This is a genomic window from Pseudomonas putida (assembly GCF_003228315.1).
In the GTDB taxonomy this organism is placed as follows: domain Bacteria; phylum Pseudomonadota; class Gammaproteobacteria; order Pseudomonadales; family Pseudomonadaceae; genus Aquipseudomonas; species Aquipseudomonas putida_S.
Window position 1 is genome coordinate 4,732,406 of the sequence record NZ_CP029693.1, and the last position, 114,584, is coordinate 4,846,989.

Sequence of the window (114,584 nt, forward strand, 5' to 3'; positions counted from 1 at the left end):
CAGGGCTGTTGCAACTGGTGCTGGGTCGTACCTTCAGCTACGGCCGGGAAACAGCTCGGGCTTGAGAATGCCATTGAGGCGAGGGTAGGGGATCTTCAGTTCGACATGGCCCAGCGCGTAAGGCGCGATGGTGGTGGTGTCGTACTTGAGGATCACCCCGCCATAGGTCAGCGCCACGTTCTGGGTTTTCTGGAACGGCCAGTTCTTGACGAACTCCGGTTCCTGATCGAGCTTGGTGCTGATCAGCCAGCTGTTGTGGGCGACCTGCGCGGCTTTCCAGAACGCTTCTTCCTGCCCCGGCACCAGCATGTCCGACAGCGTCAGCACCCGGTGTTCCTGGCGTGAATAGTTGATGAAGCCTCGACCCGGCATGCCATGGGCACCACCGGTGTCCAGGTAGCTGGACAATTCGACGATCACCAAGCCGTCATGCTGCTCGCGTACCTTCGATTGCAGATAGCTGCTGTTGCGGGGACCTGCGTTGCGCAAGAACTGCTCGCGGTAAGCGGCCAGCGTTGGCGCGGCCGGGCTGTCGGGGGAGGTGCGGGTCATTTGCAGCAGGCGTTTTTCGATGATGCCGTCCAGCGCAGGCTCGGTGGGAAAGTGCACAGTGTCGATGTTCACCAGCGGGCAGTCCTGGTTCGCGCAACCTGGCTTGAGCTGTTCGCTGGCGTCACGGGTTGTCTCCAGCGGCACACGATAGTTGGGTTGGAACAGGCTCTGGCAGGCACCCAGGGTCAGGGCGATAGCGGCCGCGGAGGCCATTTTAAAAAGCGACATGGGTGTCCTTCATAAAACAGGGAAAGGCAAAAAGTTACCCGCTTCGACTCTCAACGACGCAATCAGTTCGCCACTAAGCTAATTAGAGTGGGTTTCGCCTTCACCGTCTATCCCGCTGACGGGAAAGAGGCTGCATCAAACGGCGCGGGCGCGTTAGGATGGCGCGAAGTCGAGGCTGGAGCCTCGTTGTAGACACGAGGAACGTCATGACCGATTTTGCCCATACCATTCCGACCGCCGTCGATATCGTTCGGCGCGAAAAGTGCTTCGAGGGCTTCTACAAGCTCGATCGCGTGCACTTGCGTCACGAATTGTTCTCCGGTGGCATGAGTCGTGAAATCAACCGTGAGCTGTTTGTTCGCCACGATGCGGTATGTGTGCTGCCTTACGATCCGCAGCGCGACGAAGTGGTGCTGCTCGAGCAGTTTCGCGTCGGTGCCCTGGGCAAGACCGACAATCCCTGGCTGGTCGAACTGGTCGCTGGTCTGATCGACCGGGATGAACAACCGGAAGAAGTTGCTCGCCGCGAAGGGCAGGAGGAAGCTGGGGTTGTATTCGGGGCACTGTGGCCGATGACCAAGTATTTTCCATCGCCCGGTGGCAGTGATGAATTCGTCCACCTGTACCTGGGGCGTTGCGAGACAACCGGGGTCGGCGGCCTGCATGGGCTGGAGGAAGAGGCAGAAGATATCCGCGTCACGGTGTGGGCCTTTGATGATGCCCTGCAAGCCGTACGCGACGGGCGTATTGCCAACGCGGCCACGATCATTGCCTTGCAATGGCTGGCTTTGAACCGCGTTGAAGTGAGGGGGTTATGGTCGTAAACAAGCTGCGCGATCGCTATCGGGTGGATCTGGCAGGGCTGCAAGCGTCCTGCGAGGCGAATTACGCGCGCCTGATGCGACTGTTGCCGGACATGCGCAGCGAGCCAGCGGCGCGGCGCATTGCCGTGACCCATGGCGACCAGATGCTCGGGGTGCTGGCGCTGGAAGTGCTGCAGGTCTGTCCCTACACCACCACCCTGCAAGTGCGCCAGGAGCACAGCCTGCCGTGGTTGCCGGTGCCGCAACTGGAAGTGCAGGTCTATCACGACGCCTGCATGGCCGAAGTGGTCAGCGCCGAACATGCCCGGCGCTTTCGCGGCATCTACCCGTACCCGAACGCCTTCATGCACCAGCCTGATGAAAAGGCCCAATTGAACATGTTCCTGGGTGAGTGGCTGAGCCATTGTCTGGCGTTGGGGCATGAGTACGAAGTAGTACGTTAACGTTCTTGTGAACTGCGTCAGGTTCGCCGATTCCCCTTTTCGCTCGTCCCCCAGCATAATTGCGCCACTGACCCCTTCCGTGATCACGCCCTGGGAGAACGCCTTGCCGAGCGTATCCACATTGACCGCCGCCGATCCGGCGCTGCTGGTGCAACTCTCCGACAGCCACCTGTTTGCCGAGGCAGACGGTGCGCTATTGGGCATGAAAACCCGCGAGAGCCTGCAGAAAGTCATCGAACTGGTGCGTGCGCAGCAGCCACGGATCGATCTGATCCTGGCCACCGGTGACCTGTCCCAGGACGGCACGCTGGAGTCTTACCAGCAATTTCGCGACGCGACCCGGCAGCTCGATGCGCCGACGCGCTGGATTCCCGGTAATCACGACGAGCCGTTGATCATGGCCGAAGCTGCCGTGGAGAGTGCGTTGCTGGAGTCGGTGGTGGACATTGGCAACTGGCGCGTCACCTTGCTTGATTCGGCGGTGCCAGGCTCGGTGCCGGGGTATTTGCGCGACGACCAGTTGCAACTGCTGGCCCGTTCGTTGAGCGAGGCGCCGCAGCGCCATCATCTGGTGTGTTTCCATCACCATCCGGTGTCCATCGGTTGTGCCTGGATGGAGCCGATCGGGCTGCGCAATCCCGACGCGCTGTTCGCGGTGCTGGATCGTTTTCCACAGGTGCGCGCCGTGCTCTGGGGGCATGTGCATCAGGAAATCGATCAGTTTCGCAACGATGTGCGCCTGATGGCTTCGCCTTCGACCTGCATTCAGTTCGAGCCGGGTAGCGAGGACTTCAAGGTCGGGGAACAGGCGCCGGGTTATCGCTGGTTGCGGTTGTTGCCGGATGGGCGACTGGAAACCGGTGTGGAGCGGGTCACCGGGTTCGATTTCCAGGTCGATTACGGCTCCAACGGCTACTGACAGAGTCGCCCTCTGTAGGAGCACGGCTTGCCGGCGATGGCGATTTCAAGGATGCCATCGCCGGCAAGCCGTGCTCCTACAGGGGGCATATTCATTTCCAGGGTTGCTGATCCCCAACTCGCCCCGACACCCTGTAAACTCCGCCTTCCTTACCCGTCGCCCAGGGAGTTCCAATGTCCGGCTCGATCCTCTACATCCACGGTTTCAACAGCGCGCCCGCCTCGAAAAAGGCCACGGTGTTGAGCGAAGTGATGGGACGCCTGGGCCTGAGCGATCATCTGCGCGTCCCGGCCTTGCATCACCATCCCCGCGAGGCCATTGGCCAGCTGGAGCGGGCGATTGCCGAGCTCGATCGGCCATTGCTGGTCGGCAGCTCGCTCGGCGGCTACTATGCGACTCATCTGGCCGAGCGTCATGGCTTGAAAGCCCTGTTGATCAACCCTGCTGTCAGTCCGCACCGGATGTTCGACGGATTCCTGGGAACACAGAAAAACCTGTATACCGATGAGACCTGGGAACTGACCCACGACCATGTGACGGCCCTGGCCGAGCTGGAAGTGCCGGCGCCGCAGGACCCGCATCGTTATCAGGTGTGGTTGCAGACCGGGGACGAAACGCTGGATTATCGCCTCGCCCAGCAGTATTACCGGGCCTGTGCCTTGCGTATCCAGGCGGGCGGTGACCATAGTTTCCAGGGGTTCGCCACACAGATCCCGGCGATGCTGAGTTTTGCCGGCATTGGTGCGGACCTGTATCAGGCTATTGATTTCACGACACTGTGACACTGCCCCTCTTATATTGAATTTTTTTCACTGAACAGCTTTTCACTGAAGGACGACGAGACCCCATGGCCACTCCCAGCGCTAGCTCTTATAACGCCGACGCCATCGAAGTCCTCTCGGGCCTCGACCCGGTGCGCAAGCGCCCCGGCATGTACACCGACACCAGTCGCCCGAACCACCTCGCCCAGGAAGTCATCGACAACAGTGTCGACGAAGCCTTGGCCGGGCATGCCAAATCGGTGCAGGTCATCCTGCACGCCGACCACTCGCTGGAAGTCTGTGACGATGGTCGTGGCATGCCGGTGGACATTCACCCCGAAGAAGGTGTGTCGGGCGTCGAGCTGATCCTCACCAAGCTCCACGCGGGCGGTAAATTCTCCAACAAGAACTACCAGTTCTCCGGCGGTCTGCACGGGGTGGGTATTTCCGTGGTCAACGCCCTGTCGACGCAAGTGCGGGTGCGGGTCAAGCGCGACGGCAATGAATACCAGATGACCTTCGCCGATGGCTTCAAGGCCACCGAGCTGGAAGTCGTTGGTACTGTCGGCAAGCGCAACACCGGCACCAGCGTGTACTTCGCCCCAGACCCGAAATACTTCGATTCACCGAAATTCTCCATCAGCCGCCTCAAGCACGTGCTCAAGGCCAAGGCCGTGCTGTGCCCGGGGCTGCTGGTCAGTTTTGAGGACAAGGCCACCGGCGAGAAAGTCGAATGGCATTACGAAGACGGCCTGCGTTCCTATCTGGTCGACGCCGTCAGCGGGTTCGAGCGCCTGCCGGACGAGCCATTCTGCGGCAGCCTGGCCGGTAACAAGGAAGCGGTGGACTGGGCGCTGCTGTGGTTGCCCGAAGGTGGCGACGCAGTGCAGGAAAGTTACGTCAACCTGATCCCGACCGCCCAGGGTGGTACCCATGTCAACGGCCTGCGTCAGGGCTTGCTCGATGCCATGCGCGAGTTCTGCGAGTTCCGCAACCTGCTGCCGCGTGGCGTGAAGCTGGCGCCGGAAGACGTCTGGGAGCGCATCGCGTTCGTGCTGTCGATGAAGATGCAGGAGCCGCAATTCTCCGGCCAGACCAAGGAACGCCTGTCCTCCCGTGAAGCGGCGGCGTTCGTCTCCGGTGTGGTCAAGGATGCCTTCAGCCTGTGGCTCAACGCCCACCCGGAAACCGGCCTGGCGCTGGCCGAACTGGCGATCAACAACGCCGGTCGTCGCCTGAAGGCCAGCAAGAAAGTCGAGCGCAAGCGCATCACCCAGGGGCCGGCGTTACCGGGCAAACTCGCCGACTGCGCCGGGCAGGACCCGATGCGTTCCGAGCTGTTCCTGGTGGAAGGTGACTCCGCCGGCGGTTCGGCCAAGCAAGCGCGGGACAAAGAGTTCCAAGCGATCCTGCCGTTGCGCGGCAAGATCCTCAATACTTGGGAAGTCGACGGCAGCGAAGTACTGGCCAGCCAGGAAGTGCACAACATTGCCGTGGCCATTGGCGTCGATCCGGGCGCCGAGGACATGAGCCAGCTGCGCTACGGCAAGATCTGCATTCTCGCCGACGCCGACTCCGACGGCCTGCACATCGCGACCTTGCTCTGTGCATTGTTCGTCCAGCACTTCCGCGCGCTGGTGGAGGCCGGTCACGTCTACGTCGCCATGCCGCCGCTGTACCGCATCGACCTGGGCAAGGAAATCTACTACGCCCTGGACGAAGCCGAGCGCGATGGCATCCTCGACCGTCTGGTCGCCGAGAAGAAACGCGGCAAGCCACAGGTCACCCGATTCAAGGGCCTGGGCGAAATGAACCCGCCGCAGCTGCGTGAAACCACCATGGATCCGAACACCCGTCGCCTGGTGCAACTGACCCTGGGCGAAGATTTCGCCACGACCTCGGAAATGATGGACATGCTGCTGGCGAAAAAACGTGCAGGTGACCGCAAGACCTGGCTGGAGTCCAAGGGCAACCTGGCCGAGGTGCTGAGCTGATGCGTCAGGGCTTTGCCCTGGCGTGTGCGTTGCTGCTGACCTCGATCACGGTCTCTGCCGAACCGGCACCCCAACTGCGACTGTTGTCCGAGCATGCCGTCGAAGGCATGCGCGGCGGCAACCTGTCGGGACTGGCTCAGTGCGGCAAGGAGCTGTGGGCGGTTTCCGACCGTGACGATGACCAGATCTATCGCCTCGAAACCGGCGACGGCGTCTGGCACGCCGAAACGGTCGGCATCGGCGTGCCTCCCGTGCCGGACAGCGGTTTGCCCTGGGGGCTGCGCGCCCGTGCCTGGGTCGCGTCATTTGTGCGGGGCGGCGATCTGGATTTCGAAGGCATCACCTGCGACAGCGCCGGCAATCGCTATGTCGTCAGCGAGGCTCACGCCGCCGTGTTGCAGATTCCGCCAACGGGGCCGACGTCCTGGCTGAAGATTTCCCCGCTCATGGTGCGTGAAGCACGGGCCAGGGGCATGTTGTTGAACTTCAATGCGGTGTTCGAAGGCCTGGCGGTCAGTCCGGAAGGTGACAAGTTGTGGCTGGCTGCCGAGCGCGAGAGTCGCGGATTGTTGCTGATCAAGCGCAAGCAGACGGTCTGGGATTGCGACGGTGGCTGTGTGCTGCTGAGCGAAGCCGGTAAGGAAATGCAGCCCGCGCAGTTTCCCAAGGCCAAACCGATGCCCAAGGATTTCGCCGATCTGTCGCTGTACAACGGCAAGCTGTTTACCCTCGAACGTAATGCCTACGAAATTTGCCGCCGTGACGCGGAAACGGCCAAGGTCGAGCGCTGCTGGTCGTATGCCGAAGACGCGTTGCAGGAAAATCGGCGTTACCCGCAACCCTTCGGGTTGGCGGAAGCCCTGGTGATCGACGACGAAGGCGCCTGGATCGGCATCGACAACAACAATGATGCCCGCGCCGATGGTGAGGTACGTCCGATCGTCTGGCGCTTCGCCGCGCCTGAGGGTGGCTGGAGCGCCAAACCGTGAGCCAGCAGGCGCCGGGCAAGCGCGCCGGTCGGGTGCTGTTGATCGTGGCGTGGTGTGCCGCGCTGTTTCTGGCGACGCGATTCTTCGGTGAGTGGGAAGCGCGACAGCAGAACCCGAATGTGGTGGTCAGCTCGGAACAGAACAACGGTTTTATCGAGGTGAAACTGGTCAGCAACGCCCAGGGGCATTTTGTCGCCAGCGGCCATATCAACGGCCAGCCGGTGGATTTCATGCTCGACACCGGGGCGACGGACGTGGCGATTCCGGCGGACCTGGCCAGTCGCTTGAAGCTTGAAGAAGGTTTCGGTGTGACCCTGAGCACGGCCAATGGCCTGAGCCAGGGCTATCGCACCCGTATCGACCGCCTGCAACTGGGCGACATCGTGCTGCGGGATGTCCGCGCATTGGTGGCGCCCGGCCTGCATGGCGATCAGGTGCTGCTCGGCATGAGCGCCCTGAACAAACTTGAATTTACCCAGCGCGGTGGCACCATGCTGCTGCGCCAGACAACGAACCGATGAGGCCCGCATGAGCGACATCCTTGCAGACAGCTTAGATGGCGTAGAACGCCGATCGCTGGCTGACTTCACCGAAAATGCCTACCTCAACTACTCCATGTACGTGATCATGGACCGTGCCCTGCCACATATCGGCGACGGCCTGAAGCCCGTACAGCGGCGCATCGTCTACGCCATGAGCGAGTTGGGGCTGGATGCCGACTCCAAGCACAAGAAATCGGCGCGTACCGTCGGTGACGTGCTCGGTAAGTTCCACCCCCACGGTGACTCGGCGTGCTACGAAGCCATGGTGTTGATGGCCCAGCCGTTCAGCTATCGCTACACGCTGGTCGACGGCCAGGGCAACTGGGGTGCGCCGGACGATCCCAAATCCTTCGCCGCCATGCGTTATACCGAAGCGCGGCTGTCGCGTTATTCCGAAGTGCTGCTCAGCGAGCTGGGGCAGGGCACTGCGGACTGGGGGCCGAACTTCGACGGCACCCTCGACGAACCGCTGGTATTGCCGGCCCGTTTGCCGAACATCCTCCTCAACGGCACCACCGGTATCGCCGTGGGCATGGCCACCGACGTTCCGCCGCACAACCTGCGGGAAGTCGCCAGCGCCTGCGTGCGCCTGCTCGATGAGCCAAAAGCCACGGTCGAACAGCTCTGCGAACACATCCAGGGCCCGGATTATCCGACCGAAGCGGAAATCATCACGCCGCGCGCCGAACTGCTGAAGATGTACGAAACCGGCAAAGGCTCGGTGCGCATGCGCGCCGTTTACCACATCGAAGACGGTGACATCGTCGTCACCGCGCTGCCGCATCAGGTCTCCGGGGCCAAGGTCCTGGAGCAGATCGCCGCGATGATGCAGGCCAAGCCGTCCAAGGCGCCGCAGGTCGCGGACTTGCGCGACGAGTCGGACCACGAGAACCCGTGCCGCATCGTGATCATCCCGGTCAACAGCCGCGTCGATCATGAAGCGCTGATGCAGCACCTGTTCGCCACCACTGACCTGGAGTCCAGCTACCGGGTCAACGTCAATATCATTGGTCTGGACGGCAAGCCGCAGCTGAAGAATCTGCGCGCCTTGCTGGTGGAATGGCTGGAATTCCGCGTCCTGACCGTCCGTCGGCGTCTGCAATTCCGCCTCGACAAGGTCGAGCGTCGCCTGCACCTGTTGGACGGTTTGCTGATTGCCTACCTCAACCTGGATGAAGTGATCCACATCATCCGTACTGAGGAGCATCCGCGAGCCAAGCTGATCGAGCGCTTCGCCCTGAGCGAAATCCAGGCCGATTACATCCTCGACACCCGTTTGCGTCAGTTGGCGCGACTGGAAGAAATGAAGCTGCGTGCCGAACAGGATGAACTGCTCAAGGAACAGGCCAAGCTGCAAGCCCTGCTGAGCAGCGAAGCCAAGCTGAAGAAGCTCGTGCGCAGCGAGCTGATCAAGGATGCCGAAACCTATGGCGATGACCGTCGGTCGCCAATCGTCGAGCGCGCCGAAGCCAAGGCCCTGACCGAAACCGAGCTGCTGCCGAACGAAAAAATCACCGTCGTTCTGTCGGAAAAAGGCTGGGTTCGTTCCGCCAAGGGTCATGAAATCGACGCGACCGGGCTTTCCTACAAGGCCGGGGACGGCTTCAAGACCTCGGCGGCCGGGCGTTCCAATCAGTTTGCGGTGTTTATCGACTCCACCGGACGCAGCTATTCGGTGGCCGCGCATACCTTGCCATCGGCCCGGGGTCAGGGCGAGCCGTTGACCGGCCGTCTGACGCCGCCGCCAGGGGCGAGTTTCGAATGCGTGCTGATGCCTGAGGACGATGCGTTGTACGTCATCGCGTCCGATGCCGGTTACGGTTTCGTGGTCAAGGGTGAAGACCTGCAGGCCAAGAACAAGGCGGGCAAGGCGCTGTTGAGCCTGCCGAACAACGCGAAGGTGATCGCGCCACGCCCGGTGGCCGATCGTGAGCAGAACTGGCTGGCATCGGTGACCACCGAAGGTCGCCTGCTGATCTTCAAGATCAGCGATCTGCCACAATTAGGTAAGGGAAAAGGCAACAAGATCATCGGGATTTCGGGTGAGCGGGTCGCCAGTCGCGAGGAGTTTGTCACGGACATCGCCGTCATACCGGAAGGCGCTACGTTGGTGCTGCAGGCTGGAAAACGTACCTTGTCACTGAAAGCGGACGACCTCGAACACTACAAGGGTGAGCGTGGGCGTCGGGGTAACAAGTTGCCACGTGGCTTCCAGCGGGTAGATGCGCTGCTCGTCGAAAACCTCAATTAGGCGTACTAGAGGCGCCGATCTACGATTTAACGCGTAGATCGTCGCTTTGACGCTGGAGTCGGAGCGCATATTCACGGATGATATGCCCTTTCAAGCGCCGGCGTGGCCGAGCGTTCTTCATATTTGTTGAGTATTTTCACTGTGATGGGCCTTATGGCGATCACCTGGATGGGGACGATGACTGCTCTGCGCCTTCCTTTTATTTTCATGCTCGCCGGCCTGCTTGGCCTGGCGGGTTGCAGCGTGCACCAGCCGGTGTCGCTGTATCAACTGGACAGCGGAAGTCCGGTTCAGCCTGCGCAAAGCGCTGGCATGGCGGTATTGCTGGGTCCGGTAACCGTTGCCGACTATCTGCAGCGTGAAACCCTGTTGCAGCGTCAGCCGGATGGCAGCCTGCAAGCTTCGACCGATGGCCGTTGGGCGGGCAGCCTGTCTTCGGACATCGATCAATTGCTGCTGCGCCAGGTGTCCGGTCATCTGGACAGTCAGCGAGTCGTGTTGGCACCCGCTACCACGGGCTTCACCCCGGATGTGCAGGTGCTGCTGACCATCACTCGCCTGGATTCGGGCGAAAAGCAGCCGGCGATCCTCGATGCCCAGTGGCGTCTGATCGACCGTCGTGGTCAGGTGCGTGACAACCGCATCATTCACCTTCAGGAGTTGCACGCCGGCACCACCGCCGCCCAGGTTCAGGCCCAGGGCGCGTTGTTGCAGAAACTCGCCGAGCAACTCTCGGTCGCGCTCAAGCCGCTGGCCAACCAGCCGCCAATCGCCGAAGCCCCGAAAAAGCCGGCCGCCAAGCCTGTGGCGCCAGCGGCGGAAGCGGAAAAACAGCCGAAGATTCCGATGGCGGCACCGATCCGCACCGATATGGAAGTGTTCCGCTTCTAAGTCTGGATCGATAAAAGACAAAGCCCGCACTGATGCGGGCTTTGTTGTTTCTGCGGGCTGGAATCTGTGCTGTCTGTCCTGGCCCCATCGCGGGCAAGCCTTGCTCCCACAGGTTCTGCGTCGTACATGCGACACGAACACAACTACAAAACCTGTAGGAGCAAGGCTTGCTCGCGATGAGGCCGGCACAGGCAACAAAAAAGCCCGCAGACGATCACTTGTGTGCGGGCTTTTGTACATCAGGGCTGAAGCTTACGCCCGACGCTCATGCATCCGCGCCAGCTGCCGCTCCAGCATCGACGGATAAGGCTCCATCAATCGCTCGACACAGCACGCACCCTCAGGGCTGGCAATCGGTCGGATCCGCGCACGCTGACGGATCAGCGCATCGTCACTGATCTTGCGCTCCACCAGCAGCAGGTTGCGGCTGTGTTGAGACAGGGCCAGGGCATCCTGGGCCGGGTCGGTCAGCAACAGGTCGATCTGGCTCAGGCCGAACAGTTCGTCACCCAGGGTCAGACCCAGCTGCAATTGCAGGGTGATGCCGCTGTCGGCAACTTCGATCTGCAACTGGTGGCCCAGTGCGCGCAGCAGCTCGCCGCAGCAAATGGCGTTGGTCAGGTAATCGTCGCCGCTGTCCTCGGTGTGGAACAGCATCAGCGTGCTGCCATCGTTCAGGGTGTGCAGCTCGCTCTGATAAAGCGATGCAGCCTGATCGAGGCAGTCGCGATAGCGCTTGAGCAGTTCTTCCAGTCGGGTGCGGGGCAGGCGTCGCAGTTGCTCCTGGGAGCCCAATTGCACGGCCAGGACCGCGCTGTGTTGCGGCACGCTGGGTTTGGCCATCGGCTTGGCCGGGCTGTCTTCCGATTCATCGAGCAGATCGGCGAAGGCATCGTCGTCATCATCTTCGACGGTGCTGACAGCTCGCCGTGGTGCCGCCTTCACTGCGGGCATCGGGCGGCTTTCATCAAAGCTCGGATCACGCAGGTTACGCACTTCGAAGCCAGGTTCCGCATCGTCGTAATCGTTGTCGTCGAATTCGGGCTCCGGCACAGGTTCGGGCTCGGCCGGTTCCGGGGCGAAGTCGGCGTGCAGTTGGCGCGCCAGGTCGCCGATCTCGTCCTGACGTTCGATGCCCGGGGTGTGCTCGTCGATGCGACGCAGCCACACGCGCAGTTGCAGGAGCGGGGTAGTGATGTGCCGGCCCAGGCGCAGGCTCAAGGCCAGAGACAGCGCCAGCAGAATCGCACTCAGGATGCCCATGCTCTGCAGGCTGATGGTCATCGGCTGCTGGAACTGGTCCATGTCCAGGCTGATGCGCAGCTGGCCGGCGGTCACGTCCTGGAAGGTGATCTTGCTCTGGTAGATGCCTTCGGCCTCGCCCAGCAGGCCGTGCTTGGGACGCTGACCGGATTCGGCAAGGATGCGGTTATCCATGCTGTAGATGGCGGCGTGGGCCACCAGCTTGTTCTTGGTCAGGTTATTGAGCAGCACGTTGAGGCTGAGGATGTCGTTGGACACCAGCAGCTCGGTGGCGGAGGTCGCGGTCTGCGTCGTCAGGCTTTCACCCAGCGCATCCGCCTGCTCGTGCATGGCCTGCTTGAACTGCAAGCCCATCACGCCGGCATAGATCACCAGGGCCAGAGCGACCAGGATCACGTTATGACTGGCAATGCGCAATGCAATCGGTACACGGCGATGGCGCAGTGCCCGGAAGATCAGCAGAAAGAAGTTATCGGTTTTTACTGGCGTGGGCCGGTTCACTTGAGCTCGGCTCTTTTGTCCGTGAAGTTGACGCGCAGTATAGCGACAGGCCCTAGACCGGCAAAGCGCTCACGGTGCCCGATGGTCACTGAAAGTGGGTAGAATGCGGTTTTTTTCCACTTGCGGGGGTGCGCCTTGCGCGAAATCGTCCTGATAAACATCACCGGATCCGATCGTCCGGGTCTGACTGCGGCCATTACCGGCGTTCTGGCCCAGGGTGGTGTGAACATTCTCGACATCGGTCAGGCGGTGATCCACGACACCCTGTCGTTCGGCATCCTGGTTGAAATTCCCGACACCGAACAGGGTCGGTCTGTCCTCAAGGACATCCTGTTCAAAGGCTATGAACTGGATCAACAGGTGCGTTTCACGCCTGTGTCCGAGCAGGATTACCAGCAGTGGGTTGGTAACCAGGGCAAGAAGCGCCACATCGTGACGCTGCTGACGCGCAAGGTGACCGCCGGTCAATTGCAAGCCGTGAGTTCGATCACCGCCAAGTACGGCCTGAACATTGACCACATCGATCGGTTGTCCGGGCGCATGCCGCTGGATACCCCGGCCGATAAAGGCAAAGGCTGCATCGAGTTTTCCGTACGCGGCGAAGCAGCCGATCCGCAGGCATTGCGTGCTGAATTCCTCAGCGTGGCCCAGGAACTCAACGTCGACATCGCCTTCCAGGAAGATTCGCTGTTCCGTCGCAACCGTCGTCTGGCGGTGTTCGACATGGACTCGACCCTGATCGAAGCCGAGGTCATCGACGAACTGGCCAAGGCTGCCGGGGTAGGCGACAAGGTCTCGGAAATTACCGAGCGCGCCATGGCCGGTGAACTGGATTTCCGTGCCAGCTTCAAGGAGCGCCTGGCCTTGCTCAAAGGTCTGGATGTCGGTGTGCTGGACTCGATCGGCGCTTCGTTGCGTCTGACCGAGGGTGCCGAAACCCTGTTCGCCGAACTCAAGCGCCTGGGCTACAAGACAGCCATTCTGTCGGGTGGCTTCACCTACTTCGCCAAGCAATTGCAGGCGAAGCTGGGCATCGACTATGTATTCGCCAATGAACTGGAAGTGGTCGACGGCAAGGTGACCGGCGTGGCGATCGAGCCGATTGTCGATGCGCAGCGCAAGGCTGATCTGCTGAAGGAGCTGGCGCACAAGGAAGGTTTGCGGCTGGAGCAGACCATTGCGGTCGGCGACGGTGCCAACGACTTGCCGATGCTGGCGATTGCCGGATTGGGTGTTGCGTTCCGTGCCAAGCCGCTGGTCAAGCAGTCGGCCAAGCAGGCGATTTCGACCCTGGGTCTTGATGGTGTGCTGTATCTGCTGGGCTTGCGCGATCGCGACGGCCAGCTCTAACCCCGCGAAACCACTGTAGGAGCGAGCCTGCTCGCGATGAACCCGAGAGCGACGCGTGCATTCAGAATGCCCGCGTCATCGTTAACGTCCATCGCGAGCTTGCTCGCTCCTACAGTGACGAGGTCTATCAGGCTTTTGGCGAGCCCATGCCCTGACCCATCCGCACCGGCGATCCCGCCACCAGCTCTTCTGCCCACTTCACCTGATCCGGCCCGAACAGCACCACAGCGGTCGAACCCAGTTTGAAGCGACCCAGCTCGGCACCCTTTTCCAGATGGATAGGCGCACGCGCGGCTTCGTCGTAGCGGAAAGTTTTCAGCTCGCGCTTCGGCGGAGTGACCAGGCCGGCCCACACCGTTTCGATCGACGCCACGATCATCGCGCCCACCAGCACCACGGCCATCGGCCCGCGCTCGGTGTCGAAAATGCACGCCACGCGCTCATTGCGGGCGAACAGTTCCGGAACGTTTTCGGCGGTGGTCTGGTTGACCGAGAACAGGCGACCCGGGATGTAGACCATCTCGCGCAGGGTGCCGGCCAGCGGCATGTGCACGCGGTGGTAGTCCTTCGGCGACAGGTAGATGGTGGCGAAATCACCGCCCATGAACGGCGCGGCGTTGGCAGCATCGCCACCCAGCAATTCCAGCACGCTAAAACTGTGGCCCTTGGCCTGGAACACACGACCGTGTTCGATCGGGCCAAGCTGGCTGACCGCACCGTCGGCGGGGCTGAGAATCGCACCCGGGGTTTCGTCCAGTGGGCGCGCACCGTCTTTTAATGCGCGGGTGAAGAAGGCGTTGAAGTGTTCGTAGGCAGTCAGGTCTTCGACCAACGCCTCGGACATGTTCACCTGATAACGCTTGGCGAACCAGGCGGTGAAGGCATTCTTGAACCAGCGCACGCGGCATTCGGCGATGCAGCCGGCCAGTCGCGAGAGCAGGTTATGGGGCAGCAGGTATTGGCTGATGATAAACAGACGCTTGTTCATTAACGGTCCTTAAAAACCTTAATTCTCTACAGGGGTGTCGGGATGATTGCCCCATTCGCCCCAGGAGCCGGCGTAACCCTTGACCCGCGGATAACCGAGGGACTTGGCCACCAGATACGTGAAGCCGGACCGGTGATGGGTCTGGCAGTGGGTAATGATTTCCTTGTCGGGCGTGATGCCCAGCTTTTCGAGGATTTGCGGCATGTCAGTGCGAATACGCAGCTGGCGTGCCTGATCCATGCCGGCAGTCCATTCGAAATTGACCGCGCCGGGGATGTGCCCGCCCTTGGCGGCCAGGACTTTCTCGCCGGAGTATTCCAGCGGTCCGCGCGCGTCCCAGATCGCCAGGTCGGCCGCGCCGAGACGGCTTTGCAGGTATTCGCGGGTGGCGGTGGGTTCATCGTGCAGGGTCAGTGCAACCGGGCCGCCAACGGCAGGCGGGACCTGGATCGACATGGGCAATCCCGCTGCCAGCCAGGCCGGCAGGCCACCGTCGATATAGTGATACTTGTGATGGCCGATCACATCCAGCAGCCAGATGAATCGCCCGGCCCAGCCGCCGCCTTCGTCGTCATAAACCACGTAGACCGCATCAGGGTTGTGTCCCAGCTCACCGAACAGGGCTTCGAGTGCCGCTTGTGGCGGCATCAGCCCCGGCGCAGGTGCCTGGCCCAGTTGGGTGCGTTTCGGGTCGACAAAACGCGCGCCCGGAATGTGCCCTTCGGTATAGCGGGCGCTGCTGGTCAGGTCGACCAGAATCAGATCGCGGGCTTCGAGGCGAGGGAGCAAGTCGCTCGGCTCGATGACCAGCGGCAAGCCAGAGAAGTCAGACATGTGAGGTCTCCAGAGCACAAAAAGTGAGGATTGTAACGCAGGCTTATTTGCCGCGCTGACTAAAGGTATTCAGCGCCTTCTCGATGCACTGCGCGGTTTTGCCAAAGGCTTGTACGGTGATTTCCGAAAACGGTCCGCCGCCCTGATCGGCGACGACAATCATGATTACCCGGCCATTGTTGACCAGCGATCGCAGCAACAGGTGTTCGCCGCTGAACTGGGCCCGCAGGCCATTGGGCAGCAAGGCAGAAAATTGGGCGTTGTTGTCCGGTGTGATCCGTACCTGTGCCTGTTGCGCAAGCAGGCGTTGCAGCACGTTGCTCTGGCTGACCACGAAATTCAGGCCGGCGGCTTCTTTCGGCAGCCCGGCCGTCTGGTGCACCCGCAGATTGGCGTGGGTGCGATCGGCCATGAGGATCATCACCCGGCGCATGCCACAGGCAATCAATGCATCCCGGGCCGAAGTGGTCAGGTGCATGGCGTTGGTGAAGCGGCTCGGCTCGGCCAGAAGTTCGGCACATTGGTTGCGCCACTTGGCCAGGTCTTCGGTGGTGGGGGCCGGGGCTGGCAGCAGGCCGGCATGAATGCGGTTGGTGCCCCATGGCCAGAGCAACGCTACGGCGGGGTGCCATAGATCAGGCATGGCGTGGTAGCGCGCACTGTTGGCCGCTTGCTGGTGCAGTTGCTGCTGCACTTCGTCCATCGAAATTTGCAGATAGAGGCTGGTCAGGTACTGCCAGCGTTGGCTGTGCGGGCAGTCCCAGGCCTGTTGCGCCGAGAGCGCCAGACCGTTGGCCAGCAACACCGTGTTGGCCGGTTGATTGAGCCAGCGGCGCAGGGTCGGGTCGTCGTCAAGGCGGTTCTGTTGGCGTAATGGATGCTCGCTGTCGCGGGCAATTCGCAGCACTTTCACCAGTTCCCGCTGCTCGGTCAGCAGCAGTTTATAGCCCTGCTGGACCCAGATCGGCAGGCGCCAGAGGTCCACCAGGGCCAGGGCGATTTGCAACAGACGCGCGCCAAACAACTGCTTTTCGACTTTACGGGCCGATTCGCCCTTGTGGATAACCCGCAGTTCCCAGTCTTCGAGCAACTGCGGATGGGTCAGCGCCAATGGCCATAACGGAGAGAGAAACAGTAGGCTGCCCCAATGGATGTCCTGCCACAGCCGCGCCAGGCGACTGGCGAAAAAGCCATTGGCCTGTTGTGTGGCGTGCTGGCTGATCATCTGCAGTTGGCGCAGGGGCTTGGGGATTTCGTTCTGGGGCAAGGCGGGCAGGCGTTCGAGCAGTTCCTCGGTACGCTTGAGGCCGAGGCGACTGATCGCCACTTCGAGGTTTTCCGCCGGCTCGCTCAAGGTACCGTGAGTGTGCCGGTTGGCTTCGCGGAAGATGCTCAACGCCAGGGCGGGGCTGTCCTGCATCAGTTCGGCAATGTTGCGCAACGAGCTGCGATTGTCGCGGATCGCCCGGCAGACACGGTCGTGACTGGCTTGCGGAACCGGCAGTCGCACGCCGTCCAGAAGTTTGACCCAGCCGTCGAGGGTGGTCGGTTTTTGAGTCGATACGTTCGTTTCGTTAGCCATGTGTGGAGGCGATCATCATCAACATTACCGGGGCCCGGAGTGGGTCAAATTGGCTTTTCGCCTGAACTGCCTTTAGTCTGGCGCAGTTTTGCCGATAAGTAGAAGAAGAGATTTATTAACTTCCGAATATGACCTTGAACCCGACTCAGTAAGTGCTCCCCTACCTATGGCTAAAATAATCGGCATCATCGTCGTATTCGCGAGCGTGCTCGGCGGATACGTGCTCTCCCACGGTAAAATTGCCGCTCTGATCCAGCCCTTCGAGGTCATGATCATCGGTGGTGCGGCCCTCGGCGCATTCCTTCAGGCCAACCCCGGCTATATGACGATGCACGTGCTCAAGAAGTCCCTGAGCATGTTCGGTTCGCGCTTCAGTCATGGTTTCTATCTTGAAGTGCTGGGCCTGATCTACGAGATCCTCAACAAGAGTCGTCGCGAAGGCATGATGGCCATCGAGGCTGACATCGAAGACGCCGCCGCGAGCCCGATCTTCGCCAAGTACCCATCGGTCCTCAAGGACGAGCGCATGACGGCGTTCATCTGCGACTACCTGCGCATCATGTCCTCCGGCAACATGGCTCCCCACGAACTCGAAGGTCTGTTCGACATGGAGCTGTACAGCCTCAAGGAAGACCTGGAGCACCCGTCCCACGCGGTGAATGGCATCGCTGACGCCATGCCCGGTTTCGGTATCGTTGCGGCGGTACTGGGTATTGTTGTGACCATGGCTTCCCTGGGCGAGGGCGATCAGAAGTCCATCGGCCTGCACGTGGGTGCGGCGCTGGTAGGTACCTTCTTCGGTATTCTCGCGGCCTACGGCTTCTTCGGCCCGCTGGCCCATTCCCTGGCTCACGACGCCAAGGAAGAACTGAACATCTACGAAGCCATCAAGGCCTCGCTGGTGGCCTCGGCTTCCGGCATGCCTCCATCGCTGGCCGTGGAGTTCGGGCGCAAGGTTCTGTACCCGGCGCACCGTCCTAGCTTCGCCGAGCTGGAACAAGCGGTTCGCGGTCGATAGTGCTCTGTTTCGCAAATACGTTCCTTTTTTGGCGAGTGGCTGGTGTCGCCAGACAAGGCGCCGCGACGAGTCATAGCCCGCTATGGCGAGGAGCGGCAACGCCGTATGGCGACAACAGACACCGTCAAAAAGGAACAGTATTTGTGAGACAGAGCACTCTCCATGGAAAATAATCAGCCGATAATCATCAAGCGCGTCAAGCGCTACGCCGGCGGGCATCACGGGGGCGCCTGGAAAATCGCCTTCGCTGACTTCGCCACGGCGATGATGGCGTTCTTCCTGGTGTTGTGGCTGCTGTCCACCGCAACGCCGGAGCAGAAGATCGCCATCGCCGGTTACTTCAAGGACCCGATCGGCTTCTCCGAAAGTGGCACGCCCTACATCATCGATCTGGGCGGTACGCCGACCCTTGCGCCGGAAAACACCCTCAACCCCGAGGTGAAGTCCCAGCCGCAGCCGGACAAGGTCACGGTCGACGCCGAACAGGTCGAAGGCATGGCCGAGATGGTGGAGAAGGAGCGTCTCGAGCTGTTGCTGCAGGAGTTGCAGAACAAGGTCGAAGAGAATCCGCAGCTGCAGAAATTCAAAGACCAGATCATGTTCGAGATCACCCCGGACGGTTTGCGCATCCAGATCGTGGACGCCGAGAACCGGCCGATGTTCGACTCGGGTTCCGCACGCCTGAAACCGTATTTTGAAGACATCCTGCTGGCCATGGCCGACACCATCAAAGCGGTGCCGAACAAGATCAGCATCAGCGGTCACACCGACGCCAAGCCGTACAGCGGCCAGGGTGATTTCGGCAACTGGGAGCTGTCGGCCAACCGCGCCAACGCCGCGCGACGTGCACTGGTGGCAGGCAGTTATCCGGAGCAGCAAGTGGCGCGGGTGGTCGGTTATGCGTCGTCGGCGCTGTTTGACCGCGAACACCCGTTCAACCCGGTCAACCGCCGTATCGACATCATCGTGCTGACCAAGAAAGCCCAGCGCGCCATCGAAGGTTCGCAAGGCGCGGAACCGGCTCCGGATACTCCGCCAGCGACTCCGGGCGCAGCACCGGCTCCGCCGGCCGACCCGAATGCGTTGCCGGCGGACAAGGAACCGTTGCCGGCGCATGAGCTGCGTGAACGGCTGAATCTGTTCGATGATCCGGCGCCGAAGCCGGGTGAAGCGCCCAAACAGTGACCCATGAAAAAGCCGCGATAATCGCGGCTTTTTCATGTCTGCGGGAAACGACTCAGTAGCCGGTTTCCGGCAGGCTGGCGATGATCGAGCGGTAGCTGTTCATCCGTTGTTGCTGCACGCGACCGTCTTCCAGGGCCTTGAGCAGAGCGCAACCGGGTTCGCGGTCGTGCTTGCAGTCGCGGAAGCGGCAGGTGCCGAGCAGGTCGTTGAACTCGATGAAACCGGCCTCGACATCGGCACGGCTGACATGGCCAAGGCCGAACTCACGGATACCCGGGGAGTCGATCAGCTCGCCGCCGCCGGGGAAGTGGAACAGGCGCGCGGTGGTGGTGGTGTGGGTGCCCTGGCCGGACAGTTCGGACAGCGGGCCGACACGGGTTTCGACGTCAGGCAGCAGACTGTTGACCAACGAAGACTTGCCGACGCCGGACTGACCGACGAACACACTGATGCGTCCGTCCAGCCGCTGCTGAAGTTGCTCCATGCCATTGCCGTGGTGAGCCGATACTTCAAGCACTGGGTAGCCCAGGGTGCGGTAGACACCGAGCAAGGCATTCAGCGCCGGGGCGTTGTGCTCATCGATCAAGTCGTACTTGTTCAGCAATAGCAGAGGCTTGATGCCCGCGTGTTCGGCGGCGACGAGGTAGCGGTCGATCAGGTTGGCGTGGGGCTCGGGCAGCGGCGCGAAAACGATGACAATCATGTCGACGTTGGCGGCGACCGGCTTGAGCTGGCCACGGCTGTCCGGGCGGCACAGTTCGGTATGCCGTGGCAGTTGCGCGACGATCACCCCGATGCCCTGATTGCCTGCACGCCAGACCACCTGGTCGCCGGTCACCAGCGCCGGCAGGTTGGCGCGCAAGTGGCAACGGAACACCTGGCCGGCATGTTCGCCATCACGGGCTTCGACTTCGACCTGCACACCGAAGTGCGCGATCACCAGGCCGTGCTGCTCGGGGCCCAGATCGCCGCCCTCGAGTGCCTGGACAGCCGAGGACTCGCGTTTGGCGGCGCGGGCAGCGCGTTCGCCCTGAATCTTTTCGATGCGCCAGTTTTGGCGACGATTGAGTTGGCGTTTGGCCATGGGTGTTCCGTATCAAGAATGCAGCGATTAGGTAAAACGGCCGCGAGTTTAGCACGCCCGGCCACCGGCCTAGGCTAAACTGCGCAGCATTGCCTAGGAGCCGACACATGCAAAGTTCGCAAAACCTGATCTGGATCGACCTGGAAATGACCGGTCTGAACCCGGATACCGACGTCATCATCGAAATGGCCACCATCGTCACCGACAGTGACCTGAATACTTTGGCCGAAGGGCCGGTCATCGCCATCCACCACAGTGACGAAGTGCTCGCCACGATGGACGAGTGGAATACCCGCACCCACGGCAACTCGGGCCTGACCCAGCGCGTGCGCGAAAGCCGCATCAGCATGGCCGAAGCCGAAGCCCAGACCCTCGAGTTCCTGGAGAAATGGGTGCCGAAGGGCAAGTCGCCGATCTGCGGCAACAGCATCTGCCAGGATCGTCGCTTCCTTTATACGCACATGAAATCCCTGGAAAGCTTCTTTCACTACCGCAACCTCGACGTTTCGACGCTCAAGGAGCTGGCGGCACGCTGGGCGCCGGACGTGCGCGACAGCTTCAAAAAGGGCAGCACCCACCTGGCCCTGGACGACATCCGTGAGTCCATCGCCGAGTTGCAGCATTACCGCAAGCATTTCATCAAGTTCTGATCAGTCGGTGTTTGCTCTGGCCTCATCACGAGCAAGCTCGCTCCCACAGAAGCATTGCGCAGACCCGTGGGAGCGAGCTTGCTCGCGATGACGTCCTTTCAGCCACTGAGACCCTCTTTTGGTGCCTGGGTGAAGTGCGTAGACTGCGCGCCTTTTTCGCAAGGACCGCCACCATGTTGCTGATGCTCTACCTGATCGCCATCACCGCCGAAGCCATGACCGGGGCGCTGTCTGCGGGCCGTCGCGGCATGGACTGGTTTGGCGTGGTGCTGATCGCTTGCGTCACGGCTTTGGGTGGCGGTTCGGTGCGGGATGTGTTGCTCGGCCACTATCCCCTGACCTGGGTCAAACACCCGGAATACCTGGTGCTGACCAGCATCGCGGCGATGTTCACGGTCTTCACCGCCCGCTGGATGCGTCACCTGCGCTCATTGTTTCTGGTGCTAGACGCCGTCGGCCTGGTGGCCTTCACCCTGATCGGCTGCATGACTGCCCTGGAAATGGGGCACGGCATGCTGGTCGCTTCCGTCAGCGGCGTGATTACCGGGGTTTTCGGCGGCATCCTGCGCGATATCTTCTGCAACGACATCCCGCTGATCTTCCGTCGCGAGCTCTACGCCAGCGTCTCTTTCGCGGCAGCGTGGTGTTACATGCTTTGCCTTTGGCTGAATTTGCCAAGTGAACAGGCGCTTCTGATCACGCTGTTCGGCGGCTTCTTGTTGCGCTTGCTGGCGATCCGTTTTCACTGGGAAATGCCCAAGTTCGTCTATAACGACGAGGCCTGACGCGTTTTTTACCCGATACCGTGTTGTTTCAACGCCCACTCGACGTGTTCGCGGACCATGTCGGACGGATAATCCCGTCGTGCCTTCAGCGCCTCCAGTACCGGAATCGTCGAGGGCGCGTTACCCAAGCCGACGGCCAGATTGCGCAGCCAGCTTTCGTAACCCGCCCGTCGCAGTGGTGAGCCTTCGGTGCTGCTCAGAAACCTGGCTTCGTCCCACATGAACAGCTCGGCCAGATCGGCGTTGTCCAGGTTGTGGCGGGGTTTGAAATCGCTTTCCCCCGACGGACGGGCAAAGCGGTTCCATGGGCAGACGATCTGGCAGTCATCGCAGCCGAATACCCGATTGCCGATCAGCGGTCGCAGGTCTTCGGGAATCGCACCCTTGAGTTCGATGGTCAGGTAGGAAATGCAGCGACGAGCGTCCAGAACGTAGGGGCCGACAAAGGCATTGGTCGGGCAGATGTCGAGGCAGGCGCTGCAGCGGCCGCAATGCTCGGTGGCGTGGGGTGGGTCCACGGGCAGTGGCAAATCGACGAACAGTTCGGCGAGGAAGAAATAACTGCCCGCCTTGCGGTTCAAGACCAGAGTGTTTTTGCCGATCCAGCCCAGGCCGGCCTGCTCCGCGATGGCTTTTTCCAGCACCGGCGCGCTGTCGACGAAGGCACGAAAGCCAAATGGACCGATGACGGCCTGAATTTTTTCCGCCAGTTGTTGCACGCGCTTGCGGATCAACTTGTGGTAATCGCGGCCCAGGGCATACCGCGAGACGTAGGCTTTTTCCGGTTGGGCCAGCAACTGCGCCATTTTGGTATCGCCGGACAGGTAGTCCATACGCAGTGAAACTACGCGCAGGGTGCCCGGTACCAGTTCTTCGGGGTGCGAGCGCTTGCTGCCATGGGCGCCCATGTAGTCCATTTCGCCGTGGTAGCCGGCTTCCAGCCAGCGCTCCAGGTGTTGCTCATGCTCACCCAGGTCGAGGCCGCTGATGCCGACTTGCTGGAAACCCAGTTCGCGGCCCCAGTCCTTGATGGATTGAGCGAGGGCGGGCAGGTCTGTGGTAATTGCGGGCATGAGGCGAGAGAAACCGGAGCTGAGGTGCGTATAATTCTGCCAGACATCGGAGCCCGAAGACGCATGCCGCACACTAAAGATGATTTCCCCGACGCGCTGTACAGCGCCGCGCAGGTCCGAGCACTCGATGCCAGCCTGATCGCTGCCGGTACGCCGGGCTTCGAACTGATGCAGCGTGCCGCGCGGGCGACATGGCGTGCGCTGGTACGCCAATGGCCGACGGCGAACGAATTGACCGTAGTTGCTGGCCACGGTAATAACGCCGGCGATGGCTATCTTGTCGCGGTATTGGCCCGGCGCGCGGGCTGGTCGGTGCGGGTATTGGCAGCGGGCGATCCGCAACTGCTGCGTGGTGATGCGGCTTCGGCCCATGCTGAAGCACTTTCCGAAAAGGTTTCCATCGAGCCTTGGACCGTGCAATCCGAACTGCGCGGCCTCGTGCTGGATGCATTGCTCGGTATTGGTCTTAGCGGTGACGTGCGCGAGCCCTACGCCAGTGTGATTGCTGCGCTCAACGCCAGCGGGCTGCCGGTCGCGGCAGTGGATATCCCTTCCGGTCTTTGCGCTGACACCGGCCGCATCCTTGGTTGCGCGGTGAGAGCTGACCTGACCGTCACCTTCATCGGCTTGAAACCGGGCCTGTTTACCGGCGATGCGGCGGATGTAGTGGGTGAACTGGTGTTCAATGACCTGCATGCCGATCCGCAGCTGCTGGAGGCTGCGCCGGCCAGTGCTCTTCGCTTGACCGTCGGCAATCTGCCGCGCCTGGCCTCCCGGCCACCGACCTCCCATAAAGGCAAGTTCGGCCATCTGCTGCTGATCGGCGGCGATCGAGGTTTGGGTGGGGCGATTCTGCTGAGTGCACAGAGTGCGTTGCGCAGCGGGGCAGGGCTGGTGTCAGTGGCGACTCGCAGCGAACACGTACCTGCCGCTCTGGCGAGGATCCCCGAAGCGATGGTGTTGGGGACCTCTTCTGCCAATCAGTTGATGGAATTGCTTCAAAAGGTTTCCGTCTTGGTCGTCGGTCCTGGTCTGGGGCAAGCGGCTTGGGGGCGTAGCCTGTTGTCCGCCGCCGCCAACGCACCGCTGCCGCAAGTCTGGGATGCCGACGCGCTGAACCTGTTGGCCGAAGAGCGCGTGAATTTGCCCAAAGGTTGTGTAATCACACCGCATCCGGGTGAAGCCGCACACCTTCTCGGCATCAGTACCGCCCAGGTTCAGGCTGATCGACCGGCAGCAGTTCATGCATTGAGCAAAAAATATGCAGCGGTTGTGGTGCTCAAGGGCGCCGGCAGCCTGATCGCTAGCCCCGACGGACGGTTGGCGGTGTGTCATCAAGGACACCCGGCAATGGCTACCGCGGGCTTGGGGGATGTTCTGGCCGGGCTGGTTGGCGCACTGCTGGCCCAGGGCATGGGCGCGTTCGACGCTGCCTGCCTGGCGGTCTGGCTGCACGCCAATGCCGGCGAGCAACAAGGTAAATTCGGCCGCGGGCTGGCGGCCACTGATCTGATTCCAGCCATTCGTCAGTTGTTGGAGGAGCAAGCACCGTGTCTGAAGTAACCCTGTACCTGGCGGATGAAGAGGCGATGACCGCGTTTGGCACACGTATCGCCCAGATCACGAAAGGGCACGGCCTGATCTTTCTCGAGGGCAACCTGGGCATGGGCAAGACCACCCTGTCCCGGGGCATTATCCGGGGCCTTGGGCATGTCGGGGCAGTGAAAAGCCCGACCTTTACCTTGGTCGAACCCTACGAGATTGGCGAGATTCGTGCCTTTCACTTCGATCTCTATCGCCTCGTCGACCCGGAGGAGCTGGAGTTCCTCGGTATCCGCGACTATTTCGAAGACGATGCCCTGTGCCTGATCGAGTGGCCCGATAAAGGTGCAGGCTTTTTGCCAAAGCCTGACCTGACCATTACCATTAGCCCGCAAGACAGCGGGCGTTCGCTGAAAATTTTGTCCCAAGGCTCGCGAGGCGAGTCGTGGTGTGCCGCTTTGGCATTGGAATCCAAATAGATGATGGGGTTAGGTATGCGCTTTCGCGCGTTGGTTGCTGCCGTTGGGGTGTTGTTTCTGGCGGTAACCGTCGACGCTTTGGCCGAGACGAAGGTCAACAGCGTGCGCCTGTGGAGGGCGCCGGACAACACGCGGCTGGTGTTTGACCTGAGCGGTCCCGTGCAACACAGCGTCTTTACCCTGACGGCTCCAGACCGCCTGGTCATCGACATTAACGGCGCGACCTTGGGCGCACCGTTGAACATCAACAGCGCCAATACGCCGATCACGGCGATGCGCTCTGCTCAGCGCACACCGACCGACCTGCGGGTGGTCATCGACCTGAAAAAGGCCGTCACTCCGAAAAGCTTCTCTCTGGCCCCCAATGCCCAATATGGCAACCGGTTGGTGGTCGACCTCTTTGATAACCCTGCAGACGCCGCGCCGCCGCCAGCGCCGACACCGTCGGTGGCCACTGTTCCGGCCGTGCCGGTCACGCCTGCCGAGCCGGCCATCAAGTTGCCGCCGGCACCTGCCGGCAAGCGCGACATTATTGTGGTGATCGATGCCGGTCACGGTGGTGAAGACCCGGGTGCCTCCGGCTCCCGCGGCCAGCGCGAAAAAGATGTGGTGCTGCAGATCGCCCGCGAACTGCAACGCCAGGTCAACGGCATGAAAGGCTTCCGCGCCGAGCTGACCCGTACTGGCGACTACTTCATCCCGCTGCGCGGCCGTACCGAAATCGCCCGCAAGAAAGGCGCGGATCTGTTCGTCTCGATCCACGCCGACGCCGCGCCGTCGGCCGCCGCGTTCGGGGCCTCGGTGTTCGCCCTGTCTGATCGCGGTGCCACCTCGGAAACTGCGCGCTGGTTGGCCGACAGTGAAAACCGCTCCGACTTGATCGGTGGTGCCGGCAACGTCAGCCTCGATGACAAGGACCGCATGCTCGCAGGCGTGCTGCTGGATCTGTCGATGACCGCGTCCCTGACGTCCAGCCTGAACGTCGGTCAGAAGGTCCTGAGCAACATTGGTCGAGTCACGCCTCTGCACAAGCAGCGAGTTGAGCAAGCCGGGTTCATGGTGTTGAAGTCGCCGGACATTCCGTCGATCCTGGTGGAAACCGGGTTCATCTCCAATGCCAATGAAGCCTCGAAGCTCGCGGCATCCAGCCATCAACAGGCGCTGGCGCGCTCCATCAGCAGTGGCGTGCGGCAGTTCTTCCAACAGAATCCGCCACCGGGCACTTACATCGCCTGGCTGCGTGACTCCGGCAAAATCGCCCAAGGGCCGCGTGACCACCGGGTAAGCCCTGGCGAAACCCTGGCGATGATCGCCGTGCGTTATCAGGTGTCGCCAGCCGCGTTGCGCAGTGCCAACAACCTGTCGAGCGATGAGCTCAAGATTGGTCAACATTTGACCATTCCGGGTACTGAACTGGCGGCCAAAGAATGAATGAGGTCGTGATCAACCCGGCTCGCATCGAGCTGCTCAGCCCGCGCCTGGCGAACCAGATCGCCGCCGGCGAGGTGGTTGAGCGCCCGGCGTCGGTGATCAAGGAGTTGCTGGAAAACAGCCTCGACTCCGGCGCCAAGCGTATCGATGTCGATGTGGAGCAGGGCGGCGTCAAGTTGCTGCGAGTCCGCGATGATGGCAGCGGCATTTCCGCCGATGACCTGCCCCTGGCACTGGCCCGTCACGCCACCAGCAAGATCCGGAATCTGGAAGACCTCGAACAGGTGATGAGCCTGGGGTTTCGCGGCGAGGCATTGGCTTCGATCAGTTCCGTGGCGCGCCTGACCCTGACCTCGCGTACCCGCGAGGCCGACCAGGCCTGGCAGGTCGAGACCGAAGGCCGTGAGATGTCGCCGCGAGTGCAGCCGGCAGCGCATCCGGTGGGCACTTCAGTCGAAGTACGCGACCTGTTTTTCAATACGCCGGCACGACGCAAGTTTCTCAAGACTGAAAAAACCGAATTCGATCATCTTCAAGAAGTGATCAGGCGCCTGGCTCTGGCACGTTTCGACGTAGCCTTCCATCTGCGCCATAACGGCAAGACCATCCTCAGCCTGCACGAAGCCCGCGATGACGCGGCCCGTGCCCGGCGGGTAGCCGCCATTTGCGGGCCGGGTTTCCTGGAGCAGGCGCTGCCGATCGAAATCGAGCGCAACGGCTTGCATTTGTGGGGTTGGGTCGGGTTGCCTACGTTCAACCGCAGTCAGGCGGATCTGCAGTATTTCTTCGTCAATGGCCGAGCAGTGCGAGACAAGCTGGTGGCCCACGCGGTGCGCCAGGCCTATCGTGACGTGCTGTTCAACGGCCGGCACCCGACCTTCGTGCTGTTTTTCGAGGTCGATCCGACAGGCGTCGACGTCAACGTGCACCCGACCAAACACGAAGTACGCTTCCGTGAAGGGCGCATGGTTCACGACTTCCTGTATGGCACCTTGCATCGTGCACTGGGCGATGTGCGGCCGGACGATCAATTGGCCGCGCCGGTTGCGACAGCCATCGTGCGACCTACGGGTCTCGAGGCGGGTGAATTCGGGCCCCAGGGTGAAATGAGCCTGGCAGCCAACGCACTGCTGGAGCAGCCGCAGGCACAGCCGTCATTCAACACGTCTTCGGGCTCCGGTTCCGGCGGGAGCTATCAATATCAGTACACCCCGCGTCCGCAATCGGCGGTTCCCGCCGCTGAAGCACAGGCTGCCTATCGCGAATTCTACGCGCCGCTGCCCGAAGCCAATGCAACGGCATTGCCAGCCGGGCAGGGCGATATTCCGCCGCTGGGTTATGCACTGGCACAGCTCAAGGGTATCTATATTCTTTCGGAAAATGCCCAGGGGCTGGTGCTGGTGGACATGCATGCCGCTCATGAGCGGATCATGTACGAGCGCCTGAAAGTGGCGATGGCCAGTGAAGGCCTCAGCGGTCAGCCGCTGTTGGTTCCAGAGTCGCTGGCGGTGAGCCAGCGTGAAGCCGATTGCGCCGAAGAGCACGTCGCCTGGTTCCAGCGCCTGGGCTTCGAGCTGCAGCGTCTGGGGCCTGAAACCCTGGCGATCCGGCAAATTCCGGCCCTGCTCAAGCAGGCGGAAGCCAATCGGCTGGTGGGCGACGTATTGGCTGACCTGATGGAGTACGGCACCAGCGACCGCATTCAGGCGCATCTGAACGAATTGCTCGGGACCATGGCCTGCCACGGCGCGGTCCGGGCGAATCGGCGCCTGGCGATACCGGAAATGAACGCTCTGCTGCGCGACATGGAAAATACCGAGCGCAGCGGTCAATGCAACCATGGCCGGCCGACCTGGACCCAACTGGGTCTGGATGATCTGGACAAACTGTTCTTGCGCGGTCGTTGATGAACCAGTTCCCACCCGCGATTTTTCTGATGGGCCCGACTGCGGCGGGCAAGACCGACCTGGCTATCGAACTCACCAAGGTGCTGCCGTGCGAGTTGATCAGCGTCGATTCGGCGTTGGTCTACCGTGGCATGGATATCGGTACCGCCAAGCCTTCCAAAGAACTTTTGGCGGAGTTTCCGCACCGCCTGATCGATATCCTTGATCCGGCAGAAAGTTACTCGGCGGCGGATTTTCGCCGTGACGCCCTCGAAGCCATGGCCGATATCACTGCGCGGGGAAAAATTCCGCTGTTGGTCGGCGGCACGATGCTCTATTACAAGGCTTTGCTTGAAGGCCTGGCGGATATGCCGGCAGCCGACCCGCACGTACGTGCCCAGATCGAAGAAGAAGCCGCACGCCTTGGTTGGCAAGCCCTGCATGACCAGTTGGCGGTAATTGACCCGGTTTCCGCCGCGCGCATTCATCCGAACGATCCGCAGCGACTCAGTCGAGCACTGGAAGTTTATCGCGTCAGCGGTCAGAGCATGACCGCCCTGCGCCTGCAACAATCTGCGCAAAGTACTGAAGCTGCGGCTTCGGGACGGCAACAATTGCCCTATACTGTCGCGAACTTGGCAATTGCTCCGGCAAATCGTCAGGTACTGCATGAGCGAATTAAACAAAGATTCACTTTAATGTTGGAACAGGGATTCATCGACGAGGTCGTAGCCCTGCGTGAGCGAAGTGACCTGCATGCCGGGTTGCCGTCTATACGTGCGGTAGGCTACCGACAAGTCTGGGATTACCTGGATGGCAAGCTGACGTCAGCCGAGATGCAGGAGCGTGGAATCATCGCCACGCGACAACTGGCAAAGCGTCAGTTCACCTGGTTGCGCAGTTGGACTGATTTACATTGGCTGGACAGTCTGGATTGCGACAATCTGCCGCGCGCCTTGAAATACTTGGGGACCATCTCCATATTGAGCTGAGTCCTTGCAATTGCCGTCTATCCTTGGGGGTGTGACGGCCACAAGTCATCTGATTACCTATTTTTTATATTGAATCCTTAAAGGAGTGCGGCACATGTCAAAAGGGCATTCGCTACAAGACCCTTACTTGAACACTTTACGTAAAGAGAAAGTTGGGGTTTCCATCTACCTGGTCAACGGTATCAAACTGCAAGGGACGATCGAGTCGTTCGACCAGTTCGTTATTCTGCTGAAAAACACCGTCAGCCAGATGGTCTACAAACACGCTATCTCTACAGTAGTGCCGGTTCGCCCGATTCGTCTGCCTAGCGCAGGTGATAACGAATCTGGTGATGCTGAGCCAGGTAACGCCTGATAGGAGTCTCCTTTGTTCTTTGAGCGCCACGGTGGTGGTGAGCGAGCCATTCTCGTTCACTTGGATGGTCAGGACCCTGAGGCGCGCGAAGATCCGCAGGAGTTTCAGGAGTTGGCAACGTCGGCTGGCGCCGAGACCGCCGCGTTTTTCAACGTGCCGCGTAATCGGCCAACCGCCAAATACCTGATTGGCAGCGGCAAGGTCGAGGAACTGCGCGACCTGGTCAAAGCCGAACAGGTTGATCTGGTGATTTTCAATCACATCCTCACGCCCAGTCAGGAACGTAACCTCGAACGTGTTTTCGAGTGTCGCGTGATCGATCGTACGGGTCTGATCCTCGATATCTTCGCCCAACGCGCCCGCACCCATGAAGGCAAGCTCCAGGTTGAACTGGCCCAGCTTGAGCACATGAGTACGCGGCTGGTTCGTGGCTGGACTCACCTTGAACGGCAGAAGGGCGGTATCGGTCTTCGTGGTCCGGGTGAAACCCAGCTGGAAACCGACCGGCGTCTGTTGCGGGTTCGCCTGCGGCAGATCAAGGGGCGCCTGGAAAAGGTCCGCAGCCAGCGCGAGCAGTCGCGTCGCGGCCGCAAGCGTGCGGACATCCCGACGGTTTCACTGGTGGGATATACCAACGCCGGCAAGTCGACGCTGTTCAACTCCGTCACCGAATCCGACGTTTTCGCCGCGGATCAACTGTTCGCCACCCTCGATCCGACCCTGCGCCGGCTTGAGCTCGATGACCTCGGGCCAATCGTGCTGGCCGATACTGTGGGGTTCATTCGTCATCTGCCGCACAAACTGGTCGAGGCATTTCGGGCTACGCTCGAAGAGTCGAGCAACTCCGACCTGCTGCTGCACGTGATCGACTCCCATGAGCCGGAGCGTATGGCCCAGATCGAACAGGTCATGGTGGTGCTCGGGGAGATCGGGGCCCAGGACTTGCCGATCCTGGAGGTATACAACAAACTCGATTTGCTCGAGGGTGTTGAGCCGCAGATCCAGCGTGATGCCGATGGCAAACCGCAGCGGGTCTGGTTGTCGGCCAAGGACGGTACGGGCCTGGACCTGCTCAAGCAGGCTGTGGCCGAGCTGCTCGGCGATGATTTGTTTGTTGGCACCTTGCGCTTGCCGCAACGTTTTGCTCGACTGCGTGCGCAGTTTTTCGAACTCGGTGCGGTACAGAAAGAAGAACATGACGAAGAAGGTCTCAGTTTGCTGGCTGTGCGTTTACCACGGGCCGAATTGAATCGGCTGGTGAGCCGCGAAGGCTTGCAGCCGCTGGACTTCATCGAGCAACACACTTTGCAATAAAAGCCTGAGAAAGCGGTTGTGTCGTGGTGACAGGCATTCTGTAGCATTGGCCGACGCGCCGTGGGTGCGTCTTTGCTTTATCAGATGGAGAGCGCTATGGCTTGGAATGAGCCGGGTGGCAACTCGAATAATCAGGATCCTTGGGGTGGCAAGCGCCGTAACAACGGCGATCGCAAGGGGCCTCCGGATCTCGACGAGGCCTTCCGAAAGCTGCAGGAAAGCCTGAACGGGTTGTTCGGTGGTGGTAAGAAACGTGGTGGGGATGACGGCGGTGGTCCGGGCAGGAGTGGCGGCTTCGGCGGTCTGCTCGGCATCGGTCTGGTCGTAGCCGCCGCTGTCTGGCTGTACAGCGCGGTCTATGTCGTCGACGAGCAGGAGCAAGCCGTGGTGCTGCGCTTCGGCAAGTACTACGAAACCGTCGGCCCGGGCCTGAACATCTATTTCCCGCCGATCGACAAGAAGTACATGGAAAACGTCACGCGTGAGCGTGCGTACACCAAGCAGGGTCAAATGCTGACTGAAGACGAAAACATCGTCGAAGTGCCGCTGACCGTGCAGTACAAGATCAGCAACCTGCAGGATTTCGTGCTGAGCGTCGATCAGCCGGAAATCAGCCTGCAGCACGCGACTGACAGCGCCTTGCGCCATGTGGTGGGTTCCACCGCGATGGACCAGGTGTTGACCGAAGGTCGTGAGCAGATGGCCGGCGAAATCAAGGAGCGTCTGCAGCGCTTCATGGATACCTACCGCACCGGTATCACCGTGACCCAGGTCAACGTGCAGAGCGCAGCGGCACCGCGTGAAGTTCAGGAAGCCTTCGATGACGTGATCCGTGCCCGTGAAGACGAGCAGCGGTCGCGCAACCAGGCTGAAACCTATGCCAACGGCGTCGTGCCGGAAGCTCGTGGTCAGGCCCAGCGCATTCTCGAAGATGCCAACGGTTACCGCGATGAAACGATCTCGCGCGCCAAGGGTGAGGCCGATCGCTTCACCAAGCTGGTTGCCGAGTACCGCAAGGCGCCTGAAGTGACTCGTCAGCGTCTGTATCTGGACACCATGCAGGAAGTCTTCAGCAACACCAGCAAGGTTCTCGTGACCGGCAACAAGAATGGCCAGAGCAATCTGCTTTACCTGCCGCTGGACAAGATGATCGACAGTAGTGGCCGCAGCACCAGCACACCGATGAGCAGTGCGGCAGCTACCAGCAATGAAGCGAATGCACGTGCGGCAGCTGATCTGCAGCAACAGCCAGCACGTACCAGGGAGAGTCGCTGATGAGCAATAAATCGCTGATCGCCCTTATTGTCGGCGTCGTCGTGGCGATCGCTGCCTGGAACTGCTTCTACATCGTGGCTCAGACCGAGCGTGCGGTGTTGCTGCAGTTCGGTCGCGTGGTCCAGACCGATGTTCAGCCAGGCCTGCATGTGAAGGTGCCTTACGTTAACCAGGTGCGCAAATTCGACGCCCGTCTGATGACGCTGGACGCGCCGACACAACGCTTCCTGACCCTGGAAAAGAAAGCCGTGATGGTCGATGCCTACGCCAAGTGGCGTGTGAAGGACGCCGAGCGTTTCTACACCGCGACTTCCGGCCTCAAGCAGATTGCCGACGAGCGTCTGTCCCGTCGTCTGGAGTCGGGCCTGCGTGACCAGTTCGGTAAGCGCACCCTGCACGAAGTGGTGTCGGGTGAGCGTGATGCGCTGATGGCCGACATCACCGCTTCGCTGAACAAGATGGCTGAAAAGGAACTGGGCATCGAAGTGGTCGACGTTCGCGTCAAGACCATCGACCTGCCTAAGGAAGTAAACCGCAGTGTGTTCGAGCGTATGAGCACCGAGCGTGAGCGTGAAGCTCGCGAGCACCGCGCCAAGGGTAACGAGCTGGCTGAAGGCATCCGTGCCGACGCCGATCGTCAACGCCGCGTGCTGCTGGCCGAAGCCTATCGTGAGTCTGAAGAGATTCGCGGTGATGGCGATGCCCAGGCCGCTGCGATCTACTCCAAGGCTTATGGTCAGGATCAGGAGTTCTACGCGTTCTACCGTAGCCTGCGTGCCTACCGTGAAAGCTTCGCGAATAAATCCGATGTCATGGTCCTCGACCCAAGCAGTGACTTCTTCCACTACCTGGAAAAAGCCAAGCCTTGATACGCGGTTGACCTGAATCACCCCGCCCGGCGGTTAAAACCTCTGGCGGGGTGATCCTTTGGGAAAACGTGTGTATGATGCGGCAGCCGGGAAATTCCCGGCTTTTTTGCGTCTGCATGTTTGATTGCTGTTTTTGTGCAGGTGCCGGAGCCCGATGGCTCGACAGGTTTTACGAGGAAAGTGCTTGGCGAAGCCCATTTCAGGCTTTTCGCTTCGTCGCTCATGCGCGTTGTTTTCGCTGGGCGGATCATTTTCTGCTTCACTCAAGGCTCGCCCAACGGCTTGCCGCCCGGATCATGGGGGAATGGCGTAATGGCAACGGTAGACCGCTGGCTTCTGCCAGATGGCATCGAAGAAGTACTGCCACCGGAGGCGGCGCGCATAGAAGTCGCGCGTCGTCAGGTGTTGGATCTGTTCCAGAGCTGGGGTTACGAGTTCGTCGTGACTCCCCATATCGAGTACCTGGAATCCCTGCTGACCGGCGCGGGCCAGGACCTGGATCTGCGCACTTTCAAGGTCATCGACCCGCAATCGGGTCGGCAGATGGGTTTCCGTGCCGACATTACGCCGCAAGTCGCGCGTATCGACGCGCACACCCTGCGTCGCGAAGGCCCCAACCGCCTGTGCTATGCCGGCAGCGTATTGCACGCCCAGCCGCGAGCCTTGTCGTCCTCGCGCAGCCCGATCCAGTTGGGCGCCGAGCTGTACGGCGATGCCAGCCCGAGCAGCGACGTCGAAGTCATCAGCCTGATGCTCGCCATGCTGCAACTGGCCGATGTGCCGGATGTGCACATGGACCTGGGGCATGTAGGTATCTACCGCGGGCTGGCGCGTGCCGCCGGACTGTCCGGTGAAGTTGAACAACAGTTGTTCGACGCATTGCAACGCAAAGCCATCGACGAGGTCATTACCTTGACCGAAGGTCTGCCGGCGGATCTGGCAGGCATGCTGCGGGCGCTGGTTGACCTGTGTGGCGATCGTGAGGTGCTGTTGGCGGCTCGCGAGCGTCTGGCGAAAGCCCCGGCGCAGGTGATTGCGGCATTGGACGACTTGCTGGCGATTGCCGAGCGTCTGTCCGTGCGTTTCCCGGAACTGCCGCTATATTTCGACCTTGGCGAATTGCGCGGCTACCACTACCACACCGGTGTGGTGTTCGCGGCGTTCGTACCGGGCGTTGGCCAGTCCATTGCCCAGGGCGGTCGTTACGACGACATCGGCGCCGACTTCGGTCGCGCCCGTCCGGCAACCGGTTTCTCTACCGATTTGAAAACCCTGGTGACCCTGGGGCGTGCTGAGATCGAGCTACCGTCTGGCGGTATCTGGATGCCTGACAGTACGGATGCGGCACTCTGGCAGCAGGTTTGCCAGTTGCGCAGTGAGGGTCAGCGTGTTGTTCAGGCCTTGCCTGGGCAGCCTTTGGCCGCCGCCCGTGAAGCGGACTGCGACCGGCAATTGATTCAGCAGAACGGGCTTTGGCAAGTATCGCCACTGGCTTCTTGAGTTTTCCTGCCGGCCGCCGCCGGCACCAAGTTTGCGCGAATGAGGACAAGTGTTATGGGTAAGAATGTCGTAGTCCTGGGCACCCAATGGGGTGATGAGGGCAAAGGCAAGATCGTTGATCTGCTGACCGAACATGCTGCCGCCGTAGTGCGCTACCAGGGTGGCCACAACGCTGGCCACACGCTGGTGATCGACGGCGAAAAAACCGTCTTGCACCTGATCCCGTCGGGCGTGCTGCGCGAAGGCGTGCAGTGCCTGATCGGTAACGGCGTGGTGGTTGCACCCGACGCCCTGCTGCGGGAAATCAACAAGCTGGAAGAGAAGGGCGTACCGGTGCGCGAGCGCCTGCGCATCAGCCCTTCCTGCCCGCTGATCCTGTCCTACCACGTAGCACTGGACCAGGCCCGTGAAAAAGCCCGTGGCGAGCAGAAGATCGGCACCACCGGTCGCGGCATCGGCCCGGCTTACGAAGACAAGGTTGCACGTCGTGGCCTGCGCATCGGTGACCTGTTCCATCGCGAGCGTTTCGCCGCCAAGCTGGGCGAGTTGCTGGACTACCACAACTTCGTGCTGGTCAATTATTACAAAGAGCCTGCCATCGACTTCCAGAAGACTCTGGACGAGTGCATGGAATACGCCGAGTTGCTCAAGCCGATGATGCTCGACGTTACCGCCGAGCTGCATCAGCTGCGTCGCGATGGCAAGGACATCATGTTCGAAGGCGCCCAGGGTTCCCTGCTGGACATCGACCACGGTACCTACCCGTACGTCACCAGCTCCAACACCACCGCTGGCGGCATCGCCACCGGTTCCGGTGTGGGCCCGATGTTCCTCGACTACATCCTGGGTATTACCAAGGCCTACACCACTCGCGTCGGTTCGGGCCCGTTCCCGACTGAGCTGTTCGACGACGTTGGCGCGTTCCTGGCCAAGCGTGGTCACGAATTCGGTGCAACCACCGGTCGTGCTCGTCGTTGCGGCTGGTTCGATGCCGTCATCCTGCGTCGCGCCATCGACGTCAACAGCATCTCGGGCCTGTGCCTGACCAAGCTGGACGTACTGGACGGCCTGGAAACCATCAACATCTGCGTTGGCTACAAAAACGCTGACGGTGCAGTGATCGACGCGCCGACCGATGCCGACAGCTACATCGGCCTGGAGCCAGTGTACGAAGAGATGCCGGGCTGGAAAGAATCCACCCTCGGCGCCAAGACGCTGGAAGAGCTGCCACAGGCTGCTCGCAACTACATCAAGCGCGTCGAAGAGTTGGTCGGTGCACCGATCGACATTATTTCGACGGGTCCGGACCGCAACGAAACCATCGTTCTGCGTCATCCGTTCGGCTGATAAGTCGTTGATGTAGAAAACAAAGGCCCCTTAATCGGGGCCTTTGTCGTTTATGCCTGTTGGACGGCATGCCCCTTGCAGCGAACATTAAAAAAAGCATAGCTTCTGGCGTGCCATCAATTTAATGGCGCCAAAAGCAGGGGGGTCTCCAGTGTCAGCCGTTCTCTCACTGTTACAAAGCCGACTTTTACGGCCGGTGTTCGTTACTCTCGGTATCGCCCTTTTAGTGCAGGTGCTGGTGGCTGTTGCTCTGACACGGAGCACGGTGACCGCGCTGGAAGCCGACCTGGGGTCGCGCCTGGGGGCGGACAGTCAAAAACTGTCCGGCGAACTGGAGCAGGCAGGGCGTGAAGTCACTTCGAGCCTCGACAGTCTCTCCACCAGCACACGGCAACGGCTCACGGCCGGTTTGTCCTCGCGGCTTGAGGAAGAGCAGGCGCAACTGCGTGCGACCCTGGAAAAGGACCTGAAGGATTCCGCCAGTGACATGGCGCAGCTTCTGGCTTCGGTTGCTCCCCGCGCGATGTGGGACAACGATATTCCGACTCTCTCCGAATTCGCCCGCCGGGCACAGCGCAACCCTAACGTGTTGTTCGTGGTCTATGACGACGCGACGGGCCAGCACCTGACGCGATACCTGAACCGGGAAAACGCGATCAACAAGGCTTTGCTGGAAAAAGGCCAAGGCGAGCGGGCGCTGGACAAGGTGCTGGATGCCGCGAAAAACGATCCGTCGGTGTTCTACATCGAGGCCTCGATCAATCCCAATGGCGTGGAAATCGGCAAGGTGTTGATGGGGGTTTCCACTGCCTCGGTGGAAACCGATCTCGCGGCCTTGGACAAGCGTTTCTCCGCACTGATCGCCAGTAGCGACCAACTGGTGGGCGATAGCCTTAAAGGTGCGGCAGCTGACAGCGCTGCAGCCATGCGTTCACGTCTGCAGTCGGCACAGTCCACTGCTTCCGAGATGAAAGCCAATACCACCGACACGGTGCAGGAAGCGGCGGCAACCTTGCGCTGGCGCATCGGCGTGGGTCTGGCAGTGGTCGGTGCCGGCGTTTTGCTGCTGCTTGCCGTGGTGCTGGGACGTCGAGTGGTCAATCGTTTGAAGCTACTGATTAGCGCCATGGACGACCTGGCGGCCGGCGAAGGCGATTTGACCAAGCGTGTGCAAATCAACAGCAAAGATGAAATCGGCGATATGGCCTCGGCGGTCAATCGCTTTGTGGATAAGTTGCAGCCGATCGTGCGCGAGGCAGGTGATGTAGCTCAGCGCACCGGCGTGGAAATCGGTGCCATGACCCTGCGCAATGCCGGGGCCGATGCGGCAGCCGGCATGCAGCGAGACGAAGTGGCCGAGAGCCTGCGTGCGTTGTCGCAAATGGCGGATGAGGCTCAATCCGAGAGCCAGGCCATGCAGGCCGCGCTCAAGCAGGTGGTGGAGATTCGTCAGGCCACCGACGAAAACACCCGGACCTCGGCGAAAGTCGGCAACCTGATCGAAGCGTTGGCCGGGCAAGTCGATACTGGCGCGCAAGTGATCGAGCGACTGGCGCAGCAGAGTGAGCAGATTGAAGTGGTGCTGACGGTGATTCACGGGATCGCCGAGCAGACCAATCTGTTGGCACTGAACGCGGCCATCGAGGCGGCGCGCGCAGGGGAAACTGGGCGCGGGTTCGCCGTGGTGGCGGATGAGGTGCGGGCGCTGGCGAGCAAGACCCAGAGCTCCACGGGCGATATCCAGGCGCACATCGTGGCGTTGCAGCAAGGTGCACGCGAAGCGGTAGCCGCGATCGGTCAGGCGGGGCGTCAGGCCAGCGAGGGCTTGCTGGTGTTGCGTGACAGCGCACGGTTGCAGCAATCGGTGCAGGCTTCCGTGGAGCAGGTGCATGCGGCGATCGGTCTGGCGACCCAGGCAGCGGCGCATCAGGCCCAAGGGGCTCAAGCGGTGCGGGGTCGTGTGGAGACGATTCATGCGCAGGCCGAGAGAGCCGCGCAAGCGGTGGTGGAAACCACGGCTAGCGGTAAGGTGCTGGATGGCCTGGCAGCGCAGTTGAAGGCGAGTCTGGGGCAGTTCAGGGCGTAATGTGTTGTTGGGTCTGACGCCTCGCGGGCAAGCCTCGCTCCTACAGGGATTGTGTAGTCCTGTAGGAGCGAGGCTTGCCCGCGAAGCTTTTTAGCGGTTCAGATACATCCGCGTCGTAAGCAAATACACCGGCAGCCCCGACACCAGAATCAACAGCGCCGCATAAGGCGCCGCCGCCGCAAACTCCACATTCGCGGTATGCGCCCAGACTTCCGTCGCCAACGTATTGAGGCCGGTCGGACTCAACAGAAGCGTCGCCGTCAGCTCCTTCATCGCATCCAGGAAGACAAGCGCAAACGCCGCCCCCAGTGCCGGGAAGATGATCGGCAATGTCACCCGGCAAAACGCGGTGAACGAGGATGCACCCAGTGTGCGCGCAGCGTCTTCCAGTTGCGGAGCGGCCTTGTTTAGCGCCGTACGAATCGGTGCCTGAGCCAGCGGCAGAAACAGCAGTGCATAGGCGATCAGTAGCAGCGCGGTGGTCTGATACAGCGCTGGCACATAGTGCAAGGCGAAATACACCAGGGTCAGGGCGATCACCAGCCCGGGAAGTGCGTGCAGCAAATACGGCAGGCGTTCGGCCCAGATTGCCAGCTGTCCCTTGTAGCGCACGACCAGCAGCCCCACCGGAACTGCCAGCACTAGACACAGCGCTGCGCCGCCCAGCGACAGGGCCAGGGACGACAGCAGCGCCTCACTGATGGCGGCAACCGGAAAGGCGGCTGACGAGCCGACCGCCAACCAGTACGCCAGCATGCCCAGTGGAATGCCGCTACCGATGATCGCCAGCAGCAGGCAGTACAGTTGCCCGGCGATCGCCCAAGGCCCCAACCGAACCTGTTCTGCCTGACGCGCCGCACCCTGGCCGGTGCGCACGTGCCGACCCTTGCCTCGAGCGCGCAGCTCCAGCCACAACAGGGCCAGGCACAGCGCCAGCAGCACCGCGGAAAGCATCGCGGCGTTGGCATTGCTGAATTCCAGCTCGAACTGCTGATAGATCGCAGTGGTGAAGGTTTGCAGGCCGATGATCGACAGCGCGCCGAACTCCACCAGCATGTGCAGGGCAATCAGCAGGGAGCCCGCGAGCAGCGACGGCCAGAGCAAGGGCAGGGTGATCTTGAAAAACACACCCCAGCGATTCTGGCCCAGCGTGCGCCCGGACTCTTCCAGCGAAGGATCAAGGTTGCGCAGGGTTGCCGCGACGGGCAGGAATATCAGCGGGTACTTGGACAGGGTCATGACCAGAATTGCCCCGCCCAGTCCTTCGAAGTGGGCGCTCAGCGACACCCAGGTGAAGCTGCTGACGAACGCCGGTACGGCGAATGGCAAACACAGAATCACGCCCCACAAACGCCGTCCCGGCAGATTGCTGCGTTCCAGCAGCCACGCCAGTGACAGGCCGATCACGCCGCATGCCAGCGTTACCCCGATCATCAGTGTCAGCGTATTGCGCAACAGCCCGAACACATAAGGACGCCAAAGCAGATGCAGTGCTTCGGCCCAGCCTGCTTGCCACGTCTTGAGTCCGACATAGGCCAGCGGCAGCAGGCTGAGCAAGACCAGCAGCAAAACCGGCAGCAACAACCAGATCGATGGTCGTCGGCGCCCTGGCACGTAGTTGCCGTTCGAGGTGATGGGAAGCGATGCGCTCATCAATTCAGGCCGACGTCGCGTTCCAGGTCCAGGGCTTCTTCTGCGTTGCCCAAATCGGCTGGAGTGACGGCCGGTGCTTCCAGTTCGCTGAATGGCTTGAGGCCGCGATCCGATTCCATGCCTTTGTGCAGGGGGTATTCGGCGGTGGTCTGAGTGATTACGCGCTGACCTTCTTCGCTGGCCATGTAGGCGAGCAGTTGCTGGGCTTCACTTGGATGTTTGCTGGATTTCAGTACGGCGGCGCTGGAAACGGTGATCAACCCGCCAACGTCGCCGCCGGTGAAGTAGTGCAGCTTCGAGTCGAGCTGGCCTTTTTCGCGCTGCAGGGCGAACCAGTAGTAGTTGTTGACCAATACGGTGGCGACCTCGCCATTTTCCACGGCCTTGAGTGCGACCATGTTGTTGCTGTAGGTCTTGCCGAAGGCGCGCAGGCCGGTTAGCCATTCTTCGGCGGCATCCATGCCGTGCATCTTGATAATCGCGACGGCTTGTTCCTGGAATGCACCGCTGGTGGGCACGAACCCGACCTTGCCCTGCCATTTCGGGTCGGAGAATTCCATCACCGACTTGGGCAGGTCTTTTTCATCAACCAGCTTCGGGTTGAAGGCGACGACCCGGACTCGGGCAGTGACGCCGATCCAGGTGCCATTGCCGGCGACATATTCCTTGGGCAGAACGGCCAGGGTTGCATCGTCAGCCTTGGCCAGCAGGCCTTGCTCGCCGAGCTTGTTCAGGGGCGGCGATTCTTCTGTGTAGATCACGTCGGCCGGGGAGCGATCGCCTTCTTCGACGATCTGACTGGCAAGCTGATTGCTGCTGCCCTTGCGCACATTGACGTGAATGCCGGTCTTGGCCTCGAAGGCTTTGGCGACGGCGTCACCCACTTCCTTGTGCTGGCCGTTGTAGAGCGTCAGGGAAACCTTGTCGTCGGCTTGGGTGAGGGGAGTGGCGAGTGCCAGGCCGAGAAGGGTGATGGTCAAGCCTCGGCGCAGGGTATTTCGAAACATCATTCGCAGGGTTCCTCACTGTCGCATTGCAAAAACTTGCAACAATGATAAACGATATTGTTTCTCAAATGCGCTTTGTGTAGTCGCGGTGTTTTCTGTAGAGGCGAGCATGCTCGCGATGGAGTCATGGCCACCGCGGGGTGTCAGGCGGCCAACGTTATCGTTGGCGACCATCGCGAGCGTGCTCGCTCCTACAGGGTGGGGTGCTTTCTGAAGGGCAGAAACGCAAAAACCCGCTTTCGCGGGTTTTTGTGAAACTCAAGGCCGTAACCTTGAATTTGAATTGGTGCCCAGAAGAAGACTCGAACTTCCACGACCGTAAGGTCACCAGCACCTGAAGCTGGCGTGTCTACCAATTTCACCATCTGGGCATTCATCTTCAGCGTTGCCGCTGTTGATGTGGCGCACTATACGGACCGCATTTTGATCTGTAAACCCCTGATTTAATTTTAATAAATCAGTTCGGACAAAATGCGTGGCCAGAATGCAAAAAACCCGCTTTCGCGGGTTTTTTGTGTGAGCCTTGAAACTGATCTAGTCTCAAACTCGAAATTGGTGCCCAGGAGAAGACTCGAACTTCCACGACCGTAAGGTCACCAGCACCTGAAGCTGGCGTGTCTACCAATTTCACCACCTGGGCAGCTTCGACAACATGTCTGTGTCGTCGATGGCGCGCACTATACGGAGCGCTTTTTTAACTGTAAACCCCCGTCGCCAAAAAAAATGATTTTTTTTACCAGCGGTGTTCAAAACGCTTTGGATGCGTCGATACAAGGCGTCATATGGCCTCTATATAGTTCGAAATTTCCCGTTTCATTACGCCTATGCCAAACTAACCCGCATATAGACAAGGTGAAAACTCTCTAATGGCCGATTGGCAATCCCTCGATCCCGAGGCCGCTCGTGAAGCGGAAAAATATGAAAACCCCATCCCTAGCCGCGAACTGATCCTTCAGCACCTTGCTGATCGTGGTTCGCCTGCTGCCCGCGAGCAGTTGGTCGAAGAATTTGGTCTGACCACAGAAGACCAGATCGAGGCCCTGCGTCGCCGTCTGCGCGCCATGGAGCGCGATGCTCAACTCATTTATACCCGCCGTGGCACTTATGCGCCGGTGGACAAGCTCGACCTGATTCTCGGTCGGATCAGCGGCCACCGTGACGGCTTCGGTTTCCTCGTGCCGGATGACGGCAGTGATGACCTGTTCCTGAGCCCGGCGCAAATGCGTCTGGTGTTCGATGGCGACCGTGCCTTGGCCCGTGTGTCCGGCCTGGACCGTCGCGGTCGCCGCGAAGGCATGATTGTCGAAGTGGTGTCCCGTGCCCACGAAACCATCGTCGGTCGCTATTTCGAAGAAGGTGGCATTGGTTTTGTCGTTGCCGACAACCCGAAGATCCAGCAGGAAGTGCTGGTGACCCCGGGCCGCAATGCCAACGCCGACATCGGCCAGTTCGTCGAAGTGAAGATCACCCACTGGCCGACTCCACGCTTCCAGCCGCAAGGCGACGTGATCGAAGTCGTGGGCAACTACATGGCGCCGGGCATGGAGATCGATGTCGCCCTGCGTACTTACGACATTCCTCACGTCTGGCCGGATGCCGTGCTCAAGGAAGCCGGCAAGCTCAAGCCGGAAGTCGAAGAGAAAGACAAAGAGAAGCGCATCGACCTGCGTCATCTGCCGTTTGTCACCATCGACGGCGAAGATGCCCGCGACTTCGATGACGCGGTCTACTGCGAAGCCCGTCCGGGCAAGCTGCGCCTGTTCTCTGGTGGCTGGAAGCTGTACGTAGCGATTGCCGACGTTTCCAGTTACGTGAAACTCGGTTCGGCGCTGGATGCCGAGGCTCAGGTTCGCGGCAACTCGGTGTACTTCCCCGAGCGCGTGATCCCGATGTTGCCCGAGCAATTGTCCAACGGCCTGTGCTCGCTGAATCCGCTGGTCGATCGCTTGGCCATGGTTTGCGAGATGACCATCTCCAAATCCGGCGAAATGACCGACTACTGCTTCTATGAAGCGGTGATCCACTCCCATGCACGCCTGACCTACAACAAGGTCAGCGCCATGCTCGAAACGCCGAAACTCGCCGAAGCGCGCAAGCTGCGTGGCGAGTACACCGACCTCGTGCCGCACCTCAAGCAGCTGTATGCGCTGTACAAGGTGCTGCTGGCGGCTCGTCATGTTCGTGGCGCGATCGATTTCGAAACCCAGGAAACCCGGATCATCTTCGGCTCCGAGCGCAAGATCGCCGAAATCCGGCCGACCGTGCGCAACGATGCGCACAAGTTGATCGAGGAGTGCATGCTGGCCGCCAACGTGGCCACTGCCGAGTTCCTGCAAAAGCACGAAATCCCTGCGCTGTACCGCGTTCACGACGGTCCGCCGCCAGAGCGTCTGGAAAAGCTGCGTGCCTTTCTGGGCGAGCTGGGCCTGTCCCTGCACAAAGGTAAGGACGGCCCGACGCCTAAGGATTACCAGGCGCTGCTGGCCAGCATCAAGGATCGTCCGGACTTCCATCTGATTCAGACGGTCATGCTGCGTTCGTTGAGCCAGGCGGTGTACACCTCCGATAACCAGGGTCACTTTGGCCTGAATTACGAGGCATACACCCACTTCACCTCGCCGATTCGTCGTTACCCGGACTTGCTCACGCACCGGGCGATTCGTAGCGTCATCCACTCCAAACAGGACACCCCGCACGTTCGTCGTGCCGGTGCGATGACCATTCCCAAGGCGCGCATCTACCCGTATGACGAAGCGGCTCTGGAGCAGCTTGGCGAGCAGTGCTCGATGAGTGAGCGCCGTGCCGACGAAGCAACCCGTGACGTGGTGAACTGGCTCAAGTGCGAGTTCATGAAAGACCGCGTGGGCGAGTCGTTCCCGGGCGTGATCACCGCCGTGACCGGTTTTGGCCTGTTCGTCGAGCTGACCGATATCTATGTCGAAGGCCTGGTGCACGTCACCGCGCTGCCGGGCGACTACTACCACTTCGATCCTGTGCACCACCGTTTGGCGGGCGAGCGCACCGGTCGCAGCTTCCGTCTTGGCGATACAGTCGAAGTACGGGTCATGCGCGTCGATCTCGACGAGCGCAAGATCGACTTCGAGATGGCTGAAAAAACCATCAATGCTCCAGTCGGTCGCAAAAAGCGTGGTAGCGACACTGCGGCTCCAGCGCCAACTGCTGCTACGAAAGCAGCGGCAGAGCCGGCATCGGCGAAAATCGGTCGTCGTCCAGCCAAGGAAAAGCCGGTCGAAGCCTACCGTTCGAGTGATGCCGCGGCGAAAAACGCCGAGGTGCGCAAGAGTCGTGAACTGAAAAAGGCGCTGCTGGCCGATGCGAAAAGCGGCGGTAAAGCGTCGTCTTCGGGAAAGACCGGACGGTCGGCGCCTGACAAGGCTGCCGGCGGCAAGCCAGCTAAGCCGAGCAAACATCGTAAAGGTCCGCCAAAAGCGGGCACCGCCCCAGCCAAAAGCGGTGGGGCGCGTAAACCCAAGGCCAAGTCATGAGTCAGTTGGAAAAAATCTACGGCGTGCACGCGGTAGAAGCATTGCTGCGTCACCACCCCAAGCGCGTCAAGCAGATCTGGCTGGCCGAAGGCCGCAGTGATCCGCGGGTGCAGACGCTGGTCGAACTGGCCAACGAGAATCGCGTCCAGGTCGGTCAGGCCGAGCGCCGGGAAATGGACGCCTGGGTTGAAGGCGTTCACCAGGGCGTGGTGGCAGAGGTCAGTCCTAGCCAGGTCTGGGGCGAGGCGATGCTCGACGAGTTGCTGGATCGCACCGAAGGTGCGCCACTGCTGTTGGTGCTCGATGGCGTGACCGATCCGCACAACCTCGGTGCCTGCCTGCGTTCCGCCGATGCGGCGGGCGCGCTGGCGGTGATCGTGCCGAAAGACAAGTCCGCCACCCTTACGCCGGTCGTGCGCAAGGTTGCTTGCGGAGCGGCGGAAGTGATCCCCCTGGTTGCCGTGACCAACCTGGCGCGTACCCTGGAAAAGCTCCAGCAGCGCGGCTTGTGGATTGTCGGTACGGCGGGGGAGGCTGAAGTCAGCATTTATGACCAGGACCTGACCGGCCCGACCATCCTGATCATGGGTGCCGAAGGCAAGGGCATGCGCCGCCTCACTCGCGAGCATTGCGATTACCTGGTGCACCTGCCGATGGCCGGTAGTGTCAGCAGTCTGAACGTTTCGGTGGCAACGGGCGTGTGCCTGTTCGAAGCTCAGCGTCAGCGTGGTGCCAAGGCCAAGGCAGCCGCCAAAAAGCCCTGATCCGGCTGTAAACCCTGTGGGAGCGAGCCTGCTCGCGAAAGCGGAGTAACATTCAGCATCAATGTTGAAAGTTACGCACTTTCGCGAGCAGGCTCGCTCCCACAGTAGTTTTGTGTATTGGCAAGGATGGGTGATTGTTCAAATAATCACCAATTACCTTGCGCCTCCCACGCCCCTTCTCTACAATTGCGCCCCTTGCTGTGACGGCAGGCGCACATGTGCCTCGTCCAAGCAAGTCCACAAGTGTCATTCACTCCTTGTCTGATCGCTTTTGAGCGGCAGGCTACAACCCGTAAGGAGCATTCATGCGTCATTACGAAATCATCTTTTTGGTCCACCCGGATCAAAGCGAGCAAGTCGGCGGCATGGTTGAGCGTTACACCAAGCTGATCGAAGAAGACGGCGGCAAAATCCACCGTCTGGAAGACTGGGGCCGTCGTCAACTGGCCTACGCAATCAACAATGTTCACAAGGCTCACTACGTGATGCTGAACGTTGAGTGCACCGGCAAGGCCCTGGCCGAGCTGGAAGACAACTTCCGTTACAACGATGCAGTGATCCGTAACCTGGTCATCCGTCGCGACGAAGCCGTTACTGGCCAGTCCGAGATGCTCAAGGCTGAAGAAAACCGCAGTGAGCGCCGTGAGCGTCGCGACCGTCCTGAGCACTCCGACGCCGATGGCGTTGAGGGTGATGACAGCGACAACAGCGATAACGCTGACGAGTAATCCACGGACCTTTTAAGGAGCCTATCAAATGGCACGTTTCTTCCGTCGTCGTAAATTCTGCCGCTTCACCGCTGAAGACGTGAAAGAGATCGACTACAAAGATCTCAACACTCTGAAAGCCTACGTATCCGAGACCGGCAAAATCGTTCCAAGCCGCATCACCGGTACCAAAGCTCGTTATCAGCGTCAGCTGGCCACCGCTATCAAGCGCGCCCGCTTCCTGGCCCTGCTGGCCTACACCGACAGCCACGGCCGCTGAGACCGGGCAGTCGACACGTAGCAAAGGATTGAATGTATGCGTGCCTTAGCTGAGTTCATCATGCGGGGCCGTATGCAGGCCACTCTGGTAGTGGCTGGATGCGCGGCGTTGCCGCTGCTGTATTGGTTGGGTGCTGCCGCCGGATGCCTTGTGCTCCTGCGGCGCGGAATGAGGGACGCCCTGGGCGTTCTTGCTCTGGGACTGCTGCCGGCATTGATCTGGTGGCTTTACTCCGACGACCCACGGGCACTTCTGGTGCTGCTGGGGTCTGCGAGCCTTGCGTTGGTTTTGCGCGCAAGTGAGTCCTGGAACCGCGTGCTGCTGGTCAGCATAGCGATGGGAGTGGTGTTTTCAGTGGTGCTGGGGGTGGCTTTTGAGCCCCAGATCGAGATGCTGGCGCAGGCTTTGATCAAAGTCATGCCGTCGCTACTCGGTGATGTCTACCAGAAGATGTCGGTGGACGAGCAAGCGCGTTTTGCGTCCCTGATTGCACCTATCCTGACCGGCCTGATAGCGGCCTTGCTGCAAATCGTCAGTGTGCTGAGCCTGATTGTCGGGCGCTACTGGCAGGCGTTGTTGTACAACCCCGGTGGTTTCGGTCGCGAGTTTCGCGCCGTGCGAATCCCGCTGGGGCCCGCGATGTTGCTGCTGGCGGGTATGGTTGTGTCACCGAATCTCGGTGTCCAGATGTCCATGCTTGTACCGCTGTGCAGCGTACCGCTGGTTTTCGCCGGGCTGGCCCTGATTCACGGGCTGGTGGCGCAAAAGCGACTGGCCAGGTTCTGGCTGGTGGGGTTGTACGTAACGCTGTTGCTGTTCATGCAGCTGATCTATCCGTTGCTGGTGGTTCTGGCCATCGTCGACAGCCTGATTGATTTTCGCGGTCGTCTGGCGCCGAAAGACGCCGATAACGCGAACGGTGAAGGTTAAAAGTTAAGAGGTTAATACCAAATGGAACTGATCCTGCTGGAAAAAATCGCCAACCTGGGCAACCTGGGCGACAAAGTAAAAGTTAAGGCTGGCTACGGTCGTAACTACCTGCTGCCTTTTGGCAAAGCCACCGCTGCGACCGCTGCCAACCTGGCTGCGTTCGAAGAGCGTCGCGCTGAGCTGGAAAAAGCTGCAGCAGACCGTAAAGCATCGGCTGAAAGCCGCGCTGCCCATCTGGCCGAGCTGGAAGTGACCATCACTGCCACTGCTGGCGACGAAGGCAAGCTGTTCGGTTCGATCGGCACTCACGACATTGCTGACGCACTGACCGCCTCTGGCGTTGAAGTTGCCAAAGCTGAAGTTCGTCTGCCGAACGGCACCATCCGTCAGGTTGGCGAATACGACGTAGCCGTGCACCTGCACGCCGAAGTCGAAGCCACTGTACGCGTTGTCGTAGTAGCAGCTTAAGCAGTACTTGTCGGCTGGCACCCTCGGGTGCTTGCCGGTAACATCGGGCACGATCCTGTTTACAGGTCGTGCCCTTTGTCTTTCTGGTAACGCCTGTTTTTCAACCCCTGCTTTCCCAAAACCAAGTGGCCATGAACGAAATCTCAGTCCCCGAGCAATACGATCTGCAAACCGCCGCGCTGAAGGTGCCACCGCACTCCATCGAAGCCGAACAGGCTGTACTCGGTGGTCTGATGCTGGACAACAACGCCTGGGAGCGCGTGCTCGATCAAGTCTCCGACGGTGATTTCTATCGACATGACCACCGCCTGATTTTCCGTGCGATCGCCAAGCTGGCCGATCAGAACATGCCGATCGACGTCGTGACCCTGGCCGAGCAATTGGACAAGGAAGGGCAGACTTCGCAAGTCGGCGGCCTCGGTTACTTGGGTGAACTGGCGAAAAACACGCCATCCGTCGCCAACATCAAGGCTTATGCGCAGATCGTCCGCCAGCGTGCGACGTTGCGCCAGTTGATCGGCATCAGCAACGAGATCGCCGACAGCGCCTTCAACCCCGAAGGCCGCACCGCCGAAGAGATCCTCGATGAAGCCGAACGGCAGATCTTCCAGATCGCCGAGGCTCGTCCGAAGACCACCGGCCCGGTGGGTGTCAACGAGTTGCTGACAAAGGCCATCGACCGCATTGACACCCTGTTCAACACAGGTGAAGGGATCACTGGCCTCTCCACGGGTTACACCGACCTCGACGAGAAGACCAGCGGTCTGCAACCGGCAGACTTGATCATTGTCGCCGGACGTCCATCCATGGGTAAGACCACCTTTGCGATGAACCTCGTGGAAAACGCCGTACTGCGCAGCGATAAGGCCGTACTGGTGTACTCCCTCGAGATGCCAGGTGAATCGCTGATCATGCGTATGCTGTCCTCCCTGGGCCGCATCGACCAGACCAAGGTCCGTTCCGGTCAGCTGGAAGACGACGATTGGCCTCGCCTGACCTCGGCGGTCAACCTGCTCAACGATCGCAAGCTGTTCATCGACGATACCGCTGGCATCAGCCCGTCCGAGATGCGCGCCCGCACCCGGCGCCTGGTGCGTGAGCACGGCGAAATCGGCCTGATCATGATCGACTACCTGCAGCTGATGCAGATCCCCGGCTCCAGTGGTGACAACCGGACCAACGAGATTTCCGAGATCTCCCGGTCCCTGAAAGCTCTGGCCAAGGAATTCAACTGCCCGGTAGTGGCGCTGTCCCAGCTCAACCGTTCCTTGGAACAACGGCCGAACAAGCGCCCGGTGAACTCCGACTTGCGGGAATCCGGAGCGATCGAGCAGGACGCCGACGTGATCATGTTCGTGTACCGGGACGAGGTGTATCACCCGGAAACCGAGCACAAGGGCATTGCCGAGATCATCATCGGCAAGCAGCGGAACGGCCCGATCGGCTTTATCCGACTGGCGTTCATCGGTAAGTACACCCGGTTCGAGAACCTGGCCCCGGGTAGCTACAACTTCGATGACGACGAGTAAGTTTTGTAGCGCCTGACAGGCCGTCATCGCGAGCAAGCTTTGCTCCTACAGAGATTTGCACACAACCTGTAGGAGCAAAGCTTGCTCGCGATGAACGATAACGCGGTATAGCCGGCCGCTCTCAATTTCCGACAACAGCCGTCGGAATTGATCAAAATTTGTGCTATATTCCGCGCCCGCGAAATTCAATGAAAGCCCACACCGGTTATCGACATGCAAGCAGCCAAGCCGTTATTTGACTATCCCAAGTACTGGGCCGAATGTTTCGGGCCAGCGCCATTCCTGCCGATGAGCAGGGAGGAGATGGATCAGCTTGGCTGGGATTCCTGCGACATCATCATCGTCACCGGTGATGCCTACGTCGATCACCCATCGTTCGGCATGGCGATCATTGGCCGACTGCTGGAAGCCCAGGGCTTCCGCGTCGGGATCATTGCCCAGCCGAATTGGCAGTCCAAAGACGACTTCATGAAGCTCGGCGAGCCGAACCTGTTCTTCGGTGTCGCGGCCGGCAACATGGACTCGATGATCAACCGCTACACCGCCGACAAGAAAATCCGCTCCGATGACGCTTACACCCCGGGTGGTATGGCGGGCAAACGTCCGGACCGCGCGAGCCTGGTTTACAGCCAGCGCTGCAAGGAAGCCTACAAGCACGTGCCGATCGTGCTCGGCGGCATCGAAGCCTCCCTGCGCCGCATCGCCCATTACGATTACTGGCAGGACCGGGTGCGCAACTCGATCCTGATCGACGCCAGCGCCGACATCCTGCTGTACGGCAACGCCGAGCGCGCGATCGTCGAAGTCGCCCAGCGTCTGTCCTACGGTCAGAAGATCGAAGACATCACCGATGTACGTGGTACCGCGTTCATCCGTCGTGACACGCCACAAGGCTGGTACGAAGTCGATTCCACGCGCATCGACCGTCCGGGCAAGATCGACAAGATCATCAACCCGTACGTCAACACCCAGGACACCGCTGCTTGCGCCATCGAGCAGGAAAAGGGGCCGGTCGAAGATCCACAGGAAGCCAAGGTCGTGCAGATCCTGGCCAGCCCGAAGATGACCCGCGACAAGACCGTGATTCGTTTGCCATCCGTGGAAAAGGTCCGTAACGACGCCGTTCTCTATGCTCACGCCAACCGCGTGCTGCACCTGGAAACCAACCCGGGCAACGCCCGTGCGCTGGTGCAGAAGCACGGCGAGGTCGACGTCTGGTTCAACCCGCCGCCGATTCCGATGACCACCGAAGAAATGGACTACGTGTTCGGCATGCCTTATGCGCGCGTTCCGCACCCGGCGTATGGCAAGGAGAAAATCCCGGCCTACGACATGATCCGATTCTCGGTGAACATCATGCGTGGCTGTTTCGGTGGCTGCACTTTCTGCTCGATCACCGAGCACGAAGGCCGGATCATCCAGAACCGCTCCGAAGAGTCGATCATTCGCGAAATCGAAGAAATTCGCGACAAGGTCCCGGGTTTTACCGGCGTCATTTCCGACCTCGGCGGGCCGACCGCGAACATGTACCGCATCGCCTGCAAGAGCCCGGAAATCGAATCCGCGTGCCGCAAGCCTTCGTGCGTGTTCCCTGGCATCTGCCCGAACCTGAACACCGACCACTCGTCGTTGATCCAGCTGTACCGCAGCGCCCGCGCCCTGCCGGGTGTGAAGAAGATCCTGATCGCTTCCGGCCTGCGCTACGACCTCGCGGTCGAGTCGCCGGAATACGTCAAAGAGCTGGTGACCCACCACGTCGGTGGTTACCTGAAGATCGCCCCGGAACACACCGAGGAAGGTCCGCTCAACCAGATGATGAAACCGGGCATCGGCACTTATGACCGGTTCAAGCGCATGTTCGAGAAATTCTCGAAAGAAGCGGGGAAAGAGCAGTACCTGATCCCGTACTTCATCGCGGCCCACCCTGGGACCACCGACGAAGACATGATGAACCTGGCGCTGTGGCTCAAGGGCAACGGTTTCCGTGCCGACCAGGTGCAGGCGTTCTACCCGTCGCCGATGGCCAGTGCCACCGCGATGTACCACTCGGGCAAGAACCCGCTGCGCAAGGTGACCTACAAGAGCGATGGGGTGACCATCGTCAAGAGCGAAGAGCAGCGTCGCCTGCACAAGGCGTTCTTGCGTTATCACGACCCGAAAGGCTGGCCGATGCTGCGTGAGGCGTTGATCCGCATGGGCCGTAGCGACCTGATCGGGCCGGGCAAGAACCAGTTGATCCCGACGCACCAGCCGTCCACCGACAGCTACCAGAGCGCCCGTCGCAAGAACTCGACGCCGGCCGGCAGCCATAAAGTGGGCAAGGAAACAACGAAGATCCTGACCCAGCACACCGGCTTGCCACCGCGCGCCAGTGATGGCGGCAACCCGTGGGACAAGCGTGAACAGGCCAAGGCTGCAGCGTTCGCCCGCAACCAGCAGGCGGCCAAGGAGCGCAAGGAAGCGGCCAAGGGCAAGGGGCCGAAGGCCGGGCGCAAGCCGGTTGTTCCGCGCTAAGCCTTTTGCAAGCCAAAAAAACGCCAACCCTCGGGTTGGCGTTTTGCATGGTGGCTGCGAAGGTCAAAAAGATCGCAGCCTGCGGCAGCTCCTACAAGAGCTGCGCCAGGTGCAGAGCCCTCAGTCGGGCTTTTGCTCCGTCCACTTTGGCGCAACGCTTGGCTGCCAATTTTCCAGGGCGTCGAGCAGCGCCTGCGGCGATTCGTTCACTTGCAGCATGTCGCGATGCGCGCCGCGAACGAAACCTTCGTCGACGATGTGATCGAGAAAGCCGGTGAGTTTGTTGTAGAAGCCGTTCACTTCCAGCAGGCCCAGCGGTTTGCCGTGGTAGCCCAATTGGCCCCAGGTCCAGACTTCGAACAACTCCTCCAGCGTGCCCAGGCCGCCGGGCAGGGCAATGAAGGCATCGCTGAGTTCAGCCATCCGGGCCTTGCGCGCGTGCATGCCGTCGACCACTTCCAGGCGGGTCAGGCCGCTGTGGCCGATTTCCTTGTCCTTGAGACTTTGCGGAATGATGCCGATCACTTCACCGCCGGCTGCCAGCGCTGCATCCGCCACGATACCCATCAAGCCCACGGCACCGCCGCCGTAGACCAGGGTGAGCTTGCGTTCGGCCAATGCCTGGCCCAGGGCGACGGCTGCTTCTCGGTAAGCCGGGTTGGTGCCGGTGCTGGCACCACAAAATACACAGATGGATGCTAAAGACATGCCTTACTCCAGGGTCGATCAGGGCGACAGAGTAAAGGCATGCGTACCGCGCTCCAAGGGCTAAACTTCTCGCTTGGGTGTTTCATAGGTACCGCTGGCGCCACAGGCGTAGGCGGCCAGCAAGCTGCACAACAGGCTATTAAGGGACATGTCAAAGGCTCCGATCAGTGATGATGGCCTGATCATAGGCCCGGGCCAGACGCTTGGCTGGTAGATTGTCTCGATGGGTCTCATAGCCCAAAAGTTGTATACAATTTTTGATTCAGGTCATATGAACTTGCGAAGTTTTCAGGCAGTCTTCTGTCCATTCGCATTTTTCACTAACCCTGCCTTGGAGATTCACCATGTTTGCCAAACTTGTTGCGGTATCCCTGTTGACGCTGGCCAGCAGCCAATTGATGGCTGCAGAGTGCAAAACCACTGTCGACTCTACGGACCAGATGTCCTTCAACACCAAGGCCATCGAAATCGACAAGAGCTGCAAAACCTTCACCGTCGAACTGACCCACTCCGGCAGCCTGCCGAAGAATGTCATGGGCCATAACCTGGTGATCAGCAAAGAAGCTGACATGCAGCCAATCGCCACCGACGGCCTGAGCGCCGGCATCGACAAGAACTACCTGAAGGAAGGCGATGCGCGCATCATCGCTCACACCAAGATCATCGGCGCCAAGGAAACCGACTCGGTGACCTTCGACGTGTCCAAGCTCGATGCCAACGAAAAATACGGTTTCTTCTGCTCGTTCCCGGGCCACATCTCGATGATGAAAGGCACCGTCACTTTGAAGTGATCGAATTGCGTTCATAAAAAAGCGCCCTCAAGGGCGCTTTTTTTGTGCACGACATTTGACCGAGTCATCGTTCATCGCGAGCAGGCTCGCTCCCACAGGTACAGCGTTGTCCATGTGGGAGCGAGCCTGCTCGCGAAAGCGTCAGTCAAGGCGCGAACGGCATCACTCGCTTGTGACGGGTCTTGTTGTACGTGTCGCAAATGATCTTGAACGCTTCCTCGCGCACCGGGTTGCCATGCAGGAAGGCGTCGATCTCGGCGTAGGTCACGCCGTGGGAGGCTTCGTCCGGTTTGCCCGGCGACAGGTCTTCGAGGTCGGCGGTCGGGACCTTTTCCACCAATGATTCCGGCGCACCGAAGCTGCGCGCAATCGCCCGCACCTGGTTTTTCACCAGGCCGCTGAGCGGAGCCAGATCACAGGCACCATCACCGAACTTGGTGAAGAAGCCCATCACCGCTTCCGCCGCGTGGTCGGTGCCGATCACCAGGCCCTGAGTGGCGCCGGCGATGGTGTACTGGGCGACCATGCGCATGCGCGCCTTGGTGTTGCCGAGGACGAAATCCACGGAAACGGCGTGCTTGCCCTCGAATGCCGCGACTTCATTGGCCAGGGCCTTGACCGACGGGCCGATGTTCACGGTATGACGTTCATCCGGTTTGATGAAGTCCACCGAGGCCTGGGCATCGTGTTCATCGAACTGGGTCTCGTAAGGCAAGCGCACGGCGATGAACTTGTAGTTGCCATCCCCGGTGCGCTGGCGCAGCTCACGCATCGCGCGCTGGGCCAAAAGGCCTGCGGTCAGGGAGTCGACGCCGCCGCTGATACCCAGCACCAGGGTCTTGAGCCCGGAATTGACCAGGCAGTCCTGAATGAAGGTAATGCGCCGGGCGACTTCCGCTTCCAGGGCGGCCTCGTCGGCGAACGGCGGTTGAACCTTGAGCTGCTCAGCAATCTCACGCTGTACGGCTTGCATGAATTCACTCCTTGCTAGATGGACCGGATGTGCCGGAAAGAGGGGCAGGTACTTCGAAAACGTGTCGCAAATAGGCGACGAAATTCGGGTCTTTGCAGTGGGTCTTGCCGGGCTCGTCGGAGATCTTCGCCACGGGCGCACCGTTGCAGGCGGTCATTTTAAGCACGATGCTCATCGGTTCGACACCCGGAATATCGCACGTCAGGTTGGTGCCGATGCCGAAGCTGACATTGATCCGACCGCGCAGTGCACGGAATATTTCCAGAGCCTTTGGCAGCGTCAGGCTGTCGGAGAAGGTCAGCGTCTTGCTCATCGGGTCAATGCCGAGCTTGTGATAGTGCGCGATGGCTTTTTCCGCCCAGACCACCGGATCGCCGGAGTCGTGGCGCAAACCGTCGAAGAGCTTGGCGAAAAACAGGTCGAAATCGCCGAGGAAGGCATCCATGGTGATGCAATCGGTCAGGGCAATCCCCAGCAGGCCACGGTACTCGCGAACCCAGCAATCGAGGGCGGCGATCTGGCTGTCGATCAGCCGTGGACCGAGCTGTTGATGGGCCATGATCCATTCGTGGGCCATGGTGCCCAGCGGCTTCATGTCCAGTTCCCGGGACAAATGCACGTTACTGGTGCCGACGAAACGCCCCGGGAAATCGTGTTTGAGCACATTGACCACCTCTTCCTGTACGCGGTACGAGAAGCGACGGCGGGTGCCGAAATCGGCTACCTGCAACTCTGACAGCTCATCGGCCGAGGCATTGGCGGTCAGCCAGTCGAACTTGCGGTAGAGCTGCTCGCGGGTCTGTTCCAGTACGACTTCCCGGTAGCGATAGCGGTTACGCACTTCACTGACGATGGCCAGCATCGGGACTTCAAACAGGATCACATGCAGCCACGGGCCGCGCAGGCGGATGACCAGCTCACCATTTTCAATACCGGAGTGAACGTAGCGCAGGTTGAAGCGAAACAGTCCGAGAAAACGCAGGAAGTCCGGTTTCAGGAAGCTGATGCGCTCCAGAAAACTCAACTGGTCGGCGCTCAGGCTCAACTCGGCCAAGCGCTCGAACTGAAAGCGGATCTCGGCCAGATAGGGGCGCAGATCCTCACTGTTACGGCAACGAAACTCCCATTCGACTTCCACGTTGGGGTAGTTGTGCAGCACCGCCTGCATCATCGTCAGTTTGTAGAAGTCGGTGTCGAGCAGGTTCTGCACGATGCGATCGGCAAATACACTCTCGCTCATAAAGAGGTCTCCAGCGTTGCAGCGGTATTGATCAATGGCGCTAGTGGCGCATATCAAAGGTGGGGATTGCCAGCGATTTTTTGGTCGCACCCATTCCTCTGTGGGAGCGAGCCTGCTCGCGAATGCGGTTTGTCAGTCACATTGATGCTGGATGTGCCGACGCTTTCGCGAGCAGGCTCGCTCCCACAGGTGCAGGGCTCAGTCGTGCACTGCATCCGGGCTATCAATCTGCTCCAGCATCCACTTCACAAAATCCCGCACCTTGGGCACTTCCGCCGAATGCTCCGGATACGCCAGGTAATAGGCATCGGTGCTGGGCATGGCATGCTTCCAGGGAATGACCAGCTTGCCCTCGGCCAGTTCCTCTTCCACCAGGAACCGCGGCAGCAATGCCACGCCGCAGCCGACCTGCGCGGCGCGGATGCACATATAGAAGGTTTCGAAGCGCGGGCCGTGGTAGCTGTGTTCGGTGTGGTAGCCCTGGCTGTCGAACCAGTCATGCCAGGCCTGGGGGCGGGAGGCGTTTTGCAGCAGGACCAGATCGGTGAGCTGGGTCGGGTCGGTGAAGGGCTCGGCTGGCAGGCTGCCGGGGGCGCAGACGGGCACCAGCTCCTCGCTGAACAGCTTCAGGCACTCGGTGCCGGGCCGTGAGCCCTGGCCGAAGTAGAACGCCAGGTCGCTGCGACCTTGCAGCAAATCATCGGCTTCCTGCTCGCTGCACAGGTCCAGGTGAATGGACGGATGACGCAGGCGCCAGCCCTTGAGCCGTGGCACCAGCCAGCGTGCGCCGAAAGTCGGAGGCGTGGAGACGCGCAGGACTTCCGTTTCGCCGCCGTAGGAACGCAGGTAATGGGTGGACATCTCGACCTGTGTGAGGATTTTTCGTACTTCAACCAGGTACAAATCCCCCGCCGGCGTCATTTGCAGGCGACGGCGCACCCGGCGGAACAACAAATGCTGCAGCAGTTCTTCCAGCTGCGCGACCTGCTTGCTGACGGCGCTCTGGGTCAGGTTCAGCTCTTCGGCGGCCCGGGTGAAGCTCAGATGCCGGGTCACGGCTTCGAAACACTGCAGGGCAGCGATCGATGGCAAATAGCGTTTGTTCAGCATGGGCGGTCCTTTGTTCTTGTCTCTTTATTGCCTGCGATGCACAGCATGAATAAACGGAATGATATCTCTCTTAAAGGTCGTTTGTTGAGTAACCTCCGGGGAGCTAAAACTACAGGCCTGATCAGCCGTGATCGCGCGGCTGCACACGTACCGTTTTTTGCTTGAGGAGTAACCCATGGTTGCCGCATTGCTTGATCGTCTTGGTGTGAACCCGGCCCTGTACCAGAACGGCAAAGTGCCGGTGCATTCGCCCATCGACGGCAGTCGCATCGCCGCCGTGAACTGGGAAGGCGCCGCCGAAGTCGAGCAGCACATCAGTCGCGCAGATCATGCGTTCGAACTGTGGCGCAAGGTGCCGGCACCACGCCGTGGCGAACTGGTTCGCCAGTTCGGTGAAGTCTTGCGCGAATTCAAGGCCGATCTCGGCGAACTGGTGTCCTGGGAAGCCGGCAAGATCACTCAGGAAGGCCTGGGTGAAGTTCAGGAAATGATCGACATCTGCGACTTCGCCGTCGGTCTGTCCCGCCAGCTGTACGGTTTGACCATCGCTTCCGAGCGCCCTGGCCACCACATGCGTGAAACCTGGCACCCGCTGGGCGTTGTCGGTGTGATCAGCGCGTTCAACTTCCCGGTGGCCGTCTGGGCCTGGAACACCACGCTCGCGCTGGTCTGCGGCAACCCGGTGGTCTGGAAACCTTCGGAAAAGACCCCGCTGACCGCACTGGCCTGCCAGGCGCTGTTCGATCGCGTGCTGAAGAACTTCAGCGACGCGCCACCGTACCTGAGCCAAGTCATCATTGGCGGTCGCGATGCCGGTGAAGCTCTGGTCGATGATCCGCGCGTCGCCTTGGTCAGCGCCACCGGCAGCACCCGCATGGGCCGCGAAGTGGCGCCGAAAATCGCTGCACGCTTCGCCCGCAGCATCCTCGAACTGGGCGGCAACAATGCGATGATCCTCGGCCCAAGCGCCGACCTGGACATGGCCGTTCGCGCGATCCTGTTCAGCGCCGTCGGCACCGCCGGTCAGCGTTGCACCACCTTGCGTCGCCTGATCGCCCATGAATCGGTGAAGGAAGAAATCGTTACCCGCCTCAAGGCCGCCTATTCCAAGGTGCGTATCGGCCATCCGCTGGAAGGCAACCTGATCGGCCCGCTGATCGACAAGCAAAGCTTCGACAACATGCAGGACGCGCTGGAGCGTGCCCTGAGCGAAGGCGGCCGGGTATTCGGCGGCCAGCGTCAGCTTGAAGACCAATTCCCCAATGCCTACTACGTGGCGCCGGCCATTGTCGAAATGCCGGAGCAGAGCGATGTGGTCTGCCACGAAACCTTCGCGCCGATCCTGTACGTGGTCGGTTACACCGATTTCAACGAAGCCCTGCGTTTGAACAACGCCGTGCCACAAGGCCTGTCGTCCTGCATCTTCACCACCGACGTGCGTGAAGCCGAGCAGTTCATGTCGGCAGTGGGCAGTGACTGCGGTATCGCCAACGTCAACATCGGACCGAGCGGTGCGGAAATCGGTGGCGCGTTCGGTGGTGAGAAGGAAACCGGTGGTGGTCGCGAGTCCGGCTCCGATGCATGGCGCGCGTACATGCGTCGTCAGACCAATACCGTGAACTACTCGCTGGAGTTGCCGTTGGCGCAGGGCATCACCTTCGACTGATTTTTCAGCCAGACAGTGATCCCTGTGGGAGCGAGCCTGCCCGTGATAGCAATTTTTCAGCCGACATCAATGTTGGCTGATACACCGCTTTCGCGAGCAGGCTCGCTCCCACAATAATTTGCATGGGTTGGTTAGGTTTCTGTTGGAGTCTGGCAATGCCGTTACGCGAAGAGTGTCTGTGGGAAAAACTGACGCCACAAAGGCCCGACAATGCGGCGCTCAGAGGTGAAGTAACAGTCGATGTCTGCGTCATCGGCGCCGGTTTCACCGGGCTGTCGGCGGCGGTGCATCTGCTGGAGCAGGGCAAAAGTGTCTGCGTGCTGGAAGCCCATCGCGCCGGCCATGGCGGTTCGGGACGTAACGTCGGGCTGGTCAACGCCGGGATGTGGATTCCACCGGACGAGATCGAGGCGGGTTTTGGCGAGGCGGTCGGCAGCCAGCTCAATCGCATGCTGGGTGCGGCACCCGCGCTGGTGTTCAGCCTGGTCGACAAATACAACATCGATTGCCAGTTGCGCCGCGAAGGCACGCTGCACATGGCGCATAACGCCCGTGGCGAAGCCGATCTGCGCAGTCGTGAAGAACAATGGAAACGTCGCGGTGCGCCGGTGGAATTGCTGACCGGCCAGGCCTGCCAGCAGGCGACGGGCACCAAAAAAATCGCCGCCGCGCTGCTGGATAAGCGTGCCGGCACCCTCAATCCGATGGCCTACGCCACCGGGCTGGCCAACGCGGCCAAGGGCCTTGGCGCTCAGATGTTCGATCACTCTCCGGTCACTCGGCTCGAACGCCAGGGCCAGAAGTGGTCGGTGCAAACCGCACAGGGTTCGGTGGTGGCCGAGCAGGTGGTGATCGCTTCCAACGCCTACACCGAAGGCGACTGGACCGAGCTCAAGCGCAATTTTTTCCCCGGTTATTACTATCAAGTGGCATCGGTCCCGCTGACCGAAGACGCCGCCCAGGAAATCCTGCCAGGCGGGCAGGGCTCGTGGGATACCCGGCAAGTGCTGAGCAGCATTCGTAGGGACAAGGACGGCCGTCTGTTGCTTGGCAGTTTGGGCAACGGCAATCAGAAACCCACCTGGTTCCTCAAGGCCTGGGCGGATCGGGTACAGCAGCATTACTTCCCCAATCTCAAGCCAGTGGAATGGGAGTGCACCTGGACGGGGCGCATTGCCTTCACTCCTGATCACCTGATGCGCCTGTTCGAACCGGCTCCCGGCATAGTGGCAGTTACCGGCTATAACGGTCGCGGCGTGACCACGGGGACGGTGGTCGGCAAGGCTTTCGCCGACTATTTGTGTAACGGAAATCCTCAAGCGCTACCGATTCCCTTTGCACCGATGCAGCCCTTGGCAGGGGTGGGGTTGCGCAGCTGTCTGTATGAGGCCGGCTTTTCGCTGTATCACGCGGGCCAGTGCTTGCGGATCGTCATCTGATTGCTGAAATTTGTAGTGGAAAGCGGCGCTTTTCGGCGCAGCGACTAGCCTGTAGTGGTGCGTGTTGTAGCAGTCCCGCACCAGTAGTGTGCAGTTCGGTGACGCACGTTGTTACAGGCTGGTTGCACGTCGTTTGATGCCGCGGTTGCAATGATGGCGCAGGAGGGTTGCGCCTCAGAAAAAATAGGGTTTCACCTTCCGCGGTTTAGACGGTTGCACGCCCAATGAAAATGGGACCGAAACAGTCGAAATAACAATAAAGCAGCGACTTTTTGAAGAATAAAAAACCGATGGCACGGCCCTTGCTCTGAGCATTCAGTGAAGTCGCAGTGCCAATTAAAAAAAACCTTGGAGCACCACCTCATGTCCCAGACGTTTTACAAAAAAGGCTTTTTGGCCCTCGCAGTGGCTACTGCGTTGGGTGTTTCTGCGTTTGCTCAGGCTGACATCAAGATCGGCGTAGCGGGTCCAATGACGGGCGCCAACGCGGCATTTGGCGAGCAGTACATGAAGGGTGCACAGGCGGCGGCCGATGCGGTCAACGCAGCAGGCGGCGTGAACGGGGAAAAAATCGTACTGGTCAAGGGCGATGACGCCTGCGAACCGAAACAGGCTGTGACGGTCGCCAAGGACCTCACCAACCAGAAAGTCGCCGGCGTGGTCGGTCACTTCTGCTCCTCGTCGACCATCCCGGCCTCCGAGATCTACGACGAAGCGGGCATCATCGCCATCACTCCAGGCTCCACCAACCCGGCCGTTACCGAGCGTGGCCTGAGCGCCATGTTCCGTATGTGCGGACGTGACGACCAGCAAGGCATCGTGGCCGGCGACTACATCGTCGACGTGCTCAAGGGCAAGAAAGTCGTCGTGCTGCACGACAAGGACACCTACGGCCAAGGCCTGGCTGACGCCACCAAGGCTCAGCTGGAAAAACGCGGCGTGAAGCCGGTGCTGTACGAAGGCCTGACCCGCGGCGAGAAAGACTTCAGCGCCGTCGTGACCAAGATCCGTGCCGCCGGCGCCGACGTGGTCTACTTCGGTGGCCTGCACCCGGAAGCCGGTCCACTGGTTAAACAACTGCGTACCGAAGGCCTGAAAGACGTGAAATTCATGTCCGACGACGGCATCGTGACCGACGAACTGGTGACCACCGCCGGCGGCCCGCAATACACCAACGGTGTACTGATGACTTTCGGCGCCGACCCACGCCTGCTGCCAGACAGCAAGACCGTTGTAGAGCAATTCCGCAAGGCCGGTACCGAGCCTGAAGGCTACACCCTGTACGCCTACGCTTCGGTTCAGACCCTGGCAGCAGCCTTCAATGGCGCCAAGTCCAACAAGGGCGAAGACGCTGCCAAGTGGCTCAAGGCCAACCCGGTCAAGACCGTCATGGGCGAGAAGACCTGGGACAGCAAGGGCGACCTGAAAGTCTCCGACTACGTGGTTTACGAGTGGGACGCAAACGGCAAATACCATCAGCTGGACAAACAGAAGTGACATGACCTGCTGAAAAACCCGGCGCCTTGTGCGCCGGGTGTTCAACGAACATGTCCGTGCAGTACCTGTCTTTTCTCGTAGAGCTGCACACAACCGTTCTGCGCCGGCGGCTGAACCCCGGTCCGTCGCAGGCGGCTTCTGTGCAGTCTCTCAAATGCGTGAGATTGCGTTATGGATGGTATTTTCCTGCAGCAACTGGTCAACGGCCTGACCCTCGGGTCGGTCTATGGCCTGATCGCCATCGGCTACACAATGGTCTATGGCATCATTGGCATGATCAACTTCGCCCACGGCGAGGTTTACATGATTTCCGCTTACCTCGCGGCAATCAGTCTGGCACTGCTGGCTTACTTCGGTATTGAATCCTTCCCTCTGCTGATGCTCGGCACACTGGTGTTCACCATTGTCGTCACCGGGGTCTATGGCTGGGTCATCGAGCGCATCGCCTATAAACCCCTGCGTAACTCCACCCGTCTTGCACCGCTGATCAGCGCCATCGGTATCTCGCTGATCCTGCAAAACTATGCCCAGATCAGCCAGGGTGCCCGCCAACAGGGTGTTCCGACGCTGTTGACCGGCGCATGGCGTATTGACGTAGGCACGGGCTTCGTCCAGCTCACCTACACCAAGATCTTCATCCTGGTCGCCGCGTTCGCCGGCATGGCCGCGCTGACCTACATCATCAAGTACACCAAGCTCGGCCGCATGTGCCGCGCGACCCAACAAGACCGCAAGATGGCCTCGATCCTGGGGATCAACACCGACCGGGTGATTTCCTACGTGTTCATCATCGGTGCAGCGATGGCGGCTTTGGCCGGCGTGCTGATCACCATGAACTACGGCACGTTCGACTTCTACGCCGGCTTCGTCATCGGCATCAAGGCCTTCACGGCCGCGGTACTCGGCGGAATCGGCTCGCTGCCTGGCGCCATGCTCGGCGGGATCATCCTCGGGATCTCCGAGTCGCTGTTCTCCGGTCTGGTCAACTCGGACTACAAAGACGTATTCAGCTTCTCGCTGCTGGTCCTCGTTCTGGTCTTTCGGCCTCAAGGCCTGCTCGGCCGTCCTCTTGTGTCGAAGGTGTAAGCGATGTCTTCAACCACTAAAAAAACCATTGATCTCAAAAAAAGTCTGGTTGATGCGATTCTCTCCGGCCTCGTTGCCCTGATCGTGTTCGGGCCAATCGTCGGCGTCGTGCTCGATGGCTACGGCTTCAACCTGGAAACGTCGCGGGTGGCATGGATCATCGCCATCGTCATGGTCGGCCGCTTCGCCCTCAGTACCTTCCTGCAGACTGCAAGGGGCCTGAGGATTCTCGAAGGTTTCGAAAGCCCGGGTTCCGGGGTGCACGTGCTACCGCCCGACTACAAATCACGCCTGCGCTGGATCATCCCGCTGATGATCGTCATCGCCGTGGCGCTGCCGTTTTTCTCCAACTCGTACCTGCTGGGCGTGGTCATCCTCGGGCTGATCTATGTGCTGCTGGGGTTGGGGTTGAACATCGTGGTTGGCCTGGCCGGTCTGCTCGACCTGGGTTACGTGGCGTTCTACGCCATTGGTGCCTATGGCCTGGCGCTCGGCTACCAGTACCTGGGGCTGGGTTTCTGGACGGTGTTGCCACTGGCGGCGATCACTGCTGGTCTGGCCGGTTGCATCCTCGGCTTCCCGGTCCTGCGTTTGCACGGCGACTACTTGGCGATCGTGACCCTGGGCTTCGGTGAAATCATTCGCCTGATCCTCAACAACTGGTTGTCCCTGACCGGCGGCCCGAACGGCATGCCGGCGCCATTGCCGACTTTTTTCGGCCTGGAATTCGGCAAGCGGGCCAAGGACGGCGGTGTGCCGTTCCATGAGTTCTTCGGCATCGCCTACAACCCGGACGTGAAGTACTACTTCATCTACGCGGTGTTGTTCCTGGTGGTGCTGGCCGTGCTGTACATCAAGCACCGTCTGGTCAAGATGCCGGTCGGCCGGGCCTGGGAAGCCTTGCGTGAAGATGAAATCGCTTGCCGCTCGATGGGCCTGAACCACGTGCTGGTCAAACTCTCGGCGTTCACCATTGGTGCGTCGACGGCGGGCCTGGCCGGTGTGTTCTTCGCCACCTACCAGGGCTTTGTGAACCCGACCTCGTTCACCTTCTTCGAGTCGGCACTGATTCTCGCCATCGTGGTACTGGGCGGCATGGGTTCGACCATTGGTGTGGTGATCGCCGCATTCGTGTTGACCGTGGCCCCGGAACTGCTGCGTGGCTTTGCCGAATACCGCGTCCTGCTGTTCGGCATGCTGATGGTGTTGATGATGATCTGGCGACCGCGCGGACTGATTCGGATCAGCCGCACCGGTGTGACCCCGCGTAAAGGAGTAGCGCCATGAGCGAAGTCGTACTCAGTGTCGAAAAACTGATGATGCACTTCGGCGGCATCAAGGCGTTGAACGATGTCAGCCTGAAGGTCAAGCGCAACTCGATTTTCGCCCTGATCGGCCCCAACGGCGCCGGCAAGACCACCGTGTTCAACTGCCTGACCGGGTTCTACAAGGCCTCCGGCGGCAAGATCGAACTCAATTTGCGTGGCCAGCAGACCAACGTCATCCAGCTGTTGGGCGAATCCTTCAAGCCGACCGACTTCGTCTCGCCGAAATCCTTCGCCAGCCGCCTGTATTACAAGGCGTTCGGCGGTACCCATCTGGTCAACCGGGCTGGGCTGGCGCGAACCTTCCAGAACATTCGCCTGTTCCGGGAAATGTCGGTGCTGGAAAACCTGCTGGTGGCCCAGCACATGTGGGTCAACCGAAGCATGCTGGCAGGCATCCTCAACACCAAGGGCTACCGCAAGGCGGAAAGCGACGCACTGGACCACGCCTTCTACTGGCTGGAAGTGGTGGACTTGGTGGACTGCGCCAACCGTCTGGCCGGTGAGTTGTCCTACGGCCAGCAGCGCCGCCTGGAAATCGCCCGCGCCATGTGTACCCGTCCGCAGATCATCTGCCTCGACGAACCGGCCGCCGGCCTCAACCCTCAGGAAACCGAAGCGCTGAGCGCGATGATCCGGCTGCTGCGCGACGAGCACGATCTGACCGTGGTGCTGATCGAACACGACATGGGCATGGTAATGAGCATTTCCGACCACATCGTGGTGCTGGACCACGGCGTCGTCATCGCCGAGGGCGGCCCTGACGATATCCGCAACGATCCAAAAGTGATTGCCGCTTACCTGGGCGCCGATGAAGAGGAGTTGGTATGACTAACGGTGCCATCCTCGAACTCAAGGAGCTGGACGTGTTTTACGGGCCGATCCAGGCCCTGAAGAAAGTCTCGCTGCACATCAATGAAGGTGAAACCGTCAGCCTGATCGGCTCCAACGGCGCCGGCAAGTCGACCCTGCTGATGTCGATTTTCGGCCAGCCACGGGCGGCGGACGGGCAGATCATTTATCAGGGCGTGGACATCACCCACAAGTCGTCGCACTACATCGCCTCCAACGGTATCGCGCAATCGCCGGAAGGGCGGCGGGTATTCCCCGACATGACCGTCGAGGAAAACCTGCTGATGGGCACCATCCCGATCGGTGACAAATACGCCAAGGAAGACATGCAGCGCATGTTCGAGCTGTTCCCGCGGCTCGAAGAGCGGCGTAACCAGCGCGCCATGACCATGTCCGGCGGCGAGCAGCAAATGCTCGCCATCGCCCGTGCGCTGATGAGCCGGCCGAAGTTGCTGCTGCTCGACGAGCCGAGCCTGGGCCTGGCCCCGATCGTGGTGAAGCAGATCTTCGCCACCCTGCGGGAACTGGCGAAGACCGGCATGACCATCTTCCTCGTGGAGCAGAACGCCAACCACGCGCTCAAGCTGTCGGACCGGGCTTATGTAATGGTCAACGGCGAGATCCGCATGAGCGGTACCGGCAAGGAGTTGCTGGTGAATGAGGATGTGCGTAACGCCTATCTCGGCGGGCACTGATGCTTTCCTGAAATATCCACAGCCCCGACGAGCAATCGCCGGGGCTTTTTCTTATCCCGAACACATCCCTGTAGGAGCGAGCATGCTCGCGATGGTCGTCAACGATAACGCGGGTCACCTGAATGCCCGCGTTATCCCGACGTTCCTCGCGAGCATGCTCGCTCCTACAGGGGGATTCGGGAAATTGTGGAAAACAATATTCGCAAGCTCCCGAACTGCGACATAAAACCGCTGCAAATCGCTGTTTTGTCACGGTTTTGACTTGTCCCCGTTTGCTGTGGAGCGGGCTGTGAATAACTTGGTGGTAGCTGGCTGTAAGCCTTTGAAACCGTGGCTTGTAGTGATGTGGTTGTTTTTTGAACAGGCATTTTTCACGGCCTTCGGGTCGGCGTTGTCAACTGTTTTCTTGCGGGTAAAAACGCCGGGAACTGGTGTGGGTAAGGTTGTGGATAAGTCTGTGATTAAACTCTGGAAAGACCGCGCTGAAGGCCGTGGTTACTGGCTCGCGGCCATCGCCTGCTTGACCGCCCGGTCGAGAAAATGACCCGGGGCTACACGCCAGGGCGATAAGGGTCAAGCGAAAAAGTTTTCAAATCCCGCGCAAAGCCTTGTGGATAGCGGCTTTCAGCTTTTCCACTTGCCCCCAGAGACTGTGGATCCGCTTGTGGATAACGTGCGCGCAACCGGCTACAGGCCCCGGCCGGCCTGATGATCAGCACGTTGATCGTTTTTTGAGCAGGTTCGGCATTGTGGTTGCCGGTAAGAGCGTGGCCGGGCATGCTTCCCGCTGATTGTCCATTCCCATGGCTGACCCTCAGCCGATGCAAGGAGAACACGATGTCCAACACCCTGTTTATTACCGGCGCGACCTCCGGTTTTGGTGAAGCCTGTGCCCGTCGTTTTGCCGAGGCGGGCTGGAAGCTGGTGCTGACCGGCCGTCGTGAAGATCGTCTCAACGCGCTGTGCGCAGAACTGTCGAAGCAGACTGAAGTGCATGGCCTGGTGCTGGACGTGCGTGACCGCAAGGCCATGGAAGACGCCATCGCCAACCTGCCGCCGAGCTTCGCCAAGCTGCGAGGGTTGATCAACAATGCTGGCCTGGCCCTGGGCGCCGATCCGGCACCCAAGTGCAGCCTGGACGACTGGGACACCATGGTCGATACCAACATCAAGGGCCTGATGTACAGCACCCGCCTGCTGCTGCCGCGCTTGATTGCCCACGGTCGTGGCGCCGGTATCGTCAACCTGGGGTCCGTCGCCGGCAACTATCCGTATCCGGGCAGCCACGTGTATGGCGGCACCAAGGCGTTCGTCCAGCAGTTCTCCCTGAGCCTGCGTTGCGACCTGCAAGGCACTGGCGTGCGCGTCAGCAACCTTGAGCCGGGCCTGTGCGAGAGCGAGTTTTCGCTGGTGCGTTTCGGTGGTGACCAGGAGCGTTACAACGCGACTTACGCCGGTGCCGAGCCGATTCAGCCGCAGGACATCGCCGACACCATTTTCTGGATTCTCAATGCCCCGGCGCACATCAACATCAACACCCTGGAGCTGATGCCGGTGAGCCAGAGCTGGGCCGGGTTTGCGATTGATCGCAGTGGTGGCAAGGCGTAAGGCCGCGTAACGGCTAATCGCGAGCAGGCTCGCTCCTACAGGGAGCGGGCTTGCTCGCGAAAGCGGTGTATCAATCAGCGAAGATATTCAGCCAACCCGGCATAACAGGTCGCCAGGTGATAAGGCGTAGTCGACGGCATGTCCCGGCGGCTCACTTCCCCATGTTCATCCCGGCACTCATACCAGCCCCCCACATGCAGCGAACGTTGCTGCAACGCCCGCAACTGGCGCAGGACGACTGCCTCGCTATCCGCTCGCAGGGTCAATGCCCGCAGGTACTCCGCCTGGGCCCAGATGCGTTGGGTCGCGTCGCGCAAACCACTGCCCGGTCCGAGATCAAGCATGGCGCACACGGCGCCGGTCTGTTGGTCGACGCCCAATTTCTCGGTGAAGGCGAACGCACGCTCCAGAGACGCGTGCAAAGCCGAGCCACGCAGCAGATCCGACGACTCCAGCAGGAAATACCATTCGAACTGATGCCCCGGTTCAAACCAGTTATCCACAGCGCCCAGCGGCTTTTCCATCAACACGCTTTGTTGTAGATCGATAAAGCGCTTTTGCATGGCTGTGCATAACTCGACCAGCGCTTGTTGCACCGCGAGATCCTCGCGTACCGACAGGGTGGCGAGGAACGCTTCGGCCAGGTGCATCAGGGGATTTTGCAACGGGCCGCTGTTCAGGGATGACCAGTCGCGATCAAGGCTTGCTTCATAGAGGCCGTCGCCGCTGGCGAAACGCTGTGTGATCACTTCCAGGCTGGCATTGAGCACCGACTCCACCAGCGGCTCGCGGACCTTGTCCCAGAAGTGGGCGCAGGCGAACAGGATGAAGGCGTGGGTGTAGAGGTCCTTGCGGGTATCCAGCGGCGCGCCTTGCGGGTCGATGCTGTAAAACCAGCCGCCATGCTCGGCATCGTGGAAATGCCGCTGCAACGAGCGGAACAGCGCCGCCGCGCGCTCTTCTGCAGCCGGCACCTGGCCGATCAGGCTGGCGAACAGATACAACTGCCGCGCACAGGCCATGGCGCGATAACGCTGGGCAGGCAATGGCTGGTGATTGGCGTCCAGCGCCTCATGGGGCAACGCCATGTCGGCGTTCCAGCCCGGGCCCTGCCAGAGCGGCACGATCACCTTCAGAAAGTGTTGTTGCACGTCGCTGAACAGGGCAGTCAATTCAGGCTGGGAGGCGGAGCGGGAGGCTTGCGGCATTGGCTGGCGTCGTCACGGCAGGGTTGATTGCGCGACATGTTAGCAGGCCTGAGGTTTGTGGTGTCTGTCGGGCCGTCATCGCGGGCAAGCCTTGCTCCCACAGGTGATGTGTCGCCCACATCCTTGAAGTCAGGCTCAAATCCTGTGGGAGCAAGGCTTGCCCGCGATGAGGCCATCACAGGCAACAAAGAATCAACCGGCCAACAACCACACCCCGGTCGCCGCCGAAGCCGCCCCTGCCAACCGAACCAACGGTGCTGCCGCCAGCGGCAACGCCCTTACCACCGCATAACCCGCCGCATGCAGAGCCGCCGTCGCTGCTACAAACCCGGCTGCATAAGCCCACGGACTCGACATCTCCGGCAATTCCAACCCATGCGCCACGCCATGAAACAGCGCAAACACCGCCGTGGCGACTACAGCCAGACTCAACGGTGGACGCACCGCCAATGCCACCGCCAGCCCCAGCGCCAGCACGGACGCGGCAATCCCGCTCTCCAGTGCCGGCAGTTTCAATCCTTCAAAACCCAACACTCCGCCGAGCAACATTGTGCCGACGAAGGTGCACGGCAGCGCCCAGCGTGCCGCGCCTTTCTGCTGCGCCGCCCAGAGGCCCACCGCCAGCATCGCCAGCAAATGGTCGAGTCCGCCGATCGGGTGGCTGATGCCGGCGATCAAGCCATTGTCGCCGTGCCCCGGGTGGGCGAAGGCCAAGGCCGGGGTCAGCGGCAGGGCCACGGCGCCCAGGATGCGTTTCAGTGTCATGGATTAGCTTCCTTGTGAATAAGTGGATCAAGCCGCCGTCAGCAGGCCCTGGCGTTCGATGAAGGCAATGATCTCTTCCAGACCCTGGCCGGTTTTCTGGTTGCTGAAGACGAACGGCTTGCCGCTGCGCATCCGGGTGGTGTCGCTGTCCATCAGGGTCAGCGATGCACCCACCAGCGGCGCCAGGTCGATTTTGTTGATCACCAGCAGGTCGGATTTGCAGATCCCCGGCCCGCCCTTGCGTGGCAACTTGTCGCCTGCGGACACATCGATCACATAGATGGTCAGGTCGGACAGTTCCGGGCTGAAGGTCGCCGACAGGTTGTCGCCACCGGACTCCACCAGAATCAGGTCCAGTCCCGGAAAGCGCCGGTTCAGTTGATCTACGGCTTCAAGGTTGATCGACGCGTCTTCGCGGATCGCCGTGTGCGGGCAGCCGCCGGTTTCCACGCCGATAATGCGTTCCGGCGCCAGGGCCTGGTTGCGCACCAGAAAGTCGGCGTCTTCACGGGTGTAGATGTCGTTGGTCACCACGGCCAGGTTGTAACGGTCGCGCAGGGCCAGGCACAGGGCCAGGGTCAGGGCGGTCTTGCCGGAGCCGACCGGGCCGCCGATGCCGACACGCAGGGGTTGTGTGTTCATATGCTTCTCCAGAATAAGCGTTTCAGGATCGGAACAGCCGGCTGTACTGGCGCTCATGGGCCATGCACGCCAGGGACAGGCCGAAAACGGCGCTGCCCATATGTTCGGGGGTGAGGTGGGTGGCGTTGTACTGGGCTTGCTGCAGCAACGGCAGCAATTCACTGGTCAGGCGCTGGGCGGCCTGCTGGCCCAGCGGCAGGGTTTTCATCAATACCGCCAACTGGTTCTCCAGCCAGCTCCAGAGCCAGGCGGCCAGCGCATCCTGCGGGCTTATCTGCCAGGCACGCGCGGCCAGGGCCCAGCCCAGCGCCAGGTGGGGTTCGGGATGTTGAGCGAGAAAGGTGCGGGCTGCGGCATCCAGTTCCGGCAAGCCGTTGAGCAGTTGTTGCAGGGAGTAGCCCATCTGCCGGCTCTCCAGATGCAGTTCACGGGTTTCCCGGCTGGCGCGGTGTTCTTCGCAGCGTTGCAGCAGCTCGCACCAGTTGTCTTCCTGCGCCGCGACGCAATGGGCGAGCAGCAGCGGGGCTTCGAAACGGGCGAGATTGAGCAGCAATTGATCGCCGATCCAGCGTCGCGCGCTGTCGGAATCGCTGACGCGACCGTTCTCCACCGCCATTTCCAAGCCTTGGGAATAGCTGTAGCCGCCAATCGGCAGTTGCGGGCTGGCCAGGCGCAGCAGTGCCCAGGCCGGGTTCACAGGCGTACGCCAAATTGATGCAGTTTGGGCGGGTAGTTGAAGTCTTCATCGCCATGGCGCGAATGATGATGACCACCGCCGTAGGCACCGTGTTCCGGCTGGAATGGCGCTTCGATGGACTCGGTACTGGCGCCCAGTTGTTCGAGCATCGCCTTGAGCACATAGTCGTCGAGCAGGCGCAGCCAGCCATCGCCCACTTGCAGGGCGACGTGACGATTGCCCAAGTGATAGGCGGCGCGGGTCAATTCAAACGCATTGGCGCAGGTGACGTGCAGCAGTTGTTCGGGGCGGGCACAGACACGGACGATACGACCGTCTTCGGCCTGCAGGCACTCGCCGTCATACAGGGGCGATTGACCGCGCTTCAAAAACAACCCGACGTCTTCGCCCTCGGCACTGAAACAGCGCAAACGGCTTTTGCTCCGTGCTTCGAAGTTCAGGTGCAACTCGGCGGCCCAGGTGGGTTGAGGATCGATTCTTCGATGAATCACCAGCATCGGGAAGCTTCCAGCAATGGACGATGCACAGGCTAGAGCAAGGGGCTTGCCAATCGGCGGTAGGTGTAGGAAATGGCTGAAGGAGGCGTGGGACGAACCTACCTAAGGCGGTGGTTTTGAGTGATGTTGGTGCGAGAGCTTTCTACAGTGCACCAGCGTGAGGCGCTTCGGCTTTTCTGTGGGAGCGAGCTTGCTCGCGATTGGGGCAGTACTGTCAAAGTAAGTGTTGGCTGTGCCGACGCCATCGCGAGCAAGCTCGCTCCCACAAGGATTGCGTTGCAGGTTCTTTATTCAGTGCTGCCCAGGCCTTGCCAGTGCTTGAGGCCAATGAAGATAAAGCGCAACTGCTGGGTGATCTTCGCCTGAGGTGTCAGATGCTCGGGCAGCGCCTCGGCCGGCGGGTCGATGATGTCCGGCAAGGTGGCGAACACGCTCTTGACGATCAGGTCGGCCATCACGCTCAGGCCGGCGCTGTCCAGGTGCTGCAGCTTGGGCATCAGCGTCAGGTCGGCGGCGAGGTCGGAACTGATGTTTTCCCGCAGGCGGCCAATCGCCAGACGTACCGGCAGCGATCCGCCGTATTGCTCACGGGCCAGAAACAGAAATTGCGAACGGTTGGCGCTGACCACATCGAGAAAGATCCGCACCGACGCATCGATGATGCCGCCCATGACGAACTCGTTATGTCGCACCAGGCGGATGGTTTCGCGGAAGGTCTGACCGACCTCGCATACCAGTGCCAGGCCCAGTTCGTCCATGTCGGCGAAATGCCGGTAGAAACCGGTCGGGACGATCCCGGCGGTTTTCGCCACTTCGCGCAGGCTCAGGCTGCCGAATCCACGGCCACCTTCCATCAGGTGCCGGGCAGCGTCCATCAGGGCGACGCGGGTTTGTTGTTTCTGTTCAGCGCGGGGCAGCATCGCAAGGGCGTTTTCTGGAAATGGAGAGCGGCGCACTCTAGCAAATCGGCTTTGCCGGCGTCGAACGACGATAGGGAGATGCGGCGGGGGATGTTCGGTATCGACAGGCTGGGGAGCCAGAAAATCAAAAGCCCAATCCGGTGATTGGGCTTTTTCTCAGGGCGGCCATGGGGCTTAGCTCATCGAACTGTTGCGTTCGATCACGCGGTCACCACCACCTTCGGCCAGGGTTTGACCAGGGGTGCGGTCGGAACCGTCAGCAGCCAGGGTTTGGCCAGGGGTGCGGTCGGAGCCGTCAGCGGCGATGGTTTGGCCAGGAGTGCGGTCGGAACCGTCAGCGGCGATGGTTTGGCCGGGAGTGCGGTCGGAACCGTCAGCAGCCAGGGTTTGACCAAGGGTACGGTCAGAGCCGTCAGCAGCAACCGTTTGACCTTGTTTGGTTTGGTCGTAGCCGTCTTCGGTGATCAGGCCTTTTTCTTTCAGGCGATCATTGCCACCTTCGGCCAGGGTTTGGCCTGGAGTGCGATCGGAACCATCGGCGGCGACGGTTTGGCTGAACACCGAATGGCTGTCTTTGACTTGCGGGGTAGCCTGTTCAGCGGCTGGCAGTGCGAAGGCAGTGCTGGCCAGCAGAGAGAGGGAAAGACTAAGCAGTAATTGGCGTTTCATGATCTGTGCTCCATGCCGGGGCGATAAAGTGGGTACGAGTGAAGTGTTACCCGTGAGAAGTCGATATAAAAGTTCATAAACGCAATGTTAATAATCAACGGAATTGATTGTTCTCGGCGAAGGCTCTAAACCGGGCTTTTCCGGCGGATGATTTTGCACCGTGCTGGGTATTTTCGACTCACTTGCGCTGCACAAAAGTGCGGGAGCGGTAACGCTGTCGACGCGGAAGAGGGCAAAATCACCGGTCCGGTTGAGTCAAAAACGGCTTTTCGATTAAACCTGCGGGCCGTTTATCAGTCGTAGATTCCATGGCGGGTCGGTTATGGCCCGGCGTTTCTCATGGGCGTCGTGGTCGGGACGTTCAGCCGTATCAGGAGCTCTGTGCAATGACGCGCACTCGTAAAATTCTTGCCTGGACCTTCAGCACCCTGGTTGTCTTGCTGACGGTGCTGGTGCTGTTCATCGTGTTCTTCGATTGGAACCGGATCAAACCACCCCTCAATGCCAAGGTTTCCGAGGAGCTTCACCGACCGTTTGCCATCAATGGCAACCTTTCGGTGGTCTGGCGCCGAGAGCTCGAGGAAGGCGGCTGGCGCGCCTGGGTGCCGTGGCCGCACGTGGTGGCCGAAGACTTGAGCCTGGGCAACCCGGACTGGTCGAAAGCGCCGCAGATGGCCACGCTCAAGCGGGTGGAACTGCGCATCTCGCCCCTGGCACTGCTGGCACAGCGAGTGGTGATCCCGCGCATCGACCTCACCGAACCCAACGCCCAACTGCTGCGCCTGGCTGACGGTCGCGCCAACTGGACGTTCAAATTCGATCCGAAAGATCCGAATGCCGAACCGTCGCCCTGGGTGCTGGACATTGGCGCGATCGGCTTCGACAAGGGGCACGTCACCCTCGACGATCAGAACCTGAAAACTCAGCTCGACGTATTGATCGATCCGCTAGGCAAGCCCGTTCCTTTCAGTGAAATCGTGGGCGATAAAGCCGCGAAACGCGCTCAAGAGAAAGGAGCCTCACCTCAGGACTATGCATTTGGCTTGAAGGTCAAAGGCCAGTACCACGGTCAGAATCTGGCGGGCCAGGGCAAGATCGGCGGACTGCTGGCCTTGCAGGACTCGGCGCAGCCTTTTCCGTTGCAGGCACAAGTGAAGATAGCCGACACCAGCGTCGAACTGGCCGGCACCCTGACCGATCCACTGAACCTCGGCGCCCTGGACCTGCGCCTGAAACTCGCCGGCACCAGCCTTGGCCATCTCTACCCACTGACCGGCGTGACCCTGCCGGATACCCCGCCCTATGCCACCGATGGTCATTTGACCGCCAAACTGCACGAGGCGAGCGGTGCGGTGTTCCGTTATGAAGAGTTCAACGGCACCATCGGCTCCAGCGATATTCACGGCAATTTGAGTTATGTCGCCAGCCAGCCACGGCCCAAACTCAGCGGGTCGCTGCTGTCCAACCAACTGCTGTTTGCCGACCTCGCACCGTTGATTGGCGCGGATTCCAATACCAAGCAAAAGGCCCGCGGCGTTGAGAGCAAGCAACCGGCGGACAAGGTGTTGCCGGTCGAGGAGTTCAAGACCGAGCGCTGGCGCGATATGGACGCCGATGTCGAGTTCACCGGCAAACGCATCGTCCACAGCGAGAAACTGCCCTTCAACGATCTCTACACCCGTCTGGTTCTCACTGATGGCGTGCTCAGCCTCGAGCCGCTGAGGTTTGGCGTGGCGGGTGGCAAGCTGGATGCGCAGATTCGCCTGAACGGCCACACCGAGCCGTTGGAGGGCAAGGCAAAACTCACGGCGCGGGGCTTCAAGCTCAAACAGCTGTTCCCGACGTTCGAGCCGATGAAAACCAGTTTTGGCGAGCTCAATGGCGATGCCGATATCACCGGACGCGGCAACTCCGTGGCCAAGTTGCTGGGCAGTGCCAACGGCAACCTGAAGTTGTTGATCAATGACGGCGCCATCAGTCGCGAGTTGATGGAACTGGCCGGGTTGAACGTCGGCAACTATGTGGTTGGCAAGATCTTTGGCGACAAGGAGGTGAAGATCAACTGCGCGGCTGCCGACTTCGACATCAAGAGCGGTCTGGCGAGCACGCGGCTGTTCGTCTTCGATACCGAGAACGCGATCATCTATGTCGATGGCACGGCGAACATGGCAACCGAGCAACTGGACCTGACGGTGACCCCGGAATCCAAGGGCTGGCGCTTGATTTCGTTGCGCTCGCCACTGTACGTGCGGGGCAAATTCATCAAGCCCGATGCTGGGGTGAAAGCCGTACCACTAATGTTGCGCGGGGCGGGGATGGTGGCGCTGGGGGTGATTGCAGCACCGGCGGCGGGATTGCTGGCGTTGGTGGCGCCGAGTGGGGGCGAACCGAATCAGTGCGCGCCATTGCTGGAGCAGATGAAGGCAGGTAAGGCACCCAAGACAGTGAAAAACTGATGTTTGCCTGAAAACATGTTTGAACGCTCCCGAAGGAAAAGCCCGAGAGCGCTCAAACACAAAGAGTCGTCGGCTGTTTAACCTGCACGGTTGGGTGTTGGTACATGCAGCAAATCAGTGTTGAGGTGACTTCCGACTTTTTTGATGACAGCCTCTCTGACGTTGTCGTACCGGCGTGAGTCCAGGGAACTGGCCAGCAACCATGTATTGGACTTTCCATCCATGATGGCATTGAGGATGGGCTGGTCCAGGATATCCATGTTCAGGTCATCGCTCGTTTTGAATGCGACCTGCAAGGTAATGATGGTTGCAGTGTCGCGAACAAACGTCAGCCGGGCTGTCGTGGCAACCGACGGTTTCGTCGAAGTGAAAGCATTGATTTCGTCGCTCGCGACAAAAATGTTGGTTCGAAGTTTATCAAGAACGGTTTTGATCACCGGCGATTGGGTCGGTGGCTTTTTCAATTGCAAAAAGGCGTTGGATAACGTTTGTTTTTCCTCTTTGTTCAGGGTGGTCGCCGTAGCCTGCTCGACGATCTTCAAAAGGCTTTTTCCCGAAAACTCGCAACGCTTGAACTCTCGGCTTTTGGTGATCCACCCTATTTTACTCACGGTTTCTACATAATCGGACCATAGCATTTCTCGATTGTGTGAATGCTTCGAAGCAGATACAAGTTCACCGAGTAGGCTGGAGTTCAAGATGTCATTTTTAAAACCATCAGCATGCGTGCCAAAAAAAATCGTTATGTTTCCGTTTACCAGGTAAATATCGAATAGGGGTCTGTCCATGATAATGGATGCTCGGATTTTTATGGGGTAGTTTAAATCGGCATGATTGTGCCGATTTAAAATTATGTTTTGTTAGAAGTCTGGAAGTTCTTCGATGAATTTTTGACCGGCATCGGAGTATTTTTGATACATCGCATCGCGTAGCCTGGCAAAGACATTGTTATCCAGGTAGGTTCGCACAGCTCCGGTTTTAATCGTGGTTGATTGTCTTGTGGATTTCCAGAACAGGATGCCACGGGTACTTTCTCGTGCATCGAGGCTTATACAGTTAAGGACCATGTTGGCCTGCCCATTGTTGTCGACCCACACGGGTGCAATGTCGAACTTGGCCTGCTTTCCGAGTTTATAGCCGTAGTTGAAAATTTCGATCGCCCGAGGGTTCTGTTGCACCGCATCCACTGCCAGTTTGCCGACGGTTGCCAGAATCTGGGCTGCGTTCGCGCCGATCAGTCCCCTGGAAACTTCCAGGGCAACCTGGTCCATCGTCAAGCCAATCCTGCGGATAGTGACTTCCTGTATATCCTTGTTCTGGATAACCCAACCCAGTTTTTTCAAGCCTTCTACGTAATATTTGTACCACTCGAATAGTTGCGCGTCTTCGGGGTATAGTTTGGATGCGGCATTTTGCATGACTAACTTGCAAAGGTTGACGTCATCAATGGTTTGCTGTGAAACACCTGGAAGAAACGCGTCTATCGTGCCTGGCATCACACTGGCGGTTGGTTTGTTAATGTCATGTGGTGGCTGGTTGGATGTGAAGTCAGCGAATGCTCGTGGTGTTATAACTGACGGCAACGATGCCAGGGAGTCGATGAATTCGAGTCGTTGTTCAATAAGCATGATGTATTCCCTTACTTGATTATTTAAACAACCATTGGGTTGTGGTTGTCAGGATAAGTTCATGCCTGAGAAAGTCTATGCGGGGTTTGTAACTTCAAGTATGTACAGGGTGGGTGATGGTTGGGTTTGGTTTTATTATTGGTGGTTAATAAAGTTTCGTTAGAAGTTGTTTTCAAGTGAGTGTTTGTTGTTTTGGGTATATGCATTCCCGAGCCTGTACCCGACCGTCAGCGCAATGCCTGCCCGGACATTGATGCTTCTTCTTGCAGCCACGCAAAAAACGCCCGAACCGGCGGGTGCCGCTCTCGCCCCGGCACGCACAATGCGCTGTAACCGGCACCGTCCACCTGTACATCGCCCCGGTAGGGCATCAATACCCCGTTGGCCACACTCTCGGACACCAGAATGTTGCTCGCCAGCACCAGGCCTTGCCCGGCAATCGCCGCTTGCAGGGCGTAGTGCTCTTCATCGTATTCGCGCACGGCAGGCTGGCCGGCCAGCCAGGTCTCGCCGGACTGTGCGCACCAGGCTTCCCAGCCGTGGGCGTAGAGTTTGGAGTTGTGCCAGCGCACGCTGATCAGCGTCGGTGTGCAAGAGGTGGCCAACGTCACTTGCGCTGGCGAGCCATAGACGCCGAAGGACTCGTCGAACAGACAAAGACCGTACAGGCTCGGGTAAGCATCGAGGCTGTAGCGCACCACCAGATCGACACTGGCGTCCTGATGCAGGTCGATGACTTCGCAATGAGTATCCAGGCGCACGCTGATGTTCGGATGGCGAGCGTAGAAACGGCCCAGGCGCGGCACCAGCCAAAGGGCGGCGAAGGCGGCGGTGGTGGAGATCGTCAGGTTTGCGGCGCTGCGCTGCGGGCGCAGGGTGTCGACGCTTTGCGCCACTTCCAGAAAAGCCCCGTGCAGGCTGTTGAACAGACGTTCGCCGCAGTCGGTCAGCCGTACCTGGCGGGGCAGGCGCTCGAACAACTGCACGCCGAGCCAGTTTTCCAGCGAACGAATCTGATGGGATACCGCCGTCGGGGTCACGGACAGTTCTTCGGCCGCGGCCTTGAAACTCAGCAGGCGTGAAGCGGATTCGAAGGCACGCAGGGCGGTCAGCGGCAGTGAGGCAAACATGAACTCTCCATGGATGAAATGATTTCATCCAGACTGATTTTTGCTCAGTTGAATAGGGGCAGCTGCAAGCCTGAAGCTGCAAGCCACAAGTGGTTGAAGTCTAGTCCTTGAGGAGATTCAGATGAGTAAAATTCTTGCTGTTCATGCCAGCCCACGGGGAGAGCGTTCGCACTCGCGGCGTTTGGCCGAGGTGTTTCTTTCAGCCTTGCAAGCGCGCAAACCGCACGTACAACTGACCCGCCGCGAGGTCGGGCGGGCGTTGATACCACCGGTCAACGAGGCGTTCGTGGCCGCCGCGTTCTACCCGGAACCCGACGCGCGACCACTGTCGATGCAGGCGGACCTGGCGTTCAGCGACGAACTGGTCCGCGAATTGCTGCACCACGATCTGTTGGTGATTTCCACACCCATGCACAACTTCAGCGTACCCAGCGGCCTGAAAGCCTGGATAGATCAAATCGTGCGCATCGGGCTGACCTTCAACCACACCCTGGACAACGGCGTGGCCCAGTATGAACCGCTGGTACACGGCAAAAAGGCGCTGATTGTCACCAGCCGCGGCGGCTTCGGTTTCGGTCCGGGCGGGGATCTGGAAGCCATGAACCATGCCGATCCCTTGCTGCGCACGGCGTTGGGTTTTATCGGCATTACCGACGTCACAGTGGTTGCTGCCGAGGGTGAAGAATCCGAGGCACGAACCTTCGCGGTCTCCGCCGCCGAAGCCGAACAACGGCTGCTCGCGCTGGCCAGGGAGTACTGAATGGCCTGGCTGTTTTTGCTGATCGCTGCCGGCTTCGAAGTCACCTTCGCCATGGGCATGAAGTACGCCGAGGGCTTCACCCGCCTGTGGCCGTCGCTGATTACCGTGGCGGCGGCGATCGGCGGGGTGTATTTCCTGACCCTGGCCATGCGCGAGCTGCCGGTGAGCATCGCTTACCCGATCTGGACCGCGATCGGCTCGTTGGGCACGGTGTTTCTCGGGTTCGCGCTGCTGGGGGAAAGCCTCAGCGCCGTGAAGTTGCTGTCGGTGGGGCTGATCGTGGCGGGCGTTGTCGGGTTGAAATAAGGCGGATGTCATAGACTGCAGGTCGAGTTGTCATCTTCGCTGGCGATGCTTGGCGGGTGTCTTGCATCCACCTTGCATCACCCTCGACCACAAGGATGTCCGCCATGTCGCCAGGTTGTGCCACGCGTTACCCGCTGGTGCTGGTCCCGGGAATGCTCGGGTTTGTCCGGCTGCTGCTCTATCCGTATTGGTACGGGATCATTCCGGCGCTGCGCCAGGGTGGTGCGCAGGTGTTCGCGGTGCAGGTCTCGCCTCTCAACTCCTGCGAGGTGCGAGGTGAACAATTGCTGGCACGGATCGAGGAGATTTTGCGCGAAACCGGGGCCGGGAAGGTCAACCTGATCGGTCATAGCCAGGGCGCGCTCACGGCCCGTTATGCGGCAGCCAAGCGACCGGATCAGGTGGCGTCGGTGACGTCGGTGGCGGGCCCCAATCACGGTTCGGAGCTTGCCGATTACCTGCACAAACACTATCCACACGACAGTATCAAGGGACGTTTGCTGAGCTTTCTGGTGCGTATGGTCGCTGCGTTGATGAGCCTGCTGGAAACCGGTTATCGCGGGCCGAAGCTGCCGGCGGATATTCATGCTTCACATCATTCACTCACCACCGAAGGCGTGGCGTTGTTCAATCAGCGCTACCCCCAAGGGCTGCCCGAAACGTGGGGCGGGCACGGACCGCCGCAAGTCAATGGCATTCGCTATTACTCCTGGTCGGGCACCCTGCAACCGGGCAAGACCAATCGCGGGCGCAACCTGCTCGATGGCACCAACCGCAGTTGCCGATTGTTCGCCAGAACCTTCGTGCGCGAGGCCGGGCAATGCGACGGGATGGTCGGGCGTTACAGCTCGCACCTGGGGACGGTGATTGGTGACGATTACCCGCTGGACCATTTCGACATCGTCAATCAGTCGCTGGGGCTGGTGGGGAAGGGGGCTGAGCCGATCAGGTTGTTTGTCGAGCATGGGGCGCGACTCAAGGCGGCAGGGCTCTAGACCGCGTTATCGTTCTTCGCGAGCAGGCTCGCTCCCACAGGGGAATGCATTTCAAAGTGTAGGAGCGAGCCTGCTCGCGATGAGGCAGGGTCAGGCGACGCTCACCTTACGCCCCAGCACAGTGGTCCAACGCTCCGAAACTATCACCCCACCCAGGGTCAACACCCCACCCACCAGGTGATAAACCGCCAATTGCTCACGCAGCACCACCGCCGCAATCAACGCCGTCATCACCGGCAGCAAATTGAAGAACAGTGTGGTCCGGCTCGACCCCAGGCGCACCACCGCCTGCATCCACGCCAGTGGCGCGAGCATCGACGCCAGCAGGCAGGCATACAACACCAGTGGAATGTTTTGCAGGGTCAGACCGGTTTTCGCTGAGAGGAGAAACAGCGGAAACAGCACCACCACCGCCACCAGCACCTGCAGGTACAAAAGCACCAGCGGTGGCAGTTTCAGCTGCCATTTTTTCAGCAGGGTGCTGTAGACCGCGTAGGCCAGTGTCGCGATCAGCATCATCGCATCGCCCAGGTTCACCCCGTGCTCCAAGAGCACATCAAGGCTGCCATTCGAGACCACCACCAACACGCCGGCGAACGACAGCACCGCACCGGCCAGCGCGCCGGCAGTCAGGCGCTGACCGAGGCTGATGATCGCCATGGCCAGGGACATCAACGGCATCAGCGACAGGATGATGCCCATGTTGGTGGCCGAGGTCAGGGCCGCGGCGAAGTACGCCAGGCTCTGATAGACCGCCATGCCCAGCACGCCAAGGACGAAAACCTTGCCCAGGTTCGGACGAATCACTGCCCAATGGGCGATCACCGGTTTGAGCATGAAGGGGGTGAACAGCAGGCCGGCGAGCAGCCAGCGATAAAAGCCGATCTCGGCGGGAAAGATCGAACCGGCCGACATTTTTGTGACGACGGTGTTGCCAGCCCAGATAAGAATGGCCAGCAGGGGATACGCGTATTGCATCAGGAAAAACCAGAACGTTAATGAGGGCCAATTATCCCCTGTCCGAATCAATGCCTATACTTCGATCCAGACAACCCGCCCCTGATTCCGGACAGCATGACCCGCCAACACATCGATCTACTGGATTTCCCTGAACTGCCGGCCCCGGTGTACTTCCGCTACGCCGATTTTGATGCCCACCGCTTTGCCTCGGCCCATCGCCACCCCTGGGGCAGCCTGGAGTACGCGGCCCATGGCGTGTTGCACATGGAGATCGAAGGCAGCCGCTTCATGTCCCCACCGCAGTACGCCGTGTGGGTCCCGCCCGAGACCGAGCACAGTTTCTACAGCCACCAGCCGGTCAACTACCGCGCGGTCTGCCTGGCGCCGGCGTTGTGCCGCGATCTGCCGCCGCAGGCCTGCACCCTGGCCATCAGCGACATCCTCAAGGCGATCCTCAAGGATTTCGCCGCGCGCGACGTCCAGGTGCCCGAGCGCGATGCGGACCAGCGCCTGGCCCAGGTGCTGGTGGATCAATTGCAGCAGGCCCCCGTCCATGAGTGTTATCTGCCCTACGCCAGCAGTCCCGGATTGCTGGGCATTCTCGAAGCCCTGCAGAGCGATCCCGGCGATAACCGGCCTCTGGCGGATTGGGCGTTGCTGATTCATGTGAGTGAACGCACCCTCGCGCGGCAATTCATTCGTGAATTGGGCATGAGCTTCGGCGAGTGGCGCCAGCGTCTGCGGTTTCTCGCCGCCATCGAGGCCCTGGACAGCCCGCGCAGCATTCAGGAAATCGCCTTCGACATGGGCTACAGCACGGGCTCTGCGTTTATCGCGATGTTTCAGCGCCAGGCCGGATGCACGCCGGAGCAGTATCGGCGGAGCCATTTGGAGGGCAGGAATGTGTAACTAGCTTTGTCTACACTCCAGAGCAAGGCCGCTTCCCTCGGAGCGGCGACAAGGAGAAAACTCCATGAAGATGCTGCGTGTCCCTTTGTTGATGATCGGGTTGCTGCTCTGCTCTCAGGGCTTCGCCGCCACTGAACAACAGAACAAGATGACCACCTGCAATGCCGACGCCACCGCGAAAAGCCTCAAGGGCGATGAACGCAAGGCCTTCATGAGCACTTGCCTCAAGGCCGCACCGGCAGCCAACGACGCTGGCAAAGCCTTGACCCCGCAGCAGGAAAAAATGAAAACCTGCAATGCCGACGCCGCGACCAAGGCTCTGAAAGGGGATGCGCGCAAGGCGTTCATGAGTGATTGCCTGAAGAAAAAATAACCACGGGACTACTAGATGAGTGAATTGGGAGGGCCTCATCGCGAGCAGGCTCACTCCCACATTTGTCCTGCGTACACAGTTTTATTGTGGGAGCGAGCCTGCTCGCGATTGGGCCGGTGAGGTCGCTGCAAAAAAACGGACTGCCCCCGACCAAGGTCGCCCCCACACAATCCTAGTGCTGTCACCGGAACGCTGGCAGACTGCCAATCCTTTTACGCTGTTCGCTTTGAGGCTGTATGCCAACGTTTTCTCAACGTCATGTATTGCTGGTGATCAGCTGGATCATCATTTTTGGCGGACTGCTGCTGGTGCTTCCGCTGCGGTTGTTGCCCAGCCTGTTGGCCGGGTTGCTGGTGTTCGAACTGGTCAACATGCTCACCCCGCAGTTGCAACGGCTGATCGAAGGTCGGCGTGCGCGCTGGCTCGCGGTGGCCTTGCTGGGGACTTTGATTGTCAGTGTGTTGACGCTGATCTTTGCCGGCGCCATCAGCTTTCTGCTGCACGAGGCGGAAAACCCGGGCGCCTCCCTCGACAAATTCATGGGCGTGGTCGACCGCGCTCGCGGACAACTGCCACCCTTCATCGATGCCTACCTGCCGGCCAGTGCCGCCGAGTTCCGGGTGGCGATTGGCGAGTGGGTCAGTAAACACCTCAGTGACTTGCAGCTGGTCGGCAAGGACGCGGCGCATATGTTCGTGACGCTGCTGATCGGCATGGTGCTGGGGGCGATCATTGCCTTGCAGCGCATTCCCGACCTGACCAAGCGCAAGCCTTTGGCCGCTGCACTGTTCGATCGCCTGCACCTGCTGGTCCAGGCTTTTCGCAACATCGTGTTCGCGCAGATCAAGATTTCCCTGCTCAACACCTTCTTCACCGGGATCTTCCTGGCCGTGGTGCTGCCGATGTTCGGCATCAAGCTGCCGCTGACCAAGACCCTGATCGTCCTGACCTTCCTGCTCGGCCTGCTGCCAGTGATCGGCAACCTGATGTCGAACACCCTGATCACCATCGTCGGCCTGTCGCTGTCGATCTGGGTGGCCCTGGCGGCGCTGGGTTACCTGATCTTTATCCACAAGCTCGAATACTTCCTCAACGCGCGCATCGTCGGCGGGCAGATCAGTGCCAAGTCGTGGGAGTTGCTGCTGGCGATGCTGGTGTTCGAAGCCGCGTTCGGCCTGCCGGGGGTGGTGGCGGGGCCGATTTATTACGCGTACTTGAAGAGTGAGTTGAAGCAGGTGGGGATGGTTTGATCGGGCAGATCTTTATTGCCTGACAGGGCCCCATCGCGAGCAGGCTCGCTCCTACAGGAGAATGCGATCAACTGTAGGAGCGAGCCTGCTCGCGATAGGGGCGCCTCGGTCCTGGATCAGTCCATCGAGCCATAACGCTTGGCCGCTTCAATAGCCAAACCGCTACCGATACTGCCAAAGATATTCCCTTCCACATGCCGCGCATTCGGCAGCATCGCCGACACACTGTTGCGCAGCGCCGGAATCCCGCTGGAACCACCGGTGAAGAACACGGTGTCCACCTGACCAACCTGCACGCCGGCATCGCTCAACAACTGGCCGACGCTGTTGCGCACCCGCTCCAGCAGGTTGTCGATGGCCGATTCGAACAGCGCCCGGCTCAACTCCACGCTCAAACCTCTTTCGATGCGATCCAGCGGAACGATTCGGCTGTCGACGTGGGTCAGTTCGATCTTGGTTTCTTCCGTCAGCATCGCCAGCCAATGCCCGGCGCGCTGTTCGATCAGTTTGAACAGGCGATCGATGCCGCCGGTGTCTTCGATGTCGTAGCGCATGCTGCCCAGCGCCAGTTGCGACTTCTGCGAGTACACCGAGTTGATGGTGTGCCAGGTCGCCAGGTTCATGTGGTGGCTGGTGGGCATGTAGGCGCCGCTCTTCATCCGGCTGCCGTAGCCGAACAGCGGCATCAGGCCTTGCAGGCTCAGCTGCTTGTCGAAGTCGGTCCCGCCGATGTGCACGCCGCCAGTGGCCAGAATATCTTCTTGACGGTTATCCACGCCCCGACGCTCAGGGGAGAGGCGCACCAGGGAAAAGTCGGACGTACCACCACCGATGTCGACGATCAGGACCAGCTCTTCCTTTTCGATGGTCGACTCATAGTCGAAGGCCGCGGCAATCGGTTCGAACTGGAACGACACTTCCTTGAAGCCGATCTTGCGCGCCACATCCACCAGGGTGTCTTCGGCTTCTTTGTCCGCCACCGGATCGTCATCGACGAAAAACACCGGACGGCCCAGCACCACTTCTTCGAATTCCCGACCGGCGGCAGCTTCGGCACGGCTCTTGAGTTGGCCGATGAACAGGCCGAGCAGGTCCTTGAACGGCATGGCCGTGCCGAGGACGCTGGTGTCGTGCTTGATCAGCTTGGAGCCCAGCAGGCTCTTGAGCGAGCGCATCAGGCGGCCTTCGTAGCCTTCCAGGTACTCGTGCAGCGCCAGACGGCCATAAACCGGGCGGCGTTCTTCGAGGTTGAAGAAGACCACCGAGGGCAGGGTGATCTTGTCATCCTCCAGCGCAATCAGCGTTTCCATGCCGGGGCGCAGCCAGCCGACGGTGGAGTTGGACGTGCCGAAGTCGATACCTACGGCACGGGCTGGAGAGGCGTTTTTCATGTCTTTCAGGTTCCGGTTAAAAAACGGCCGCGCAGTGTATGTCAGTGCGGCGCAGAATCGAAGGCCGGTTATCCGCTAAATCTTGCCGGCTGGCGCCTTGAAAGATGTGCCATCACCCCCAAACTACCCTGCATCAACCGGACAGCCGCGGGATGAACGCAAGTCACCCCGCCCGCTGCCGATAAACTTCTGAAGCGCTACCCGGTCACAATCCTGAGATCGGTCAATTTGTGTGCGGCCAAAAGGCGCATGCTGTGGCAGGTGGCGCGATTTCGATAACGGATGGTGATTCGAGCGATGGACTTCAAAGACTATTACAAGATTCTCGGCGTGGAGCCGACAGCTGACGACAAGGCGATCAAGGCGGCCTATCGCAAGCTGGCGCGCAAATACCACCCCGACGTCAGCAAGGAAAAGGACGCCGAAGCCAAGTTCAAGGACGCCTCGGAAGCGTATGAGGCGCTGAAAAGCGCCGACAAGCGCGCCGAATACGACGACCTGCGCCGTTATGGCCAGCATGGCCAGCCGTTCCAGGGGCCACCGGGCTGGCAGAGCCGGGGTGGTTTCGGTGGCGGTCAGGACACTGGCGACTTTTCGGACTTCTTCAGTTCTATCTTCGGCAACCGTGGCCCAGGCTTCGGCGGTGGCGGGCAATCGCGTCGAAGCACCGGGCGCCGAGGGCAGGATGTGGAAATGGAACTGGGTATTTTCCTTGAAGAAACCCTGTCCAACGAATCGAAGAAGGTCACCTTTCAGGTGCCGCAGTACAACGCGGCGGGCCAGCACGTCAGCAACACCCCGAAAAGCCTGAACGTGAAAATCCCCGCCGGCGTGAGCGACGGCGAGCGCATCCGCCTCAAGGGCCAGGGTGCACCGGGCACTGGCGGTGGCGCCAACGGCGATCTGTACCTGACGATCCGTTTTGCGCCGCACCCGAAGTTCGACGTCGAAGGCGAAAACCTGATCATCACGCTGCCACTGGCACCGTGGGAGCTGGCGCTGGGTACCGAAGTCGCGGTGCCGACCCTGACCGGCAAGATCAACCTCAAGGTCCCGGCCGGCAGCCAGAATGGCCAGCGCATGCGCGCCAAGGGCCACGGCCTGCTGAACAAGTCGGGTGAGCGCGGTTACCTGTTCGTGCAACTGAAGGCCGTCATGCCGAAAAAAACCGACGATGACATCAAGGCCCTGTGGCAGGAGCTGGCGAAGAAAGCCGCGTTCGATCCGCGAGAGAACTTCTGATTTGGCATTAAGGAGCTACTGACCATGAGCAGTCCCCTGATCGTTCAACTGGACTTGGCAGAATTCTGTGAGGCGACCGACCTGTCGGACGTCTACGTGATCGAAATCGTCGAGCACGGCATCCTCGAACCTCAGGGGACGGCACCCAGGGATTGGCGTTTCACCGATTACGAGCTGGCGCTGGCCAAGCGTGCCGCCAAGTTGCGCCATGACCTGGAGCTGGATTGGGAAGGCGTCGCCCTGGCGCTGGACCTGCTGGAAGAGGTCCAACTGCTGCGGGCGGAGAACCGGATGCTCAAGCAGCGGTTGGGGCGGTTGGTCGTCGAATAGCGTTCATCCTGCAGGTGGCGGGTTCAGGCCTTGCGCGGTAACACCACGGTAAACACTGTTCCTTGAGCTTCACTGGAGCTCACTTCGATTGTCCCCCCATGCGCATCCACCACCTGCTTGACGATGAACAATCCCAAGCCAAGGCTGGTGGACGGCTGGCCCAGTTCTTCGTCGGCGCTGCGTACCAGCGGGTCGAAGATCGTGCCGATGGCCTCTTCGGCGATCGGCGAGCCGATGTTGTGCACCGTCAGGCGAACGGTGTCTGGCAAGCCTGTTAGCGTCACCGTTACATCGCGTTTGTTCGAGCCATGCTGCAGTGCATTGCCAATCAGGTTTTGCAGCAGCTGACCCAGTCGCGCGGCATCCCAGTTGCCCTGTGTATCACCCTCTACGATCACCGTCGGATCGCACTCCGGATTACCGGCGCAGGCCAGTGCGATCGCTGCATGCGTCGCGTCGGCCAGGTCCATGGGCGCCGGTTCGATCGGCAGGTCCCTGCCCAGGCGACTGCGCACCAGTTCCAGCAAGTCGCTGACCATGGCCGCCATGTGCCGGGCGCCGTGTTTGATGTTGTTGGCACAGACCAGAGCATCGCCCTCCAGCCTGACTTTGCGCAGCAGTACTTCGGTGGACATGCTCACGGCTTGCAAGGGCGCGCGCAGGTCGTGACCGAGAATCGCCAGAAAGATGTCCCGCGAGCGATTGACCTGTTCGGCGTAGGCCGCGGTGGATTCGGCAAGGGCTTCATCGATGGCTTCGTTGAAGCGGATCATGTCCTGGAAGTACGCCATATCCGGTGATTCCAGACTGTTTACCCACAGGCGAATCACGCAGGCACGCAGGTGGCGGAATTCGCTGGTCATCTGCACCAGGTCGAAGCCCACGGTATGTCGCAACTCGCCATGGCTGGCGCCGGCTTCATCCAGGCTTGGGGTTTTTTCCGGGCCTTCACCCTTGGCCTTGGCCATCTGTTCACTGACGCTCTGCGGCTTGCACATGTCCCGCGCAGCGGCCAGCAGAATGGCCTTGGCGTGGTCACGCAGGCCCGTCTGGTCAAGGTAGTCGGCAGCCGGTGTGATGGTCCTGGCGAACTGTTCCCATTCATCGACGATACGGTCCACCTGTTGCCGGATGAATTCGGGTAAGCGCATGGGTGTTTCCTGAGGGGAGGAGGGGAACGAGTCGAAATAGTAGCCCCTTTGGATCGGCTGTAAACCTGCCGCAGGGCGGTTGCATGTTGAGGCACTTGAACGGCGGTACGGATCTATATCCATTCGTTTGATTTTCGAACGGTTCGCGTGTTTATCCCGTGTTTATGGGCAATCATTCGCGCTTTTTTTTGGCTGATGCATGAATAGTCTATTGGCTCCACTATTCATTCGAAGGTTTGAACCATGTCTGATTTGCAAGGAAGCAATCCGGCGAGCACCCCGGATTATCAAGGTGTTCACGAGCAACGCGTTAACCGGGTCATTCCCGCCGCAATAAAAAACGCGTCGCCCGCCACGCTTGAATCGATGTTGAAGCTCAAGGCAACGATGCCTGACTGGTACATCCCATTGCCGGAGAAAGATCGGCAGCATTTAAAAGCGCTGGTTGACGAGCGCTGGCGCTTGCAGGGCGAGCTGGATGAATTGCTGGTTGATCTGCAAAGCGATATCGATGCCTTTGCCAAACCGTTGCTCAAGACCTCGTTGCAGGCCAACTTCAACAACTTTGAAGATCCAGAAAAACTGTCACTGGTCCTTGAGGTGCCTGACAGCCTCATTTTCGGCATTGATAAGGGGGCCACGCGCGTACGCAGCAGCTCGCTTCTTGCCGCCGCGCTGCACAATTTTGAAGAAGCGGAAACCCGGGAAGATGCCTTCAGGAGCGGGTCGGGTGTTTTCCGCTCCAATCCCCAAGGCACGCCAGGACGAATCAAGGCCATTACACCGGCACGGTTCGCCAGCTTGTGTCGTCGGCTGGACATTGGCGCGCAGTATCAAACCCATCTCCAGGCGAAGCTGGCGCCAACGGACCCCGTCGCCGAGCGCACCTTGCGCGAACGCTCGATTGCCAGTGAAAAAGCCGCCTTCAGGTCATCGACTGTTATCGCTCGCTTCAAAGGCGATATCAGCGTCGAGGCCTTTAGCCGGCTGCAGGACATTGCCGAGGGTAAAAAAGAACTCAGGTTCCACGGCTTGCCCCTGCGTAACCATAGGTTGTCGCTGATGGGGTTCCGCCTGGCATCCATCGTGCTGTTCAGCGCCGTGGGTGAGCCCTCTGTAGTGAAAAAGGCCGTGGATGCCTTGACGCCCGCCAGCTTGAGGTTCTGGACCGACTGGTCTCGGCGAATGCCGTTTCTACCCGGCAACGCGTATGAGCAATACAAACTGGTCCAGGCCTTTTTCGCCAATGGCCCCACCGGCGTCGCGGACGAAATGCTGCGCAGTGATGACATTTACAATCAAAGCCGTCTCACCGGCCCATTGATCGCCTATGTTCCCGACGACCCTGACCATCCACTCAAGGAATATGCCTCCCTGACCGAGTTCATGAAGGTATTGATCGGTCAGCTGCGCGACCCGCAATACCAGGCGTTTTTCAGCCAGTTCGTGGCGCAGAAGGACAAAGGCCATTTTTTTGCCCGGGTCAACGAACGGCTCAAGACCATCTCCTGGCATCAGCGCGAACCACTCGACATGGGGCCCTGGTGGCGCGAGACCGCCATCGAGAATCCAAATGCCGAGCCCATCACCAATCTGATCGCCAATGACCTGTGGCTCTCGCTGTTTCTGGAGCGGCGAGCCAAGGTCCTCCTCGATGCGCGATACATCGCCGTGCCAACCGGCGATGAAGATGCAACCAGTCGCTGGAAACGCCTGACCAGCTATCGCTCGGCGACAACCGCGCAAAAGAAAATCCTGGCTGACAGCCACACACGCTTTCGCGAGAGCTTGAACCAGATCGAGACCAGGCTCGGCCGCATCAAGGATGTTTTCGAGTTTGCCGAGCAACCGCTCAGGAACGCGATCAAGGCACAGTTCAAGCTGGACCTGGATGTCCGGAATGTTTATTTCGCCCGTAAATACGGCTTCAAGGATCGGGATGATTTTTATGGTTTCCTTGTTTTCGAGCAGCAGAACACCCAAAGCCTGCGCTACGAATATCGGGGTATTTCATTGCTGGAAGCGGCGCTGGCCAATTTTGAGCCTGATGAAGAACAGCCTTCGCGCTGCAACGACTGCCAGCTCATAACCGGTTGGAGCAGCTATGACGGCGAGGTCCTTCCCACGTTCGAAGCCGTCAATTCCGAGGCCAAGCCCGTCGCCCCCCATGACTTCGCCAAACTTTGCCGCACACTCGACCTCGGGGCGCTGTATCAGAAACACATCAAGGACATCGTTGAACCAGAAACGGCTGATGAGCGCCTGGCGCTCGCGCTCCAACTGGAGGAGCACCAGCGACGACGGCTGGCGCTGAGTACCGAGTTGGCCTGGCTGCAATCGGGGATCAGTCGGGACGCCTATCAGATGCTGAAAAAAGTGCTGACAGGCGACAGCGGTGCGACGCTGGACGGCAGGCCGGTGACCTTCGCGACAGTGCAAGTGTTCGGTATCGAGTTGGTGGGGCCTTTGCTGATCGGTCCCAATCGCAGGGATGCAGGTCGGGTGGAGCGTCTGACGGTTTACTTACCCAACGATCCGCAGCAACCGTTGAAGGAATATCCATCCAGCGCCGATTTCATGGCAGACCTGCGAACCCGCTTGCACAGCAGTGCCTATAGGCGCTTTTTCAGCCAGTTTGTACCCGTGCGTCAGCAGGGGATTTTTTTTGCGCAGTTCAACAAGTTGTACAACCCCTCCAGCCTTGGCGCTCAGGCGGATTACTCACTGCAATCCAGGCCTGTGAGGCTGCCTCTGGATGAGGCCTACATCGAAGGCGAACTGTGGAAGCAATTGCGCCTGAAGGCGGTCGCCAGGCTCTATGCCGATGCACGAGCCATTGCCGTGCCCACCGGTGATGAAGACCGCGATGCTCGTACAGCGCGACTGGCGAGTTATCTGGATGCGGTGGTGAGCGTGTTCAATCTGGCGGCCTTCGTTGTGCCGGGGTTGGGGCCGATCATGCTGACAGTCGGGGCGGCACAAATGCTGGATGACGCTTTCGAGGGGATCGAGGCGTATGAGCAGGGTGAGCCCAGGGAGATGTGGGCACACTTTTCCAGCGTGGCGTTGAATGTCGCGTTCATCGGTGCAGGCGCGGCGGTGCTGCCCAATGTCCATCTGTCGACGAGCGTGGATAACCTCAAACTCGTGACCTTGCCGGATGGCCGGCAGAAGTTGTGGAACCCGGATCTGTCGCGCTATGAATCTCTCCACAATCCGGCGCCCGAAACCGTACCCGATGGACTTGGGCTGTATTCGCACAACGGGCAAATGGTTTTGTCGATTGATGGCGACCAATACCAGGTCAAACAGGACCCGGTCAGTGAACAGTTCCGTATCCAGCATCCGACTCGACCCAAGGCCTACAGCCCTGAACTCTTTCATAACGGCGAAGGCGCCTGGCGTCATGAGCTGGAACGCCCGCAAACATGGGAAGGCGCGAAGCTTATGCGCAGGCTAGGGCCATTGGTCGAAGGTTTCAGCGATGCCGAGCTGGAACAGATCCGACGGGTCAGCGGCATCGATACCGACGTACTGCGTCGCTTGCATGCCGAAAGCGAAACGATGCCGGCCATCCTGAGCGATACCGTTAAAAGATTCAGGGCCTATGGCGATGCGGTCAGGATCGCCCAAGGCATTGATGAAGGCTCACTCTCCGCAGCGCTGTGCAGTTACGCCGCCTCTCTGGCGGTGGAGTTGCCGGGGTGGCCGGCAAACAAGGCGATAGAGGCATTTTCGGGAGCCGGCCTGGGTGGGCCTTCGGTCAAGTACGGCATGCCCGACGCCTTGGCGCAAGACATCATCAAAGTCAGTCGTGTGGAGCTGATGAGTGGCCGGTTACCCGCACGTATCATCGAGTCCTTCAACGAAGCCGACGTCAAATCGCTATTGCCTCAATACACTCCCGGAACGCCTGAGGAACGTATCAGCACCTTGCGAAAACAGCTGCAGCAACAGGCGATCAAAGACCGGGCACGGTTGATGCGCAGCCTCTACGCCGAGCAACAACAGCCAGCTGACGCGGCGGTGACCGTGGTGCAGCGGGACTTCACCGGTGTGCCTTCGTTAATGATCCGGGAGCTGTTGGCCGATACCACGCCCACCGAGCGGGCGACGTTGGCCACCCATGGACGTGTTCCACTGCGGGTGGCCGAAGGCGTGCGCCGATTGCAGCAGCAGATTCGCCTGACTCGAGCCTATGAGGGGCTGTACTTCGAGGAGTTGATCGACAAGGACACTGAAATCCTGGCGATCAACTCGTTGAGACGATTGCCCGGTTGGGTGAACGGTATCCGTCTTGAAATACGCGAAGGCGCGCTTGAGGGCGGACTGCGCGCCAGTGTCGGCCCCGAGGATGCCGGCGAGCGCAAGGTGCTGGTGCGAGTGGGCGAGGGGCGCTATGAAGCGCGCAACGACCGTGACGAACATCTGCATGGCACCGACAATCTCTATGCCTCGATTCAGCATGCGCTGTCCGATCGGCACCGTCAGGCCATTGGACTGCCCCATGTGTCTCAAGGCACGCAGCTGAAGACGATGCTCATCGAGCATCAATTGTCACGCGCTCAACTTCGGCCGCTGCTGAGGATGCAACCGCGCAAACAGCCATTTTTTAAATCGCCGATGCGCCTGTCCGGCGAGCGAATCGGCTACCCCTTGAGCGATCACCCTCGGACCAGTCAGTGGCAGCGAATTGTCGAGGAGCGGGTTCGCACGCTCTATCCCGCACTGTCACCGGCGCAGCTCAACGGGTTTATCGAGAGCATGGGCGACCGGCAAGAAGCGACCCTGATAACCCTCGAGCGTGAATTCAAGCAACTTGATCACACCTTGCAAAACTGGCAACGAACCCAGTTGGACGTGCCGCCCGGCGTGCGCCAGACAGCGGACTTTGCCCAGCAGCGTCGCGCCCGACTGACGATTATCAAAGCCCTCAAGCAGGCCTGGCAGCGAACGGGAGAGGTCGATCTCGATATCAATGGTCAACCCCAGGGCCAGTTCATCGATTTATCCAGCATCGATCTTCAGGGGCAACTGGATCTGTTGCCGCCGCTGACGGCCAATTTCGATCATGTCACCCACCTGGATTTATCGGGGGCGAGCATCGATGTGGACGCCGATGGGTTCCTGCGTCATTTCCGACGCTTGCGCAGGTTGAACCTCAGCAGTAACGGTCTGTTCGAGCTGCCTGTGCCGCTGGATCGAATGAGTCATCTGACTGAGCTGGATCTGTCCGACAACCTGATCGAACTTGACCCATCGGCTGTGACCCGATTGCGTGGGCTGGCGCGTCTGCAATTCCTCGGACTTGAGGGCAATCCTTTGCGGCTGTCACCGGACGTGGGACAGATGCCGGACCTGACGATGCTGCTGCTGGCGGATACCGGTCTGAATGCCTGGCCCGTGGGGCTGTTCGATCAGCACCGAGGTCCGATGTTCAACCTGGATTTGAGTGCCAATGTGCTTGAGCACATTCCACAAGTGGAGCCCGGATCGGATGGCGCCGAGGTGGTGGCGCGCACGACCATCAGTCAGGAGCCTCGCTATATATCCGAGCAAAATCTTCAAATGATCAGGGACTATCGCCAATCGGTGGGGCTCGAACCGGATCGGCCCTATCCACCCCGGGGCATACTCGACAGCATTCAATGGCGCGCAGGCCTTACTGACGAGCAATGGCGCGCCAAGCAGGACGCCTGGGACAGCCTCGAACATGAACATGGCTCCGAACCGTTCTTCCGCGAACTCAGGAAGTTGGCGCAGTCGGCTGACGCCCTTGCGACAGAAAAAGCAGCGAGAGCCGAGCTGTGCAGCAAGGTCTGGGAAATGATCGAAGCGGCCACCGCAAACAGCACGCTTCGCAAAGTGCTCTTTCGCATGGCCGCAGCGCCCACAACCTGCGTCGATGCCGGAGCGCAACTGTTCAACGCCATGGGCCTGGAAGTGCTGATCTTCCAGGCGTATGAACTGGGTGCACACGACCTGATCGAAACTGCGTTGCTGGAATTGGCCCGGGGCAAGTCGCGCCTGGACGAGTTGGGCAGGATCGCCCGCGAGCGCATTGGCGAGCTGTTGGGTCAGGGACGTCAGTTCCCGCAGTACGATGAGCAGGGACTGGTGATACCCCGTCGTGATGCTCAGGGGCAGGTGATTGCGGATATCGATGAGGTGGAGATTCATATGATCTATCCCACGCAATTGGCGCAGCGCCTGGAGTTACCCTGGCAGTCCCGCAAGATGATGTTCCGGGTGCCTGATGTCACACGCGAGATGATTCAACGTGCCTATACCCGGGTACTGGAAAAGGAGCAGGGAGCGCTGTTGCAGGAACGGATCCTCGAACAACCCTTCTGGGTCAATTTCATGATGCGGTCGAACCCGGAACCGCTCAACGCATTGCGCGCCAAGGCCGAGATTTCACTGGACTTGCAGGCTGCACAACAAGCCTGGATCGACAGCGATTCGTCCGTGCACAAAATTTACTGGCGGGGGGAAGTTGTCCGGTTGGGAAAACTGTTGGGTAAACCAGACAGTGAAATATCACCCGGCATGGTCATGAGTGATGCGCAGTACTACGCCGACATGGAAACAATCGCCGTGCAAGAAAAGGAACTGGTCCGCAAACTGACCCACGAAGCGATGCAGCGCGCCAGATTGCAGCGTTCGGAAATGGCCTTCAGAGTCGAGGGAGATGCGCACGCTGGGGTTTAATCGAGCGCCCGGTCCGCATTGGTGGGGCCGGGCGTTCCTTTCAGAACAGGAAATAACGCTGCGCCATCGGCAGCGTTTCCGCAGGCTCACACCACAGCAACACCCCGTCGGCCTTGACCTGATAGGTCTGCGGATCGACATCGATCTCAGGCAGATAATCGTTGTGGATCAGATCGGTTTTCTGCACCTCGCGACAGCCTTTGACCACGGCGATTTTCTTCTTCAGACCCAAGGCTTCGGGCAATCCCGCTTCCTGCGCTGCCTGGCTGATAAAGGTCAGGCTGGTGGCGTGCAATGACCCACCGTAACTGGCGAACATCGGACGGTAGTGCACCGGTTGTGGTGTCGGGATCGACGCGTTGGCATCCCCCATCAGGCTGGCCGCAATGGCACCGCCCTTGAGAATCAGCGTCGGCTTGACCCCAAAAAACGCCGGACGCCACAGCACCAGATCCGCCCACTTCCCCACTTCCACCGAACCCACCTCATGGCTGATGCCATGGGTGATTGCCGGGTTGATCGTGTACTTGGCGATGTAGCGCTTGGCGCGGAAATTGTCGTTGCCGGCGCCGTCACCCGGTAGCGGGCCGCGTTGTTTTTTCATCTTGTCGGCGGTCTGCCAGGTGCGCGTGATGACTTCGCCGACCCGGCCCATGGCCTGGCTGTCGGAGCTGATCATCGAGAACGCGCCGAGGTCATGCAGGATGTCTTCGGCGGCAATCGTCTCGCGGCGAATGCGGCTTTCGGCGAAGGCCACGTCTTCGGCAATGCTCGGATCGAGGTGATGGCAGACCATCAGCATGTCCAGGTGTTCGTCGATGGTATTGCGGGTGAACGGCCGGGTCGGGTTGGTCGAACTCGGCAACACGTTGGCGAAACCGCAAGCCTTGATGATGTCCGGGGCATGTCCGCCGCCCGCACCTTCGGTGTGATAGGTGTGGATGGTGCGACCCTTGAAGGCGCCGAGGGTTGTTTCGACGAAACCCGACTCGTTGAGAGTGTCGGTGTGGATCGCCACCTGTACGTCGTACTGGTCGGCGACGCTCAGGCAGTTGTCGATGCTCGCCGGGGTGGTGCCCCAGTCCTCATGCAGCTTCAGGCCGATGGCACCGGCCTTGACCTGCTCGATCAAGGGTTCGGGCAGGCTGGCGTTGCCCTTGCCGGTGAGGCCGATGTTCATCGGGAAGGCATCGGCGGCCTGCAGCATGCGTGCAAGGTGCCATGGCCCGGAGGTGCAGGTGGTGGCGTTGGTCCCGGTGGCAGGGCCCGTGCCGCCGCCGATCATGGTGGTGACGCCGCTCATCAGCGCTTCTTCGATCTGCTGCGGGCAGATGAAGTGGATGTGGGTGTCGATGCCGCCGGCGGTGAGGATCATGCCCTCGCCGGCGATGACTTCGGTGCTGGCGCCGATCGCGATATTCACATTGGGCTGAACGTCCGGATTGCCGGCCTTGCCGATCGCAGCGATGCGCCCGTCCTTGAGGCCGACGTCGGCCTTGACGATGCCCCAGTGGTCGATGATCAGCGCGTTGGTGATCAACGTGTCGACGACTTCGGCGGCCAGCAACTGGCTCTGGCCCTGACCGTCACGAATGACTTTGCCGCCACCGAACTTCACTTCTTCGCCGTAGGTGGTGAAGTCTTTTTCCACTTCGATCCACAACTCAGTGTCGGCCAGGCGGACCTTGTCACCGACGGTGGGGCCGTACATGTCGGCGTAGGCTTGACGGGAGATTTTCATTCGTTCGCCTTGGAATTCAATTGAATTTGAGATCGTTCGCTTCGCTCACTCATCGCGAGCAGGCTCGCTCCTACAGGGGAACGCGATCAACTGTGGGAGCGAGCCTGCTCGCGATGGCGTCAGTGCAGACACCCGATGATTTAAAGGTCGCCCATGACCCGCCCGGCAAACCCGAACACCCGCCGATGCCCCGCCAGATCCACCAACTCCACCTCGCGACTCTGCCCCGGCTCGAAACGCACGGCGGTGCCGGCGGGAATGTTCAGGCGCATGCCGCGGCTGGCGGCACGATCGAAGGTCAGGGCGTCGTTGGTTTCGAAAAAGTGATAGTGCGAACCGACCTGGATCGGTCGGTCACCACTGTTGGCGACGGTCAGGCTGAGGGTGCGGCGGCCGGCATTGAGTTCGATCTCGCCGGGCTGGATCTGGTACTGGCCGGGAATCATCAATGGGCCCCCTGGAGAATCTTGTAGTAGAGCGCAGTGGGCTTGTAGCGACCGGTCGGGTCGCAGGCGTAATCGGGGATTTCACCGACACGGGTGTAGCCCAGGGCCTTGTAGAAATCTTCAGCGGGTGAGCCGGCCTCGGTGTCGAGATAGAGCATGCCGCGCTTGTGTTGCAGGGCCGCCTGTTCCACCGCCGCCATCAACTGTTGGCCCAGGCCGCGACGCCGCGCATGTTCGCGCACCAGCAGTTTCTGCACTTCGGCGCGGTTCAGGCCATTGGCTTTCTGGCACAGGGTCAACTGCACGCTGGCTTGCACCTGTTCATCCTTGACCACCACCCAGAGCAAAACATGGCCCTTCTTCAGGTTGTCCTGGACCTCATCGAAATACGCATGGGCCTGGATGGCGTCCAGGTCGGCCATGAAGCCGACGCTGGCGCCATACCCGACGGCATCGAGCAGCAGGTCAATCAAACCCTGACGATAATGCGCGAAGCTTTCAACGTTGACGCGTCGCAGTTGGGCGGGGTTCATCGGGTGTCACTCCTTGCTGGCGAGCGGTGGCTGGGCGCCAGGATTGAGGGTCAGTTGCATGAAGGTCAGGTCCAGCCAGCGACCGAACTTGGTACCCACTTGCGGCATTTGCCCGGTGGTCACGAAACCTGCGCGCTCGTGCAGGCGGATGGACGCGGCGTTTCCGCTTTCGATGGCGGCGACCATCACATGTTTGCCGCAACCCTTGGCGCGCTCGATCAGCACGTCCATCAGCTTCGGACCCAGGCCATTGCCGCGCTGGTCGCTGCGCACATAGACCGAATGCTCGACGGTGTGACGAAAGCCCTCGAACGGCCGCCAGTCGCCGAACGAAGCGTAGCCGAGCACTTGCTCGTCAGCGTCGACGATCACCAGGATCGGATACGCCTGGGTCTGCCGTGCGGTGAACCAGGCCTGACGGTTGCCCAGGTCCACGGGCTGTTCGTTCCAGATGGCGGTGGTGTTGAGCACGGCGTCGTTGTAGATGTCACGCAGGGCCGGCAGGTCGGCCTCAATGGCATCGCGAATGGTGTAAGTCATGGAGGGGCCTCAGGCAATCGGTTGGTGGACGGTGACCAGTTTGGTGCCGTCGGGGAAGGTGGCTTCGACCTGAATCTCCGGGATCATTTCCGGGATGCCTTCCATCACTTGTTCACGATTGAGCAGGGTCGTGCCGTAGTGCATCAGCTCGGCCACGGTCTGCCCGTCACGGGCGCCTTCAAGCAGCGCCGCACTGATGTAAGCCATGGCTTCGGGGTAATTGAGTTTCACGCCGCGGGCCAGACGCCGCTCGGCCACGAGGCCGGCGGTGAAAATCAGCAGTTTGTCTTTTTCGCGTGGGGTCAGGTCCATCGTTGGAATCCAGTTTCGGCAGTTTAAAAAGGTTCGTCACTGTGAACATGTCCCCTGTAGGAGCAAGGCTTGCCCGCGATGGGAGCGCCGCGGAATATCGATGAGACCGAGTTTTCGTTCATCGCGGGCAAGCCTTGCTCCTACAGGGGTGTTGTTTGTTCAGGTGCTCCATATTCGCGGTGGGACAGCTTCCCGGCCAAGCAACGCCGGCCTGAGCAATCGCCACAATTCAATCAACCAGCCGCGCGCCAGCAGCGCCTCACTGGCCAGGCAACGGGCAACCAGTAGCCCCGGCAACTGGGTCAAGTCCCCGTGCACGTCATTGCTCAACGACCGGCAGCGTTCCAGCAAATCAGGCTCGATTTCGCCCGTCACCAACAGCGTGGCAAACACCGGCTTGCCATCCAGCCCGATGGGCGAATCCAGCAAGCCATCGCCGCCGACAATGCGCTGGCGCTCATGCCAGAGCAACTGTCCGTCGCGACGAATATCCAGTTGCGCCTGAAAGTGCCCGAGGCCGAAGCGCTCGCCGCTGGCCGGGCGACCCAGTGCCACCACGTCCCAGTAGAACAACCGGGCATCGCCTTCAAGGTCGATGTGGGTGCGCAGTTCGGCCTGGGCCGCACTGAAAACGATCGTCTCCTGGGGCAACCATTCCAGTGTCGCACCGGCCGCCACTTTCAAGTCCAGCCGCTGATACGCGGCGTCGGCGGCGCGATACCATTTCGCCGCGCCGGGGCTGGTGATTTGTGCCCAGGCATCGCGGTCGACGCTGGCCGTGATGTCCAGACGATCACCTCCGGCAATGCCACCCGGCGGATGGACGATGATGTGCTGGCACACCTCGGGCCCTTCGGCGTACAGGTGCTTTTGCACCCGCAGCGGGCCCTTGTGCCGGCGTTGAACCGGGCGCGTGCTGTCGCCGAAACGGGCGTAGCCCAGTTCCAGCTCGGCGTGCCAACTGGGGGTAAACAAGGCGCCGGTGGCGGGAAGAGTCATGGTCAGTGCTTATCTGGTGGTCATCCGGACAACTGCAAAGGCTGTGCCGCACGGTATTCCAGGCTTCAGGGCAGTTGCGGGTCTTCTCTGCGCACCAGAAGAGGGCATCTCGCGGCGTGCCGCGCGACAAAATGGTTCACGAATCAGATCGTGACCAACCCGCGCACGCCCTCGGCCTCCATGTTTTCACCCCGCCCCTGCTGCACGATCTCGCCTCGGGACATCACCAGATATTGGTCGGCCAGTTCGGCGGCAAAATCGTAGAACTGTTCCACCAGCAAAATGGCCATGTCGCCGCGCGCCGCGAGCTTCTTGATCACTGCGCCGATTTCCTTGATCACCGATGGCTGGATACCTTCGGTGGGCTCGTCGAGGATCAGCAGGCGCGGCCGGCTGGCCAGTGCCCGGCCGATGGCGAGCTGCTGTTGCTGGCCGCCGGACAGGTCACCGCCGCGCCGTTGTTTCATTTGTAGCAGCACCGGGAACAGCTCGTAGATGAAGGCGGGGACTTCTTTGGCTTCATTGCCGGGAAAGCGCGACAGGCCCATCAGCAGGTTTTCTTCTACGGTCAGGCGCCCGAATATCTCCCGACCTTGCGGTACATAGGCAATCCCGGCGTGCACCCGCTGGTGCGGCTTGAGCGTGGTGATCGGCTTGCCTTCCCAGTTCACCGCGCCCTCTTTGGCGGGCAGCAGGCCCATCAGACATTTGAGCAAGGTGGTCTTGCCCACGCCGTTGCGCCCGAGCAGGCAGGTGACTTCGCCAACCTTCACGTCAAAGCTCAGGCCGCGCAGGATGTGGCTTCCGCCGTAGTACTGATGCAGCTTGTCGACTTGCAGCATGTCTTGAATCCTCCCAAGGCCCTGTAGGAGCAAGGCTTGCCCGCGATGAACGATGACACGGTCTTTGCGTTGAACCGCGGCGGCCCCATCGCGGGCAAGCCTTGCTCCTACAAGAGCGATTCCTCAGCGTCCGAGGTAAACCTCGATCACCCGCTCATTGTCCTGCACCTGCTCCAGTGACCCTTCCGCCAACACGCTGCCCTGGTGCAACACCGTCACGTGGTCTGCGATGGAGCCGACGAAGCCCATGTCGTGTTCCACTACCATCAGCGAATGCTTGCCCGCCAGGGACTTGAACAGTTCGGCGGTGAATTCGGTCTCCGCATCGGTCATGCCGGCCACGGGTTCGTCGAGCAGCAGCAGTTGCGGGTCTTGCATCAGCAGCATGCCGATTTCCAGAAACTGCTTCTGACCGTGGGACAGCAGGCCGGCCGGACGATTGACCGAGGTGGTCAGGCGAATGGTCTCCAGCACGTCGCTGATGCGATCTTTCTGTTCGCCGCTCAGGCGAGCCCGCAGGCTGGCCCACACCGATTTGTCGGTTTTCTGCGCCAGTTCCAGGTTCTCGAACACGCTCAGGGCTTCGAACACCGTCGGCTTCTGGAACTTGCGGCCGATCCCGGCCTGATCGATTTGCACCTCGCTCATTTGCGTCAGGTCCAGGGTTTCGCCGAACCAGGCCTTGCCGTGGCTGGGCCGGGTCTTGCCGGTGATCACGTCCATCAGGGTGGTCTTGCCCGCGCCGTTGGGACCGATGATGCAGCGCAGTTCGCCGACGCCGATGTACAGGTTCAGATCGTTCAGCGCCTTGAAACCATCGAAGCTGACGCTGATGTCTTCCAGGGTCAGGATGGTGCCGTGGCGTGTGTCCAGGCCGGGCCCCACCCGTTGACCGAGGCCGATGGCATCGCGGCTGCTGCCGGCATCCTTGTTCGGCTGCGGAGGATAAAAGACCGGTTCGAGCATGAATTCGCCGGTGGCCAGGGTTCTCATTGCTCACCTCTTTTCTTCAACAGACCGATCACGCCTTTGGGTAGATACAGGGTCACGACGATGAACAACGCGCCGAGGAAGAACAGCCAGTATTCGGGGAACGCCACGGTGAACCAGCTCTTCATGCCGTTGACCACACCGGCGCCAAGCAGCGGCCCGATCAGGGTGCCGCGACCGCCGAGGGCAACCCAGACGGCGGCTTCGATGGAGTTGGTCGGCGACATTTCGCTCGGGTTGATGATGCCGACTTGCGGCACGTACAACGCACCGGCCAAGCCGCACAACACCGCACTCAACACCCAGACAAATAGCTTGAACCCACGCGGATCGTAACCGCAGAACATCAGGCGGTTTTCCGCGTCGCGCAGGGCTGTCAGCACCCGGCCGAACTTGCTTTGCGCAAGGCGCCAACCGATGAACAGACTTGCCACCAGCAACAGCACCGTGGCCAGGAACAGCGTCGCGCGGGTGCCCGGTTCGGCGATGCCGAAACCAAGAATCGTGCGGAAATTGGTAAAGCCGTTGTTGCCGCCAAACCCGGTCTCATTGCGGAAGAACAGCAGCATCCCGGCGAAGGTCAGGGCCTGGGTCATGATCGAGAAATACACGCCCTTGATCCGCGAGCGAAAGGCGAAGAAGCCGAATACCAGCGCCAGCAACCCCGGCGCCAGCACTACAAGGCACAGGGCCCAGAGGAAACTGTCGGTGCCGCTCCAGTACCAAGGCAGTTCGGTCCACGACAGGAAGGTCATGAACGCCGGCAAGCCATCGCCCGACGCCTGGCGCATCAGGTACATGCCCATCGCGTAACCGCCCAGGGCGAAGAACAGGCCGTGGCCGAGGGACAAGAGGCCGGCGTAGCCCCAGACCAGATCCAGCGCCAGGGCGACGATGGCGTAGCAGAGGATTTTGCCCACCAGTGTCAGCGTGTAGGCCGAGACATGCAGCGTGCTGTCCGCCGGCAACAGCGACAGCAGCGGCAGCGCCAGCAGCAGGGCGAGGACTACCACGCCGACGGCGATCGTGACTTTGGGGCCGGCTTTTTGGCTGGCCGTGACCATCAGGGGCTGATTCATTAGTCGATCACCCGTCCTTTGAGCGCGAAGAGGCCTTGCGGACGTTTCTGAATGAACAGAATGATCAGCGCGAGGATGAGGATCTTGCCGAGCACGGCACCGATCTGCGGTTCGAGGATCTTGTTGGCAATCCCTAAGCCGAAGGCGGCGAACACACTACCGGCCAGTTGCCCGACACCGCCGAGCACCACCACCAGGAACGAGTCGATGATGTAGCTCTGGCCAAGGTCCGGGCCGACGTTGCCGATCTGGCTCAGCGCCACGCCACCGAGCCCGGCGATGCCCGAGCCCAAGCCGAAGGCGAGCATGTCGACGCGCCCTGTGGGTACGCCGCAGCAGGCCGCCATGTTGCGGTTCTGGGTGACCGCGCGCACGTTCAGGCCCAGCCGCGTCTTGTTCAACAGCAACCAGGTCAGCACCACGACAAACAGGGCGAAGGCGATGATGACGATGCGGTTGTACGGCAGCACCAGATTGGGCAGCACCTGAATCCCGCCCGACAGCCACGCCGGGTTGGCCACTTCGACGTTCTGCGCGCCGAACACCAGGCGCACCAGTTGGATCAGCATCAGGCTGATGCCCCAGGTGGCGAGCAGGGTTTCCAGCGGACGCCCGTAGAGGTGACGGATCACCGTGCGTTCCAGCGCCATGCCGATGGCGGCGGTGACGAAGAACGCCACCGGCAGCGCGATCAGTGGATAAAACTCAATGGCCTGCGGCGCGAAGCGCTGGAACATCAACTGCACCACGTAGGTCGAGTAGGCACCGATCATCAGCATCTCGCCGTGGGCCATGTTGATCACGCCGAGCAGGCCGAAGGTGATCGCAAGACCCAGTGCCGCCAGCAGCAGGATCGAACCGAGGGACATGCCACTGAAAGCCTGCCCGAGCAGTTCGCCCACCAGCAGTTTGCGTTTGACCTGGGCAAGGCTGGTTTCGGCGGCGGTGCGTACGCCGGCATCGGATTCGACGCCAGGTTCCAGCAGGCCTTCGAGGCGGGTGCGGGCCAGTGGATCGCCGGTTTCGCCGAGCAGTCGCACGGCGGCGAGGCGTACGGCGGGATCAGTGTCCACCAGTTGCAGGTTGGCCAGGGCCAGGCTCAGGGCGGCGTGGACGGCTTCATCCTTTTCGCCGGCCAATTGCTGGTCGAGGAATTTCAGTTGTGCCGGCTTGGCGCTTTTCTGCAATTGCTGCGCGGCAGCGAGACGGAGTTTGGCGTCGGCGGCGAGCAATTGGTGGCTGGCCAGTGCGGTGTCGATCAGACCGCGAAGGCGGTTGTTCAGGCGCAGGGTTTTCGGCTGGCCATCGACGGTCAGTTCGCCTAGTTGCAGGGCGTTGATCAGTTCGATGCGTGCGGGGTCGGGCTGTGCGGCCCAGGACTCCAGAAGCTTGGCCTGCTGAGTGGGGTTGGCGGCGAGGAAGTCCTCGGCGTCGCCGGCGAAAGCGGCCATCGGAAATAGCAGCGCGATGGCGAGAACAAGTCGGTAAAGGGCAGTGGGCATAGAGTGGCGCCTTGCACGGACTAAATGTAGGAGCGAGCCTGCTCGCGATAGCGGAGGTTCAGTCACAGTGATGTTGAATGTGCCGCCGTCATCGCGAGCAGGCTCGCTCCTACAGGGATTTGTGCCCACCTCGGGTGGAGGCGGGCATCCAATGGCTCAGTTGCTCTTCACCGCATACTCCGGCTTCTTGTCGTTACCCGGGATGAACGGGCTCCACGGCTGGGCGCGGATCGGGCCTTCGGTTTGCCAGACGACGTTGAACTGCCCGTCACCCTGGATCTCGCCGATCATCACTGGCTTGTGCAGGTGGTGGTTGGTCTTGTCCATGGTCAGGGTGTAGCCCGACGGTGCGGCGAAGGTCTGGCCGCCGAGGGCTTCGCGGACTTTGTCGACGTCGGTGGACTTGGCCTTTTCAGCCGCCTGCGCCCACATGTGGATGCCCACGTAAGTGGCTTCCATCGGATCATTGGTCACCGCCTTGTCGGCGCCTGGCAGGTTGTGTTTCTTCGCGTAGGCCTTCCAGTCATCGACGAACTTCTTGTTCACCGGGTTCTCCACCGACTCGAAGTAGTTCCACGCCGCGAGGTTGCCCACCAGCGGCTTGGTGTCGATGCCGCGCAGTTCTTCTTCACCCACCGAGAAAGCCACCACCGGCACGTCGGTGGCCTTCAGGCCCTGGTTGGCCAGCTCCTTGTAGAACGGCACATTGGAGTCGCCGTTGACCGTGGAGATCACAGCGGTCTTGCCGCCAGCGGAGAATTTCTTGATGTTGGCGACGATGGTTTGATAGTCGCTGTGACCGAACGGGGTGTAGACCTCTTCGATGTCCTTGTCGGCCACACCTTTGGAATGCAGGAACGAACGCAGGATCTTGTTGGTGGTGCGCGGGTAGACGTAGTCGGTGCCGAGCAGGAAGTAGCGCTTGGCGCTGCCGCCTTCTTCGCTCATCAGGTATTCGACGGCGGGGATCGCCTGCTGGTTCGGTGCGGCGCCGGTGTAGAACACGTTCGGCGACATCTCTTCGCCTTCGTACTGCACCGGGTAAAACAGCAGGCCGTTGAGTTCTTCGAACACCGGCAACACCGATTTGCGCGACACGGACGTCCAGCAGCCGAATACCACCGCAACCTTGTCCTGGGTCAGCAACTGCCGGCCCTTTTCAGCGAACAGCGGCCAGTTCGACGCCGGGTCCACCACCACCGGCTCCAGCATCTTGCCGTTGACGCCACCCTTGGCGTTGATCTCGTCGATGGTCATCAACGCCATGTCTTTCAACGACGTTTCGGAAATCGCCATGGTCCCGGACAACGAATGCAGAATCCCGACCTTGATGGTTTCGGCGGCCTGGACCGTCCAGGTCATGCCCATTGCGGCAATGCTGGCCGAGAGAGTGAAAGCCTTGATCAAACTGCGACGCTTCATTGTGCGATCTCCATGAACGTTTAATTTTTCTGGTTGGCAGATGCGGACGACTGAAGGGTCTTTAGCAAGGGCTGTGCCCGGTTTTCATGAGGTGTGAAAGTGTTGGTTTAGAGCGGTTGCGCGAGTAGGTCGCGCACCATGAAGGGACGAGGTCGGTGCAGTGGTGCGCTGTGCTGCGCCACGTTGGGGCGTGTAATTTTGAGAGCAACACTGGTCCACTGTAGGAGCGAGCCTGCTCGCGATGAAGGTGTGTCAGTCGCCACCAATGGTGTCTGACACACCCTCATCGCGAGCAGGCTCGCTCCTACAGGTTGTGATTTGTTCGGATCAGCGGCGGCGCATCAGGCCGATGAAGAACAGGCCGCCGATGGCAGCGGTGGCGACGCCGATGGGCAGGTCTTCCGGGGCGATCATCGTTCGCGCGGCAACGTCGACCCAAACGAGAAACAGGCTGCCAAGCAACACGCATGCGGGTAGCAGCCGACGATGCTCGGCACTTACCAATCGCCGTGCAATGTGCGGCACCATCAGCCCGACAAAACCGATCGAACCGCTGATGGACACCAATACACCGGTCATCAGCGAGGCGATCACAAACACCCACAGACGCACCGTCCGGGCGTTCAATCCCAGGGTCACGGCTGTCTGCTCGCCCGCCATCAAGGCATTCAACGAACGCGCCATGCCCAGCAGCAACGCCAGCCCGAGCAGCACGCTGGTGGCCGGGACTGCCAACAGTTCCCAGCGCGCCAACCCGAGCCCACCGAGCATCCAGAACATCACTGCGGAACTGGCGCGATGATCGCCGAGAAACAGCAGCAGATTGGCAATCGCCATCATCACGAACGACACCGCCACACCGCACAACAGCAGGCGATCACTGTCCAGGCGGCCGTGGCGACTGGCGATCAAAAGCACCACCAGCATGCTCAGCAACGCACCGATGAAAGCCGCGACGGGCAGGGTCAGCAGGCCGACGATTTCGCCAACATGTAACACTACGATGACCGCGCCGAGGGTGGCGCCGGAGGTCACGCCGAGCAAGTGTGGATCGGCCAACGGGTTGCGTGTGACGGCCTGCAACACCGCGCCGATCAGCGCCAGTCCCGCGCCCACCAGTGCGCCCAGCAACATGCGCGGCACGCGGATCAGCCAGACAATGTGCTCCTGCCCGGCGCTCCAGTCGGGCACGCCGAAACCGAACAGCTTGTGCAGCAGAATCCGCCACACCAAGTCCACGGGCATCCGCGCCGGGCCGAAACCCAACGACACCACGCACGACACCAGCAAGAGTGCTCCGAGGGCGAATAGCAACAGGGCGTAGCGACGATCGATCATCCGCCGTGGAAGCCTTTGGCCAGGGTTTGCACGGCCAGCACGTTGTCGATGCCCGGCGTGGCCTGCACGTACGGGATCACGATGAAGCGTTGATGCTTGATCGCGTCTACCGATTGCAGTGCCTTGTTGTTGCGCAGAAATTGAATCTTCTGCTCGGCAGTGACCTCGCCGTAGTCGACGATCACGATCACCTGCGGATTGCGCTCGACCACGCTCTCCCAGTTGACCCGGGTCCAGCTCGCCTCGACATCGTCGAGCACGTTGCGCCCGCCAGCGGCATCGATCAGCGCTTGCGGCATGCCCAGGCGCCCGGAAGTCATGGCCCGGTCTTCACCACTGTCATACAGGAACACCCGGGGTTTTTCGGCGGGCAGGTGTTGGCGGACGTCGGCGACTTGCGCCTGCATCTGGCTGATCAAGGCGTTGGCGCGATCTTGCACGTCGAAGATTTTGCCGAGGTTGCGCAGATCGTTGTAGGTGTCCTCCAGCGTGGCCGGCGGACGCTTCATCACGAAGGCGCAGGATTCGGTCAGCTCATAGACATTGATGCCCAGCGGTTGCAGGGTCTGCGGCGTGAGGTCGCCGCCCACTCGCATGCCGTAATCCCAGCCGGCGAAGAAGAAGTCGACGTTGGCGTCGAGCAGGGTTTCCACCGACGGATACTTGGCCGCCAGCTCCGGCAGGCCATCGAGGATGCTGTGCATTTCGGGCGTCACCGACTTCCATCCGGACACGCCGCTGTAGCCGGCCATCTGCGGTTTGAGACCCAGGGCGAGCATCATCTGGGTCATGTTGATGTCGTGGCTGACGGCGTGTTTCGGGGCTTGCTGGAAAGTCACTTCGCGGTTGCAGCTTTGAATCGTCAATGGGTAGTGCGTCGCCTCGGCAAACGCCTGGGCGCTGCCCAGCAACAGGGAAAGGTACAGCAGGGGACGCAAAATCATCGTTGGGTTATCCAGGTGATTCGTGGGTAGCCGTGCAAGGGGTGCTCATCGATCAATGCTTCGACGCCGAATACGCTGCGCAGCAACGCGCTGGTCAGGACCTCTTTCGGTGTGCCGCTGGCGACGATGCGGCCGTGGTTGATCACGTACAGTCGATCACAGAAGGCGGCCGCCAGATTGAGGTCATGGATGCTCGCCAAGGTCCCGATCTTCAGGCGCTTGACCAGCTGCAACAGCTCCAGCTGATAGCGCGGGTCGAGGTGGTTGGTCGGCTCGTCGAGGATCAGCAATTGCGGCTGCTGGGCCAGGGCGCGGGCGAGAATCACCCGCTGTTTTTCACCGCCGGAAAGGGTGGAGAAGGCGTGGTCTTCGAAGCTTTCGAGCCCGACCGACTGCAATGCCTGGGTGACAAGACTTCTATCCTCGAGCGTGTCGCCGTCGAACAGACCCTTGTGCGGCGTGCGGCCCATGGCGACCACCTCGTCGACGGTCAGGCCGAAGGCATCGGGGAATTCCTGCAACACCACGGCGATCCGCTGGGCGCACCAGCGTGAGGATTGTTGCCAGACGTTGTGGTGGTCGAGCTTGACCTCACCGCTTTGCGGCTTGTTGAAACGCCAGGCGCAACGCAGCAGGCTGGTCTTGCCGCTGCCGTTGGGGCCGATCAAGCCGACGAACTCACCGGCGGCCACGTGCAGCGAGGTATCGCGCAGCTGGAACTGGTGATGACAGTGGCCGTGGCCCAGGGGGGACCAGGTGAGGTAGGTGAGGTTGAGCGAGGTCATCCATTAACTCTGGGATTTTGGGTAGAGCTGAAGACGCCATCGCGGGCAAGCCTTGCTCCTACAGGTTCAGCGTCAAACACATTTTATGTAATCGACACAAAACCTGTAGGAGCAAGGCTTGCCCGCGATGGCGGTATAGGCAGGTGACGCGCGGGGAAGTTTACAGTCCCTTCACTCCCGCGCATCTCGCCTGTTTCATGATGAAGTTGAGGCACTCTCAGCTTGCCGGGTAAAGCGCGACAGCAAGAGCTTGTCGAGCACCCAGACCACCACCAGCGAAGCCCCCACCAAAGGGAACGCTACCGCCAGGGCGAACATGATCACCATCGCGGTTTTCCATTTCGGCAGGTCATGACGCAGGGGCGGCACGCCCAGTTTTCCTTGCGGGCGACGTTTCCACCAGATCACCACGCCACTGACGGCGCTGAGCAGGATCATCAGGCAGATCAGCAGCACGATGATCTGATTGACCACGCCGAACATCTTGCCTTCATGCAGCATCACGCCGATTTCCGTGGCGCGGGCGACGGTGCCGTATTGCTCGAAGCGCACATCGGCCAGGACCTTGCCGCTGTACTGATCGACATGCAGGGTGGCGTCGTTGCGCGGGTCGTCGGCGAACACGGCGATGGTGAAGACGTCTGTCGCGGTTTTCGGCAAGGTGATGCTGTAGCCCGGCTCGACCTTGTTCTGGACGGCAATGTTTTGCACGTCTTGCAGGCTGATGGTCGGCGCTGCGGGGCCAGCTTGGGCACCGCCGTGGTTCATGTGTTCGGCATGGTCGCCGGACATCGGCATCGGCGTGTTTTCCATGGCCCACGGCACGGTCTGGCGATGAGCCTCATTGAGGCTGCGTGCCTCGACATCGGATTTGGGCACGTTGTCCCACATCGCCGCCGGGAAAACGTTCCACACCGCCGCGTATTGCTGGCCCCAGAAGCCGGTCCAGGTCATGCCGCTGAGCAGCATCACCAGCAACAGCGAGGCACCCCAGAAGCCGGTGACGGCATGCAGATCACGCCACAGCACCCGGCCGCGACTGCTCAGACGAGGCCACAGGATGCCGGCGGCCTGGCCGCGCGGCCACCACAGGAATACCCCGGAGACCACCAGCACCACACCCCAGCCGGCGGCCAGTTCCACCAGGCGGTCGCCGACGGTGCCGATCATCAGCTCGCCGTGAATCGCCCGCGCAATGGCCTGCAGGTTCTTCTTGGCGTCTTGCTCGCCGAGGATGTCGCCGTGGTACGGGTCGAGAAATACGTTCAGCTCCTTGCCGCTGTCGAGCACGACAAACTGGGCGCTGCGCTCGGCGTTGACCGGTGGCAGGTACTGTTTGATGGTTCCTTGTGGATAGGCGTCTTTCACGCGCTTGAGCAAGTCATCGGCAGGAATGCTGTGGTGGCCGGCCGGTACGTTCAGCAGGCTGCTGTACATCAATGAGTCGAGTTGTGGTTTGAACAGGTAAATGGTGCCGGTCAGGGCCAGCATCACCATGAAGGGCGCCACGAACAGGCCGGCATAGAAATGCCAGCGCCAGGCGAGATTGTAGAAATTCACTTTGGGCTGTTTCATCACGTGTGCTCCGCGAGGGCTCGGATCTTTTAGTTATGGGTGCGCGGGATTACGTGATGATCGGCGGGGCGCGGGTTCGGGCGCCGGGGAAGAAGGTTTGCCGGGCATGACCCAGGCGTGGGGACGGCGTGGTGAAGGTTGCGGTGGGTGGCGTGTCGAAACCGATGAAGGAGACGCCGCCGGTCAGGGCCGGGCAATTGAACAGCAGGCTGCAATAGCCGCATTTTTCCCAGAGGGCATGATGGCCGGCGTGGGGTGGGCAATGCTCGGCGTCAGGTTGCGCGACGTGCTCGGTGTGCTCTACGACCGGCATGTCGATTGACATGCTCATGGTCATGGACGCATGCGAATCCATCGGCATCGACTGGGAAACCAGTGGGCCGATGAAGATCATCAACATGGCGAACAGGCTGATCCAGCTGCCGCGTGTCAGGCTCGATGACTGACGACGAGGGCTGGATGACCGGGTGCCTGGCGGGCGCATGCGCTTTTTTCGCTCGGTCTGTTACTGAGCGTGGGCGTGCTTTTCGCCGTCTTCGGGCGCCTGCTTCTGGACCGCCACTTCGACGGTCACGTCACCGGCCTTCTCGAAGTGCAGGGTCATCGGGAAGCGCTTGCCGTCGCTGAGCAGGCTTCGGTCCTTCAGGTTCAACAACATGACGTGATAGGCCATTGGGGCGAAGGTGATTTCACCGCCCGCGGGAATATCCACGTTCTGTACATGTTGCATTTTCATCACATCGTTTTGCATCACGTGTTCGTGCAGTTGCGCAACGCCGGCAATCGGCGAGTCGACGCCGAGCAGGCGATCGGCTGCCTGGCCTTCGTTGTGGATCACGAAATAGGCGGCCACGTTCGGTGCGTTGGGCGGCAGCTCCTGTGACCATGGATGAGCGATTTCCAGCTCACCGACCTTGTATTCGTGGGCATTGGCAAAGCAGGCAGGCAGCAACAGGGCGGCCACAACGATGAGTTTGTTCAGCATGATGGTTCTCCGGAATGATTCAAGACGCAGGTCAATTGCGAGTTGGAATCACACCAGAGGGGATGCGCGGGGGTTCAGGCTTGGCCATTGCTGGCGCGGTGTCGGCGTATTGAGAGAGGTGGGGGGGACGCTTCGATTGGACTCGAACTGCGCGTAATACAGCTGCGGAACATGCCCGGGCAAAGCTACCACTGGCGCGGAACCGGAACAGCACCAGCAATGCTGCATGTTGGAATGATCATCGCCTTGCGGTGCTTTCTGCTGGATGTCCCCCAGGGAGATCGCCACCATCTTGCTGCCGCTGGAGGTGCAGAAACTGCCCCACAACAACTGCTCGGCAGAGGATTTCGTCGACTGCGCCATTGCTCCACCCATCGTCATGGCGAGCAGATTGAACAGCACTGCGAAGCAGGCTATCCAGGCAATTGCGAGCCGTTGACGGGACATGGTGCAGTTCCGGTTGAGTGGGCGATCAGGCGCGGCTATTTAGCCTGACCAATGCCGATAAGTAAAAAAACGCCGTGCGGTGAGGTGTCGCAGTAACACTAGTTGGTTCTTGCGTCATCAGTGCGCACGTACCACATGTACTTGCATATCTACACCAAGCGTAGCGCGGATTACGGCGAATATCGCAGCCAGGTTGTCCATGCTCGGGTTGCCATTGGCAGACAACATTCGATGGAGGCTTTTACTGGGCTTTGCCGTTTCCTTTGCCAACCCCTCGAAGCCGACAGTGGCGTTCACGAGATCACGCAAAATAATCCTGGCCATTTCTGGTTCGCCGTTTAAAAACAGAGTAGCAGCCTCATCCAACAACGCCTGGGCGAATTCGGGGTCACGTTGGGCACGTTCGGCGATAGTGTGTTTGTAGCTTCGGGTGAGTGCCATGACGTTATCTCCGGGGGCGGTCAGCTTTTTTTCGGGCTCTATATTCGGCAATCAAGGCTTTGGCCTGTTTGATGTCTGCCTTTTGAGTGGACTTGTCACCCCCGCCAAAGAGGATGATCAGCCGCTTGCCCTCTTGAACAAGATAGATTCTGTACCCGGGCCCCCAATTTACTCGGTACTCGCCGAGACCATCGAACCACTTGATGTTCGATGTATTGCCGAGCTCGAGTCGAATCAGCGCATTGGCTACCCTGAGCGCGGCCTGCGCATTCAAGCTGGAAAACCAGCGTCCGAAGGGGCTTGTTTCATTGTCCTGCAGGTATTCTTCGAGTGTGATCACAGGCGGCTCTGAAGGTAACAAATAGGTTACTGTTCATGCAAGCCAATGATCCTGCCCTAACGAATGAACTCGGCCAACGCAGCAAGTGTTTCTCCAAGCGTCAGAAACTCCCGCTCAACCTCCGGCAACTGTGGCCGCTTCAACACCAGCACCGGCACCCCGCGTTCGCGCGCCACTTCCAGCTTCGGTTCGGTCGCTGCACTGCCGCTGTTCTTGCTGATCAGTACGTCGATCTGCCGACGCTCGAACAACGCGCGTTCATCTGCAATCAGGAACGGTCCTCGTGCGCCAATCACCTCGCAGCGCCCGTTGCCGGGATACTCGTCCAGCGCGCGCAGGGTCCAGAATTGGTCCGCGGGGATTTCATCCAAGTGTTGCAAGGGCTCGCGGCCGAGGGTGAACAATGGTCGGCGAAAGAGTTTGAGGGCTTCGATCAGTTCGGGCCAGTCGCGCACCTCGCGCCAGTCGTCCCCGGCCTGTGGTTGCCACGCCGGGCGTCGTAGCGCCCAGCAGGGGATCGCGCTCAGGTGTGCGGCATGCGCGGCGTTGTGGCTGATTCTCGCGGCGTAGGGATGGGTGGCGTCGAGCAGCAGGTCAATGCGTTCGTCGCGGATGAACTGCGCCAGGCCCTCGGCGCCGCCGTAACCGCCGACACGGACCTGACAGGTCAGGTCCGTTGGTATCCGACCGATGCCGGCCAGGCTGTAGATGTGTTCAGGGCCGAAGGTTCGGGCGATGGCCAGGGCTTCGGTCACACCGCCCAGCAACAGAATGCGTTTCATTGAAAAACTCAGGCAGGGGAGGGTGAGGTCAGGGGGCGTGCGGTTTGGTCAGGTCCAGCACGGTGATCGGCAATGCCTGGCGCCAGGTATCGAAGTCGCCCAGCGGTTGCGCCTGGGCGATATGAATACGCGTCAGCTCTCCACCGTGTTGTTCGCGCCACGCCATCAGGGTCATTTCACTTTGCAGCGTCACCGCGTTGGCGATCAGCCGGCCGCCGGGTTTAAGGGCGGCCCAGCAGGTCTCCAGCACGCCTTCACGGGTGACGCCGCCGCCGATGAAGATGGCGTCCGGACGTTCCAGACCTTCAAGGGCTTGCGGGGCGCGGCCGCGAATCAATTGCAGGCCGGGGACGCCGAGGGCATCACGGTTGTGCTCGATCAACCGCTGGCGCCCGTCATCGGCCTCGATCGCCAGCGCCCGGCAGCTGGGGTGGGTGCGCATCCATTCGATGCCGATCGAGCCGCTGCCGGCGCCAACATCCCACAACAGTTCACCGGGCATCGGTGCCAGGCGAGCGAGGGTGATTGCCCGGACATCGCGCTTGGTCAGTTGGCCGTCATGCTTGAACGCGCTGTCCGGCAGCCCGGCAAGGCGAGACAGGCGTGGCGCGTTCGGTTCGGCGATGCAGTCAATGGCGATCAGGTTCAAGTCGGCCATGGCGTCATTGTTCCAGTCGCCGGCGGTGCCATCGACCCGGCGCTCAGCTTCGCCGCCCAAGTGTTCGAGCACGGTGAGGCGGCTGGGGCCGTAACCCCGCTCCCGCAACAGGGCCGCGATGGCGGCGGGGCTGCGGCCGTCATTGCTCAGCACCAGCAAGCGCTGGCCACTGGCTAACTGAGCGTTGAGCGCGGCGACCGGACGCGCCACCACTGACAGGGTGACCACATCCTGCAAGGGCCAGCCCATTCTGGCGGCGGCCAGCGAGCAGGAAGAAGGGGCCGGAAGGATCAGCATTTCATCGCTGGCAACTTGCCGGGCAAGGCTGGCGCCAACCCCGAAAAACATCGGGTCGCCGCTGGCCAGGACACAGATGGACTCACCACGCCGCGTCAGCACCGGTTCAAGGGAAAAAGGGCTTGGCCACAGTTGCCGTTCGCCGCGGATACAGGCCGGCAACAAATCCAGTTGCCGTTGCGCGCCAATGATCCGCGAGGCTTTGAGCAGAGCGTGTCGTGCATTTTTGCCGAGCCCCTTGAAGCCATCTTCGCCAATGCCTACCACTGTCAGCCAGGGGGTCATGCCGTTCCTCTTTTCTCGATCAAAGCCAATTCATTGCCGCGCCCGACGCGGTCGGTCTGGCGGTCGCGCATCATAGCGCGGCGTGGTTTGCGTTCGTCGAAATTGTAGTTAACGCGGACTCAAGACTTGATGAATCGGTTTTTTCTCAAATCGAACCGTTTCATCAAGAGTTCACTGCACTTGTTTTCAAGTAGCGCTCGTTTGGCTTCGAGTACGCGTTTGTCCAACTTGAGAAAGGCCCGGCTCTGAATGATTCTGGCGGCCTGCTTTTCCCAGTTCCAGAATAGAAAACCGCTCTTTTTGCTGTGCGCCACCAATTCAAGATTGAACACCGCTATTTCCAGAAAGCCCTTTGAATCGTACCGCGCAGGCAAGACCTGAAAGCGCTCGCCCATCAGGCTTTCCTCATCCAGTGAGTACAATGCCGGCTGGTCGGGTTTCAAGGCGTCGAGGGTGTCGATCATGGCATTTCCCTGGCGGGTGTCCTGCATGCCGTGGGCGCTTCTGATCAGATAGTCCGCGACACTTTCCGACACGTCGTAGCGGGTGCGGGTCTGGATGGCATCCTGAAAGACCGACCAGCCGAAAAAATTCAGGGTCGACACATACTCGTTCAGCCACGCCGTCGAGTTGACGAAGCGGCTGCCAGCCATGTCCGCGGACCTCGTGGCGATCTGCGTGCAATGACTAAGGTCGAGGTAGTCCTGGGGGGAAAGTTCATCGATACATGAGACGAGGTTGTGGCCGGTCAATATTCCATTTGAGTTTTTACTGTCCATGAGTTGCTCCGGGATTTGTGGAGTGAAGTCTTGCCAGTGAAAAACTACAGGTTGCGGAACCGGCTTTGAACGAAAGCAACTTGGCGAATTGATTCCGGTAGTCAGTGCGTGTTGCGACTCAGCTTCGCGCACTATTCGTCGCCAAGTGCCTCGGGCTTTTCATCCCGCCGGGCAAAGCAGGCATAATGCTGCCCTTCATTTCGTGCCGGTCATCCTGTGAGCGCTCCCAAGACATTCAACCCTTTGCGTCCTACGGCCTGTCCCGGGTTGTTGCGTATTGTCCGGGCGCTGGACGGGGGGATTTGCCGGATCAAGCTCACCGGTGGTGCGATCAGCGCACGGCAGGCGGTCGCGGTGGCGCAGGCCGCCGAACGTTATGCCGGTGGCGTGATCGAGGCGACCAACCGCGCCAACCTGCAGATTCGCGGGATTGGCAGCGAGCAGTCGGCCTTGATCGACAGTCTGCTCGCGGCCGGTCTTGGGCCGCGCAATGCCGCCAGCGATGATGTGCGCAACCTGATGCTCAGCCCAGCAGCCGGCCTTGATCGGCAGATGCTGATCGACACCCGGCCACTGGCTGAACGGATACTCGCCACCTTGCAGGGCGACGACCGCTTTCACGACCTCAGTGCCAAGTTCGCCGTGCAGCTCGACGGCGGCGAGGCGCTGAACATGCTCGAGCATCCCCATGACCTGTGGCTTTCGGCCTTTGTGCGAGAGGGCGAGCTGCGACTGGCGTTCGGCCTGGCCGGCTGCCCGACAGACACCCCCGCCGGCTCGGTGGCACTCGAGGATGGCCATGGGTTGGTGGTGGCGGTGCTTGAGTTGTTCCTGAAGCTGGCGCGTCCCGAGCAAACGCGGATGCGTCATTTGCTGGCCGAGTACGCCCTCGAAAACCTGCTGGCCAGACTGGCCGAGCGCGTACCCGTTCAGGCTGTCACCGATTGGCGGCGCGCCTCGGATTCAAGCGTGCTGCACATCGGCGCTCATCCGCAGAAAAAGGCCGGTGTAGCCTACGTGGGAGCGGTGCCGCCGCTGGGACGACTCGATCCCGCAAAACTGCAGGGCGCTGCACAACTGGCAGCCATCTACGGCGACGGCAACCTGCGATTCACGCCTTGGCAAAGCCTGCTATTGCCCAACATCCCCGTCGAACACTGCGCGCAAGTCATCCGAGGTCTGGAGCAATTGGGCCTGTTGTGCCACGCCGATCAGGCACTGACCCGGATGATCGCCTGCACCGGCTCAAACGGCTGCGGCAAGAGCCTGGCCGAGACCAAAGGCGATGCCGTGCAACTGGCCGCGCTGCTGCAACGCCAAGGTCACGCATTGAGCGTGCACCTGAGCGGTTGCCCGCGTTCCTGCGCCGCCGCGCACACCGCACCGGCCACGCTGCTGGCC

General features: G+C 60.5%; 106 protein-coding genes and 2 tRNA genes (2 of these 108 running past the window's edge). 56 read left to right on the forward strand and 52 right to left on the reverse strand.

Annotated elements, in window-relative coordinates; genetic code table 11:
• On the forward strand, positions 1–65 hold the 3' end of the coding sequence (gene cytX, locus DKY63_RS22135) for a putative hydroxymethylpyrimidine transporter CytX (RefSeq protein ID WP_110966043.1). It extends 1,228 nt beyond the left edge of the window; the window shows 65 of its 1,293 coding nt (coding positions 1,229–1,293); its start codon lies beyond the left edge, outside the window; the stop codon is at positions 63–65.
• Here cytX and DKY63_RS22140 read toward each other — a convergent pair.
• Positions 34–780, reverse strand: coding sequence for an RsiV family protein (locus tag DKY63_RS22140; protein WP_110966044.1), 747 nt, complete (start codon positions 778–780; stop codon positions 34–36). The genes cytX and DKY63_RS22140 overlap by 32 nt on opposite strands.
• A 206-nt stretch (positions 781–986) precedes the next feature.
• Between DKY63_RS22140 and DKY63_RS22145 the strand changes: the two genes are divergently transcribed.
• The 9 genes from DKY63_RS22145 (at position 987) to DKY63_RS22185 (ending at position 10,394) form a co-directional block, all read left to right on the forward strand.
• A complete protein-coding gene (locus DKY63_RS22145; protein WP_110966045.1) occupies positions 987–1,604 on the forward strand; it encodes an NUDIX domain-containing protein in 618 nt (205 codons plus the stop codon).
• Entirely contained in the window at positions 1,595–2,047 is a 453-nt protein-coding gene (locus DKY63_RS22150) for a DUF1249 domain-containing protein (RefSeq protein WP_110966046.1), read from the forward strand. The genes DKY63_RS22145 and DKY63_RS22150 overlap by 10 nt, the downstream gene beginning before the upstream one ends.
• 103 nt (positions 2,048–2,150) lie before the next feature.
• Positions 2,151–2,966, forward strand: coding sequence for a 3',5'-cyclic-AMP phosphodiesterase (gene cpdA, locus DKY63_RS22155; protein WP_110967962.1), 816 nt, complete (start codon positions 2,151–2,153; stop codon positions 2,964–2,966).
• 173 nt (positions 2,967–3,139) lie between these two features.
• A complete protein-coding gene (locus tag DKY63_RS22160) occupies positions 3,140–3,748 on the forward strand; it encodes a YqiA/YcfP family alpha/beta fold hydrolase (protein WP_110966047.1) in 609 nt (202 codons plus the stop codon).
• Positions 3,749–3,813: 65 nt separating this feature from the next.
• On the forward strand, positions 3,814–5,721 hold the full coding sequence (gene parE / locus DKY63_RS22165; RefSeq protein ID WP_110966048.1) for a DNA topoisomerase IV subunit B: 1,908 nt from the start codon (positions 3,814–3,816) through the stop codon (positions 5,719–5,721).
• Positions 5,721–6,710: an esterase-like activity of phytase family protein gene (locus DKY63_RS22170; protein WP_110966049.1), complete on the forward strand. Its 990-nt coding sequence runs from the start codon at positions 5,721–5,723 to the stop codon at positions 6,708–6,710. Before parE ends, DKY63_RS22170 begins: the two co-directional genes overlap by 1 nt.
• Positions 6,707–7,231 carry a retropepsin-like aspartic protease family protein gene (locus DKY63_RS22175; RefSeq protein WP_110966050.1) on the forward strand — a complete coding sequence of 175 codons (525 nt, stop codon included), beginning with the start codon at positions 6,707–6,709 and terminating at the stop codon, positions 7,229–7,231. Before DKY63_RS22170 ends, DKY63_RS22175 begins: the two co-directional genes overlap by 4 nt.
• A gap of 7 nt (positions 7,232–7,238) precedes the next feature.
• A complete protein-coding gene (gene parC / locus DKY63_RS22180) occupies positions 7,239–9,503 on the forward strand; it encodes a DNA topoisomerase IV subunit A (protein ID WP_110966051.1) in 2,265 nt (754 codons plus the stop codon).
• Between the two features lie 177 nt (positions 9,504–9,680).
• Positions 9,681–10,394 carry a PqiC family protein gene (locus DKY63_RS22185; RefSeq protein ID WP_110966052.1) on the forward strand — a complete coding sequence of 238 codons (714 nt, stop codon included), beginning with the start codon at positions 9,681–9,683 and terminating at the stop codon, positions 10,392–10,394.
• A 252-nt stretch (positions 10,395–10,646) separates the two neighbouring features.
• Here DKY63_RS22185 and DKY63_RS22190 read toward each other — a convergent pair whose 3' ends face one another.
• Positions 10,647–12,158 (reverse strand): AhpA/YtjB family protein, encoded by a 1,512-nt coding sequence (locus tag DKY63_RS22190; RefSeq protein WP_110966053.1) that lies wholly within the window; start codon positions 12,156–12,158, stop codon positions 10,647–10,649.
• Between the two features lie 135 nt (positions 12,159–12,293).
• Between DKY63_RS22190 and serB the strand changes: the two genes are divergently transcribed.
• Entirely contained in the window at positions 12,294–13,508 is a 1,215-nt protein-coding gene (gene serB / locus DKY63_RS22195; RefSeq protein WP_110966054.1) for a phosphoserine phosphatase SerB, read from the forward strand.
• Positions 13,509–13,635: 127 nt separating this feature from the next.
• Here the strand turns inward: serB and asd are convergent, their stop codons facing one another.
• The 3 genes from asd to DKY63_RS22210 are packed head-to-tail and all read right to left on the reverse strand — an operon-like array spanning position 13,636 to position 16,912.
• Positions 13,636–14,496, reverse strand: coding sequence for an archaetidylserine decarboxylase (gene asd / locus DKY63_RS22200; RefSeq protein WP_110966055.1), 861 nt, complete (start codon positions 14,494–14,496; stop codon positions 13,636–13,638).
• An 18-nt stretch (positions 14,497–14,514) separates the two neighbouring features.
• A complete protein-coding gene (rhdA, locus tag DKY63_RS22205; protein ID WP_110966056.1) occupies positions 14,515–15,330 on the reverse strand; it encodes a thiosulfate sulfurtransferase in 816 nt (271 codons plus the stop codon).
• A 43-nt stretch (positions 15,331–15,373) separates the two neighbouring features.
• Entirely contained in the window at positions 15,374–16,912 is a 1,539-nt protein-coding gene (locus DKY63_RS22210) for an HDOD domain-containing protein (protein WP_110966057.1), read from the reverse strand.
• A 166-nt stretch (positions 16,913–17,078) separates the two neighbouring features.
• On the opposite strand from DKY63_RS22210, the gene motA reads away from it, so the two are divergent.
• Both motA and motB read left to right on the forward strand, forming a co-directional pair.
• Entirely contained in the window at positions 17,079–17,930 is an 852-nt protein-coding gene (motA, locus tag DKY63_RS22215; RefSeq protein ID WP_110966058.1) for a flagellar motor stator protein MotA, read from the forward strand.
• A 162-nt stretch (positions 17,931–18,092) separates the two neighbouring features.
• Positions 18,093–19,115, forward strand: a complete 1,023-nt coding sequence (gene motB, locus DKY63_RS22225) for a flagellar motor protein MotB (protein ID WP_110966059.1) — start codon at positions 18,093–18,095, stop codon at positions 19,113–19,115.
• 52 nt (positions 19,116–19,167) lie between these two features.
• Here motB and rsgA read toward each other — a convergent pair whose 3' ends face one another.
• Positions 19,168–20,199 carry a small ribosomal subunit biogenesis GTPase RsgA gene (gene rsgA / locus DKY63_RS22230; RefSeq protein WP_110966060.1) on the reverse strand — a complete coding sequence of 344 codons (1,032 nt, stop codon included), beginning with the start codon at positions 20,197–20,199 and terminating at the stop codon, positions 19,168–19,170.
• Between the two features lie 107 nt (positions 20,200–20,306).
• On the opposite strand from rsgA, the gene orn reads away from it, so the two are divergent.
• Both orn and DKY63_RS22240 read left to right on the forward strand, forming a co-directional pair.
• Positions 20,307–20,849, forward strand: a complete 543-nt coding sequence (orn, locus tag DKY63_RS22235; protein ID WP_110966061.1) for an oligoribonuclease — start codon at positions 20,307–20,309, stop codon at positions 20,847–20,849.
• Between the two features lie 173 nt (positions 20,850–21,022).
• The gene (locus tag DKY63_RS22240; protein WP_110966062.1) at positions 21,023–21,634 is read left to right on the forward strand and encodes a trimeric intracellular cation channel family protein; all 612 of its coding nucleotides are present in this window, start codon (positions 21,023–21,025) and stop codon (positions 21,632–21,634) included.
• Positions 21,635–21,642: 8 nt separating this feature from the next.
• Here the strand turns inward: DKY63_RS22240 and queG are convergent, their stop codons facing one another.
• Complete coding sequence (gene queG, locus DKY63_RS22245; RefSeq protein WP_110966063.1) at positions 21,643–22,707, reverse strand: tRNA epoxyqueuosine(34) reductase QueG; 1,065 nt, start codon at positions 22,705–22,707, stop codon at positions 21,643–21,645.
• A gap of 63 nt (positions 22,708–22,770) precedes the next feature.
• Between queG and DKY63_RS22250 the strand changes: the two genes are divergently transcribed.
• The 9 genes from DKY63_RS22250 to hflC all read left to right on the forward strand — a co-directional run bounded on the left by DKY63_RS22250 (position 22,771) and on the right by hflC (position 32,850).
• Positions 22,771–24,270 carry an NAD(P)H-hydrate dehydratase gene (locus DKY63_RS22250; RefSeq protein ID WP_110966064.1) on the forward strand — a complete coding sequence of 500 codons (1,500 nt, stop codon included), beginning with the start codon at positions 22,771–22,773 and terminating at the stop codon, positions 24,268–24,270.
• Positions 24,258–24,728: a tRNA (adenosine(37)-N6)-threonylcarbamoyltransferase complex ATPase subunit type 1 TsaE gene (gene tsaE / locus DKY63_RS22255; protein ID WP_110966065.1), complete on the forward strand. Its 471-nt coding sequence runs from the start codon at positions 24,258–24,260 to the stop codon at positions 24,726–24,728. Before DKY63_RS22250 ends, tsaE begins: the two co-directional genes overlap by 13 nt.
• Positions 24,729–26,159 (forward strand): N-acetylmuramoyl-L-alanine amidase, encoded by a 1,431-nt coding sequence (locus tag DKY63_RS22260; RefSeq protein WP_110966066.1) that lies wholly within the window; start codon positions 24,729–24,731, stop codon positions 26,157–26,159.
• A complete protein-coding gene (gene mutL / locus DKY63_RS22265; RefSeq protein WP_110966067.1) occupies positions 26,156–28,066 on the forward strand; it encodes a DNA mismatch repair endonuclease MutL in 1,911 nt (636 codons plus the stop codon). The genes DKY63_RS22260 and mutL overlap by 4 nt, the downstream gene beginning before the upstream one ends.
• Entirely contained in the window at positions 28,066–29,037 is a 972-nt protein-coding gene (gene miaA / locus DKY63_RS22270; RefSeq protein ID WP_110966068.1) for a tRNA (adenosine(37)-N6)-dimethylallyltransferase MiaA, read from the forward strand. Before mutL ends, miaA begins: the two co-directional genes overlap by 1 nt.
• Positions 29,038–29,131: 94 nt before the next feature.
• Positions 29,132–29,392: an RNA chaperone Hfq gene (hfq, locus tag DKY63_RS22275; RefSeq protein WP_110966069.1), complete on the forward strand. Its 261-nt coding sequence runs from the start codon at positions 29,132–29,134 to the stop codon at positions 29,390–29,392.
• Positions 29,393–29,404: 12 nt separating this feature from the next.
• Positions 29,405–30,706: a ribosome rescue GTPase HflX gene (hflX, locus tag DKY63_RS22280; RefSeq protein WP_110966070.1), complete on the forward strand. Its 1,302-nt coding sequence runs from the start codon at positions 29,405–29,407 to the stop codon at positions 30,704–30,706.
• Positions 30,707–30,802: 96 nt separating this feature from the next.
• The gene (gene hflK, locus DKY63_RS22285) at positions 30,803–31,981 is read left to right on the forward strand and encodes an FtsH protease activity modulator HflK (protein WP_110966071.1); all 1,179 of its coding nucleotides are present in this window, start codon (positions 30,803–30,805) and stop codon (positions 31,979–31,981) included.
• A complete protein-coding gene (gene hflC, locus DKY63_RS22290; protein WP_095192129.1) occupies positions 31,981–32,850 on the forward strand; it encodes a protease modulator HflC in 870 nt (289 codons plus the stop codon). The genes hflK and hflC overlap by 1 nt, the downstream gene beginning before the upstream one ends.
• A 17-nt stretch (positions 32,851–32,867) precedes the next feature.
• On the opposite strand, the gene DKY63_RS32205 is transcribed toward hflC, so the two are convergent.
• The gene (locus DKY63_RS32205) at positions 32,868–33,113 is read right to left on the reverse strand and encodes a hypothetical protein (protein WP_162634918.1); all 246 of its coding nucleotides are present in this window, start codon (positions 33,111–33,113) and stop codon (positions 32,868–32,870) included.
• Positions 33,114–33,162: 49 nt separating this feature from the next.
• On the opposite strand from DKY63_RS32205, the gene DKY63_RS22295 reads away from it, so the two are divergent.
• The 3 genes from DKY63_RS22295 (at position 33,163) to DKY63_RS22305 (ending at position 37,783) form a co-directional block, all read left to right on the forward strand.
• A complete protein-coding gene (locus DKY63_RS22295) occupies positions 33,163–34,350 on the forward strand; it encodes an ATP phosphoribosyltransferase regulatory subunit (RefSeq protein ID WP_110966072.1) in 1,188 nt (395 codons plus the stop codon).
• 54 nt (positions 34,351–34,404) lie between these two features.
• Positions 34,405–35,697, forward strand: coding sequence for an adenylosuccinate synthase (locus DKY63_RS22300; RefSeq protein WP_110966073.1), 1,293 nt, complete (start codon positions 34,405–34,407; stop codon positions 35,695–35,697).
• A 151-nt stretch (positions 35,698–35,848) separates the two neighbouring features.
• Entirely contained in the window at positions 35,849–37,783 is a 1,935-nt protein-coding gene (locus DKY63_RS22305; RefSeq protein WP_110966074.1) for a methyl-accepting chemotaxis protein, read from the forward strand.
• Positions 37,784–37,873: 90 nt separating this feature from the next.
• Here DKY63_RS22305 and DKY63_RS22310 read toward each other — a convergent pair whose 3' ends face one another.
• From DKY63_RS22310 to DKY63_RS22325, 4 genes are all read right to left on the reverse strand, one after another.
• Entirely contained in the window at positions 37,874–39,436 is a 1,563-nt protein-coding gene (locus DKY63_RS22310) for an ABC transporter permease (RefSeq protein ID WP_110966075.1), read from the reverse strand.
• Entirely contained in the window at positions 39,436–40,446 is a 1,011-nt protein-coding gene (locus tag DKY63_RS22315) for an extracellular solute-binding protein (protein WP_110966076.1), read from the reverse strand. The genes DKY63_RS22310 and DKY63_RS22315 overlap by 1 nt, the downstream gene beginning before the upstream one ends.
• Positions 40,447–40,727: 281 nt before the next feature.
• A tRNA-Leu gene (locus tag DKY63_RS22320) sits at positions 40,728–40,814 on the reverse strand.
• A 182-nt stretch (positions 40,815–40,996) separates the two neighbouring features.
• A tRNA-Leu gene (locus DKY63_RS22325) sits at positions 40,997–41,083 on the reverse strand.
• A gap of 226 nt (positions 41,084–41,309) precedes the next feature.
• Here DKY63_RS22325 and rnr point away from each other — a divergent pair.
• From rnr to DKY63_RS22365, 8 genes are all read left to right on the forward strand, one after another.
• Positions 41,310–43,949, forward strand: a complete 2,640-nt coding sequence (rnr, locus tag DKY63_RS22330; protein WP_110966077.1) for a ribonuclease R — start codon at positions 41,310–41,312, stop codon at positions 43,947–43,949.
• The gene (gene rlmB / locus DKY63_RS22335; RefSeq protein WP_110966078.1) at positions 43,946–44,713 is read left to right on the forward strand and encodes a 23S rRNA (guanosine(2251)-2'-O)-methyltransferase RlmB; all 768 of its coding nucleotides are present in this window, start codon (positions 43,946–43,948) and stop codon (positions 44,711–44,713) included. Before rnr ends, rlmB begins: the two co-directional genes overlap by 4 nt.
• A gap of 305 nt (positions 44,714–45,018) precedes the next feature.
• Positions 45,019–45,441: a 30S ribosomal protein S6 gene (gene rpsF / locus DKY63_RS22340; RefSeq protein ID WP_003221133.1), complete on the forward strand. Its 423-nt coding sequence runs from the start codon at positions 45,019–45,021 to the stop codon at positions 45,439–45,441.
• A 28-nt stretch (positions 45,442–45,469) separates the two neighbouring features.
• A complete protein-coding gene (gene rpsR / locus DKY63_RS22345) occupies positions 45,470–45,700 on the forward strand; it encodes a 30S ribosomal protein S18 (protein ID WP_002551829.1) in 231 nt (76 codons plus the stop codon).
• Positions 45,701–45,736: 36 nt separating this feature from the next.
• Positions 45,737–46,630 (forward strand): hypothetical protein, encoded by an 894-nt coding sequence (locus tag DKY63_RS22350; RefSeq protein ID WP_110966079.1) that lies wholly within the window; start codon positions 45,737–45,739, stop codon positions 46,628–46,630.
• Positions 46,631–46,651: 21 nt separating this feature from the next.
• Positions 46,652–47,098, forward strand: coding sequence for a 50S ribosomal protein L9 (rplI, locus tag DKY63_RS22355; protein WP_110966080.1), 447 nt, complete (start codon positions 46,652–46,654; stop codon positions 47,096–47,098).
• Between the two features lie 131 nt (positions 47,099–47,229).
• On the forward strand, positions 47,230–48,627 hold the full coding sequence (gene dnaB, locus DKY63_RS22360; protein WP_110966081.1) for a replicative DNA helicase: 1,398 nt from the start codon (positions 47,230–47,232) through the stop codon (positions 48,625–48,627).
• Between the two features lie 213 nt (positions 48,628–48,840).
• Positions 48,841–51,141, forward strand: a complete 2,301-nt coding sequence (locus DKY63_RS22365) for a YgiQ family radical SAM protein (protein WP_110966082.1) — start codon at positions 48,841–48,843, stop codon at positions 51,139–51,141.
• A gap of 120 nt (positions 51,142–51,261) precedes the next feature.
• Here DKY63_RS22365 and DKY63_RS22370 read toward each other — a convergent pair whose 3' ends face one another.
• Positions 51,262–51,849 (reverse strand): TIGR00730 family Rossman fold protein, encoded by a 588-nt coding sequence (locus DKY63_RS22370; protein ID WP_110966083.1) that lies wholly within the window; start codon positions 51,847–51,849, stop codon positions 51,262–51,264.
• A 344-nt stretch (positions 51,850–52,193) separates the two neighbouring features.
• Here DKY63_RS22370 and azu point away from each other — a divergent pair, with 344 nt between their 5' ends.
• A complete protein-coding gene (azu, locus tag DKY63_RS22375; RefSeq protein WP_110966084.1) occupies positions 52,194–52,640 on the forward strand; it encodes an azurin in 447 nt (148 codons plus the stop codon).
• Between the two features lie 145 nt (positions 52,641–52,785).
• On the opposite strand, the gene nadE is transcribed toward azu, so the two are convergent.
• The 3 genes from nadE to DKY63_RS22390 form a co-directional block, all read right to left on the reverse strand.
• Entirely contained in the window at positions 52,786–53,613 is an 828-nt protein-coding gene (gene nadE / locus DKY63_RS22380) for an ammonia-dependent NAD(+) synthetase (protein WP_110966085.1), read from the reverse strand.
• Positions 53,614–53,617: 4 nt separating this feature from the next.
• Positions 53,618–54,853: a nicotinate phosphoribosyltransferase gene (pncB, locus tag DKY63_RS22385; protein WP_110966086.1), complete on the reverse strand. Its 1,236-nt coding sequence runs from the start codon at positions 54,851–54,853 to the stop codon at positions 53,618–53,620.
• 198 nt (positions 54,854–55,051) lie between these two features.
• Positions 55,052–55,963 carry a LysR family transcriptional regulator gene (locus tag DKY63_RS22390; RefSeq protein ID WP_110966087.1) on the reverse strand — a complete coding sequence of 304 codons (912 nt, stop codon included), beginning with the start codon at positions 55,961–55,963 and terminating at the stop codon, positions 55,052–55,054.
• Between the two features lie 175 nt (positions 55,964–56,138).
• On the opposite strand from DKY63_RS22390, the gene amaB reads away from it, so the two are divergent.
• The 9 genes from amaB to DKY63_RS22435 all read left to right on the forward strand — a co-directional run bounded on the left by amaB (position 56,139) and on the right by DKY63_RS22435 (position 66,131).
• On the forward strand, positions 56,139–57,629 hold the full coding sequence (gene amaB / locus DKY63_RS22395; RefSeq protein ID WP_110966088.1) for an L-piperidine-6-carboxylate dehydrogenase: 1,491 nt from the start codon (positions 56,139–56,141) through the stop codon (positions 57,627–57,629).
• A 155-nt stretch (positions 57,630–57,784) separates the two neighbouring features.
• Positions 57,785–59,068, forward strand: coding sequence for an L-pipecolate oxidase (gene amaA / locus DKY63_RS22400; RefSeq protein ID WP_110966089.1), 1,284 nt, complete (start codon positions 57,785–57,787; stop codon positions 59,066–59,068).
• A 363-nt stretch (positions 59,069–59,431) separates the two neighbouring features.
• Positions 59,432–60,565 (forward strand): ABC transporter substrate-binding protein, encoded by a 1,134-nt coding sequence (locus DKY63_RS22405; RefSeq protein WP_110966090.1) that lies wholly within the window; start codon positions 59,432–59,434, stop codon positions 60,563–60,565.
• A gap of 171 nt (positions 60,566–60,736) precedes the next feature.
• On the forward strand, positions 60,737–61,651 hold the full coding sequence (locus tag DKY63_RS22410; RefSeq protein WP_110966091.1) for an ABC transporter permease subunit: 915 nt from the start codon (positions 60,737–60,739) through the stop codon (positions 61,649–61,651).
• Between the two features lie 3 nt (positions 61,652–61,654).
• Entirely contained in the window at positions 61,655–62,938 is a 1,284-nt protein-coding gene (livM, locus tag DKY63_RS22415; protein WP_110966092.1) for a high-affinity branched-chain amino acid ABC transporter permease LivM, read from the forward strand.
• On the forward strand, positions 62,935–63,807 hold the full coding sequence (locus tag DKY63_RS22420) for an ABC transporter ATP-binding protein (RefSeq protein WP_110966093.1): 873 nt from the start codon (positions 62,935–62,937) through the stop codon (positions 63,805–63,807). The genes livM and DKY63_RS22420 overlap by 4 nt, the downstream gene beginning before the upstream one ends.
• Positions 63,804–64,523: an ABC transporter ATP-binding protein gene (locus DKY63_RS22425; RefSeq protein ID WP_110966094.1), complete on the forward strand. Its 720-nt coding sequence runs from the start codon at positions 63,804–63,806 to the stop codon at positions 64,521–64,523. Before DKY63_RS22420 ends, DKY63_RS22425 begins: the two co-directional genes overlap by 4 nt.
• A 289-nt stretch (positions 64,524–64,812) precedes the next feature.
• Positions 64,813–65,067, forward strand: a complete 255-nt coding sequence (locus DKY63_RS22430) for a hypothetical protein (protein ID WP_110966095.1) — start codon at positions 64,813–64,815, stop codon at positions 65,065–65,067.
• A gap of 293 nt (positions 65,068–65,360) precedes the next feature.
• Positions 65,361–66,131: an SDR family oxidoreductase gene (locus DKY63_RS22435; RefSeq protein ID WP_110966096.1), complete on the forward strand. Its 771-nt coding sequence runs from the start codon at positions 65,361–65,363 to the stop codon at positions 66,129–66,131.
• Between the two features lie 74 nt (positions 66,132–66,205).
• Here the strand turns inward: DKY63_RS22435 and DKY63_RS22440 are convergent, their stop codons facing one another.
• The 7 genes from DKY63_RS22440 to DKY63_RS22475 all read right to left on the reverse strand — a co-directional run bounded on the left by DKY63_RS22440 (position 66,206) and on the right by DKY63_RS22475 (position 71,529).
• Entirely contained in the window at positions 66,206–67,339 is a 1,134-nt protein-coding gene (locus DKY63_RS22440; protein ID WP_110966097.1) for an AGE family epimerase/isomerase, read from the reverse strand.
• A gap of 192 nt (positions 67,340–67,531) precedes the next feature.
• Positions 67,532–68,104 (reverse strand): HupE/UreJ family protein, encoded by a 573-nt coding sequence (locus DKY63_RS22445; protein ID WP_110966098.1) that lies wholly within the window; start codon positions 68,102–68,104, stop codon positions 67,532–67,534.
• 27 nt (positions 68,105–68,131) lie between these two features.
• On the reverse strand, positions 68,132–68,746 hold the full coding sequence (gene ureG / locus DKY63_RS22450; RefSeq protein ID WP_110966099.1) for an urease accessory protein UreG: 615 nt from the start codon (positions 68,744–68,746) through the stop codon (positions 68,132–68,134).
• Positions 68,747–68,768: 22 nt separating this feature from the next.
• Positions 68,769–69,443, reverse strand: coding sequence for an urease accessory protein UreF (locus DKY63_RS22455; RefSeq protein ID WP_110966100.1), 675 nt, complete (start codon positions 69,441–69,443; stop codon positions 68,769–68,771).
• Positions 69,440–69,940 carry an urease accessory protein UreE gene (gene ureE, locus DKY63_RS22460; RefSeq protein WP_110966101.1) on the reverse strand — a complete coding sequence of 167 codons (501 nt, stop codon included), beginning with the start codon at positions 69,938–69,940 and terminating at the stop codon, positions 69,440–69,442. The genes DKY63_RS22455 and ureE overlap by 4 nt, the downstream gene beginning before the upstream one ends.
• Positions 69,941–70,227: 287 nt before the next feature.
• Entirely contained in the window at positions 70,228–70,860 is a 633-nt protein-coding gene (locus DKY63_RS22470; RefSeq protein WP_110966102.1) for a TetR family transcriptional regulator, read from the reverse strand.
• A gap of 174 nt (positions 70,861–71,034) precedes the next feature.
• Positions 71,035–71,529, reverse strand: coding sequence for a hypothetical protein (locus tag DKY63_RS22475; protein ID WP_110966103.1), 495 nt, complete (start codon positions 71,527–71,529; stop codon positions 71,035–71,037).
• 386 nt (positions 71,530–71,915) lie between these two features.
• On the opposite strand from DKY63_RS22475, the gene DKY63_RS22480 reads away from it, so the two are divergent.
• Complete coding sequence (locus DKY63_RS22480; RefSeq protein WP_110966104.1) at positions 71,916–73,985, forward strand: AsmA family protein; 2,070 nt, start codon at positions 71,916–71,918, stop codon at positions 73,983–73,985.
• 77 nt (positions 73,986–74,062) lie between these two features.
• Here DKY63_RS22480 and DKY63_RS22485 read toward each other — a convergent pair whose 3' ends face one another.
• The 3 genes from DKY63_RS22485 to DKY63_RS22495 form a co-directional block, all read right to left on the reverse strand.
• On the reverse strand, positions 74,063–74,773 hold the full coding sequence (locus tag DKY63_RS22485) for a hypothetical protein (RefSeq protein WP_110966105.1): 711 nt from the start codon (positions 74,771–74,773) through the stop codon (positions 74,063–74,065).
• A 72-nt stretch (positions 74,774–74,845) separates the two neighbouring features.
• Complete coding sequence (locus DKY63_RS22490) at positions 74,846–75,613, reverse strand: hypothetical protein (protein ID WP_110966106.1); 768 nt, start codon at positions 75,611–75,613, stop codon at positions 74,846–74,848.
• A gap of 227 nt (positions 75,614–75,840) precedes the next feature.
• Complete coding sequence (locus tag DKY63_RS22495; RefSeq protein ID WP_110966107.1) at positions 75,841–76,743, reverse strand: LysR substrate-binding domain-containing protein; 903 nt, start codon at positions 76,741–76,743, stop codon at positions 75,841–75,843.
• Between the two features lie 121 nt (positions 76,744–76,864).
• Between DKY63_RS22495 and DKY63_RS22500 the strand changes: the two genes are divergently transcribed.
• The 3 genes from DKY63_RS22500 to DKY63_RS22510 all read left to right on the forward strand — a co-directional run bounded on the left by DKY63_RS22500 (position 76,865) and on the right by DKY63_RS22510 (position 78,804).
• Positions 76,865–77,503, forward strand: coding sequence for an FMN-dependent NADH-azoreductase (locus tag DKY63_RS22500; RefSeq protein ID WP_110966108.1), 639 nt, complete (start codon positions 76,865–76,867; stop codon positions 77,501–77,503).
• On the forward strand, positions 77,504–77,809 hold the full coding sequence (locus DKY63_RS22505; protein WP_110966109.1) for a DMT family transporter: 306 nt from the start codon (positions 77,504–77,506) through the stop codon (positions 77,807–77,809).
• A 104-nt stretch (positions 77,810–77,913) separates the two neighbouring features.
• Complete coding sequence (locus DKY63_RS22510; protein WP_110966110.1) at positions 77,914–78,804, forward strand: esterase/lipase family protein; 891 nt, start codon at positions 77,914–77,916, stop codon at positions 78,802–78,804.
• A gap of 90 nt (positions 78,805–78,894) precedes the next feature.
• Here the strand turns inward: DKY63_RS22510 and DKY63_RS22515 are convergent, their stop codons facing one another.
• Positions 78,895–79,782, reverse strand: coding sequence for a DMT family transporter (locus tag DKY63_RS22515; protein WP_110966111.1), 888 nt, complete (start codon positions 79,780–79,782; stop codon positions 78,895–78,897).
• A 96-nt stretch (positions 79,783–79,878) separates the two neighbouring features.
• On the opposite strand from DKY63_RS22515, the gene DKY63_RS22520 reads away from it, so the two are divergent.
• From DKY63_RS22520 to DKY63_RS22530, 3 genes are all read left to right on the forward strand, one after another.
• Positions 79,879–80,673, forward strand: coding sequence for an AraC family transcriptional regulator (locus DKY63_RS22520; protein WP_110966112.1), 795 nt, complete (start codon positions 79,879–79,881; stop codon positions 80,671–80,673).
• A gap of 64 nt (positions 80,674–80,737) precedes the next feature.
• On the forward strand, positions 80,738–81,046 hold the full coding sequence (locus DKY63_RS22525) for a PsiF family protein (RefSeq protein WP_110966113.1): 309 nt from the start codon (positions 80,738–80,740) through the stop codon (positions 81,044–81,046).
• Positions 81,047–81,282: 236 nt separating this feature from the next.
• A complete protein-coding gene (locus tag DKY63_RS22530) occupies positions 81,283–82,296 on the forward strand; it encodes an AI-2E family transporter (protein WP_110966114.1) in 1,014 nt (337 codons plus the stop codon).
• A gap of 116 nt (positions 82,297–82,412) precedes the next feature.
• Here the strand turns inward: DKY63_RS22530 and DKY63_RS22535 are convergent, their stop codons facing one another.
• Positions 82,413–83,687, reverse strand: a complete 1,275-nt coding sequence (locus DKY63_RS22535) for an Hsp70 family protein (protein WP_110966115.1) — start codon at positions 83,685–83,687, stop codon at positions 82,413–82,415.
• Positions 83,688–83,984: 297 nt separating this feature from the next.
• Here DKY63_RS22535 and DKY63_RS22540 point away from each other — a divergent pair, with 297 nt between their 5' ends.
• Both DKY63_RS22540 and DKY63_RS22545 read left to right on the forward strand, forming a co-directional pair.
• Entirely contained in the window at positions 83,985–84,929 is a 945-nt protein-coding gene (locus DKY63_RS22540) for a DnaJ C-terminal domain-containing protein (RefSeq protein ID WP_110966116.1), read from the forward strand.
• 24 nt (positions 84,930–84,953) lie between these two features.
• The gene (locus DKY63_RS22545; protein ID WP_110966117.1) at positions 84,954–85,259 is read left to right on the forward strand and encodes a chaperone modulator CbpM; all 306 of its coding nucleotides are present in this window, start codon (positions 84,954–84,956) and stop codon (positions 85,257–85,259) included.
• Positions 85,260–85,282: 23 nt separating this feature from the next.
• On the opposite strand, the gene DKY63_RS22550 is transcribed toward DKY63_RS22545, so the two are convergent.
• Positions 85,283–86,410: a sensor histidine kinase gene (locus tag DKY63_RS22550; RefSeq protein ID WP_110966118.1), complete on the reverse strand. Its 1,128-nt coding sequence runs from the start codon at positions 86,408–86,410 to the stop codon at positions 85,283–85,285.
• 243 nt (positions 86,411–86,653) lie between these two features.
• On the opposite strand from DKY63_RS22550, the gene DKY63_RS22555 reads away from it, so the two are divergent.
• The gene (locus DKY63_RS22555; protein ID WP_162634919.1) at positions 86,654–93,121 is read left to right on the forward strand and encodes a dermonecrotic toxin domain-containing protein; all 6,468 of its coding nucleotides are present in this window, start codon (positions 86,654–86,656) and stop codon (positions 93,119–93,121) included.
• Between the two features lie 40 nt (positions 93,122–93,161).
• Here the strand turns inward: DKY63_RS22555 and ureC are convergent, their stop codons facing one another.
• The 23 genes from ureC to DKY63_RS22670 form a co-directional block, all read right to left on the reverse strand.
• Entirely contained in the window at positions 93,162–94,862 is a 1,701-nt protein-coding gene (gene ureC, locus DKY63_RS22560) for an urease subunit alpha (protein ID WP_110966120.1), read from the reverse strand.
• A gap of 140 nt (positions 94,863–95,002) precedes the next feature.
• Positions 95,003–95,308, reverse strand: coding sequence for an urease subunit beta (locus tag DKY63_RS22565; RefSeq protein WP_110966121.1), 306 nt, complete (start codon positions 95,306–95,308; stop codon positions 95,003–95,005).
• Entirely contained in the window at positions 95,308–95,841 is a 534-nt protein-coding gene (locus DKY63_RS22570) for a GNAT family N-acetyltransferase (protein ID WP_110966122.1), read from the reverse strand. The genes DKY63_RS22565 and DKY63_RS22570 overlap by 1 nt, the downstream gene beginning before the upstream one ends.
• Positions 95,842–95,847: 6 nt before the next feature.
• Complete coding sequence (locus tag DKY63_RS22575; protein WP_110966123.1) at positions 95,848–96,381, reverse strand: GNAT family N-acetyltransferase; 534 nt, start codon at positions 96,379–96,381, stop codon at positions 95,848–95,850.
• A gap of 9 nt (positions 96,382–96,390) precedes the next feature.
• Positions 96,391–96,693 (reverse strand): urease subunit gamma, encoded by a 303-nt coding sequence (ureA, locus tag DKY63_RS22580; RefSeq protein WP_077045336.1) that lies wholly within the window; start codon positions 96,691–96,693, stop codon positions 96,391–96,393.
• A 159-nt stretch (positions 96,694–96,852) separates the two neighbouring features.
• Complete coding sequence (locus DKY63_RS22585; protein ID WP_110966124.1) at positions 96,853–97,692, reverse strand: urease accessory protein UreD; 840 nt, start codon at positions 97,690–97,692, stop codon at positions 96,853–96,855.
• Between the two features lie 143 nt (positions 97,693–97,835).
• Complete coding sequence (urtE, locus tag DKY63_RS22590; RefSeq protein WP_110966125.1) at positions 97,836–98,534, reverse strand: urea ABC transporter ATP-binding subunit UrtE; 699 nt, start codon at positions 98,532–98,534, stop codon at positions 97,836–97,838.
• Positions 98,535–98,657: 123 nt separating this feature from the next.
• Positions 98,658–99,527, reverse strand: a complete 870-nt coding sequence (gene urtD, locus DKY63_RS22595) for an urea ABC transporter ATP-binding protein UrtD (protein WP_110966126.1) — start codon at positions 99,525–99,527, stop codon at positions 98,658–98,660.
• Positions 99,524–100,603: an urea ABC transporter permease subunit UrtC gene (gene urtC, locus DKY63_RS22600; RefSeq protein ID WP_110966127.1), complete on the reverse strand. Its 1,080-nt coding sequence runs from the start codon at positions 100,601–100,603 to the stop codon at positions 99,524–99,526. The genes urtD and urtC overlap by 4 nt, the downstream gene beginning before the upstream one ends.
• On the reverse strand, positions 100,603–102,105 hold the full coding sequence (urtB, locus tag DKY63_RS22605; protein ID WP_110966128.1) for an urea ABC transporter permease subunit UrtB: 1,503 nt from the start codon (positions 102,103–102,105) through the stop codon (positions 100,603–100,605). The genes urtC and urtB overlap by 1 nt, the downstream gene beginning before the upstream one ends.
• Before the next feature lie 156 nt (positions 102,106–102,261).
• The gene (gene urtA, locus DKY63_RS22610; protein ID WP_110966129.1) at positions 102,262–103,527 is read right to left on the reverse strand and encodes an urea ABC transporter substrate-binding protein; all 1,266 of its coding nucleotides are present in this window, start codon (positions 103,525–103,527) and stop codon (positions 102,262–102,264) included.
• Positions 103,528–103,854: 327 nt separating this feature from the next.
• Entirely contained in the window at positions 103,855–104,865 is a 1,011-nt protein-coding gene (locus DKY63_RS22615) for a FecCD family ABC transporter permease (protein ID WP_110966130.1), read from the reverse strand.
• On the reverse strand, positions 104,862–105,809 hold the full coding sequence (locus DKY63_RS22620) for an ABC transporter substrate-binding protein (protein ID WP_110966131.1): 948 nt from the start codon (positions 105,807–105,809) through the stop codon (positions 104,862–104,864). Before DKY63_RS22620 ends, DKY63_RS22615 begins: the two co-directional genes overlap by 4 nt.
• Positions 105,806–106,594: an ABC transporter ATP-binding protein gene (locus tag DKY63_RS22625; protein ID WP_110966132.1), complete on the reverse strand. Its 789-nt coding sequence runs from the start codon at positions 106,592–106,594 to the stop codon at positions 105,806–105,808. The genes DKY63_RS22620 and DKY63_RS22625 overlap by 4 nt, the downstream gene beginning before the upstream one ends.
• Before the next feature lie 195 nt (positions 106,595–106,789).
• Positions 106,790–108,169 (reverse strand): PepSY-associated TM helix domain-containing protein, encoded by a 1,380-nt coding sequence (locus tag DKY63_RS22630; RefSeq protein ID WP_110966133.1) that lies wholly within the window; start codon positions 108,167–108,169, stop codon positions 106,790–106,792.
• Positions 108,170–108,218: 49 nt separating this feature from the next.
• Entirely contained in the window at positions 108,219–108,653 is a 435-nt protein-coding gene (locus DKY63_RS22635) for a DUF2946 domain-containing protein (protein WP_110966134.1), read from the reverse strand.
• Positions 108,654–108,674: 21 nt separating this feature from the next.
• Complete coding sequence (locus tag DKY63_RS22640; RefSeq protein ID WP_110966135.1) at positions 108,675–109,154, reverse strand: copper chaperone PCu(A)C; 480 nt, start codon at positions 109,152–109,154, stop codon at positions 108,675–108,677.
• 48 nt (positions 109,155–109,202) lie between these two features.
• A complete protein-coding gene (locus DKY63_RS22645) occupies positions 109,203–109,601 on the reverse strand; it encodes a DUF2946 domain-containing protein (RefSeq protein ID WP_110966136.1) in 399 nt (132 codons plus the stop codon).
• A 117-nt stretch (positions 109,602–109,718) separates the two neighbouring features.
• Positions 109,719–110,042 (reverse strand): DNA-binding protein, encoded by a 324-nt coding sequence (locus DKY63_RS22650; RefSeq protein WP_110966137.1) that lies wholly within the window; start codon positions 110,040–110,042, stop codon positions 109,719–109,721.
• A gap of 4 nt (positions 110,043–110,046) precedes the next feature.
• Positions 110,047–110,382, reverse strand: a complete 336-nt coding sequence (locus tag DKY63_RS22655) for a type II toxin-antitoxin system RelE/ParE family toxin (RefSeq protein ID WP_110966138.1) — start codon at positions 110,380–110,382, stop codon at positions 110,047–110,049.
• A 56-nt stretch (positions 110,383–110,438) separates the two neighbouring features.
• On the reverse strand, positions 110,439–111,164 hold the full coding sequence (locus DKY63_RS22660; RefSeq protein ID WP_110966139.1) for a cobalt-precorrin-6A reductase: 726 nt from the start codon (positions 111,162–111,164) through the stop codon (positions 110,439–110,441).
• A 28-nt stretch (positions 111,165–111,192) separates the two neighbouring features.
• Positions 111,193–112,404 (reverse strand): precorrin-6y C5,15-methyltransferase (decarboxylating) subunit CbiE, encoded by a 1,212-nt coding sequence (gene cbiE, locus DKY63_RS22665; RefSeq protein ID WP_110966140.1) that lies wholly within the window; start codon positions 112,402–112,404, stop codon positions 111,193–111,195.
• 119 nt (positions 112,405–112,523) lie between these two features.
• A complete protein-coding gene (locus DKY63_RS22670) occupies positions 112,524–113,183 on the reverse strand; it encodes a hypothetical protein (protein ID WP_110966141.1) in 660 nt (219 codons plus the stop codon).
• Between the two features lie 216 nt (positions 113,184–113,399).
• Here DKY63_RS22670 and cobG point away from each other — a divergent pair, with 216 nt between their 5' ends.
• Positions 113,400–114,584 carry the 5' portion of a precorrin-3B synthase gene (gene cobG, locus DKY63_RS22675; RefSeq protein ID WP_110966142.1) on the forward strand. 138 nt of this gene lie beyond the right edge of the window, so only the first 1,185 of its 1,323 coding nucleotides appear in the window; it begins with the start codon at positions 113,400–113,402; its stop codon lies beyond the right edge, outside the window.

Bases quoted from the DNA above. Each gene is read 5' to 3' on its own strand.
- DKY63_RS22140 (WP_110966044.1), bottom strand. From the start codon at position 780: ATGTCGCTTTTTAAAATGGCCTCCGCGGCCGCTATCGCCCTGACCCTG.
- DKY63_RS22145 (WP_110966045.1), top strand. From the start codon at position 987: ATGACCGATTTTGCCCATACCATTCCGACCGCCGTCGATATCGTTCGG.
- DKY63_RS22150 (WP_110966046.1), top strand. From the start codon at position 1,595: ATGGTCGTAAACAAGCTGCGCGATCGCTATCGGGTGGATCTGGCAGGG.
- DKY63_RS22160 (WP_110966047.1), top strand. From the start codon at position 3,140: ATGTCCGGCTCGATCCTCTACATCCACGGTTTCAACAGCGCGCCCGCC.
- parE (WP_110966048.1), top strand. From the start codon at position 3,814: ATGGCCACTCCCAGCGCTAGCTCTTATAACGCCGACGCCATCGAAGTC.
- DKY63_RS22170 (WP_110966049.1), top strand. From the start codon at position 5,721: ATGCGTCAGGGCTTTGCCCTGGCGTGTGCGTTGCTGCTGACCTCGATC.
- parC (WP_110966051.1), top strand. From the start codon at position 7,239: ATGAGCGACATCCTTGCAGACAGCTTAGATGGCGTAGAACGCCGATCG.
- DKY63_RS22185 (WP_110966052.1), top strand. From the start codon at position 9,681: ATGACTGCTCTGCGCCTTCCTTTTATTTTCATGCTCGCCGGCCTGCTT.
- asd (WP_110966055.1), bottom strand. From the start codon at position 14,496: ATGAACAAGCGTCTGTTTATCATCAGCCAATACCTGCTGCCCCATAAC.
- rhdA (WP_110966056.1), bottom strand. From the start codon at position 15,330: ATGTCTGACTTCTCTGGCTTGCCGCTGGTCATCGAGCCGAGCGACTTG.
- DKY63_RS22210 (WP_110966057.1), bottom strand. From the start codon at position 16,912: ATGGCTAACGAAACGAACGTATCGACTCAAAAACCGACCACCCTCGAC.
- motA (WP_110966058.1), top strand. From the start codon at position 17,079: ATGGCTAAAATAATCGGCATCATCGTCGTATTCGCGAGCGTGCTCGGC.
- motB (WP_110966059.1), top strand. From the start codon at position 18,093: ATGGAAAATAATCAGCCGATAATCATCAAGCGCGTCAAGCGCTACGCC.
- rsgA (WP_110966060.1), bottom strand. From the start codon at position 20,199: ATGGCCAAACGCCAACTCAATCGTCGCCAAAACTGGCGCATCGAAAAG.
- orn (WP_110966061.1), top strand. From the start codon at position 20,307: ATGCAAAGTTCGCAAAACCTGATCTGGATCGACCTGGAAATGACCGGT.
- DKY63_RS22240 (WP_110966062.1), top strand. From the start codon at position 21,023: ATGTTGCTGATGCTCTACCTGATCGCCATCACCGCCGAAGCCATGACC.
- queG (WP_110966063.1), bottom strand. From the start codon at position 22,707: ATGCCCGCAATTACCACAGACCTGCCCGCCCTCGCTCAATCCATCAAG.
- DKY63_RS22250 (WP_110966064.1), top strand. From the start codon at position 22,771: ATGCCGCACACTAAAGATGATTTCCCCGACGCGCTGTACAGCGCCGCG.
- DKY63_RS22260 (WP_110966066.1), top strand. From the start codon at position 24,729: ATGATGGGGTTAGGTATGCGCTTTCGCGCGTTGGTTGCTGCCGTTGGG.
- mutL (WP_110966067.1), top strand. From the start codon at position 26,156: ATGAATGAGGTCGTGATCAACCCGGCTCGCATCGAGCTGCTCAGCCCG.
- miaA (WP_110966068.1), top strand. From the start codon at position 28,066: ATGAACCAGTTCCCACCCGCGATTTTTCTGATGGGCCCGACTGCGGCG.
- hfq (WP_110966069.1), top strand. From the start codon at position 29,132: ATGTCAAAAGGGCATTCGCTACAAGACCCTTACTTGAACACTTTACGT.
- hflK (WP_110966071.1), top strand. From the start codon at position 30,803: ATGGCTTGGAATGAGCCGGGTGGCAACTCGAATAATCAGGATCCTTGG.
- hflC (WP_095192129.1), top strand. From the start codon at position 31,981: ATGAGCAATAAATCGCTGATCGCCCTTATTGTCGGCGTCGTCGTGGCG.
- DKY63_RS22295 (WP_110966072.1), top strand. From the start codon at position 33,163: ATGGCAACGGTAGACCGCTGGCTTCTGCCAGATGGCATCGAAGAAGTA.
- DKY63_RS22300 (WP_110966073.1), top strand. From the start codon at position 34,405: ATGGGTAAGAATGTCGTAGTCCTGGGCACCCAATGGGGTGATGAGGGC.
- DKY63_RS22310 (WP_110966075.1), bottom strand. From the start codon at position 39,436: ATGAGCGCATCGCTTCCCATCACCTCGAACGGCAACTACGTGCCAGGG.
- DKY63_RS22315 (WP_110966076.1), bottom strand. From the start codon at position 40,446: ATGATGTTTCGAAATACCCTGCGCCGAGGCTTGACCATCACCCTTCTC.
- rnr (WP_110966077.1), top strand. From the start codon at position 41,310: ATGGCCGATTGGCAATCCCTCGATCCCGAGGCCGCTCGTGAAGCGGAA.
- rlmB (WP_110966078.1), top strand. From the start codon at position 43,946: ATGAGTCAGTTGGAAAAAATCTACGGCGTGCACGCGGTAGAAGCATTG.
- rpsF (WP_003221133.1), top strand. From the start codon at position 45,019: ATGCGTCATTACGAAATCATCTTTTTGGTCCACCCGGATCAAAGCGAG.
- rpsR (WP_002551829.1), top strand. From the start codon at position 45,470: ATGGCACGTTTCTTCCGTCGTCGTAAATTCTGCCGCTTCACCGCTGAA.
- DKY63_RS22350 (WP_110966079.1), top strand. From the start codon at position 45,737: ATGCGTGCCTTAGCTGAGTTCATCATGCGGGGCCGTATGCAGGCCACT.
- rplI (WP_110966080.1), top strand. From the start codon at position 46,652: ATGGAACTGATCCTGCTGGAAAAAATCGCCAACCTGGGCAACCTGGGC.
- dnaB (WP_110966081.1), top strand. From the start codon at position 47,230: ATGAACGAAATCTCAGTCCCCGAGCAATACGATCTGCAAACCGCCGCG.
- DKY63_RS22365 (WP_110966082.1), top strand. From the start codon at position 48,841: ATGCAAGCAGCCAAGCCGTTATTTGACTATCCCAAGTACTGGGCCGAA.
- DKY63_RS22370 (WP_110966083.1), bottom strand. From the start codon at position 51,849: ATGTCTTTAGCATCCATCTGTGTATTTTGTGGTGCCAGCACCGGCACC.
- azu (WP_110966084.1), top strand. From the start codon at position 52,194: ATGTTTGCCAAACTTGTTGCGGTATCCCTGTTGACGCTGGCCAGCAGC.
- nadE (WP_110966085.1), bottom strand. From the start codon at position 53,613: ATGCAAGCCGTACAGCGTGAGATTGCTGAGCAGCTCAAGGTTCAACCG.
- pncB (WP_110966086.1), bottom strand. From the start codon at position 54,853: ATGAGCGAGAGTGTATTTGCCGATCGCATCGTGCAGAACCTGCTCGAC.
- DKY63_RS22390 (WP_110966087.1), bottom strand. From the start codon at position 55,963: ATGCTGAACAAACGCTATTTGCCATCGATCGCTGCCCTGCAGTGTTTC.
- amaB (WP_110966088.1), top strand. From the start codon at position 56,139: ATGGTTGCCGCATTGCTTGATCGTCTTGGTGTGAACCCGGCCCTGTAC.
- amaA (WP_110966089.1), top strand. From the start codon at position 57,785: ATGCCGTTACGCGAAGAGTGTCTGTGGGAAAAACTGACGCCACAAAGG.
- DKY63_RS22405 (WP_110966090.1), top strand. From the start codon at position 59,432: ATGTCCCAGACGTTTTACAAAAAAGGCTTTTTGGCCCTCGCAGTGGCT.
- DKY63_RS22410 (WP_110966091.1), top strand. From the start codon at position 60,737: ATGGATGGTATTTTCCTGCAGCAACTGGTCAACGGCCTGACCCTCGGG.
- livM (WP_110966092.1), top strand. From the start codon at position 61,655: ATGTCTTCAACCACTAAAAAAACCATTGATCTCAAAAAAAGTCTGGTT.
- DKY63_RS22420 (WP_110966093.1), top strand. From the start codon at position 62,935: ATGAGCGAAGTCGTACTCAGTGTCGAAAAACTGATGATGCACTTCGGC.
- DKY63_RS22425 (WP_110966094.1), top strand. From the start codon at position 63,804: ATGACTAACGGTGCCATCCTCGAACTCAAGGAGCTGGACGTGTTTTAC.
- DKY63_RS22435 (WP_110966096.1), top strand. From the start codon at position 65,361: ATGTCCAACACCCTGTTTATTACCGGCGCGACCTCCGGTTTTGGTGAA.
- DKY63_RS22440 (WP_110966097.1), bottom strand. From the start codon at position 67,339: ATGCCGCAAGCCTCCCGCTCCGCCTCCCAGCCTGAATTGACTGCCCTG.
- DKY63_RS22445 (WP_110966098.1), bottom strand. From the start codon at position 68,104: ATGACACTGAAACGCATCCTGGGCGCCGTGGCCCTGCCGCTGACCCCG.
- ureG (WP_110966099.1), bottom strand. From the start codon at position 68,746: ATGAACACACAACCCCTGCGTGTCGGCATCGGCGGCCCGGTCGGCTCC.
- ureE (WP_110966101.1), bottom strand. From the start codon at position 69,940: ATGCTGGTGATTCATCGAAGAATCGATCCTCAACCCACCTGGGCCGCC.
- DKY63_RS22470 (WP_110966102.1), bottom strand. From the start codon at position 70,860: ATGCTGCCCCGCGCTGAACAGAAACAACAAACCCGCGTCGCCCTGATG.
- DKY63_RS22475 (WP_110966103.1), bottom strand. From the start codon at position 71,529: ATGAAACGCCAATTACTGCTTAGTCTTTCCCTCTCTCTGCTGGCCAGC.
- DKY63_RS22480 (WP_110966104.1), top strand. From the start codon at position 71,916: ATGACGCGCACTCGTAAAATTCTTGCCTGGACCTTCAGCACCCTGGTT.
- DKY63_RS22485 (WP_110966105.1), bottom strand. From the start codon at position 74,773: ATGGACAGACCCCTATTCGATATTTACCTGGTAAACGGAAACATAACG.
- DKY63_RS22490 (WP_110966106.1), bottom strand. From the start codon at position 75,613: ATGCTTATTGAACAACGACTCGAATTCATCGACTCCCTGGCATCGTTG.
- DKY63_RS22495 (WP_110966107.1), bottom strand. From the start codon at position 76,743: ATGTTTGCCTCACTGCCGCTGACCGCCCTGCGTGCCTTCGAATCCGCT.
- DKY63_RS22500 (WP_110966108.1), top strand. From the start codon at position 76,865: ATGAGTAAAATTCTTGCTGTTCATGCCAGCCCACGGGGAGAGCGTTCG.
- DKY63_RS22505 (WP_110966109.1), top strand. From the start codon at position 77,504: ATGGCCTGGCTGTTTTTGCTGATCGCTGCCGGCTTCGAAGTCACCTTC.
- DKY63_RS22510 (WP_110966110.1), top strand. From the start codon at position 77,914: ATGTCGCCAGGTTGTGCCACGCGTTACCCGCTGGTGCTGGTCCCGGGA.
- DKY63_RS22515 (WP_110966111.1), bottom strand. From the start codon at position 79,782: ATGCAATACGCGTATCCCCTGCTGGCCATTCTTATCTGGGCTGGCAAC.
- DKY63_RS22520 (WP_110966112.1), top strand. From the start codon at position 79,879: ATGACCCGCCAACACATCGATCTACTGGATTTCCCTGAACTGCCGGCC.
- DKY63_RS22525 (WP_110966113.1), top strand. From the start codon at position 80,738: ATGAAGATGCTGCGTGTCCCTTTGTTGATGATCGGGTTGCTGCTCTGC.
- DKY63_RS22530 (WP_110966114.1), top strand. From the start codon at position 81,283: ATGCCAACGTTTTCTCAACGTCATGTATTGCTGGTGATCAGCTGGATC.
- DKY63_RS22535 (WP_110966115.1), bottom strand. From the start codon at position 83,687: ATGAAAAACGCCTCTCCAGCCCGTGCCGTAGGTATCGACTTCGGCACG.
- DKY63_RS22540 (WP_110966116.1), top strand. From the start codon at position 83,985: ATGGACTTCAAAGACTATTACAAGATTCTCGGCGTGGAGCCGACAGCT.
- DKY63_RS22545 (WP_110966117.1), top strand. From the start codon at position 84,954: ATGAGCAGTCCCCTGATCGTTCAACTGGACTTGGCAGAATTCTGTGAG.
- DKY63_RS22550 (WP_110966118.1), bottom strand. From the start codon at position 86,410: ATGCGCTTACCCGAATTCATCCGGCAACAGGTGGACCGTATCGTCGAT.
- DKY63_RS22555 (WP_162634919.1), top strand. From the start codon at position 86,654: ATGTCTGATTTGCAAGGAAGCAATCCGGCGAGCACCCCGGATTATCAA.
- ureC (WP_110966120.1), bottom strand. From the start codon at position 94,862: ATGAAAATCTCCCGTCAAGCCTACGCCGACATGTACGGCCCCACCGTC.
- DKY63_RS22565 (WP_110966121.1), bottom strand. From the start codon at position 95,308: ATGATTCCCGGCCAGTACCAGATCCAGCCCGGCGAGATCGAACTCAAT.
- DKY63_RS22570 (WP_110966122.1), bottom strand. From the start codon at position 95,841: ATGAACCCCGCCCAACTGCGACGCGTCAACGTTGAAAGCTTCGCGCAT.
- DKY63_RS22575 (WP_110966123.1), bottom strand. From the start codon at position 96,381: ATGACTTACACCATTCGCGATGCCATTGAGGCCGACCTGCCGGCCCTG.
- ureA (WP_077045336.1), bottom strand. From the start codon at position 96,693: ATGGACCTGACCCCACGCGAAAAAGACAAACTGCTGATTTTCACCGCC.
- DKY63_RS22585 (WP_110966124.1), bottom strand. From the start codon at position 97,692: ATGACTCTTCCCGCCACCGGCGCCTTGTTTACCCCCAGTTGGCACGCC.
- urtE (WP_110966125.1), bottom strand. From the start codon at position 98,534: ATGCTGCAAGTCGACAAGCTGCATCAGTACTACGGCGGAAGCCACATC.
- urtD (WP_110966126.1), bottom strand. From the start codon at position 99,527: ATGAGAACCCTGGCCACCGGCGAATTCATGCTCGAACCGGTCTTTTAT.
- urtC (WP_110966127.1), bottom strand. From the start codon at position 100,603: ATGAATCAGCCCCTGATGGTCACGGCCAGCCAAAAAGCCGGCCCCAAA.
- urtB (WP_110966128.1), bottom strand. From the start codon at position 102,105: ATGCCCACTGCCCTTTACCGACTTGTTCTCGCCATCGCGCTGCTATTT.
- urtA (WP_110966129.1), bottom strand. From the start codon at position 103,527: ATGAAGCGTCGCAGTTTGATCAAGGCTTTCACTCTCTCGGCCAGCATT.
- DKY63_RS22615 (WP_110966130.1), bottom strand. From the start codon at position 104,865: ATGATCGATCGTCGCTACGCCCTGTTGCTATTCGCCCTCGGAGCACTC.
- DKY63_RS22620 (WP_110966131.1), bottom strand. From the start codon at position 105,809: ATGATTTTGCGTCCCCTGCTGTACCTTTCCCTGTTGCTGGGCAGCGCC.
- DKY63_RS22625 (WP_110966132.1), bottom strand. From the start codon at position 106,594: ATGACCTCGCTCAACCTCACCTACCTCACCTGGTCCCCCCTGGGCCAC.
- DKY63_RS22630 (WP_110966133.1), bottom strand. From the start codon at position 108,169: ATGAAACAGCCCAAAGTGAATTTCTACAATCTCGCCTGGCGCTGGCAT.
- DKY63_RS22635 (WP_110966134.1), bottom strand. From the start codon at position 108,653: ATGCGCCCGCCAGGCACCCGGTCATCCAGCCCTCGTCGTCAGTCATCG.
- DKY63_RS22640 (WP_110966135.1), bottom strand. From the start codon at position 109,154: ATGCTGAACAAACTCATCGTTGTGGCCGCCCTGTTGCTGCCTGCCTGC.
- DKY63_RS22645 (WP_110966136.1), bottom strand. From the start codon at position 109,601: ATGTCCCGTCAACGGCTCGCAATTGCCTGGATAGCCTGCTTCGCAGTG.
- DKY63_RS22650 (WP_110966137.1), bottom strand. From the start codon at position 110,042: ATGGCACTCACCCGAAGCTACAAACACACTATCGCCGAACGTGCCCAA.
- DKY63_RS22660 (WP_110966139.1), bottom strand. From the start codon at position 111,164: ATGAAACGCATTCTGTTGCTGGGCGGTGTGACCGAAGCCCTGGCCATC.
- cbiE (WP_110966140.1), bottom strand. From the start codon at position 112,404: ATGACCCCCTGGCTGACAGTGGTAGGCATTGGCGAAGATGGCTTCAAG.
- DKY63_RS22670 (WP_110966141.1), bottom strand. From the start codon at position 113,183: ATGGACAGTAAAAACTCAAATGGAATATTGACCGGCCACAACCTCGTC.